This is a genomic window from Mesorhizobium sp. M8A.F.Ca.ET.202.01.1.1, from assembly GCF_004791595.1.
In the GTDB taxonomy this organism is placed as follows: domain Bacteria; phylum Pseudomonadota; class Alphaproteobacteria; order Rhizobiales; family Rhizobiaceae; genus Mesorhizobium.
Window position 1 is genome coordinate 56,842 of sequence record NZ_SRUN01000002.1, and the last position, 114,884, is coordinate 171,725.

Consider the following 114,884-nt stretch of genomic DNA (forward strand, 5'->3'; position numbering starts at 1 on the left):
CGGGTCCTCACTGCTTTCCGCTGCAAGCGACGCGGCGCCGTAGACGGTCTGCATGGCAAGCAGCCTGGCGGTCGCCGCCGGCAAGCCGGCCTTCTCGGCGGCCACGGTCAGCGCTTCTATGAAATGGAATATGTAGGCCGGACCCGATCCGGACACGGCGGTCACCGCATCCATCAGGCTCTCGTCATCGATGGTAGCCACTTCGCCGCTGGCCGAAAGCAGGTCGGCGACGAAACGCCTGGCGTCGTCGGAAACCAGGGGATTGGAAAACACCACCATCATGCCCTTGCCGATGGCAGCCGGCGTGTTGGGCATGCAGCGCACGATCGGCGCGCGGTTGCCGAGGATTTGCTCGAAGGTGGCCGACGGCGTTCCGGCGGCAATGCTGACGAAAGTGGTGCGGCCGTCGCCGAAGCGCTTGTAGGCGGCGGTGACGTCACGGATCACCTGCGGCTTCACCGCGATGATGACGAGTTCAGGCACGGCATTCGTCGGAATGGCTTCGGCTTCCGCCGCGGTGCCGCAGCCGAGTGCGGCGGCCCGATTGCGCAGGTCCGCGTTGGGCTCGACCACGAAAACCGCTGAGGGTGCGAGCTTGCCGGACTTCAGCCAGCCCGAGAGCATGGCGTAACCCATATTGCCGCAGCCGGCGAGAACAAGCCTGATCGTCATCGAGAGCCCTCCGAGGAAAGGCCATGACATAGACGCTCGCGGATCGGTGGGGAAGCCCTCTCAGGACCGCTGGACGGGCGTGCGCATCGCGATCGGCCGCAGCGACACTTGCCTGAGACCCAGCACGCCGAGCACGAAGAACAGCCAGACCGGATCGCCGCGATGAAAGAAGAAGCTCTCGAGGAAGGCGTTGAGCGCGGTGAACAGCACCACCATCATGAAGAAGTCGCCGAGAAAGATGTTTTCCTTGCGCTGCGGAATGCGCATGTAGTCGCGCAGCGGTGCGATGAGGAAAGTGTAGACCGCCACGCAAAGGGCAGGGATGCCCATCAGCACGGCAATGTCGAGATAGCCGTCATGGCCGTGCACGATGGTCCTGATGTCCCAGGGGCGATCGAAGGGCTGGTCCTGGTTGAACAGCAGCGGCGTGCCCCAGAAGCTCTCATAGCCGTAGCCGGTCCACGGCTTCTTCGCCAGCATCGAGCCGGCGAACTCCCACAATGTGGTGCGGCCGGTGTAGGTCATGTCGGGAAAATAGATCGCCGCCAGATGTTTGATCGGCGGCAGGAAGACGATGCCGAGCGTGCCGACCGCCGTGGCGATGATCGCCAGCGCAAACAGGATCGGCGTGCCGAGCCGCATGCCCATCAGGCTCGGAAACATCACGATCAGGATCGAGAACGGCACAAGCCCGGCTGTGGTCTTGGAGCCGGTATGCAGCATGAAGATCATCGCCGCGCAGAAGATGCCAGCGCCCCACCAGCGCTGACCGCGCCGATAGAGATAAAGGCCGGCGAAACTGAAGCAGGCCATGATCGGTCCGGCGATGTTCTTGTGGGTGAACACGCCGCGCCACAGGCCGGCATGTTCGGGCTCCTGCGAGTCGGCGGTGTGCATTGCCTCGTGCGGAAAGGCGATGAGGCCGAGATAGGATAGGCCCATCACCACGACGGCGGTGAAGATGATGACCCTGGCGAAAGCCTCGGCGTCGCGGGGCAACGCCAGGATCGTTGCCATCGTCAGGATGCCGATCATGGTGAAGGACGCCGCGCGCATCGCCGAGGGCGGATCGGTTGCCAGCACCACCGACAGGAAGAAGAAGCCCAGCATCAGCATCCAGGACGGGCTGAGCAGCGAGCGCACGACGCGCGGATCGGCGAAGGCCATCAGCGCGAAGATCGAAACCGCGCCGAGCGAACCGAAGCCGAGCTGATTGACGATGTCGCCACCTTCGCCGGTGAGTTCGGCGCCGGCCGGCTGGAACGGGCGGAAGGATACCATGATGACGGTGAACAGCAGCGCCGCGATCGCGGTCGCGACGCCGTCGCGCGTGAACGCGGCGCTGAGCGGGGCGCGCTCAGTTTTTCTCAGGCTGGCGGTATTGCTCATTTGCATATCCGAATTCGGCCAGCACGCGGCCGAGCGCCACATGGACGGGATAGATGGCGATCGCCGGCGATCCCGTGCGCGCCAGCCGCATCATGCCGCGAAGCGGCGAGGCGGCAAGGAGCGCCAGGCTCTTGGCGAACACCTTGGCACCGGCGAAGGGCGTGCCGGCGCGCTTCTTCTTTTCCACCAGCGTCGAGATGACACCATTGCGCAGGCTGCGGGCGCGGATCCAGTCGGTCTCGACGCGCCGGGCCGGAACGGTCTCCCGCACCTTGGCTTCGGCGCACCAGCCCAGCACGAAGCCCCTTTGCGCCGACCGGCTGAGAAAGTCGGCGTCGCCGCCGCCCATGAAATTGAACTTCAGGTCTAGGAAGGGCGGCCCCATCGCTGTCAGCACGTTACGCCCGATCAGAAGATTGCCGGACGAATAGAGTGCGGGCACCCGTCCCGTCTCCCGGTAGGGAGGCGCGAAGACGGGATGCTCGGCCCATGTCGCGTGGGCAGGATCGGCAAAGACGGGAACCTGCGGGCCGCCAATGATATCGGCGCCGAGCGTTTCGGCTGCGCGGCACATCCGCTCCAGCCATTGCGGATCGGCGATCTCGTCATCGTCGATGACCAGCAGATGCCTGAAGTTCGGGAAATGCAGGATCGCCGTCTGCCAGCCGGCATTGTAGGCGCTGCAATTGCCGCGCTCATGCGCGATGATGACCATGCCCGGTATCTCGCCGCGCTCGAACAGCGGCAGCGCGGCCTTGGCCCCTTCACGCGCCTCGGCCTCGTTCTCCATGACGATGACGGCAAAGCGCCTGCCGGTTTGCTGCTGGCGCAGCGACGCCAGCGTCTCCAGCAGCTGTTCGGGCCGCTTGAAAGTCGGCAAGGTGACGATCGCTTCGACGGCCTCCGCGTCGAGCCGGGGAGACCGTCCCGCGATCGATACCGAACCGTCCGATGGCAAAGGGATCATCCGTATCCAGCCGCGCCTTGAGTCGCGTTCTGGTAGCACCACGATGATAAGGTTTCGTTAATCACCTTGCACGGAGTGGCCCGCCAGGCATGGGCTTTGGGGCGTTGATCGTGCTCGTTTAATCAAGGCTTCACCGCGCTTTGCTACCGGCTACACCACAGGATAGTGAGATGCATCTGCTGTTCGCCACATCGATCGTGCCCGACGGTGCTCTCGCCTCGGGCTACGAGATCGCCAATGCCGCGATCATCGCCGCCTTGCGGCGCGCCGGCGCGCGCGTGACGGTCATCGGCTTCACCTGGCCCGGGAAAACCGCGATAGATCCCGAAAATACGGTGGTGCTTGGTGCGATCGACGTGCGCACCGAAAGTGCTTCGCCGTTGCAAAAACTCGTCTGGGTCGGCAAGGCAATATTTTCGGGCCTCACCTTCGCGTCGGTCAAGTTGCGTGCGGTGTCCGACCACGACGTTCAGGCCGCGATCGAACGCGCCGGTCCATTCGATGGTTATGTGCTGAATTCCGTGCAGTTCGCCGGTGCTTTCGAAAAGCTCTTCGAAGGCCGGCCTTCGATCTTCGTCGCCCACAATGTCGAGCATCTCTCGGCCCGCGAGAATGCCGCTGCCGCCGGCGGCATTTTCCAGCGTCTGCTGTTCCGGCGCGAGGCAAGGCTGCTCAAGCTCGTCGAAGAGCGTCTCTGCCGCCGCGCGCGCTTCGTCTTCACGCTGGCCGAGGAAGATCGCGTGGCGCTCGGCGTCGCCTCCGATGACCGCTCGGCCGTGTTGCCGCTGGTAACCGGGGACACGGCGCCGGTCCGGAAAGGCCGGCGCCAGATCGACTGCGACGCGGCCCTGATCGGCACCTGGACCTGGCAGCCAAACCGCATCGGCCTCGACTGGTTCCTGGGCAAGGTGGTGCCGCACCTGCGGCCTGGTTTCCGCATCCGCATTGCGGGCCACATGCCTGCCGGCGTCACCTCGACGCATCCGGGCGTCCAATTCGTCGGCCGCGTTCCGGATGCCCGGGCTTTCGTCTGTGGCGCGGCCGTCATCCCGCTGATCAGCACCGCGGGCAGCGGCGTACAGTTGAAGACCATCGAGACCTTCGAGCTTGGCCTGCCCTCGGTCGCCACCAGCCGTTCGCTGCGCGGCATCGACCACCGCCCGGCCAATTGCGTGGTCACCGACGATCCGGCCGGCTTCGCCCAGGCCCTGGAGGCTGCCGCGGCCGATATCGACGATGTCGATGGCACCACCTTCCATCGCCGGCAGGTCAAGGCGCTCGACGCCGCGGTTCGTGTCGGTCTCGAAAAAATCGGCGCCGTCCGGCGGGAGGTGTTTGCATGAACATGCACGCCACCCGCGCCGCGTTCGGGCTCGACAGTCTGAAAATGATCCTCGGCATCCCGGTGCTCGCCATCCGCTGGAACGATGCGATCGCCCTGCTCAATCGCCTGCTTGCCGAGAAGCGCTTCACCAAGGTCAGCTTCCTCAACGCTCACAATGCCAACATCGCCTATACCGACCCGGTCTTCGCCGAGGCGCTCGACGATTTCCTCATCCTGCCGGATGGCATCGGCGTCGATCTCGCCGCGAAGCTTCTCTACGGCGCGGCATTTCCCGACAATCTCAACGGCACCGATTTCGTGCCCGCATTCCTGCAGGCTTCCAAGCGGCCGCTGACCGTGGGGCTGCTCGGTGCGACGCGTGTCAACGCCGAGGCGGCGTCGCTGAAGCTGGCGGCGCTTGCCGTGCAGCACAGCTTCGTGGTCGTTCACGATGGCTATTTCTCCGCCGCGCAGGAGCCGGAGATCATCGGTCGGATCGCAAAATTGCGACCTGACATGCTGCTCGTCGCGATGGGCGTGCCGCGCCAGGAGCTGTGGATTGAACGCCACATCGACGAACGTCATTGCACGCTGCCCGTCGCGGTCGGCGCGCTGCTCGATTTCCTGAGCGGCTCGGTGCCGCGCGCCCCGCTATGGATGCGCCGCCTGAGGCTGGAATGGCTGTTCCGGCTGGCGGTCGAGCCCGGCCGGCTCTGGCGCCGCTACGTGGTCGGCAACCCCCTGTTCCTCTGGCGGGTCGTCAAGCAGAAATGGTCGCGCGGCGCCGAGGCCGCCGCAGATGCTCCCGGAGAGTTTCGTTGAACAAGCGCTTCGTCCCAGACCCGCTGGCCGGCCCGGGCCTGTTGCCGAAGACGCCAACGGCGGCGGTGGTGACGGCAAGCTACGCCCCGGATTTCGAGCGCTGCCGCCTGCTGTGCGAAACGCTTGACCGCCATGTCTCAGGCGCCGCGCACCACTACATTCTGGTCGAACATCGCGACCTCGCGCTTTTCCGTCAGTTGGCGACCAGCCGCCGCTCGATCGTCGATGAGCGGGATCTCCTGCCGCGCTGGCTGCGAGCCTTCGACGATCCGTTCAGCCTGTTTCGCCGGCGCGTCTGGCTCAGCATGAAGACCCAGCCGCTGCGCGGTTGGCACGTGCAGCAACTGCGCCGTATCGCCATATCGGCGCACGCCGGGGAAGACGTGCTGATCTTCTGCGATTCCGACGTCGCTTTCCTGAAGGCGTTCGATTGCGGTGTCTTCTGGCGCGATGGCAGCGCGCGCCTGTTCCGCCGCGATGGCGTGCTCGCCGATGACGGCCATGACGAGCATCGCGTGTGGTCGCGCAATGCCGGCGCCGCACTCGGCATCGACCGGTCCCAGGCGTCGGTCCATGATTATATCTCGACGTTGATCGCCTGGCGCCGTGACACGGTGCTGGCCATGTGCGGCCGGATCGAAAAGGTCCATGGTCGCGACTGGGTCGAGGTCATCGGCTCGGCGCGCAAATTCTCCGAATGCATGATCTACGGCCGCTATGTCGATGATCTGCTGGACGGAGCCGGCCATTTCCACGGTTCGGAGGAATTCTGCCGTGTCCACTGGACGGGCGAGGCGTTGTCGGACGATGAGTTCCGCCGCTTCGTCGCCAGCATGGCGCCGGAGCAGGTGGCGATCGGCATGCAGTCCTTTATCGGCACGGATATCGGCCGCATCCGCCGCCTGATCGGGCTTGATCGCTGACTTGTCCTAGATTGCCTTCGCCGGTCGGCGCAGCGCCGAATAGGTCAGCAGCATCGACGCGAGATAGAGCAGCAGGAAGACGATGTTGAGCGACAGCACCAGATCAGATGTCTCGGTAATGGTGGTCAGCACATAGGTCAGCAGCAGCGCCTTGAGGGCGGCGAGCAGGCCCAGATTGAGCGCCCGCACCAGCGTCTGGCCGCGCGCGAACAGAAGCTCGGCCTGGTATTCGACCAGATTGCGCAGTCCCGGCACGCAGATCGCCAGCGCCACCAGGGGCGCGGCCTCGGAGACATTCCTGCCGAGCGCGTTGGGGAAGAAATGCAGCACGATGCCGAGCGCCGCCAGCGCCAGCGTCGAGACCGCGAACACACCGCCCTCGATGCCGCTCTTGACCGCCAGCCGTGAGAGGAGTTCGGGCGCGCGCATCATGCGCTGCACGAGCATCATGGAGAAGGTGCGGATGGGAATCGCCGTCAGGTCGACCAGTCGCATGATGATGGCATAGATGCCGGCCAGATGCGGACCGCCGATCGCCAGCACCAGCAGCTTGTCGAACTCCATCTGCAGGTAGAACAGCACCTCCGCGCCGGCCACATAGATGGAATCGGCGAGCCGCCGCAGATAGAGCTCGACGCGCAGCCGCAGCCTCTGGCGCGGATAAAACCACCCAAACGCGAGCAGCAGCGAGGCGGCGTTGGCGCCGATGTAGAACCACGACCACACCCAGATGCCGTGCTGTGCCGAGACCATGAATAACACCGCACCAAGCGCCCGCAGTGCCGTGGCCAGGATCGCCAGTATGGCGGCGCGGCCGAATTTGCCCAGCCCGTTGTTGACGATCAGCGCCACTTCCACCGGTCGCCACAGCAGCGCCTCGGCGAAGACGATCGCCGTGAACACCGACAGCGGCACGGTGCCGGCGAAGAAGGTCAGGTAGACGCCGAACGAGGCGGCGGCCAAAAGCGGCAGCGAGGCGGCGCCGAGCACCAGGAAGCCGGCGGTGAAGGTGCCGATCAGATTGGGTCGGATGGTAGCGGTGCGATAGAGCGCCGAAATGAACCCGAAGGCGAGGATTCGCGACAGCATGACGCCGGCCGCCGAGGCGGTGGCAAACATGCCGAATTCGGCGATCGAAAGTGTGTTGGCGAGCGCGATGAAATAGGCGAGTGAAAACACCAGTCGCCCGCCGGCACCGCTGATCGCCGAAAAATAGTCGCGCACCAGCCCCCGTCGTTCGGCCATGAAGGTGCCGATCCGCGCGAAGGTCCGCCTTTGCGGTATGTCGCTCGCCTCAGTCATAGGTCAAGGAAATGCATAGGCCGGAAAGTTTAACGTGCCGTTCTGAACCTTTCGGTTGTGTTGAAAGTTCTTGCAATCATGACGTGAATTCCTGCCACCGTCTTCCGGAAATTAACCTTTTGTTTCCTATGCCTGTTTAGCGTGGCTTAACGAATGGCCGACCGCCGCTCCCAAGCGGCCAAGAGTAAAGCTCCACGATAATGGTCGACAGGGAAAACCGTGAGGACTGGAAGCGCGAGCGCTCCTTGCTGGCGCTTGGCGAGGCCGTGCGTGGCGAGGACGACGCTTCGCTGGTGTCGATAGGAGATCGCGCGAATCCTTCATGGCGCGAGGATGCCGCCACGCGCCATCGCCTGGCCCGTTCCCGGCGCGAGACCAAGGCGAGCCCGTCGCCGCTTGCCGCCGGTGACGCCGCGCCGTTCCCTCTTGACGGGGAGCAGCCGTTTGAAGCCGACGACGCCTGGCGCTCCCGGGCGGAGACCGGCGCCGGCGATCTTCCTCCCGACATGCCGCGCGCAAGGCCGGCGCCGGAAGAACCTTCAGGGACGGGTCGCGCTCGTGATGCAATCGGATCCCGCGCCACGGACGGAGCCGATACCTCCTCCGATGGCGGTGCGGACGGTCAGCAATGGAAGCCATTGATCGATCCGATGCTGGTTGTTCGCGGCGTCGCCAGGTCGAAGCTGCTGATCGTCGCGACCACGATACTGGGCGCCGGGCTCGGCATTGCCATCGCCTTGTCGATGCCGAAGAAATACGAAGCCACGACCGAACTGATCATCGAGCCGGGCGACCTGAAGCTCTCCGATCGCGATCTCACGCAACCGGTGGGCCAGCCCGACGCCGCGTTGGCCGTCGTCGAAACCCGGATCAAGATGCTCACCTCGGGCACCGTTCTCGATCAGGTCGTCAAGAATCTCAATCTAGTCAACGATCCGGAGTTCAACGGCCAGGGTTCCGGCGGCCTTGGCGTCATGTCGCTTATCCGCTCGATTGTGTCACGCCACGATGGGCCGGGCGGTGTCGATGAGGTTCGCCGCCAGGCGCTGGCCGTTGGCAATCTGGCCAAGAGCCTGTCGGTCGAACGCACCGGCAAGACTTTTGTCATCTCCGTCAGCGCTGTAACCCAGAACGGCGAGAAGTCGGCGCTCATCGCCAATACGACGAGGACCGTCTTTCAGCAGGAGGCCGCCAAATACCAGTCCGACATGGCCGGACGCGCGACGAACGAATTGACGTCCAAGCTAGATGATCTGCGCAAGGGGGTCGAGGCGGCCGAGCGCAAGGTCGAGGATTTCAGGGCCACGCATGGTCTCGTCGACGCGCAAGGCCATCTGATCAGCGACGATCAGATGCTGAAGCTCAACGAGCAGCTCTCCGTCGCCCGCGCCCGCACGCTGGAACTCAATGCCCGGGCGGCGTCGGCGCGTTCGCTGGACGTCAATTCCGTTCTGACCGGCACGTTGCCGGAAGAAATCAACTCCAACACCATGAGCGATCTGCGCTCGCAATATGCGACGCTGAAGCAGGAGGCCGATCGTGCCGCGGTTCGGCTGGGGCCGCGCCATCCCGAGCTCCAGGCTCTCGACGCCCAGATTGCCGGCGCGCGCGAGCGCATTGCCAATGAATTGCGCCGCATCGCCTCTTCGCTGCAGGTCGACCTGAAGCGCGCGGTCCAGCTCGAACAGGACCTCGCGTCTCGGCTGGCTCAGGCCAAGGTCCAAAGCGGCGACGTCAACAGCGACCTGGTTGCCCTGCGCGAACTGGAGCGCGAGGCCACCGCCAAGCGTTCCGTCTACGAGCAATATCTTCTGCGCGCCAAGGAGACCGGTGAACAGACGGGTATCAACACGACCAACATCAACGTGATCACCTCCGCTCAAGCTCCACTTGAGCCAAATGGACCCTCGCGGGCCTTGGTGGCATTGGCCGGGCTGCTGCTTGGCCTTGGCGCGGGTGTTGGTCTCGGCGCCTTGCGCGGGACCTATGACAGCCTGCGCGAGACGGCAAGCTCGCGCTCACGCCGCGAGCGCAAGCTGGACGAGCGCAAGCTGGACGAACAGAGGGCGCCTCTTGAGGCGCAGGCATTCCGGCCGGAGCCTCCGCCCGCTCCGCCAATGCCGACAGCGCCCGTACCGCCGCCTCCCGCGCCGCCGCCGGCCACGAGGACCGAAGCCGCTCCCGCCGAAGGCTCCGGGAGGATCGGCGCACTCATGTCGAGACTGCGCAAGGCCATGTCCCGCAAGCCGTCGGCCGAAGCCGACGACGACATCTCCAGCGAGTTCGCCTTACCCGCCTTTGCCGACAACGGACGGCCGGCCAACGCTCCGATATTCCCTGGCTATCCGGAGCCCGGTTTCGGGCCTCGGCAGACGGCCGGCCTGGATTATTCGCAGTCACCTTTCCAGCCAGGCGCCGAGGCCGGGTATGGGCGGCAAATGGCGTCGCTCTCGCGCTCGCCCCTGATGCCGCAACAGGCAATGTATCCGGCTCCGCCCTTGCCGTCCTCTCCCTATGCGCAGCCGATGGGCTATCCCCCGGCGCAGCCCCGGTCACAGGCGGGTCATCCCTATACGCAAGCGCTGGCGGAACCCTATGCGGCGCCGATGCCGTACCCGCCGCCGCCCGTCCCGACGCAGCCACCGGCCGATCCAGCCGCTCCCCATGCCAGGTCGGTCGAGGAGGGGGGCGAACAGTCATCGGTCGAAGAGATTCGCGCCAGCCTGCGTGAATTCCGCGAAGCGGTCCGCGAACTCACGGAAAACCGCACCCGTCGCCGCTACTTCTGAGTCACCAGATAGGGTGTGGAGGCCGAACAAAACCGTGCCGGTTTCACGTAAACGGCATGGAACGGCGCTTTGACGGGATTGCGAACTTGAATTTTCATGACAATGCCGCGCTGCAGATTGCCTGCGCCGCTGCATTGTGTTTTCCGAAGGCAGCGTTGAGCGGAACGATATTGAGGGTGGTCCATGGCCGAAATGATTGACGGAAAGAGCGTTGCCGAAGACGTGGTGCGATCGGTCAAGGCGCTGACCGCCGAGTTGGTCGCCAAAGGCAAGGCCAAGCCGGGTCTCGCCGTGGTCATCGTCGGCGAGGATCCGGCCAGCCAGGTCTATGTCGCTTCCAAATCCCGCACCGCCAAGGAATGCGGCTTTCATTCGCTCCAGCACACGCTGCCGGCCGAGACGTCCGAGGCGGCACTGCTCGAGCTCATCGCTGAGCTCAACGCTGACCCGGCCATCAACGGCATCCTGGTTCAGCTGCCGCTTCCCGCCCATGTCGATGCCGGCAAAATCATCCAGGCCATTGCGCCGCAGAAGGATGTCGACGGCTTCCATTTCATCAATGTCGGCAAGCTTGGCACTGGTGAACTGGACACGGCCTTCGTGCCCTGCACGCCGGCCGGCTCGATGCTCCTGATCGAGCGTGTGCGCGGCAAGGACCTGTCGGGCCTCACCGCCGTCGTCGTCGGCCGCTCCAACATCGTCGGCAAGCCGATGGCCAATCTGCTGCTTGCCGCCAACTGCACCGTCACCATCGCTCACAGCCGCACCAAGGACCTGCCGGCGCTTGCCCGCACGGCCGACATCCTTGTCGCTGCCGTTGGCCGGCCGGAAATGATCAGGGGTGATTGGGTCAAGCCTGGCGCCACCGTCATCGATGTCGGCATCAACCGCATTCCCGCGCCCGAGAAGGGCGAGGGCAAGTCGCGTCTCGTCGGCGATGTCGCCTATGCCGAAGCGGCCAAGACGGCGGGCGCGATCACCCCGGTGCCCGGCGGTGTCGGTCCGATGACCATTGCCATGCTGATGGCCAATACGTTAGCTTCGGCCTACCTTGCGGCCGGATTGAAGCGGCCTTCCTTCTGAGCCCGGGTTGACCCTGAAAGCCGCAGCTTTGCCGAATCCCACTATTTCCCCGGAACGGCCGGTCACGAATGATCCCGTTCAAGGTGGCCGGCAGTTCGCCTTCCTGCTGGTCGACAAGTTTTCCATGTTCTCGCTGGCGGCCGCGATCGACACGTTCCGGTCGGCGAACCGCCTGCTTGGACGCGATTTCTACGGCTGGACGACGGTCTCCGCCGATGGCGACCCGGTGATGGCCTCCAACGGCCTGCCGCTCAAGATCGACTACGCCGTCGCCGACCTGCCGCCGGTCGACATTCTTTTCGTTTCGGTCGGCCTGACGACGGAATTTCCGGGCAAGAGCAAGGTTCTGGCGGCCTTGCGCAGCTGGGGCCGGCGCGGCAACGCGCTTGGCGCCTTGTCGGTCGGGTCCTACCTGCTGGCCGAGGCCGGCCAGCTCGAAGGCTATCGCTGCACCATCCATTGGGAAAACCGCGCCGGCTTTGTCGAGCGCTTTCCCGATATCAACTGCACGGGCAATGTCTTTGAGATCGACCGCAAGCGCTACACCTGCGCCGGCGGCACCACCTCTATCGATCTGATGCTGGAGATCGTGCGTGGCGATTTCGGCTCCAACCTCGCCAATGGCGTCGCCAACCAGTTCCAGCACGAGCGCATCCGCTCAGCCGGAGACCGCCAGCGCGTCGGCCCGGAGCGTGACCTGACGGGCAAGTCGGAGAAGCTCAGGCGCATCGTCGAACTGATGGCCGACCATCTCGACGAGCCGCTGTCGGCGGTACAGCTTGCCAAGTCGGCGGGCCTTTCGGTGCGCCAGGTGGAGCGGCTGTTCCTGCGCCATCTCAACGTCACGCCCGGGCGCTACTATATGCGGCTGCGGCTGGAGCGGGCGCGTGAATTGCTGCGTCAGACCAACATGCCGATCCTCGACGTGGCGATCGCGACCGGCTTCACCTCGCATTCCTATTTTGCCCAGAGCTATCGGCTGCAATTTGGCCGCCCGCCCTCGGAAGAGCGCCGCACGACATACTGAGTGATTTGCCTGGTCGGGCATGCCGGCGCCATGCCTGCGGGCTTGTGTCCCGACGCCCCGTCAAATAGCTTTCACGTGCCGACGAGGGGGCTAACTCAGGAGATTTCGATGGCGGGACTTGCACGGAGCGTCGCTGCGGCGATCCTCCTTTTGTCGATGACGACATTCGGCTTTGCCGCCAACAAGGTCATCATCATCCTCGACGCGTCGGGATCGATGTGGGCGCAGATCGATGGCAAGCCCAAGCTGGAAATCGCCCGTGAATCACTGAGGACCGTGCTTCAATCGGTTCCCGCAGACGACGAGATCGGCTTTATGGCCTATGGCCATCGCGAGAAGGGCAGCTGCGACGACATCCAGCTCATCGTGCCGCCTCAGGCTGGCTCGGCAAGCGCCATCTCGGCAGCCGCCGACAGTATGAAATTCCTCGGCAAGACGCCGCTGACGGCAGCCGTCAAGCAGGCGGCCGAAGCGCTGAAATACACCGAGGACAAGGCGACGGTCGTCCTCATCACCGATGGGCTCGAAACCTGCGGCGGCGACCCCTGTGCGCTTGGCAAGGAACTCGAAGCCTCCGGCGTCGATTTCACCGCCGACGTCGTCGGCTTCGGCCTGACCGCCGACGAAGGCAAGCAGATTGCCTGCCTCGCCGACAGCACCGGCGGCAAATACATCCAGGCTTCCGACGAGAAGGCGCTGCAGGAAGCGCTGGTCGAGACCGTCGCAGCGCCGGCACCGGCGCCCGAGCCGGCACCGGCCCCCGCTCCGGCACCAGCGCCGGAGCCGGCCAAGCCCGAGTTCAATTTCATGCCGACCGTGGTGCTGGCCGAGGGCGGCGATCCCGTCACTGACGGCAATGCCTGGGAAGTTTACAAGGCCAAATCGGACGGCACGCGCGGCGACAACATCACCACCGAATACGGCAAGTACAAAGCCAATCTGGAACCCGGCGACTACGTCATCGTCGCGCGCGACGGCGAGGCCAAGGTGGAGCAGAAGATCAAGATCGAGGCAGGCCAGGTCTACAAGCCGCAGTTCACCTTGAATGCCGGCACGCTCATCCTGCATCCGCGTCCCAGCCAAGGTGCCGATGTGGCCAGCGGGGCGGCTGTCGTGATCGCCTATCCGGGGGCCGACAACCCCCCGACCTATTATGGAGACACGAAAGCCGTGTTGCCGGCCGGCGACCAGAAAGTGACCGTCACGATCGGACAGGGCGCGGTCACCGAAACGATCCCGCTCGCTGCCGGCCGGGTGATAGACAAGGACATCATCGTTGGCGTCGGCCATGTCGTTGCCAACGCCTATTATGCGGCCGGCGGCGACAAGGCCGATGGTTCAGGCGTCGGCTTCAAGGTGCTCAAGGCCAAGAAGAAGATCGATGGCACCCGCGACGAGGTCACGTATGCCTATGGCCCCGACAGCAAGTTCGATTTGCCGCCCGACGACTATGTGTTGATCGCGACGGTTGACCTCGCAGTCATGGAACAGCCTTTCAGCGTCAAGGTCGGCGAGTTCCAGGACCTCAAGGTCGCCATGAATGCCGGCGTGCTGGCAATCACGGCGCCCGGCACCTCCAAGATCGAGATTTTCGAGACCAGGAAGGACATCAATGGCAATCGCAAGTCGATCGGCTACGCCTATGACGAGAAGTATCAGGCCGCGATAGCGGCGGGCGATTACGCGGTGGTCTCGGAGAAGCCGGACAACAGCAAGAAGGAAGGCACCGTGACCGTGAAGGCTGGAGAGCGGGTTGAACTGACGGTGCAATAAGGATTGCGATTTCGACCCGAAAAAAGGGCGGCCATGAGCCGCCCTTTTCATGCCGCACATAACGCGTCAGGCGGTGCCGAAGGCGCTGGCGCCGTGGTCGGCGCGGCCCACCAATTGGCGGAAACCAGCGAACAGCTCGCGGCCGAAACCGAATTCATTGCCGATCAGGTCGGCCTCGGCCGTGCGGCGCAGCGCGAATTCGGTCCCTGGCACCAGCACCTCCAGCGTGCCGGCATCGGCGTCGAGGCGGATGATGTCGCCGTCATGGATCCGCGCGATCGGCCCGTCCTCGACCGCTTCCGGCGTCACATGGATCGCCGCCGGCACCTTGCCGGAAGCGCCCGACATGCGCCCGTCGGTGACCAGCGCGACACGCTGGCCGCGATCCTGCAGGATGCCGAGCACGGTGGTCAGCTTGTGCAGTTCCGGCATGCCGTTGGCCTTCGGCCCCTGGAAGCGGATGACGGCGATGAAATCACCGGTGAGCGTGCCGGCCTTGAAGGCGTTGTTCAGTCCCTGCTGGCTGTCGAACACCTTGGCCGGCGCCTCGATGAGACGTCGCTCCGGCTTGACGGCCGAAGTCTTGATGACCGCGTGGCCGAGATTGCCCGACAGCACTTTCAAGCCGCCGGTCGGCTGGAACGCCTTGTTGAACGGCGCCAGCACCTTTTCGTCGCCGCTGGCACGCGGTGACGCCTCGCGCACCACGCTGCCGTCGGCGCCGAGCTTTGCCTCGACCGCATATGGCCGCAGGCCTTCGCCCCACACCGTCTGCACATCCTCGTGCAGAACGCCTTCGTCGAGCAGCTCGCGGATCAGGAAGCCGAGCCCGCCCGCGGCATGGAAATGGTTCACGTCGGCCAGCCCGTTCGGATAGACCCGTGCCAGCAGCGGCACTGCCTCCGAAAGATCGGAAATATCCTGCCAGGTCAGCGCGATGCCGGCGGCCGCCGCCATGGCGATCAGGTGGATGGTGTGGTTGGTGGACCCGCCGGTGGCGTGCAGGCCGACGACGCCGTTGACGAACGAGCGTTCGTCGATCATCCGCCCGACAGGCGTATAGGCATTGCCAAGCGCGGTGATCGCCAGCGCCCGCTTCGTCGCCTCGCGGGTCAAGGCATCGCGCAACGGCGTGCCTGGATTGACGAAGGACGCACCCGGCGTGTGCAGGCCCATGATCTCCATCAGCATCTGGTTGGAATTGGCCGTGCCGTAGAAGGTGCAGGTGCCCGGCCCATGGTACGATTTGGACTCGGCTTCCAGCAGTTCGGCCCGTCCTGCCTTGCCCTCGGCATAGAGCTGGCGGACCTTGGCCTTCTCATCGTTGGGCAGGCCTGTCGTCATCGGGCCGGCCGGAATGAAAACCGCCGGCAGATGGCCGAAGGTGAGCGCGGCGATCACCAGTCCCGGCACGATCTTGTCACACACGCCGAGATAGACGGCGGCGTCGAACATGTTGTGCGACAGGCCGATCGCGGCCGCCATGGCGATCACGTCGCGCGAGAACAGCGACAGCTCCATGCCCGGCTGGCCTTGTGTCACGCCATCGCACATCGCCGGCACGCCGCCGGCGACCTGGGCGATGCCACCGGCTTCGCGCGCGGCCTCCTTGATCAGGGCGGGGAAGCTCTCGAAGGGCTGATGCGCCGACAGCATGTCGTTGTAGGAGGTGATGATGCCGAGATTGGGCACCTTGTCGGCGCCCAGCGCCAGCTTTTCCGAGGGGCTGCACACCGCAAAGCCGTGGGCGAGGTTGCCGCAGGACAGCACCGACCGGTTGGCGGTCTGGTTCGACGCTTCGGCGATTCGGCTGAGGTAGCGTTCGCGGCTCGGTTTGGAGCGCTGGCGAATCCGCTCGGTGATGGCTTCGATGTCGCGTCTTGCGGTCATGGCATCAGGTCCTTTCAGGCGAGGTCCCGGAAACATCCTCCCGCCGTTGCCGGGACCACTTGTAAACTTGAAGTCAGGGCGCCCAGAAAACCTCCACGGGCCTGGGCGATGCGTCGAGCACGGCGCGGATCGGCTTGCGCGGTCCGGGCGCGACAGCGTTGTCGAAGGCGATGCGCTTCTCCTCGCCCTCTATGTGCAAGGCGAGGAAACCCGCATCGATGATGCGGGCGAGCGTCAGGGTCAGCCGCGGCTCACCAGCGCTTTTGGCATGGACCGGCAGGATCATCCTGTCGGACGCCGGGTCGAGCAGCTTCGGCAGATCGTCGGCGTCGGGAAAGAACGAGGCGGTGTGGCCGTCCGGTCCCATGCCGAGCACCACGACATCGAGCGGCCAGGGCAGGGATCGCAATGCCGCATCATCGGAAGCCGCGGCATCCTCGATGCCTGATGCCTCGTGGTAGAGCGGAACGAAACGGGCTGCCTTGGCCGCGTTCTGCAGCAGGTTTGCGGTAACCAGCCCGGCATTGGATCGCGGCGAGGAGGCCGGCACGAAGCGTTCGTCGACCAGCGTCACGATCACCTTGTCCCAGGCGATCGGCGCCGTGGAGAGCGCGGCAAAGAACTTTGCCGGCGTCGTGCCGCCGGAGACAGCGAGCACCGCCGTGCCGCGCCCGGCGATCGCCTTGGTGAGGCGATCGGCCACCTTCGCAGCCAGCGCCGAGGCCAGTTGCGGACGGTCGGGAAAGGCATTCCAGTTGTAGCTGGCGCTGTTCAATTGCTCTCGTGCCATGTCCGCCCGTCACGTTCGATCAGCGCTATCGAGGCCGACGGCCCCCATGTGCCTGCCGTATAGCCCTGTGCTTCCTGCTTGGCGCCTTCCCAGGCATTCTGGATCGGGTCGATCCACTTCCAGGCGGCTTCCACCTCGTCGCGACGCATGAACAGCGTCTGGTTGCCGCGGATGACATCCATGATCAGTCGTTCATAGGCGTCGGGCGCGCGGCCGTCGAAAGACTGCGCGAAGCTCATGTCGAGCGAGATCTGGCGCAGCCGCATGCCACCCGGGCCAGGATCCTTGATCATGATGAACTGCTTGACGCCTTCGTCCGGCTGCAGCCGGATGACCAACTGGTTGGCGAAGATCGGCCCCGCGCCGCTGTCGCCGAAGATCGAATGCGGGATCGGCTTGAACTCGATGACGATTTCCGAAACTCGGGTCGCCAGCCGCTTTCCGGTCCTGAGATAGAAGGGAACGCCGGCCCAGCGCCAGGTCCCGATCTCGGCCTTGATGGCGACGAAGGTCTCGGTGTTGCTGTCCTTGCCGAGCTCCTCGACATAACCTTTCACCGGTCCGCCGGCCGACGCACCGGCACGATACTGACCACGCACGGTGTGCTTGGGCGCCTCGTTGCCGTTGATGCGCTTCAGCGCCCGCAACACCTTCAGCTTCTCGTCGCGCACGGCGTCGGCGTCCATCGACGACGGCGCCTCCATGGCGACGAGGCAAAGCAGCTGCAGCATGTGGTTCTGCACCATGTCGCGCAGCGCACCGGCCTTGTCATAATAGGTGACGCGATCTTCCAGGCCGACGGTCTCGGCGACGGTGATCTGCACGTGGTCGATATGGGCCGAGTTCCACAGCGGTTCGTAGAGCGCATTGGCAAAGCGCAGCGCCATCAGGTTCTGCACCGTCTCCTTGCCGAGATAGTGGTCGATGCGGAAGATCTGGCTTTCGTGGAAGTCGTCGCCGACGAGATCGTTGAGCGCCCGCGCCGAGGCCAGGTCGCGGCCGATCGGCTTCTCCAGCACGATGCGCGAATTCGGCGTGATCAGATTGTGCTCTTTGAGCTTGTGCGAGATGTCGCCGAACAGCGCCGGCGCCACGGCCAGGTAGAAGGCGCGGATGTGGTCGCTTTCGCCGATCGCCTTTTTCAGCTTGTCGAAGCCGGCGCCGCTCGTCGCATCGGCCGGGACGTAGGAAAGCCGTGCCAGGAAGGTCTTCAACTCCTTGGCATCGATATCGGCCGGCTTGACGTGGTCCGAAATGGCCTGCTTGGCGAAGGCCCGGAACTCCTCGTCGCTCATCTTCGAGCGCGACGTGCCGATGATGCGCGTCGGCTCCGAGAACTGATGGTCGCGCTGGCGGTAGTAGAGCGACGGCAGCAGCTTGCGCTCCGACAGGTCGCCGGTACCACCGAAGATAATGAAGTCGAAAGGGTCGACGGGGATAATCTGGCTGGTCATGGTCTGTCCGCTTTGACGCCGGTCGCGAGTACGCGGCTGATATATTCTAATCGATTTAAATTTTCCAGTGCCATGGTGTCACATCGAGGACCAATCGCTGGATATTGATTGGATCCACCTGTGCGCTTGACACTGGCGCCGCCGGGAGGCTTGTCGTGAACGAAGACTCCGGAAGCTTTCGCAGTTGCAGCATAGAACGTGAATGTGACGAAAGCTAAGGGAGAAATCGGGCTGTATCCCGTCGCGGCACCGGCCGGGCTGTCAGCTCTTTCGTGCAGGCTGCGCGATGAACCCAAGGAGCGGTAGACGCATGCGTCTGGAAAACAAGGTCGCCATTATCACCGGTGCGGCATCCGGCTTCGGCGAAGGCATGGCCAAGCGCTTTGCGCAAGAGGGCGCCAGGGTCGTCGTTGCCGATCTCAACGCCAAGGGGGCGGAACGTGTCGCCGGCGAGATCGGCGCGGCGGCGATCTGGACGCAGACCGATGTTTCGTTGCGCTCCGAGTTCGACGAGATGGTCTATGCGGCCAAAAGCGCCTTCGGCCGCATCGACATCATGGTCAACAATGCCGGGTTCACCCATCGCAACGGCGATATGCTCAAGGTCGACGAGGAAACCTTCGACCTGATCACCTCAGTCAACATGAAGGCGATCTATCACGCCGCCCTTGCCGTCATACCGATCATGGAGCGGCAGGGCGGCGGCGTCATCCTGACCACGGCGTCCACCGCGGGCCTGCGGCCACGGCCTGGCCTCACCTGGTACAATGCCTCGAAGGGCTGGGCGATCACCGCCACCAAATCGATGGCAGTGGAACTCGCGCCCAAAAATATCCGCGTCAACTGCCTCTGCCCGGTCGCCGGCGAGACCGGCATGCTGGAGAAATTCATGGGCGCCGATACGCCCGAAATCCGCGAGACATTCCGCGCCTCGATTCCGCTCGGCCGGCTGTCGACCCCGCTCGATATCGCCAATGCGGCTCTATGGCTGGCCTCGGACGAGGCCGCCTTCATCACCGGCGTGGCGCTGGAAGTCGATGGCGGGCGCTGCATCTGAATGCGGCGATCGTCGGATATTACGCGTCGGGCTTGACGTAGCTCTTGTACACCCAGCCGTGCTTGCCATTGTAGACGATCTCGCACCACTGCTTGCAGCCCATCAGTTGCACTGAAGTCCGGGCAGGCACCGTGCCCATGGAGGCTGCGCCCTTCTTCGGAGCACTGCGCATGGTGACAGTCCTGAGAATACGGCCGCTGCCCGCCGCAGCCACCTTGCGCGGCTTCGCCTTGGCTGCGTTATCTTCGCCTTGTGCATTTGCAGGTTTTTGTTCCGGTACTTGCGGCTGCGTCTCCGGAATGCCGGCGGTCTGCGCGCCATCGGGATTGCTGCTGTTCGCAGGCGGGCTCGGCGCTGCGACCTTGGCAAGCTCGTCGGTGGCATCGGTATCGGTAGACGATTGGGCGAATGCCGCTGTTTTGTCAGGCAACGGCTCGGGCTGCTTGGCTATCTGGCTGGGGGCAGCCGCTTGATCGGGATCAGCTGCCGCGGCGGCAGCCTTTGACTGTGCCCCGGTCCAGCGGGGATCATTGGCCGCAAGCGCTTGTATGTTGCCCGCCGCCGCTGCCATGATCGGTGACACCTGGCTGGACTTGCGCTCCGCCTGCGGTGTCACGGCAGCTGCGGTGACCGTAGTCCCCGAAGGGGAAACTTTCGTCGTCTTCACTGGAATGGCCGGAATGCTCTGCTCGGGGCTGGCGGCCGCTTGCCTCTCGCTGGTCGGCAATGCCAGCCAGAGTGCAACCGCGGCAACGCCAAGCAGTGCGGCGGTGCCGACCGCGGCAATGACCAGGTGCGAGTTCGAACGGACACCCTGCCAGAATGACGGGCGCATGTCATAGCCGAACTGCATGGCAAAGCGCCGACGTTCCGGAGCACCGAAACTGAAGGGCTCTCTCACTCTTGCCACCTCCATAAGCGGGCCGGTGTTCTTTCGATCAAATCTCGCAAATCGTGCGTTCGATCAGCATCGGTCCCAAAACGCGGGCAGGCCCGCAACAATCCCCGAACAATCGCCCAGATGCGGACCTTTCGTCCGCGATTGTGGCATCAGTACGCCATTACCGAGGATTCTGCGCCTTCGCCGGCAATTCCGCAATGTGTCGCCCGGGCAACAAATGTTACATGGATATTACAATATTACATGAGATCGTGATCGCATCAGATGAGGGCGATCCGATCCCTGCCTGAAGCACGTCGCCTCGAACCGGACTTATAACAACGCACTTTAGATCTGTTTTGATGCTCGTCGTTCGTCCTGGGCGAGGGCACTTTTGCGCGACGCATTAAATCCTGTCGCGCAGCGCGAACCAGTTGAGCGCCAGGAAAAGCAGCGGCGCTCGGAACCGGCGGCCGCCAGGAAAGGGCGGAATTTTCAGGTCCTCGATCAGCTTCAGCCGGTCGCGGTTACCTGTGACGGTTTCGGCATAGAGTTTGCCGAAGAAGTTGGACAGCATCACGCCGTGACCCGAATAGCCGCCGGCCGAGATCACATTCGGCATCACTTCGCGCACGAACGGCTTTCTCGGCACCGTGATGCCGACATAACCGCCCCAGCCATGGGTGATCTCGACATCGCTCAGCGCCGGATAGAGCTCTGCGATCTGACGGCGAATATGGATGTGGATATCCTTTGGATCGTTGACGCCATAGACCTCGCGTCCGCCGAACAGCAGCCGGCCATCCCGGGATTTGCGGAAATAGCGCACGACGAAACGGGAATCGTCGACCGATTCGCCCCCTGGCAGCACTTTCGACTCCGACCCCAGCGGCACGGTCGCGCCGATGAAGGATCCTATCGGCATGATGTGCGCGGCACTCACCGGCTCGAGCGTTCCGCCATAGGCATTGACCGCGATCAGGCATTTCTCCGCCGTCACCGTACCTCTGGGCGTGGAAACCCTGACCTTGCCGCCGGCGGAGATGATGCCGGTTGATGGCGTCCCTTCGAACAGGTGCGCGCCGGCTTGTGCCGCTACCCGCGCCGTGCCGATCACCAGTTTCATCGGGTGGATATGGCCGGTGCCGGTGTCGCGCGTGCCGCCGAAATAGGCGCTCGAACCCAGCCGCTCCGCGGTCTCCTTCGCATCCATGAATGAGATGTGCGGGTAGGAGAAACGGCCGGCCATGATTTCGGCATGCGCCTTGTAGTCGTCGACATAGCGCGGCTTGTGCGCAACCGAAAGCTGGCCCGGCATGTAGTCGATATCGATCTGGTTGATGGCGGCGAATTCGAGCAGGTGGGCTTTGGCCTCTTCGGCAAGATCGAACAGCGCCTTGGCGCGGGAAAGGCCATATTCGGCCTCGAGATCCTCCGCCCAGGCGCGTTGGCCGGTGCCGAGCTGGCCGCCATTGCGCCCGGAAGCGCCATCGCCGAAGCGATGCGCCTCGATCAGCACCACGTCCGCTCCGGCCTTGGCCAAATGAACCGCTGCCGACAGGCCGGTAAAGCCGCCACCGATGATGACGACATCGCAGGTCCGGTCGCCATCGAGCACCGGATATTCAGGCCGTGGGCCGGCCGTGTCCTCATACCAGGAGCGACCAGGAGAAATTGGGGATTGATAGTTCATGACTGGTCAGACGTTGAGCAACAAATACTCCCGCTCCCACGGACTGATCACTTCCATGAACGTTTCGAATTCCGCACGTTTGATCGCCGCATAGGTGGCGGCGAAGGACTTGCCCAGCAACGCGCAGAGTTCCTCGTCGCCTTCGAACAGGTCGACCGCTTCGAGCAGGCTGCGCGGCAGGTCGATCTCGTCGGCGTTGGCGGTCGTCAGCACCGGTGGCTCGGCCTTGATCTTCCTGGTGATGCCGATCAGCCCGCAGGCGAGCGAGGCTGCAAGTGCCAGGTAGGGATTGGCGTCGGAGGACGGAATGCGGTTCTCGACGCGCCGCGCCGCGGGGTCCGAACGCGGCACGCGGAACGCCGTGGTGCGGTTGTCGTAGCCCCATTTGTTGTTGACGGGAGCCGATGCCGCCTGCGTCAGCCGCCGGTAGGAATTCACGTAGGGCGCGAACATTACCAACGCGTTCGGCACGTGCTTCTGCATGCCGCCGATGAAATGGAAAAAATCCTCGGTTTCGGAACCATCCTCGGCCGAAAAGATGTTCCTGCCCGTCTTCTTGTCGATGATCGACTGGTGGATATGCATGGCCGAGCCCGGTTGGCCCTGGATCGGCTTGGCCATGAAGGTCGCGTAGATCTCGTGCTTGAGAGCCGCCTCACGGATGGTGCGCTTGAACATGAACACCTGGTCGGCAAGTTCGACCGGGTCGCCATGGCGCAGATTGATCTCGAGCTGGCCGGCGCCCTCTTCGTGGATGAGCGTGTCGATCTCCAGCCCCTGGCTTTCGGAGAAATGGTAGATGTCGTCGATCAGTTCGTCGAACTCGTTGACGCCGGCGATCGAATAGCCGGCGCCGCCGCCGATCGCGCGCCCGGAGCGGCCGACGGGCGGGGTCAACGGATAGTCCGGGTCTGGATTCTTGCGCACGAGGTAGAACTCGATCTCGGGCGCGACGACCGGCTTCAACCCAAGTCTGTCGTAGGCGGCAATGACGCGCTTCAGCACATTGCGCGGCGTGAACTCGACCGAGCGACCATCCTGGTGGACGAGGTCGCAGATGACGGCCGCCGTCGGGTCTTCTTCCCATGGCACTACTGTCAGCGTCGACAGGTCCGGCATCAGCTTGAGGTCGCCGTCGTCTTCCGGATAGTGGAAGCCGTTGCCGTCCTCTGGATAGCCGCCGGAAATCGTCGTCATGAAGACGGCCGAGGGCAGCGCCAGTGAGGTGTTGGAGGTGAATTTCTTCGACGGCATCATCTTGCCGCGCGCCACGCCGGCCTGATCAGGCGTGATGCATTCGATATCCTCGATGCCGCGCCATTCCAGCCAATCGCTGACTTCCTTCCAGTTCTTCACACCACGCAGGTTTTTCACAAAGGCAGGCGTGCGCGCCCGTCCTCCGCGGCTCGACGGACGGACTTCCTTTTTTGCAGGCGGCATCATTCACCAGATTGGGTTGCGGATTTCGGAGTATAGCCGTGCCGCGTGATGGAAGGGAAGGGGAGCCGCCGCCGGCAATTGCCGGTGCAGGTTGAAAACCGCCTGCCGGTCGGCTTAGGTTTGGCGCCTTCCCGCAATCGAGAAGCCGGCGATGCGAACCAGCAGCGAACTGACCACAATCGGCTTTGATGCCGACGACACGCTTTGGCAGAACGAACAATTCTTCCGCACGACAGAAAAGCGCTTTGCCGCCATGCTGGCCGATCATGGCGAGGAAAAGCAGATATCGGCGCGGCTGTTGGAGGCCGAGAGGCGCAACCTTGCGATCTATGGTTTCGGGATCAAGGGATTTACGCTCTCGATGATCGAAACGGCGATCGAGGTCACCGACGGGCGCGTACCGGCTTCGGTCATAGCGGAGATTCTGGACGCCGGCCGCGAGATGCTGCGCCATCCGATCGAGCCGTTGCCGCATGCACGCGAGACGGTCGAGAAACTCGCCGGCACCTTCCGCCTCGTCCTGATCACCAAGGGCGATCTGTTTGATCAGGAGCGCAAGCTGGTCGGCTCCGGTCTGGGCGACCTGTTCGACGCCGTCGAGATCGTCAGCGACAAGACCGCCGCGACTTATGCGCGCCTTTTCAACCGCCATGGCGATGGTCCGGCAAGGAGCATGATGGTCGGCAATTCGCTGAAGTCGGACGTGGTGCCCGCCATCGAGGCCGGCGGCTGGGGTGTCCATGTGCCACACGAACTGACCTGGGTGCTCGAACACGTCGAGGCGCCAGTTGCCGAGCCGCGTTTCCGCCAGATATCGGATCTCGGCCAATTGCCGGAACTGATAGAAAGCATCGCGAAGCCGGGCTGATCGCGACTTCGATTATTTGCTTTTTGCATAATTCCGGAGGGAAAAACCGCTGCACGACTTTCCCGCAATTGCCTCAGCGGCTGATCAGACGATCGATCACCGGTTGCAGCCGTTCGGGCGTGATCGGCTTGGCCACCACCGCATCGATGATATTCGCCAGGCCAAGGCTCTCCGGCGTGCCGTTCTTGGTTGAAAGCAGGATCACGGGAGGAAGCGATTTGCCCGAGGCCCGGCGCAATTTTTCGATGCCGGGCATCAGGTTGTCGCAATCCTTGTTGTCGGGGCCGCCGTCGAGCACAATCGCTCCCGGCACCAGCGTTCGCAAGGTTTTCGCCGCGATATCAGGCGGTTCCGAGATTGGTCTGAGCCCGGATCGCTCGACGATCTTCGATACCACGACCCGGTTGATCGGCGACTTCCCGACGACAAGCACCCGGGAGAGATCGTGGATCGTCTCGGTACTTGAATCCCGGGTCACCAGATTCACATGTTTTGCGGTCTCGCCGTCTCGTTTCACGGGGCACCCAAGTCGGCCAAGAAGTTCGCCCCTATTTCAATGCAGAGTTGAATCTGGGCGACAATTGGCGTGAGATCGGACCCTATGTCAAGTTGAAATAAAAGAACCGGATGGCACTCTCCACAACAGTGGATTCAAGCAACAGTACTGTACTGCTCTGTCCATGGCTTGGTTACGTAAAAATAAAATTCACCTGCGCATACATTGCGCAGGTGAAGGGTCGCCTGGACCATTTCCGATCAGCTGTGGCTCTGCTGCGTGACGATCACCGGGATCAGCAGATCGCCCCAATTGCCGTCGCCGCCATGGTGCCTTGCAGAGCGCACGAGCTCCACCGAGACGCCCGCCTCGACGGCCTTCATCACCGACTGGTTCAGCCTGTGCAGATCGTTGGCCAGCATGCGGATCGTCGCCTGCTGGTCGACGCTCATCGTGGTCGATTGCTCTTCCGCCCGTTCCTTGACACGGCTTATCGATGCCATTGGTCTTCTCCTATGTCCTTGCCCTCTCGGGCGTTCCTCTGTTGGTCGTCTTTTTGCGAACTCACTCCGCTGCCGGCTTGAACTGCGCGTGCTCGGTCGATTCATGCATGGCGGTGGTCGATGACCGGCCCCCGGTGATCGCCATCGAGACGGCGTCGAAATAGCCGGTGCCGACCTCCCGCTGGTGCTTGGTCGCGGTATAGCCATTGGCTTCCGCGGCGAATTCCGCTTCCTGCAACTCGGAATAGGCCGCCATCTGCCGCGCCTTGTAGCCGCGGGCGAGTTCGAACATGCCGTAGTTGAGCTGGTGGAAGCCGGCCAGCGTGATGAACTGGAACTTGTAGCCCATGGCGCCCAGTTCCCGCTGGAACTTGGCGATCGTGGCGTCGTCGAGATTCTTCTTCCAGTTGAACGACGGCGAGCAATTATAGGCGAGCAGCTTGCCCGGATGGTGCCTGCGCACACCCTCGGCGAATTTCTTGGCCTGCGCCAGGTCGGGTTTCGAGGTCTCGCACCAGATCAGGTCGGCGTGGGGCGCGTAAGCAATGGCCCGTGCGATGCAAGGCTCGATCCCGTTCCTGACCTGGTAGAAGCCTTCCACCGTGCGGCCGGCATCATAGTCGACGAAGGGCTGGTCGCGCTCATCGATATCGGAGGTGAGCAGCTTTGCCGCCTCCGCGTCGGTGCGTGCCACGACCAGTGTGGGTGTGCCCATCACGTCGGCCGCGAGCCGCGCCGCGTTGAGGTTGCGGATGTGCGCTGCGGTCGGGATCAGCACCTTGCCGCCGAGATGGCCGCACTTCTTCTCCGACGCCAGCTGGTCCTCATAGTGGACGCCGGCGGCGCCCGCCTCGATGAATGCCTTCATGATCTCGAAGGCATTGAGCGGACCGCCGAAGCCGGCTTCGGCGTCGGCAACGATCGGCGCGAACCAGGTCTCGACAGAAAGCCCCTTGCCCTCGGAGGTCTCGATCTGGTCGGCGCGCTGCAGCGTGCGGTTGATGCGCTTGACCAGTTCGGGCGCCGCATTGGCCGGATAGAGCGACTGGTCGGGATACATCGCCGAGGCAGTGTTCGCGTCGGCGGCAACCTGCCAGCCCGATAGATAGATCGCCTTCAGCCCGGCACGCACCTGCTGCATCGCCTGGTTGCCGGACATGGCGCCCAATGCGTTGACGAAGTCGTCCTCGTGGATGAGTTTCCACAGCCGGTTGGCCCCCATTTCGGCAAGGCTCTGCCTGATCTGCACCGAACCGCGCAGCCGCTTCACGTCCTCCGGCGAATAAGGGCGTTCAATGCCGTCGAAGCGACCTTCAGGCGCCGAGGGAACGAGGTTGTAAAAATCAGTCATTGGTCACTCCGGAGGGTTCTGGATGATGTCTGCGCGCCAATTTGTTGGGGGCGCTTCTATGTGACTGAATTTACATTTCGGCGCGAGATGAGCCAGAAAAATTAGGAAAACCGGTCGGATATAAGAGAAAATCTGTGTTGTGTTTGACAGGAAGGCACTGTAAATTTGTCAATCCTGTAAAGGAAAGCGGCTTTGGGATTGCGGCGGATATCGTGTAAATCTTGTCAAGGATAGTCGATGGCTGATCAGAAGATTTTCGCCGGGCCGCGTATTCGCCGCATCCGCAGCGCCAAAGGCCTGACCCAGACGGCGATGGCCGAGGGGCTCGGCATCTCGCCGTCCTACCTCAATCTGATCGAGCGCAACCAGCGGCCGCTGACGGTGCAACTGATCCTGAAGCTGGCCTCCGTCTACAAGGTCGATCCGCATGAGCTGCAGGGCGAGGCGAGGGGCTCGGTCGCTGCCCTGAAGGAGGTGTTCTCCGATCCGTTGCTTGTCGGCGAACTGCCGGGAGACCAGGAACTGATCGAGCTTGCCGAGGCGGCGCCCAATGCCTCCGCCGCGGTGATAAAACTGTTCCGCGCCTATCGCGAGCAGGCCGAGCGGCTGTCCGACCTCAACGAGCTTCTGGCGCGCGAAGGGCGGGCGACCGCGCTCTCCGGCGCCCGCCTGCCGATCGACGAGGTGCACGAGATTTTCGAGCGGCGACCGAACCATTTTTCCTCGCTCGAGGAAGAGGCCGAGGCGTTCACCTCGGTGCTTGATCCCGGTGACGACCTGTCTGGCGCCTTGAAGGCATGGCTGAAGCGCGAATACGGCATCGTGGTCAAGGTTCTGCCGGTCGCCACCATGCCGAACTGGCGCCGTCGCTACGACCGCCATTCGCAGCGCCTGTTCCTTTCCGAGCGCCTGTCGCCTTTCGACCAGTTGCGTGAAGTCGCGATGGAGGCCTGCCTGATCCGCATGACGGTCGCGGTCGCCGGCGAGATTCAGGCGCTGAGACTGGCCACGGACGAGGCGCGCCGCCTTGCCCGCTTCGAACTCGGCCGCTATGCCGCCCATGCGCTGATGATGCCCTATCAGCCCTTTCACGCGGCGGCTATTCGCTCACGTTACGACATCGACGTCCTGCGCTCGCGCTTTGGCGTTTCCTTCGAGCAGGCGGCAAACCGGCTGACCATGCTGCAGCGGCCAGGGGCTTCTGGCGTGCCCTTCTTCATGCTGGAGGTCGACAATGCCGGAAACCGCTTTCGCAAGGCCGGCAGCCAGGGCTTTCCGCAAAGCCGGTTTGGCGGCGGCTGTCCCAAGCTGCCCGTGCATGTCGCCTTCACCCAGCCCGGCCAGATCTTCGTCGAGGCGGTGGAAATGCCCGACGGCGCCGAGTTCCTATGCATGGCCCGCACCCTGGAGGGGCCGCAAGGAGCGTTCTCCGAACGCCCGCGCCGCACGGCACTGCTGCTCGGCTGCGACATCGGCTTTCGCGACGACATGGTCTATGGTGCGGCCCTGCCCGGCACGGCAGTCGGTGCAAAGGTAGGGGCGGGCATCGCGGCGACGCCAGTCGGCCCGGCCTGCCGGCTTTGCGAGCGTGTCGGCTGCCTGGCGCGCGCAGAGCCGCCGGTGACCAGACCGCTCGGCCTCGACGAGATGGTGACCGGCCTGAGCGCGTTCGATTTCCAGTAACGCTGCAGCAAAGGTGCCACAATCGTCGCCGGTCTCTGGATCACCCGCGGCCCAAGTCTTTGCGTTACGCGAACAGAGCAGTTTTTTGTCGCCCCTTGCGCATCGTCCCGTCCACAAAAGCTCGACAGTCGCGCCATGACAGACACAGCATCATCGCCCGGCCTTGCCACCTCGACAGTCTCGCCGCGCGAGGAACGCGTCGGCATGCTGCTGGTCTTCCTGTCGGCGCTGATGTGGAGTTTCGGCGGCACCATCGCCCGCTTCATCAGCGTTGGCGACAGCTGGACGGTTATCTTCTGGCGCTCCGTCTGGGCTGCCGCCTTCCTGCTCTGCTTCATGGCCTGGCGTGACGGCTGGCGCGGCATGGTGAAGTCGTTCCGGGACATGGGTCTGCCGGGCATTGCAGTGGGATTCTGCTTCACCATTGCGTCGACCTCGTTCGTCGTGGCGCTTGCCTATACCACAGTCGCCAATATCCTCCTGATGCAGGCTGGCGTGCCGCTCCTGGCGGCCCTGTTTGCCTGGGCGCTGTTTCGCGAAAGAGTAACCGTCGCAACCTGGATGGCGATTGCCGCCGTCATCGCCGGCGTCGCCATCATGGTGTCTGAATCTCTTGACGGCTCCGTCTCGCCCATGGGCGATGGACTGGCGCTGCTGATCGCGTTCATGTTCTCGACCGCCACCGTCATCACCCGGCGCTTCTCCAGCGTGCGCATGACGCCGGCGACCTGTCTCGGCACGATCCTGGCCGCGGGCTTCGCTGCCTCGCAGGCCTCGACCTTCACGGCATCGGCCGGCGACATGGGCTTTCTCTTCGTCTTTGGTGTGGTCAATCTCGGCCTTGGCCTTGCTTTCTTCGCCACCGGCGCGCGCCTGATCCCGGCGGCGATCGCGGCACTGCTCGGCACGTTCGAGCCGATCCTGGGGCCGATATGGGTCTGGCTCATCCATTCCGAGGTGCCGTCCGGGCGCACCATCATAGGCGGCGCGGTGGTGGTCACGGCGCTGCTTGTCCATATCGGGCTCGAATTCAAACGCCAGGCGCGGCCGCAGCGGGCTGGGGTCACCGGAGTGCCTTCGCCTAATTGATGCCGGCGCCGAAGCTTTGCCCATTGACAATGTCGCTGCCGCCCGGGCAGGCTGGGACTACGGCAACAACAAGACAGGCGTATCTTGCCAAGTCTCCCCGGCGGCTCGATCGAGACCGGACCACATTCTTGTATCTCTGTCCGCGCGGCGGCGAAAGCTTCTGACGGCACCGCAATTCCTTCCCGCCCCGAACAACCTGGTGGCCGCGGGCGGCGTGCCGGTTGGCGCTTGTCGGCCCCCGGAAAGCTCAATAGTCTGAAGCAAATGCCCGGCCGCGCGAGCATGTCGCGACGCGCCGGCAATGGAACACTCACCAAAGGAGAATAGCATGATCCGCAAAGCGTTCTGGCTTTCGGCAACCTCGGTATTTCTGGCGCTTTCGATGCCAGCCGGTCACGCCGCGGACCGCGTCGTCAACGTCTTCAACTGGTCGGACTATATCGACAGTTCGATCATCGATGATTTCACCAAGAAGACCGGCATCAAGGTCGTTTACGACACCTTCGATTCCAACGAAATCCTCGAAACCAAGCTGCTCGCCGGCGGCAGCGGCTACGACGTCGTCGTGCCGAGCGGCAGTTTCCTCGCCCGCCAAATCCAGGCCGGCGTGTTCCAGAAGCTCGACAAGTCTAAGCTGCCGAACCTCTCCAACATGTGGGATACGGTCACGGAGCGCACCGCCAAATACGACCCCGGCAACGAATACTCGGTCAATTACATGTGGGGCACGGTCGGCATCGGTTACAACACCAAGAAAGTGCAGGCAGCGCTCGGCACCGACAAGATCGACAGCTGGGATACCTTCTTCAATCCGGACAGCCTGGCCAAGTTGAAGGATTGCGGTGTCTATGTGCTGGATTCTCCGTCCGACATCATACCAGCGGCGCTGAAGTATCTCGGTCTGGACCCCAACAGCACCTCGCCTGACGATATCGCCAAGGCCGAGGAAGCTCTTCTCAAGATCCGTCCCTACATCAGGAAGTTCCACTCGTCCGAATACATCAACGCGCTTGCCAATGGCGACATCTGCCTGGCGGTCGGCTGGTCGGGTGATGTGTTCCAGGCTCGCAACCGCGCGGTCGAGGCCAAGCAAGGCGTGGAAATCGGCTATTCCGTGCCGAAGGAAGGCGCCCAGATGTGGTTCGATCAGATGGCGATCCCCGCCGATGCGCCGCATGTCGCCGAGGCGCTCGAATTCATCAACTACATGATGACGCCGGAAGTGATCGCCAAATCGTCGAACTATGTCCTTTATGCCAACGGCAACAAGGCATCGCAGCAATTCGTCGACAAGGCGCTGCTCGACGATCCTTCGGTTTATCCGGACGCCGCGACCTTGCAGAAGCTCTATACCATCCAGCCTTACGATCCCAAGACCCAACGCATCGTCACGCGCAGCTGGACCAAGATCGTCACCGGCCAGTAGGCAATCCGACGCGACCCCGGCAGCCAACTGCCGGGGTCGTTTTCTGTTTTTGGGGAATATAAAAACACGGAGTGGGATATGAAATCGCTTGGCAGCATCCGCAGGGACTTCGCGCCATGGAACGACCCGAACGCCAAGCCATATATCCAGTTTGACAACGTCACCAAGAAGTTCGGTGACTTCACCGCCGTCAACAATCTGTCGCTGACCATTTTCGAGCGCGAGTTCTTCGCCCTGCTTGGCGCCTCGGGTTGCGGAAAGTCGACGCTGCTCAGGATGCTTGCCGGCTTCGAGGAACCGACGGCCGGCCGCATCCTGCTCGATGGCCAGGATCTGCGCGGCATTCCGCCTTATCGCCGGCCGGTCAACATGATGTTCCAGTCCTATGCCCTGTTCCCGCATATGACGGTAGAGAAGAATATCGCCTTCGGCCTCAAGCAGGAAGGCATGGCCAAGCCCGATATCGAAAAGCGCGTCGCCGACATGCTGAAGCTGGTCAAGCTCGAGCGGTTCGCCAAGCGCAAGCCCCATCAGCTCTCCGGCGGCCAGCGCCAGCGCGTCGCGCTTGCTCGCTCGGTCGCCAAGCGACCTAAGGTGCTGCTGCTCGACGAGCCGCTCGGCGCGCTCGACAAGAAACTGCGCGAGGAAACCCAGTTCGAACTGATGGATCTGCAGCAGGAGCTTGGTCTCACCTTCGTCGTCGTCACCCATGACCAGGAAGAGGCGATGACGATGGCCGACCGCATCGCCATCATGGACAAGGGCGAGGTGATGCAGGTGGCGACGCCGCCGGAAGTCTACGAAGCCCCGACGTCGCGCTTCGTCGCCCATTTCGTCGGCAACGTGAACATGTTCGAGGGCAAGGTTGCCGAACAGTCGGCCAACACGACGCGCATCACAGGTCCAAGCGGGGCCCAGATCGTCGTCGAGAATGGTGGCGCGAATGCAAAGGCCGATGCCAATATCGTCTTCGCCATCAGGCCGGAGAAGATCAGGGTCTCGTCGAAGAAGCCGGCCGATGCCGTCAACGCGCTGGAGGGCGAGGTTTACGACATCGCCTATCTCGGCGACATGACGGTCTATCACGTCAGGCTGGACGACGGGCAGATCGTGCGGGCAAGCGCGCTGAACGCGGCCCGTGTGACCGAGGACCCGCTGACCTGGAACGACCGTGCCTGGGTGTCCTTCCGGCCCGACGCCGGCGTCGTGCTGGCACGGTAGGGGGGCGGTCATGTCCAATGTCGCCGTCGCCGATGCCGCCGCGCCATCGACTGCCGCCGAGCCGTTCCTGATACGGCTGGGTGCCGGCTTCGTCAGCCGGCTCGTCATCATCGTTCCCTATCTCTGGCTGTTGTTCTTCTTTCTCGTCCCCTTCATCATCGTCTTCAAGATCTCGCTGTCGCAGACGGCTATCGCCATGCCGCCCTATACGCCGGTGCTCGATTTCAGCGACGGCGTTTCCGGCTTCTTCGCCGGCTTTCGCGACCTCAACTTCGACAACTATGCCTGGCTGACGCAGGACGCACTCTACTTCAGGGCCTACCTCACCAGCGTCGTCATCGCTGCCGTCTCGACGGTGCTGACCTTGCTGGTTGGCTATCCCATCGCCTATGGCATGGCGCGCGCTCCGGCCACGATCCGCCCGACATTGCTGATGCTGGTCATCCTGCCGTTCTGGACCTCGTTCCTGATCCGCGTCTATGCCTGGATCGGGATCCTGAAGCCCGAGGGCCTGCTCAACCAGCTGCTCCTGGCGCTGCGCATCATCGACCAGCCGCTGGTGATCCTCAACACCTATACGGCAATCTTCATCGGCATCGTTTATTCCTACCTGCCGTTCATGGTGCTACCGCTTTATTCGTCGCTGGAAAAAATGGACTATTCCTTGATCGAGGCAGCCAAGGACCTCGGCTGCCCGCCGACAGCTGCCTTCTGGAAGATCACCTTCCCGCTGTCGCTGCCGGGCGTCATTGCCGGCTGCCTGCTGGTGTTCATCCCGGCCGTCGGTGAGTTCGTCATCCCCGACCTGCTCGGCGGCTCACAGACGCTGATGATCGGCAAGACGCTGTGGAACGAGTTCTTCGCCAATCGTGACTGGCCGGTGTCGTCGGCCGTTGCCGTCATCCTGCTATTGCTGCTGATCGTACCGATCGTGTTGTTCCAGCATGCCCAGGCCCGCGCGCAGGAGCAGGACAAATGAACACCACCTGGAGCCGCTTCAACATCACCTCGATCACGCTCGGTTTTGCCTTTCTCTATTTGCCGATCGTGCTGCTCGTCGTCTTCTCCTTCAACGAGTCCAAGCTCGTCACCGTCTGGGGCGGCTTCTCGACCAAATGGTACGTGTCGCTGTTCCACAATCAGGGCCTTATGGACGCCGCATGGGTGACCATCCGCGTCGGTCTGATTTCAGCGACCGTGGCCACGGTTCTCGGCACCATGGGCGCCTTGGCGCTGACCCGCTACACACGCTTCCGGGGCAGGGTCCTGTTCTCGGGCATGATCTTCGCACCATTGGTCATGCCTGATGTCATTACCGGCCTGTCGCTGCTCCTGCTGTTTGTCGCCATCGGCATGGATCGCGGCATGACGACCGTGATCCTCGCGCATATCACCTTCACAATGTGCTTTGTCGCGGTCGTCGTGCAGTCGCGGCTTGTCAGCTTCGATCGTTCGCTGGAGGAAGCCGCCATGGATCTTGGCGCGCCGCCGGTGAAGACCTTCTTCCAGATCACGCTGCCGGTCATCCTGCCGGCGATCGTGTCCGGCTGGATGCTGGCCTTCACGCTGTCACTGGACGACCTGGTCATCGCCAGCTTTGCTTCGGGCCCTGGCGCCACCACGCTGCCGATGAAGATCTACAGCCAGGTCCGTCTCGGCGTGACGCCGGAGATCAATGCCGCCTGCACCATCCTGATCGCGATCGTCACGGTTGGCGTGATCATCGCTTCGGTCGCCAACAAGCGACGCGAGGTGCAGCGGCAGCTTGACGAGCGGGCCGCGCAACGCGGGTAGAGCAATTCCGGGAAAAGGGTGCAACGGTTTTCCCGGGAGAAGTGCGGAGCGCTTCCCCTTGGGAATTGCGTGAAAACAAAGAGTTAGAGCGGATCGGCGATTCTATCAAACGCTGAACCTCTCTAGGAGCGGCGCTTCAGGAGCAATGCCTTATTCGCCCGAAACGCCACGGCTGATGGGTGAAATGAACGGCGTGCTCCACGTTCCGCCGACGAAAAACGACGACTGGTTGGGGCCTTGCTGGCCAGTTTTTTGCGTTGCAGGCTGATCCGGCTGGATAACACCGCCCGACAGTGCCAGTCCGCGTCCTGCGTAGGATGCGATGCCGGAAAGCCAGATCTTGTATTTCGCCGAATTGGCCTCTGCCTTGTCGAGTCTCGCCACACCTCTCGAAATGGTTGCCTTCACTTCGGCGCCATCGATGGGCAGCGTCCCGTCCGAGACGTCGTCGAGCGCGAAGAAGCCGCCTTGTTCGGTATGCTTGAGAAACGCCGGCAGGTTGAACTTGCTGAGTGCGCCAGGGCCGAAGGTCGCCGAGACCGAGCCGTCGGCGTTTTCGAAGATCGAATCCCAGGTCCTTCCCGGTCCCTTGAGGATGACCGAAACGGTGCCCGTGCCAACCGGCACCAGCCGGGTCATCCCGGCCGCGGTACCGAACGCGCCGCCATCGACGTCGGAGGCCAGTAGCCGGATCTCGACCTGGGTGCCTTCGGGTTTGCGGTCGAAGCGAAGGCTGGTCTGGACGTTGCCGCCAAAAGCCGAGGCGTCGGAGATATCGAAGACGGAAAGACCGTCCTTGACCTGGGCGGTGGCCGCGACATCGGCAAGCTGGATGCTTCCCGCCGTGGCATGGGCCGCCGACAACCTGAGATCGAGGTTGACCCGGTCGGCGAAACTCGTGTCGACCTGGCCCGGCTCGGCGCTGGTCGCCGGTCCCAGTGGCGTGAAGGCGGACAGGAACGACCTGAGGTCGAGCGTGTCGAAGGCAAGCGTGCCCGAAATCACCGGCTGCGTCTCGCCGAGCGACACGTCCAGCGCGCCCATGCCCGGGTTATTGTCCAGCGCCAGCGCCGTGTTCTCGAATTTGATGCGGCCGGCCGACGCCGTGACCTTGCTCGAAATGCTGACCGAGCCGATTGCCGCGCTCGGCGCGATGCCGGCCTGCGACCATTCCAGTACGCGGCGCAGCGATGGGGCCGCGAATTTCACCTGGCCGTCGAAATAGGCGTTTTCGGACATGCTGGCGGTGCCGTCGAAGGAGAAGGTGGCGGGCGCTGCCTTGAAGGACAGGGTGAGCGGCGCCGTGCCCCCGGCAAACAGCACCAGCGGTCTCGGCGAGGCGGCATCCACCGTCACGCTTTCGCCGCGCCAGATCCCGGTCGCGGACAGTGTCGCATTGCTGTTCATCGCCGCCCAGGTGGCCTGGCCGCTAAGACTGCTCAGGATCTCCACATCCTTGCCGTTGACGGACGCCACCATGCGGCCATCCCTGAACTCGACGGTGCCGAAAGTGTCGGCTGGCAGCTTGTCGAGATCGGGCTTGGCGGGGTCGGCATTGACCACGCCGCGAGCCGCGTCGATGGAGCGCGCGATGCGCCCGCCCGTCGGCGCCGTGGGCAGGAACAGGCCATCCGCCGTGCGCTGCACCCGGATTGTCGGCCGCACCAGCCGTGCCGTGGAAAACGCCACATCGCCCTGCAATGCCGCCATGGCCGAGAGGTCAACCTCGACCCTTTCGGCTTCGACGACCGGCGGGGCATCGCCGTCGGTCCACTTCGACAGTGTCACATCGGTCAGGATCGCGCGGAATTTCGGCCAGACCTCGATGCGCGGCGACCCTTCGATGGCAACTCGAAAGCCGCTCCAGGCGCTTAACTCCCACGCGATGCGGTCACGCACGATCCGCGTCGAGGCGATCAGCGGCAGGGCCGCGACCACCAGCGCGATGACGATGGCGGCAACGCCGATCGCCCACACTCCGCGGCGGATCAAGGATGATGGCATATAGCCCCGTATGCTTCCATTCCGATAAAAACCGATCGTCCGACGGGTGTAACCCTGTCGTCACTACGACTTAGGGCTGACGCATTTCAAGTCTTTATGGCCCAGCGATGGCATTTGCGCACACCTGGGCGCATCGGCCCAACAAAATCTTGCTCTGCTGCGCTGCGATATGCATAAGCGATGGCGACCGTGGGAGGATCGATCATGGCTGGCGAAGTACCGCTCTGGACCCCGACGCAAGACCAGATTGATGCCTCCCCCTTGACCGCCTTCATGAAGGCCGCGGCAACGACTACCGGCAGTCCGTTCTCGTCCTATACCGATCTTCATCGCTGGTCGGTCGAGAACCGGGAGGCGTTCTGGGATCTCGTCTGGGATTTCTGCGGACTTGAAGGCGACAAGGGCGAGCGACTGCTACTTGATGGCGGCAAGATGCCCGGCGCTTCGTTCTTCCCGGACGCGTCGCTGAATTTCGCCGAAAACCTTCTGAAGAAGACCGGTGCCGGCGAAGCAATCGTCTTTCGCGGCGAGGACAAGGTCGAGAGGCGGCTGTCGTGGAACGAATTGCATGGCCTGGTTTCGCGCCTGCAGCAGCTTTTCCTGTCGCTTAAGGTGAAGAAGGGTGACCGTATCGCGGCAATGATGCCCAACATGCCCGAAGCCGTCGCCGCCATGCTGGCCGCGGCCTCGATCGGGGCGGTGTGGTCATCCTGTTCTCCTGATTTCGGCGAGCAGGGTGTGCTCGACCGGTTCGGCCAGATCGAGCCTGTCGTCTTCATCGCGCCGGACGGCTATTGGTACAATGGCAAGGCGATCGAGGTCGCCGACAAGGTCAAGGCGGTCGCGGCCAGGCTCGGCAGCGTCCGCAAGGTTCTGCTCGTCGACTATCTCGGCACATCCGCGGATGTTGCCGATACCATCGACAAGGCCGTGGCGATGGAAGAGGCGCTGTCGCCCTTCGCCGTCAAACCAGTCACCTTCGAGCGGCTGCCGTTTTCGCATCCGCTCTACATCCTGTTTTCGTCCGGCACCACCGGCATTCCCAAATGCATCGTCCATTCGGCCGGCGGCACGCTGATCCAGCATGCCAAGGAACACCGGCTGCATGCCGGCCTCGGTGATGGCGACCGCTTCTTCTACTTCACCACCTGCGGCTGGATGATGTGGAACTGGCTGGTATCGGGTCTTGCCTCCGGCGCCACGCTGCTGCTCTACGACGGTTCACCCTTCTATCCCGACGGTAATGTGCTGTTCGACCTCGCCGATGCCGAGAAGATGACCTTCTTCGGCACTTCGGCCAAGTTCATCGATTCGGTGCGCAAGGCCGGTCTCAAGCCGATCCGCAGCCATGATCTGTCGACGGTGCGCGCCATCTCCTCCACCGGATCGCCGCTTTCGCCCGAGGATTTCCGCTTCGTCTATGACGGCATCAAGAAGGATGTGCACCTGGCCTCGGTGTCCGGTGGCACCGATATCGTCTCGTGCTTCGTGCTCGGCGTGCCGATCGAGCCGGTCTGGACAGGAGAGATCCAGGGGCCGGGCCTCGGCCTCGCCGTCGACGTCTGGGATGATGACGGCAAGCCGGTCAGGCAGGCGAAGGGCGAACTGGTTTGCACCAAGGCTTTCCCGTCCATGCCGATCGGCTTCTGGAACGATCCCGACGGCAAGAAATACCAAGCCGCCTATTTCGAGCGTTTCGACAATGTCTGGTGCCATGGCGATTTCGCCGAATGGACCGGTCATGGCGGCATGGTCATCCACGGCCGCTCGGACGCGACGCTCAATCCAGGTGGCGTGCGCATCGGCACGGCGGAAATCTACAACCAGGTCGAGCAGATGCCCGAAATCCTGGAGGCGCTGTGCATCGGCCAGGATTTCGACAATGACGTGCGCGTCGTGCTGTTCGTGCGGCTGGCCGCTGGTGTCCAATTCGACGAGGATCTGGAAAAACGCATCCGCGCCAAGATCCGCACCGGCGCCAGCCCGCGCCATGTTCCGGCCCGGATCGTCGCCGTGTCGGACATCCCCCGCACCAAGTCGGGCAAGATCACCGAGCTTGCGGTGCGCGATGTCGTGCACGGCCGCGCCATCAAGAACAAGGAAGCGCTCGCCAACCCGGAAGCGCTGGAGCTATTCAGGAACCTGCCGCAACTTGCGCAGTGACCGCAACCGGCATGGTTAACGAAATATGTCGCGCGAATTTACCTAGATTTCACGAGTGGTACACATTCGTAAATTTTTTGGCGACCCGGTAAGGACTTGTTAAGGGCCGGCGTCGATAGTCGCATGTAACTTGAGGGAGAAATCCCGTTCCTCAGCCCCCGAGGAGCTGAATTCAGCTCAAGCCCCCGTTGTGACAGCAATCCCATCTCTTAAGGCGTCCTTTGGGCGCCTTTTCTTTTACCGGAGCAGTCTCTTCCCAAGGCTTCGTCGGTGCACTCGGCTCGCAGAAGGGCGCAGGCTGATCACAGTTTTACAGCCATTTCCCGCCCCCAGAGACGGAGTTTGCGGCATGATTCCACAAAGCCGGCAACAGCTTTGGGGTCGGTCAGGTCAATCATGCCCTCATCGGCCTTCGGGTCGACGCCCGCTTTCTGCAGCAGCGGCACAGAAGCGGCCGTGAAGGCGATGAACTTGCAGTGGGCGAATGCGTCGGCGACGAAGTCGCGCGCCGCTGCCTCGCCGGTCAGCCGTTGCGCCCCCTCGTCCGACAGGACGAGGGCGACGGCGTCGAACAGGACGGAGGGACCGCCGTCGATCATATGCCGGGCCTCGATCCAGCTTCCATCGCTGGCCTCGACGCCACCGACCTTGGGGGCGACCACTTCCATGGTGGCTCCCTCCTTCTCGACCGCCGATTGCAGCCGCTTCAGAAGCGCGGCATCCGCGCCCGCGCTGACAAGCACGCCGACCTTGCGGCCCGCGAAACTTTCCGGTCCGTTCTGGATGATGCTGAGCGCCGGCGACGGTGCGAGATCGTTCCTCGGCACGATTGCGGCGTCCGCCGGTCTGGGCAATTCCTTGATGCCCAGCCTGTCGGCAACGGTTACGGCAAGTCCTTCGTCGATATTCATGAGATGGGCGACCATTCGCTCGCGTATGACCGGTGTCTCGACCTTGCTCAGCTCGAAGGTCAGAGCCATCGCTATGTGCCGCTGCTCGGGCGGGGTCTGGCTGTTGAAGAACTGCCGCGCCTGGCTGTAATGGTCCGCGAAACTCTCGGCGCGCAGGCGTAGTTTTTGTCCGGCTTCGGCGTCGGCGAAGGAACGAAAGCCGCGCTGAGGCGATTCCCTCGGGCCTTCATCGAATGAATTTGGCTGGTAGTTTGTCCTGCCCACAGGATTGCGCATGGCCATATGCCCATCCTGCTGGAAGTGGTTGAACGGGCACTTCGGCGCGTTGATGGGGATGTGCGTGAAGTTCGGGCCGCCCAGGCGCTTCAACTGCGTGTCGAGATACGAGAAGTTCCGGCCCTGCAGCAAAGGATCGTTGGAAAAGTCGACCCCAGGCGGGACGTTCTGCGTCATGAACGCCACCTGCTCGGTTTCGGCGAAGAAATTGTCGGGCATGCGGTCGAGCACCAGGCGGCCGACCGGGATCGGCTCGAGCACCTCTTCCGGAATTAACTTGGTCGCATCCAGGACATCGAAATCGAAGCTGTCGGCGAAATCCTGGTCGAAGAGCTGAACCCTGAGTTCCCATTCCGGGAAATTGCCGGATTGGATGGCCTGCCAGAGGTCGCGGCGATGGAAGTCCGGGTCGGCACCGTTGATTTTCACCGCCTCGTTCCAGGCCACCGACTGCAGGCCGAATTTCGGCTTCCAGTGAAATTTGACGAATGTCGATTCGTCCTTGGCGTTCAAAAACCGGAACGTGTGCACCCCAAACCCTTCCATGAAGCGGAAGGAACGCGGGATCGCGCGGTCCGACATGACCCACATGATCATATGCATGGACTCTGGCGTCAGCGAGATGAAATCCCAGAAATTGTCGTGTGCGGACTGGGCCTGTGGAAACGCCCGGTCGGGCTCTTCCTTGACGGCATGCACCATGTCCGGAAACTTGATCGCGTCCTGGATGAAGAAAACCGGTATATTGTTGCCGACAATGTCCCAGTTTCCTTCCTTCGTATAAAGCTTCACCGCGAAGCCGCGGACGTCGCGCGCCAGATCGAATGAGCCCTTCGACCCGGCAACCGTCGAGAACCGGACGAAGGCTGGCGTCTTCTCGCGGGCGCGCTGGAAAATGTCGGCCCGGGTGTATTTGGCGAGCGAGTCATAGGTCTCGAAATAGCCATGCGCTCCGTAGCCGCGCGCGTGCACGACCCGCTCGGGTATGCGTTCATGGTCGAAGTGGAAAATCTTTTCGCGAAAGTGGAAATCCTCGAGGACCGTCGGTCCTCGCGGTCCGATCTTCAGCGAGTTCTGATCGTCCGAGACCGGTCCGCCCTGGGCCGTGGTCAATACCGCGCCGTCGCTTTCGGCGCGCTGGTGCAATTCACCGCCATCACCTCTCGTCAAGGTCTGATCGTGAATAGCGGCGGTGTTGCCGTTGCGGCGTGGTGCCTTGGCCATTTAGCGTGTTCCTTCGAGCTTCGATGCGGGCTTGCGCGCGGCAGACTTTCCCCCGCCGCCTTTGGCGGCGGGCGAGGGGATCAAGGGCGATTGGCGTAGCGCCCGCGATCGCTTTCGATCTCATCGGGTGTGAAGGCCTTGGCGTTGCTGTCGAAACCCGTCCAGCCGTCGGCCTCGTATGCGCTGCGGCGGTCTTCCAGATTGACCGAATTGGCTTGTCCGAGAATCCGCTCGGCTTGGCCAGCCAACTGATCATCGACCTTGGCTGTCACCAGCGTGCCGCCACGGCGCACACCTTCCGCATAAACATGGGCATCCCTTTCTGGGACTCCGGACTCCGTCAGTGCCCCGACGATTCCGCCGGCAGCTCCGCCGACGACAGCGCCTCCAACGGCGCCGACAGCAGTGGCGGCCAGCCAGCCGGCGGCCACCACCGGGCCGACGCCGGGAATGGCCACGATGCCGAGCCCGGCCAGCAAGCCACCCGCACCGCCGATGACGGCACCCACACCCGCGCCGCTGGCGGCATCCTCGGCGGCATTGGAGCGGTCGTCATCCCCGTCGTACCATTCGGTCGAATTGTTGGCGACGATGCTGATATCGGCGTGCGGCACTCCGCTTGCCTCCAGCTCGCCGACAGCATCGGAAGCGTCATCATAATTGTCGAAAAGTCCGGTCACGGTTTTCATGGTCAAGATCTCCAGATTTGCTGTTCAGTTGGTGCCGGCAACGACGTTGCCCTGGTAGTCGAGCGCGACGGCCGTCTTCTTGCCGTCCTTGGTCGCCTGTCCGCGCCAGATGCCCTGTTCGTCCTTGTTCAACGCGGACACATCCGAGAAGCCGGCATCCTGGATGCGGCTCTTGGCCTGATCTTCGGTGAAGCTGTTGGCGCCCGGCACCGGGGCGGACGGATTTGCCGTGTCGGTCGTGGTGACGGCAGGGGTCGTCGAACCCGTCGCGGAAGACTTGTCATCCATCGTGGAAGCGATCTTCTCGATCATGTCCTGATGCATCTTGAGCGTCGGCAAGGTCTGCTGCGCAAACGTCTTCAACTGCGCGTTGTCGCCGTCCTTGGCGTAGCCGTCGAACAGCTTCACCGCATCGGCATGGGCATCGCGCTGCATCTGCACGTAAGATTTGTCGACCGGATCCTTCGCGCTTTGCAGAGCGTCAATATCGCTCTTGTGCTTGGCGTCCGTTGCCGACGGCACCTGCAGCTTCTGCTCGCCGGCGATCGTCTCGAGTTTAGCATTGGCCGCGCCATGATCAGCGATCATCTTCTGGGCGAAGTCCTTGACGCTTTGATCCTGCGCCTTCCCTTCGGCGATCTTGCTCGATTCCACCTCGAACATCCCGCCGGACGCCGCCTTGTCGATGAAGTCCTGCGCCTTGTCCGCGGCCAGGGCAGGCATGGCAAAGGTGATTGCCGTGGCCGCGCCGAGCGCGGCCAGTAACAGCCGATTTTTCATGAATAGATCCTTGTTAGGCACACATCGTGCTGTGTGCCTAACAAGCGCCTGCAGGCTTTGTTCCGGCGGCCGAACGATTTTCCCGACGGTCCCGGATTCGGCGGGCAGCCAATATCACCGCGCGGAAACTGCAAAGCTTGCGGCAGAACCGCTGCCGCGGAGGCTCACCTTACTCGGCGAGCACCCGGGTCGACGGGAAGGCGACTTCGACCAGCGTGCCTTCGCCGGGCGTCGAATTGATGGTGAACCGGGCGCGGTTGGCTTCCACCATCGCCTTGGTCAGCGGCAGGCCAAGGCCGGTGCCGTCGCCGCGCCCGCGCTTCAGGGCGTTGATCTGCTTGAACGGCTTCAGCGCCTGCTCGATCTCGGCCTGGCTCATGCCGATGCCGGTGTCGCGCACCCGCATGACGACGTCACCCGAGGTCTCATAGGCGGTCGAGACGATCACCTGGCCGCCGGCCTGGGTGTAGCGGACGGCGTTGGACAGGATGTTGAGCGCGATCTGGCGCACGCTGCGCAAATCCGCCACCACTTCCGGCAGCCGCGAGGCGAAGCTGGAGCGGATGATGACGCGTTCGCGGTTGGCCTGTGGCTGCATCATCGCCACGGTTTCGGCCAGCGTATCGTTGAGCGACACCGCCTCATAAGCCATTTCCTGCTGGCCGGCCTCGATCTTCGAGATGTCCAGGAGATCGTTGACTAGGTCGAGCACGTGGTTGCCCGAGCGGTTGATGTCGCGCAGGTAGTCGCGGTAGCGGTCATTGGCGACCGGCCCGAACTTCTCGTCGACCATCAGCTCGGAAAAGCCGATAATGGCATTGAGCGGCGTGCGGATCTCGTGGCTGATGCGGGCGAGGAAATCGGTTTTCTGCGAGGAAGCGCGTTCGGCCACCGCACGCGCCTGGGTGAGATCCTCCTCGGCCCGCTTCCACTGTGTGATGTCGCGTACCACGGCGCAGAAGCCGCTGTCGTTGGGCAGCCGGCCGATGGTCATGAACAGGGGGATGAAGCGCCCCTGTGCTTCGCGGCCGATCACCTCGCGGCCGTCATTCAACACGCTCGCCACGCCAGGCTCCGACAGGCCGGTGAGATAGTCGCGCGCCGCGCGCTGGCTCTCGATGGCAAACAGCGAGGCGAAAGGCTTGCCGGTCACCTCGTCGCTGTCGAAACCGAACAGCGCCTCGGCTGGGCGGCTGATCGAACGGATGGTGCCGTCGCTGCCGATCAGCACGACCCCGTCGGTGGCGGTGTCGATGATGGTACGCATCTCGGCGATGCGTGCCTTGAGCTCGGAAATGTCGGGCTGCGTTGGCCCCTCGCCAATCGCGTGCGCCGCCGCGGGGGCATCATCCTCGCCGGAACGGCGAACGACCAGCATCAGCGCCCTGCCGTCGCGCCAGGGCACGGAGCGCAGGATGGCGTCGATAGGAAATTCCTGTCCGTCGCGCGTCTTCAGCCGCAGAGCCCGGTCGCTGCCGTCGAAAGCGCCGTCATCGGCATAAGGATCGGCAAACAAAGCGCCGAGGCCACCCGCTTCCTCCAGGTCCTCCAGCGTCTCGTATCCGGTCAGGTCGAGGAATTCGTCGTTGGCATAGTGCAACTGGTCGCCCGAATGGATGATCAGCGGCACGGGCAGCTTGCCGAGCAGCGATGTATCCGGCGTCTTGTTTTCGCTACCGACGGAAAAGGCCGACGGCATGAATCCTTCGGTTTTGAGTGGTGGCACTTGCAGGCGTGGCCGCTCGGCAAATGTCCCGGCCGCATCATCCGGGCCGCCGCTTCGGCCGGGGGCAGCAATCGGTTCCTCGCCGGATGCAGTCGCGTCCTCGTCGGTCCAATCCTCATTGTCTTCGGCGTCGCGTAAATCGTCCGCCGTCATGTCGTCGTCATCAGCTGGCGGTGACTTGGCGGATCCTGCCTGCGCTGGCGCCTCGCGATCCTCGGCCATCGCTTTCGTCGCGATTATCTCTTGTGCCTCGGGCGCTGTGGCCTCGTCGCTGCCGTCGGCGACATCAGCAGGCTTGTCCTCTTTATCGGCGTAGTCGAGCAGGGAGCCCGAGGCCGCCGGCGGCGAGGATTCGGAGCTCGGCGCCTGTTGTTCGACCTGGTCCGCTTGCGCACCGTCGAGCCGCGCAAGATCCCTTTGATCCTCGGCATCGCTCAGGGAGGGTTCGCCCGCGTCCGGTGCGTCTTGCGCATCAGGCGTTGGCATACCATGCGCCTGGCCGGTCGCCGGTTCCTGGCTCGAGTCTGCTGGTTTGGTATCTGGGGTGGCGATGTCCGCCGGCGGCGTCGCATCGGTCGCGGGCTTGGTCGCGTGGTGCGGCTCCGACAAAGGGCCTGTCCCGGCATCTGGGTCCGCCTGCCTTGCCGGCTCGGCCGGTTCAGCCTCCGGCGAACTTTCTTTCTTCAGCCGCTCGCCGATCTCGCGGAACGCGCTGCGTTCCAGCGTCGACAGTCCCTTGTCATTGGCCGGTTGCCGGTGTTCGGCCAGCCGGATGACCTTGTCGGCAAAGCGCCGCTCCGGTTTCGGTACGATGGTCAGCGCCGGCACTTCGCCCTTGAACGGGTCCGATACCTTCGGCCCCTCGGCCTCGGGTTGTTCAGGCGCCGTCTTCACGGCCTCGGGTTTCGGTCCCGCCGGCATTGCGCCATTGGGCACCAGTGCCATGCCGATCGCTTCCGGATCGACGACCGCATCCCCGGTTCGCGCGACGCCGAAGCCGCGAAAACCTTCGAAGGCGCGGCTGCGGCCATAGACGGGCAATGCCGCCAGGTCGACGGGTATCTTCAGGTCGGTGCCGACGACCGGCCACAGCACCGAGCGGCCGGACCAAGTGTCGCGCCGCTCCAGCAGGCCGGCGATCTCGCCGGACGCATCAAGACCGAAGGCCGCCGCGACATCCCTGAAGCGTCGACCGATCACGTCGGCTGCCGGATGGCCGACGATATCGGCGAATTCCGGCGACAGCGCGCTGAACTTGCCCTCGGCGTCGGTACGCCAGACAAAACGCAACGGTGCCGCCGAGCGGTCTATCCTGCGGGTGGCCACGGTTGCGGCCGGGGCCGTAGGCGAGATGGCCTGCTTCACGCTGTCCGCTGAAGTTTCGGGGCCAACCGCTTCGGTCCCGCCTTTCGGTTCCGGCGCGGTTGACGCGTCGTCTTCCCCAGCATGGAAATACCAATGATCGTGCTGTGCCGGCGTGCCCGCCGCCGGCTGATCATTGTCGGCGGCGACCGGTGTCGGGCCTGTCGGTTCCTCGATCTCCCGCGTTGCCTGTTCCGGCCTATCGTCAGCCACGGGCCCGGAAGGGGCGGGCGCCTGTTCGGTCTCGGCAGCGGCAGCGGGCTGTTTGGTCGCCTCCGTCCGCGAAACATCGGCCGTCGGCTGATTGTTCTGCCGAGACCCGGATTCGACCGTGGCGGTTTCCGCCGCCTCCGTTGTGCGGTCAATCTCCTTGGCAGGGCGTTCCGTTGCCGCGGACAAGCCGTCCGCCGAAGCGCCAGATGCGCTGTCCTCGAGTTGATCCTCGTCGATCACCACCAGCAGATGCCGCTCCGGCGTCAGCCGGGCGAGGCCCGCCGGGTAGGAGGTTCTGCCGCCCGGAACGAGGCGCTTGACGATGCGCTCGCCCTCGGCCGCGACGTCGGCCACCAGGGCCGCCAGTGTCGCGGGCTGGATGCCGAGTGCCGAAAATCCCTGCGAGGCGGCCTCGACATTGCCCTTGGCATCGATAAAGGCAATGAAATGGCCGTCCTCGGTAAGGCCGCTGATCGCCCGGTTGGCGATCTCGGCGGCACTGCGCGAGCCGGTCTGCGCCGCCGGCACGGCCAGCATGATGGCATGCTCGCCATCGGGCAGCGTCAGGGCACTGGCAAGAAAGCCGACGGCGCGGCTGGTCATGCCGGTCGCCAGGCGCACCGTGATCGAGCGATCGCCGCCGATCTGCGGGAAACCGCTGGTCGCCATGATCTGGCGGCGCGCGACCAGCGGCAGCCGCGCCGAGGCGCCGATGATCGCCTCGATATCGGGATAGCCGAACATGGCGGCGCCCGGCCCATTGGCCCAGATGACCTGCTCGAGGTCCACCGACAGGATCGCGATCGCGTCGCCGGCGGCAAACCGCTGGCGGACCGCGTCGAGCACGGCGACGTCGAGGAAGGAATATTCGGACGGCATGCGCTTGGCGGACCCTTACGGAGCGGCGATTTGCAGTTAACGCTTTGTTAATAAAAGCCGCAGCCACGAAGGTCCACAAGCCAGAACGTGCAAAGGCTGAATTCTGGCTGTTTGGTTAACGGCCAAAAACATTTTTTTGTGCACTGCAACAAGGATATTGCAATGCACAAAATTTGCCTTTATATTGCCATCATACATGAACGAGACGGCTTTCTGTCAAAGCCGCTGCCGCTGAAAAGGATGGAAAATGTCCAGGACCAAGACTGCCGAGACGATCGAAAGCGTTGAATTCCCGAGCTTCGACGCTTCCAAGGCCACCGACCAGATGCGCGCTTTCGCCGAAAAGGGCGTTGAGCAATCGAAAGAGGCCTACGCCAAGCTCAAGACCGGTGCCGAGGAGACCCAGAAGGCTCTGGAGTCGACCTACGAGACCGCCAAGACTGTTTCCAGCGACCTGTCGCTCAAGACCATTGCCGCGCTGCGCGCCAATGCCGAGGCCGGCTTCTCGCATCTCGAAGCCCTGATCGGCGCCAAGTCGCTGTCGGAAGTCGTCGAGTTGCAGACCGCCTTCCTGCGCAAGCGCGTCGAACTGACCGTCGAGCAGGCCAAGGACTTCCAGGCTGTCGCCTCCAAGGCGGCCGAGGATGTCTCGAAGCCGATCAAGACCGCTTTCGAGAAGGCGATCAAGGAAATCAAGGCCGCCTAATAATTGCGCATCGTCCGCGGATGCAACAAAAGGTCGCATTTTGTCGGACAAATAGATGTGAGATAGTGACGGTCGAGCGAATACCCGGCGGGTGGAACCTCCTCCCTCCACCTCCGGGGTGACCAGCCAGCACCTCCTCCCGCTGGCTCGTAACAGGAAAAGGCCGGCACCTCCTCCCGCCGGCCTTTTTCTTTGCCCGGCGAAAGCTGCACCGCTGTGGGGAAGTGGCCTTTGCTTTGCAAAAGCCTTGAATTAGAATCCATAAGCCCGTATGGACGCATCGCCGAACGACAGAGCGGATCGCGGAGAGTGAACCTTCCACCTCGATCCTGCTACCAACGTTAAGACGTGCCGTTGTAGCTCAGATGGTTAGAGCGCCGGATTGTGGATCCGGAGGTCGCTGGTTCGATCCCAGCCAACGGTACCATCGGCTTTGCCAAGCTATTGGATCTTCTGTTTAGGGCTCCCGAGCCTAATCCTGTGCGAGCCGCGTTTTATGCCGCCGGCGCGACAGATTGGCTCGGCACGGTTTGGCAAAACTCGTACAGCGCAAAGACATCAAATTTAAATGACGGAACCTCGTTCTGGTGCGAGAATCCCGCGTTGGCTGATGCTTGCGAGGAAAGCCGTGCACGATACCCAGCACAAAAGCAAAGTCGGAACCCGGATCGAGGTCGTCGAAGGCTGCGGTGAATGGTTCGTCCGTGTGATCGGCGGCGGTGAGGAAACGACCTGCCAATTCGACCTCGAATCCTTTGCCCTGGCCTATGCCGAGGGCCAAAGGCTTCGCTTGAAGCTGGGTGGTATCAAGCGCCTTTAAACACCTGCCATGCCGATTAGGCAGGCGAGTCGGACGTAAGGCCATGTCGATAAATCCCGAACCGACAAACGTCGCGGCGTCGGTGGACGCCATCCTCGACGAGTTGCAGGACCGTCCCTTTTCGTCGATGCAAGCCGCCATAGCCATGCTGCGGGAGCGGACCGGCACAGAGCGATCGGATGCGGATCTGAAAGGCTTGATCACCAAGAAGGCTGCTGTGCGGGGCATTCAGTTTTTTGACGAGAACAGCAGCACCGCAAATTGAGCCAAGCCTGTTTATCTCGGTTCGTTGTTGATGCTCAGATAGGTGGGATCGAACTCGGCAAGCCTGGCAAGTTGGTCCCAGTCCAGAATGGTGACCACATGGTTCGTCCAGGTGATCACCTTGATCTTTTTCAAGCCCCCGATCACCCGGTTCATGTGCACGACCGACAACCCAAGCACGTCGGCCATTTCGGCCTGTGACAGCGGTAGATGGAAGCTCATGCCGTTGGTGCGTTTCACCGCCTGCAGGCGCACGAACAATTCGCACATGAGATGGGCCAGGTGCGAGGTCTTGGAACGGCGGCCCATCGCCACGATCCATTCGCGATGAATGGCGCCATCGACCAGCGTGTCCAGCCACAACAACCGGGTCAGGTGAGGGGCCTGTTCGGTAATGGCTTTCAGCTTGTTGTGATCCGCGAACATCACCCGGCAAGGCGACAGCGCGACGATGCCGTGATCCATGGTCTTGAGCAAAAAGGCGTGGAGATCGACAAAGTCGCCGGGCACCTGCAAGGACGTGAACTGCCGGCCGCCGTCCTCGAGCACCTTATAGCGTGCCGCCAAGCCATCCAGCAGCATGGTGCTATAGGTTGGCCGCGACCCCGCCTTGACCAGATCCTGCCCCTTTTCGAACTCCCGTCCGAAACAAACCGTTTCGGCCAACAAGGCCTTCTCTTCGTCCGACACTGTGTCGTGCTGGCCGAGTTGCAGATAGAGAGACTCTAACATGATGGCCTCGAAGGGATCGGGGTTGAAACGCCGATCGCCAACTGTCTCGGACGCAAGGATAGCGCTCGGACCCTAGGCCTTCGGAAGATGGCGGACACTATCATTTGACAGCCTGCGCCCATTCTGGCGCAAACGCCAGAGCCGACAGGGAACCTCCAGCGTCGCCAAGTATTTAGCACGCTAGAGATGTCCAAGGCTGCCCGAAAATGAAACGGTATCATTTCGATCTTTATAACGGCGATGGCCTCGTGCCGGACGACGATGGCCAGCCGTTCGAATCGCGAGAACAAGCGAGAGCAGAAGCCATTCGCATTTTGCAGGATGTCGCCCGTGACGAAATGCCGGATCGCGACCTGGTCAAGATCACCGTCAAGGTGCGCAATGAGACCGGTGCCCAGGTGCTCGAGGCGTCGCTTGTCCTGACCGCCTTGTGGAGCGCGTGACCCGGTCAGCGTAGGAGTCGCTCTGGAATTTGCACCACATTTTCCGATCCAGGCAGCTCGAAGGCCATGGCCAACCGACGCAAGGAGGCCATTTCCACGATCAGCTCTTCAATTGAACGGTCCGGCAAACCCGTCTTCACTTTCTGCCTTACCCTTGCTGTGAGTTCATGAACCCGGACAGGCGCGAAAAGAGCGCTGTCGTCCAGCAACCTGCTGATTTCGATCACCACATCGGCGTCAATGTCTTTCGGCAATTCCCGCATGGTCGTCACCTTTGGTCTCGAACCGGCCCGAAGCGATCAGGCATTGCGCACCAGAAGGCATGCCGGACGCGCGGATCGATCACCGGATTCATAAAACCACCCGCCCAGCGTGTCACGAAAAAACATTTGTACGAAAATAACCAAACGGCTGGCTCCCGCAATCCATGCATGAAGACCGGCACTAGGTCGCCGATTTGGCTATCGACCGCGCTTCGGTTTCGACGAAGCAATGGGCAGAAAAAGACTTCTTTTTGCGATCCGGTCCGGATGCTCTCTTGCGGACCTTAAAACACGCAAGGCTCGCTGGGAGGCGACGCCCAAACAAGAGCGGCTGCCGAAACACAGCCGGCATACGCCACTTGCATGAGGCCGATGTCGGCAACAGCCATAGGGGAACGACGACAATGAAGACATTCCGAAATTGCCTGATGGGCGCGGTCGGCGCAGGCCTGCTGGGCCTGGGGCTTGCGGCGCCAGCCAACGCAGGCGCCATTCGTCTTGGCATGACGACCTGGGTGGGCTACGGGCCGCTGTTTCTTGCCCGCGACCTTGGTTACTTCAAGGAGGCCGGCGTCGATGTCGACCTGAAGATCATAGAAGAATCAGCACTTTACATGGCGGCGGTCGCCGGCGGCGATCTCGATGGCGCCGCCTCCACCGTCGACGAGCTGATGAAGTACCGCTCCGACGATCTCTGTTTCAAATACGTCCTGGCGCTGGACGACAGCCATGGCGGTGATGGCGTCGTGACGCAGCCCGACGTCAAGGCGCTCAAGGATCTGAAGGGCCAGCAAGTGGCCTTGAACGAGGGCTCCGTTTCCGAATTCTGGTTCAACGTGCTCCTGAAAAAGGAAGGCATGACCGAGGACGACGTCACCATCACCAACATGACCGCCGATGACGCGGCGACCGCCTTCATCGCCGGCCAGGTTCCCGCCGCGGTGACCTGGGAGCCTCACCTCACCGAAGTCCGCAAGGGCGGCAAGGGCAAGGTGCTGATCGATTCCACGACCACCCCCGGCCTGATCGTCGATGTGATCGCCCTCAAATGCGATCTGATCGAAAAGCATCCCGAAGACGTGAAGGCCCTCGTCAAGGGCTATTACAAGGCGGTCGAATACATCAAGACCAATCCGGAAAAGGCCTATGAGATCATGGCCAAGGGCATTGGCGGCTATCTCGAAAAGCCCGAGGATTTCGCCGCCGGCGCCAAGGGCGTGCGCTATTACGACCGCGATCGCAACCTGGAATTCTTCGGCACGCCGCAGAAGAGCGAGGCGTCCGACCTGGTGAACTTCGCGCAGGACATCTGGGGCAAGGCCGGCAAGCTCAAGATGACGATCGACGCGAAGACAATCCTCGACACCGATTTCATCAGGGAACAGTGAGCCTTCGGGAAGCCGGGTCGGTCCGTGTGGGCCGAACCCGGTTTCCGACAGGCCAGAACTTCGCGCTTCAGAAGATCAACGGAGACCATCCCATGGCACAGAGGCGGACGGCGTGGACGCGCCTGACGACCCCATTCGCCAACATTCCCGCCAGCACGGCGACAACGCTGGCCCTGGCGATGTGGGTGGTCGTGATCGGCGGCTGGGCTTTGCTGTCCTATGGCCGCGTCGTGCCGAACATGTTCCTGCCGACGCCCGGAACCGTGCTGCAGACGACCTATCGCATGTCTTTGGACGGCAGCCTTTTCTACCACACCTTGACCAGTGCCAAGGTGGTGATCCTGGGCTTCATCGTCTCCTCGCTGATCTCGGTGCCGCTGGGACTGTGGATGGGGACCTACCGGGTGGTGCAGGCGCCGCTCGAGCCCCTGGTCAACTTCATCCGATACTTGCCCGTGACCTCGTTCGTGCCCCTGTTCATCCTCTGGATCGGCATCGGCATCGAGCAGCGCATAGCAGTGATCTTCTTCGGCACCTTCTTCCAGCAGCTCGTGATGATTTCCGACTGCGCGCGCGGCGTATCCAGGGATCTGGTCAACGCCTCCTACACCCTCGGCACGAAGCGCAGCGAAGCCGTGTGGCACGTCATTTTCCCCGCAGCGCTTCCAGCGATCCTCGACACGCTTCGCGTCACCATGGGCTGGGCCTGGACCTATCTGGTGGTGGCCGAACTCGTCGCCGCGTCGAGCGGCCTTGGCTACATCAGCCTGAAGGCGATGCGAGGTTTTCAGGTCGATGTGATCTTCATGGCGATCGCCGCCATCGGCCTTCTCGGCCTCATAACCGACACGGCGTTCCGTCTTGTCCGGGCGAGGGTCGCGCCATGGGCACCCTGATTTTGAACGCAAGCTCGCAAACCGCAGTCGGATCAAGGATGGCAATGACCGAAACCATCAAGGCGAAAAATCTGGCCGGCACGGCCTCGACGACCGGCGATCCGCGCCCGACCGGCACGACGATGGCCATCGAAGACGTGACATTGCGTTACGGCGACGCCAACGGCGTGCTGGCGCTGGACGATGTGTCGCTGGGGGTGGCAAGGAATGAATTCTGCGTCATCGTCGGCCCTTCGGGATGCGGCAAATCCAGCCTGCTCTACCTTGCGGCCGGCCTCAATGACGCGACTTCGGGCAGCATCAAGGTCGATGGCAGGGAAGTGATCGAGCCTGGCCCCGACAGAGGCATGGTGTTCCAGAGCTACACCTTGTTTCCCTGGCTCACGGTGCGCGCCAACATCGAATATGGGCCCAGGCGCAAGGGTCTGCCGGCGGGGCAGCGCAAGCAGATCGTCGACCAGTATCTCGACGAGGTCGGCCTCGCGCCCTTTGCCGACCACTACCCCGCTCAGCTTTCCGGCGGCATGAAGCAACGCGTGGCGATTGCGCGTGCCCTTGCCAACGACCCGGCCGTTCTGTTGATGGACGAGCCCTTCGGCGCCCTGGACAGCCAGACGCGCGGCACCATGCAGAAACTGCTCTTGCGCGTCTGGGAGCGGCAGCAGAAGACGGTGCTGTTTGTTACCCACGATATAGACGAGGCGCTTGTCCTGGGCGATCGCGTTCTGGTGATGACGGCCCGGCCCGGCAAGATCAAGGCCGAGATCAAGGTCGAGATCCCCAGGCCGCGCTCGATGGACGTGATCCTCGAACCCGAGTTCATCGCGCTCAAGCGCCGCATCCTCGGCCTCTTGCATGACGAGATCGACGAGGACCACTGAACCAGTCTCTCGACATGGGGCCTCTGAAAAGGCTGCAGGCTTTCAGCGCGGATGCTGGGAATTGGCCGAAGCCTCTCTGCTTCGTCATCCACGGGCGGAGCGGGAGCGAAGCGGACGCGGAGACCCGAGGATCCATTCCGTGACCTTGGCCGAGCGACGCAGCGGAGCAGAATTCTGCACGGTAGCAACGCCTTAGCGTAACGGAATGGATTCTATGGTCTGCGCGCGTCGCTTCGCTCCTTGCTCCGCCATAGAATGACGACGTTTGGAGGGCTTAAGACAATTCTGGACGTTTGCGACGGTTCACCAGAACAGCGATGGCCTACTTGCCACCGCGATGTCCCGAGCCGAGGATCATCTCGGAAACCTTCTGTCCGATCATCATGCTTGGCGCGTTCGTGTTGCCGCCGATCAGCTTCGGCATGACTGACGCATCCGCGACCCGGAGCCCATCCACGCCGCGCACTTTCAGCGTCGCCGGATCAACGACCGCCATCGCGTCCGTCCCCATCTTGCAGGTCCCGACAGGGTGGTAGACGGTCAGCGCTTCGGCGCGCAGATAGGCGAGGATCTCGTCGTCGCTGCGGACATCCTCGCCTGGGAGCACTTCCTTGCCACGCACCGGATCGAACTCGGATGCGGCGAGGATCTTGCGCGCGATCTTGATGCCTTCGACAAGCACCATGGCGTCCTCTTCATCCGTGAAGAAACGGTGGTCGATCAGAACGTCGCGCCGAGAACTGTCGCGTGACAACCTGATCTCGCCCGCGCTTTTGGGTCTGAGCACGCAGGTATGAATGGCATAGCCATGGCCATATTCGATGAGCCTGCCGCGGTGGCTGCGATAGCCCGGCACGAAGTGGAACTGAATGTCGGGCAGGCCGTTCGCATGCCTGGTTTTCGCGAAGCCGCCAGCCTCGACATAATTGGTGGTGAGCATGCCCTTGCGGCGCGCGAAATACTGGAACGGTGCTGCCGCGATGCGGGGCAGGTTGGCAAGCGACAGGCCGAGCGTCCTGGTGCTCCTGGAGCGCACGGTGATCATGCCGTCTATGTGGTCCTGCAGGTTCTTGCCGACGCCGGGCAGGTCGAGAACCGGCGTGATGCCGATCTGCTTGAGTTCGCTTGCCGGGCCGATGCCGGACGCCATCAGGATCTTGGGCGAGTTGATGGCTCCGGCACAGAGCACGATCTCGCGGCTGGCCGAGAGCATTTTCTCCTGGCCGTCATGGCGCACGCGCAGTCCAGTCGCGCGCCCTTCGGCGATGACAAGGTCGATCACCTCGCATGCGCTGAGCAGGGTCAAGTTCTTGCGATCGAGCACCGGACGCATGAAAGCGGTGAAGCTGCTGAAGCGCTGGCCCCGGTTCTGCGTGACGTTGTAGATGCCGAGGCCGAACTGGCCCTCGGCATTGAAGTCTTCGTTGGCGGGCAGGCCGGCATTTTCACCGGCCTTGACGAACATGCGGGAAAGCACGTTTGGATCGCGCGGATTGTCGACCATAAGCTCGCCGTCCGTGCCGTGGTAGCGCGGGTCCTGGGCGACCAGATTGCGCTCCAGTTTCCTGAACACGGGCAGCACGTCGCTGTAGGCCCATCCGGCGCAGCCGAGCCCGGCCCATTCGTCATAATCCTGCGCGGCGCCGCGAATATAGACCATGGAGTTGATCGAGCTCGATCCACCCAGCGCCTTGCCCCGGTTTACCGGAATGCTGCGGTTGTTGAGATGGGGCTGTGGCACGCCGACGAAACAATAGTCGTAGTTCGGGTTGCCATAGAGCGCCAGAATGCCTGCCGGCACCTTTATCCGCAGGCTGTTGTCGCTGCCGCCTGCCTCTATCAGGCACACTCTGACCGACGGATCGGCGCTCAGCCGATTGGCCACCACGCAGCCGGCCGAACCCGCGCCGACGACAATGTGATCATAGCGTTCAGCCTTCATGGCAGCCCCTCGAGAATGCCGGCGCGCGAGGCATTGCGGAACGGGCCGCCGCGGTAGCGCATCCTGTTCCGCAACCAGTTCCGTGCCGACCCGTGCCCGGCTTCGCCCGCCACCTCATGCGGCGCCGCGGACCCGATCGCTGAAACTGTAGATGCGTCTGTCGGCGCGAGAAATTCGGAAATGGTTACGCGTGACTTCGGAGATTCGTTATGGGCGCCCACCGCCACGTGCTGCTACTTGTGAGCGCCAATAGGGAGACCGGATGGCGCAAGCGGCTTGTCCGGAACACGGCGAAATGGATCACCTAGGCTGCGTCTGCCAGCCGCCGGAAATCGGCTTTCGTCCCGTGCGGCAGGAGCTGTCGGATGGTCAGGAGAGGACTGGGCATGTCGGTTGAGACGATAGACACGCTTGTCGTTGGCGGTGGCCAGGCGGGGGTGGCCATGAGCGAGCACCTGAGCAAGTGCGGGGTGCCTCATCTCGTTCTAGAACGCGGCCGCATTGCCGAGCGCTGGCGCTCGCAGCGGTGGGATTCCCTGGTTGCCAATGGCCCGGCCTGGCACGACCGCTTCCCGGGCATGGAGTTTCCGATTACGGGTCCCGATGGCTTTCCCTCCAAGGAGGAGGTTGCCGACTATTTTGTCGCTTACGCAAAGCAGATCGATGCGCCGATCCGTAGCGGCGTCGAGGTCAGGCTTGTGCAAAGAAATGTCGGCCGGCCCGGATTCCGCGTCGAGACGTCCGATGGCCTGATCGAGGCAAACAGCATCGTCGCCGCGACCGGACCCTTCCAGGTCCCCGTCATCCCGCCTCTCGTCCCCAAGGAGGCAGGCATCCTGCAAATCCATTCCAGTGCCTACCGCAACCCCGATCAGCTGCCAAAGGGCGCGGTCCTGGTGGTCGGTGCGGGATCCTCGGGCGTGCAGATCGCCGACGAACTTCAGCGCGCTGGCAAGCGCGTCTACCTCTCGGTCGGCCCGCACGATCGCCCGCCGCGGGCCTATCGCGGGCGCGATTTCTGCTGGTGGCTGGGCGTTCTCGGCAAATGGGACCTCGAAACCCCTGGACCCGGCACGGAACATGTGACGATCGCGGTGAGCGGCGCGCGCGGCGGCGAAACGATCGATTTCCGCCGACTGGCGAAGCAAGGGCTCACCCTGGTCGGCATGACAAGGACCTATCAGGACGGGCTGATGAGCTTCGCGCCTGATCTTGCGAAGAACATTGCCCGCGGTGATGCCAATCTGATGTCGCTGCTGGACGAGGCCGACGCCTATGTGGCGCGCAACGGTCTCGACCTTCCCGAAGAGCCCGCTGCCCGCCGGATCGAACCGGATCCCGAATGCATGACCAATCCGATCCGCGAACTGCACCTGGCCGAGGCGGGGATGGCGGCGATCATCTGGGCGACGGGTTTTGCCGCCGATTACAGTTGGCTGAAGGTCGATGCCTTTGATGAGAAGGGAAGGCCAAGGCACCACCGCGGCGTCTCGACCGAGCCAGGGATCTATTTCCTGGGCTTGCCCTGGCAATCGAGAAGGGGTTCCAGTTTTATCTGGGGCGTCTGGCACGACGCCAAGCACGTGGCCGACCGTATTTCGACGCAGCGCAAATATCTGGCCTACGACGCCGCCGCGAAGCGCGAGCCAGTGGACGCCTGACCAAAGCCGACGACCGCCGCGAGCCCGACCTGATGGAGACCAATATGGCGCATACGCGAATTCGCACCTTCAATACCAAGGATACCTATCCCGAGCAGAAGCTCGACAACGATCTGTGCCAGGCGGTCGTCACGCGAGGTGGCCGCACGATCTATCTGCGCGGCCAGTGCCCGCAGGATCTCGACACCGCCAAAAACATCGGCAGCCACGATCCGGTCGAGCAGACCCACAAGGTCATGCAGAACATCAAGCAGCTCATCGAGGAATGCGGCGGCACGATGGAGCATCTGGTCAAGGTGGTGATCTATCTGACAGACGTGCGCCATCGCGAAGCCGTCTACCGGACAATGGGCGAATACATCAAAGGCGTGCATCCGGTTTCGACCGGCCTTGTCGTATCGGCCCTGGCGCGGCCGGAATGGCTGGTCGAGATCGACGGCACCGCCGTAATCCCGGATGATGCACAGCCATCATCCCGGACTAGGCCATGACCTTCTCCATCGTCGCGCGGTGCCGGCGCACAGGCATGTTCGGAGTGGCGGTGTCCTCGTCGTCTCCCGCCGTCGCGGCCCGCTGCGCCTACGCGCAGGCCGGCGTCGGCGCGGTTGCCAGCCAGAACGTCACGGACCCGACGCTCGGGCCACGGGCGCTGGAGCTGATGGCGCGAGGTGCCTCCGCCGCTGAAGCCGTCGCGATTCTGAAGCGCACGGCCGCTTTCAGCGAATACCGGCAGGTGCTGGCGGTCGACGCGGCCGGCGGCAGCGCAATCCATTCGGGACCGAAAGCACTCGGCATCTGGGCCGAGGCGCGCGGCGAGGACGTCGCCTGCGGCGGCAATCTGCTTGCCAGCGACAGGGTTCCGCAAGCCATGGTCGACGCCTTTCTCGCCTCCGAAGGCGATCTCGGCGACCGGCTGATCGCCACCATGCGGGCCGCGCTCGATGCAGGCGGGGAGGCGGGACCTGTCCGCTCCGCCGGCATGAAGCTGGTGCGCGATGTTTCATGGCCGGTCGCGGACCTGCGTTGCGACTGGACCGAGGACTGCCCGATCGAGCAGTTGGCGGCGCTGTGGGAGATCTACAAGCCCCAGCTCGACGCCTATGTCACGCGCGCTCTCAATCCGTCCGGTGCGCCAAGCTATGGCGTTCCCGGTGACGAATAGTCCGACATCTGGAGCCAGCATGAGCGAACTCAGTCATAAGGATTGGATCGGCAAGGCGTCGGCGATCCGCTTTCGCGACAGGGCGTTCATCGACGGCAAGGCGGTGCCCGCCCGCTCTGGCCGGACCTTCGCCAGCATCAATCCGGCCACGGGCGCAACGCTCGCCGAGGTTGCTTCCTGCGGCGAAGAGGACATCGACCTCGCGGTCGCTGTGGCGCGGCGCAGTTTTGAGGCTGGCGTCTGGTCGCGAGCGAGCCCTCAGCATCGCAAGCAGGTGCTGCTGCGGCTGGCGGAATTGCTGCGCGAGAACCTGCAGGAGCTGGCGCTGCTGGAATCGCTGGACATGGGCAAGCTGATCAAGGACGCGGCGACAATCGACGTGCCGGGGTCGGCGGCGATCTTCCAGTGGTACGCCGAAGCGATAGACAAGGTCTATGACGAGGTGGCGCCGACGGGCCGGGGTGACCTCGCCTTGGTGCGGCGTGAGCCGCTTGGGGTCGTGGGCGCCGTTGTGCCGTGGAACTTTCCGCTCGACATGGCGACCTGGAAATGCGCGCCCGCGCTAGCCGCTGGCAATTCGGTGGTGCTGAAACCCGCCGAGCAATCGCCATTCTCGGCGCTCAGGCTGGCCGAGCTTGCCATGGAGGCGGGCCTGCCCGCCGGCGTGCTCAATGTCGTGCCCGGCCTCGGCGAGACGGCTGGCCAGGCGCTTGGCCGCCACATGGATGTGGATTGCCTCGCCTTCACGGGGTCGACCGCTGTCGGCAAGATGTTCCTGCAATATTCCGGCCAGTCGAACATGAAGCAGGTCTGGCTGGAGACCGGTGGCAAGAGCCCCAATCTGGTGTTCGCGGATTGCGGCGATCTGGATGCGGCCGCCGACATGGCCGCCTTCGGCATCTTCTTCAACCAGGGACAGGTCTGCTCGGCCAATTCCCGGCTTCTGGTGGAACGCGGCATCAAGGATGCGCTGGTCGAGAAACTGGCAGAGCGCGCAACCGCGACCCAGCCCGGCGATCCGCTCGACCCAGCATCCAGGATGGGTGCGATGGTGGACGCGCGCCACGCCGCGACCGTCATGCGTTTCATCGATGGCGGCAGGAAGTCGGCACGGCTGGTGACCGGCGGCGACCGGGTCGCCGTCGATGGGCGCGGCAGTTTCGTGCAGCCCACGATCTTCGACAACGTGTCGCCCGACGACCCGCTTGCCCGCGACGAGATCTTCGGTCCGGTTCTGTCGGTGATCGCCTTCGACACCGAAGACGAGGCGCTTCGCATCGCCAACGATAGTGTCTACGGCCTGGCTGCATCGCTGTGGACCGACAGCCTGTCGCGGGCGCATCGCCTCGCGGAAAGGCTGCGCGCGGGCACGGTTTCCGTGAATACCGTCGATGCGCTGAGCCCGATGACTCCCTTCGGCGGTTTCAAGCAGTCCGGTTTCGGGCGCGACCTGTCGCTGCACGCGCTGGACAAATACACCGCGCTGAAGACCACCTGGATCAAGTACTGAGGAGTGGCCGCGACTTGATCACCAGCCGCAAACCGGCAACATAGAACCATGCCGCTCCGCTTTACGCTCAGACAGCTCGAATATTTCGTCGCCGTTGGCGAAGCGGGTTCGATCGCCAAGGCGGCCGAGCAGGTGAATGTCTCGCCGCCGTCCATCTCGGCGTCGATCGCTCAGCTCGAAGCCGAGTTCGGTGTCCAGCTTTTCGTGCGCAAGCACTCGCATGCCCTGGCGCTCACCGCGGGCGGACGCCTGTTTCTCAAGGAAGCCGCGCGGCTGCTCAATGATGCCGACGCGCTGCACGACATTGCCGGCGACATCGCCGAAAAGGTGCGCGGACCGCTGGCGATCGGCTGCCTGCTCACTTTCGCGCAGATCGTGCTGCCGGCGCTGCGCAAGAAATTCGAGGATGCCTATCCCGATGTGCGCGTCCGGCAATTCGAACGCAACCAGGGCCAATTGTTCGAGATGCTGCAGCGTGGCGAGATAGACGCCGCGCTGACTTACGATCTGGAGCTGTCGCAGGACATGACCTTCGAGCCGCTGATGCAGTTGCCGGCCTATGTGATGCTTCCGGCCGCGCATCGCCTGGCGGCGAAGGCAGGCATCACCCCCGAGGAACTGGTCGATGAGCCGATGGTGCTGCTCGATCTGCCCTACAGCCGCGAATACTTCCTGTCGGCTTTCCAGCCCAGGGGCCTGCGGCCCAAGATCGTCGAGCGCACCGGCGACATCGCCGTGATGCGCTCGATGGTTGCCAATGGCTTCGGCTACGGTATCGCCAATATGCGGCCGCTCAACACCATGTCGCCGGACGGAAAATTGCTGGTCTTCGTGCCTTTGCTGGGGGACCTCAGGCCGCTGACCATAGGCATTGCCTTGCCCAACGCCGAGCATCGCACGCTGACGGTGCAGGCCTTCATCGACCACTGCCGCCGCTTCGTCGTCGAGCAGGGTGTCTTCGGCACCGAACGCATCGTGAAGTGAGGGCTGCCATTCGCATCACGGCCAGCCGTCCGTGAGCCGTTCCAGCAATCTGTCCAGCATCCCGTCGCAACGCCGCAGCTGTTCGACGCTGACAAATTCATCCGGCTTGTGTCCCTGCGCCATCGAGCCCGGCCCGCAGACGACGGCAGGCGTGCCGAGATCGCGGCTGAACAAGCCGCCTTCCGTGCCGAACGCGACTTTCATCGTGTCGTTGGCACCAGTCAGCGATTTGACGAAAGCCACCGCCGCCGATGCGGCCGGCGTGTCGAGGCCCGGATAGGTATTGGTGATCTCGATTTCGATCGCGGCCTCGGCCGCGATCGAAGCCGCGTCCTCAGCGATGCGCGCCGCAGCAATGCGCAGCCTGTCGAGAATGCCGGCGGCATTGTCGGCGGCAACGTTGCGGATCTCGAAATCGACCTGGCACAGGTTGGGCACGATGTTGAGCGCGACGCCGGCATTGATCTTGCCGACATGCACCGTCGTGTAGGGAATGTCGTAGTCGCCGTCGCGGGCGCCGTCGCGGGCCAGCCGCTCCTGTTCGTCGCGCAAGGCGCGCACGAAATCGCAGCCGAGATGGATGGCATTGAGCGCCAGTGGGGCGAGCGCCGAATGGCCTTCGCGTCCCCTGCAGATGGCGCGAGCGGCAAGCTTGCCCTTGTGCCCGGTCGCCACCTGCATGTTGGTTGGCTCGCCGACGATGCACAGCAGCGGGCGTTGCGGCGCCGCGCTCAGCATTTCGATCAGGTCGCGCACGCCCAGGCAGCCGACTTCCTCGTCATAGGAGAGCGCCAGATGCAGCGGCGTCCGAAGCGCCATCTTGGAGGCCTTGACGCAGGCCGCGAGCGCGCAGGCCACAAAACCCTTCATGTCCGCAGCGCCGCGTCCATAAAGCTTGCCGTCATGCTCGGTCATTTCGAACGGCGGCAGCGTCCAGTTCTGGCCGTCGACGGGAACGACGTCGGTGTGGCCCGACAGCATGACACCGGGCCGGTCGGCCGGGCCGATGGTGGCAAAGAGGTTGGCCTTGTGTCCGTCCGCGCTGCGGACGATCTGGCAGGCAACGCCGTTCGCTTCGAGCAAGTCGGTCACATAGCCGATCAGGTCGAGGTTCGAGTCGCGGCTCACCGTCGGGAATGCAATCAGCCTTTCGAGTATCCTGATACTGTCCATGTTCCAGTCTCGCTGTGAGGTCCTGGCTGTCTAGCACCATGCCGCCAATGCCCTGAAGTCGCATTTCGCTCAGCCCCGGTTCAACACAGACTAATCCGCGCCGGCGCGCGCGATTAGGCGCGTCCTAATCGGCGCAGAAGAAATCCGTAGTTTTCCCGCGCCGGCTCCAATCTATGAGTAGTCTCGGCGGGACCGGCAGTGCCGGGCCGGCACGGAGGAAGCACCATGCGCGACCAACGCTACGACATCCTGTTCGAGCCGATGAAGATAGGTCCGGTAACGGCCAAGAACCGTTTCTATCAGGTTCCGCATTGTAATGGCGGCGGCTATCGAGATCCGTCGGCCGCGGCCGAGATGCGCCGCATCAAGTCGGAAGGCGGATGGGGCGTCATCTTCACCGAGCAGACGGAGATGCACCACACTTCCGAGATCACGCCCTTCATCGAATTGCGGCTATGGGACGACGCCGACATTCCGGCCTTGGCCAAGATGGCGAGAGCCATGCACGAGCACGGCGCGCTGGCCGGCATCCAGCTCGCCTATTCCGGGATCAACGGTCCCAACCTCTACACCAAGGAGGTGCCGCGAGGGCCGTCGGCCCTGCCGATCCGCACCTTCACCAACGATCCGGTGCAGGCACGCGCCATGGACAAGCAGGACATCCGCGACCTGCGTCGCTGGCACCGCAATGCCTTCAAACGCGCGAAGCAGGCGGGTTTCGACCTGGTGTGCCTCTATGGCGCGCACGGTTTCGGCATCATCCAGCATTTCCTGTCGACGGCCACCAACCAGCGCGGCGACGAATATGGCGGCTCGCTGGAAAACCGTTCGCGGCTGATGCGCGAGCTGATCGAGGAAGGGCGCGACGCGATCGGCGACACCTGCGGCCTGACGCTCAGGCTGTCGCTGGACGAGATGATCGGCGAGCTCGGCTTTGCCAATTCGGAAGTCCGCGACATGATCGAGATGCATGCCGACCTGCCCGATCTGTGGGATCTCGCGCACGGCGCCTGGGAGGATTGCTCCGGCCCGTCGCGCTTCAAGGAAGAGGCGGCGCAGGAAAACCTGGTGTCGGGCATCAAGAAGCTGACCTCGAAGCCGGTCGTCGGCGTCGGCCGCTTCACCTCGCCCGACGTGATGGTGAGAATGATCAGGTCAGGCACGCTCGACTTCATCGGTTGCGCCCGCCCGTCGATCGCCGATCCCTTCCTGCCGAGGAAGGTCGAGGAGGGCCGCATCGAGGACATCCGCGAATGCATTGGCTGCAACATCTGCATCACCGGCGACATGACCATGTCGATCTCGCGCTGCACGCAAAACCCGACCTTCATGGAGGAATGGCGCAAGGGTTGGCATCCGGAGCGCATGCAGGCCAAGGGCGACAGCGACAGCGTGCTGATCGTCGGCGCCGGGCCTGCCGGACTGGAGGCCGCGCGTGCGCTCGGCATGCGCGGCTACAAGGTGGCCATCGCGGAAGCAGGTACCGAGCTTGGCGGGCGCGTGGCGCGCGAAAGCAAACTTCCAGGCCTGTCCGCCTGGGGCAGGGTGCGCGACTATCGGCAGCATCAGCTCGGCCAGATGCCTGATGTCGACATCTATTTCGAAAGCCGGCTGACGGCGGATGACATCCTGTCCTTCGGCTTCCAGAACGTCGCCATCGCCACCGGATCGACCTGGCGCCGCGATGGCGTCGCGCGTGCCCATGTCGTGCCGATGCCGATCGACGCCGCGATGTCGGTTCATACGCCCGATGATCTGATGGCCGGCAAGGTACCAGGCGGCAAGGTCGTGCTGTTCGACGACGACCACTACTACATGGGCGGCGTACTCGCCGAGCTGATGGCCCGTCAGGGAACGAAGGTGACCTTGGTGACGCCATCGGCCTATGTCTCGGACTGGACCCTCAACACGCTGGAGCAGGGTGCCATCCACCGCCGCCTGGCGGAGCTCGGGGTCGATATCGTGCTCAACAGGAGCGTCGTGAGTGTCGCTTCAGGCGGTGTCGTGACGGCTTGCGTCTACACCGGCGCAACGCAGAATCTGGCGGCGGACGCCGTCGTCCTGGTCACCTCTCGCAATCAGGACGACGCCGTTTGGCGCGATCTCAAGGTCCGGGAAAACGAGTGGGCCGACAATGGCATCCGTTCGGTCAAGGTCATCGGCGACGCCGAAGCACCGGGGCCCATCGCATGGGCAACCTATGCCGGCCACCGCTTCGCCCGCGAGCTGGACGAACCCGACATCGGCGACGCATTGCCGTTTCGGCGGGAAGTCACGGCGCTGGCGGCGGGATAGATCGTAAGGCACGGATCGCAGGAGCGTCGCGCTGCTTGATCGCGCGGCAGATATCAGACCGCCCGTCCTTCCTTGTCGAAGAAATGCAGATGTCCGGGTTCGGCCCGCAGGCCGACCTCGGCGCCGGTTTCGGGCGCCGGTCCTTGATTGTGGATGACGAGGCAGGTCTGGCCCCCATCCAGCTCGACATGCAGGAGCGTGACGGCGCCGGTATATTCCGCCAGCCTTACCTTGCCGCGCAACGTGCTGTTCGAGGACTGGCCCAGCGACAGGTGCTCGGGTCGAATACCGACCGACGTGGCCGTCGCAGGGACCGACGCGCCAAGCGCGATCGGCTGTCCGTCGGCAAGTGGCAGAATGTTCATCTTGGGGCTGCCGATGAACTGAGCGACGAAGATGGTCCGCGGGCTGTCGTAGAGGTCGCGGGGCGAGCCGACCTGTTCGATCCTGCCGTCGCGCAACACCACGATCTTGTCGGCAAGCGTCATGGCCTCGATCTGGTCGTGGGTCACATAGATCATCGTCGTCGACAGGCGTTGGTGCAACGCCGCGATCTCGGAGCGCATGTGGACACGCAGTTCGGCATCGAGGTTCGAGAGCGGCTCGTCGAAAAGGAAGACGTCCGGATTGCCGACGATGGCCCGGCCGATGGCCACGCGCTGACGCTGTCCGCCCGACAACTGACGAGGAAAGCGGTCGAGCAACGGTTCGAGCTTCAGCGTCGCGGCGGCTTCCGAAACACGGCGGGCGCGTTCGCTGGCCGGCACTTTGCGGACCTTGAGGCCGAAACCCATGTTGTCGCGGACCGTCAGGTGCGGATAAAGCGCGTAGGACTGGAACACCATGGCCACGCCGCGCCTGGCCGCCGGCACCTCGTTGACCAACTGGCCGCCAATGTGGAGTTCGCCGTCGCTGATGTGCTCAAGGCCGGAGATCAGCCGCAGCAGCGTCGACTTTCCGCATCCCGAGGGACCGACGAAGACCACGAACTCGCCATCCTCGATCTCGAGATCGACGCCGCGGATGACCTGGACAGTACCGAAATTCTTGCGGATGTCCTTGAGCAGAACCTTTGTCATGACGTCCCTTATCCCTTGACGCCGGAGAGGGCGAAGCTCTCGATGATCTGGCGCTGGGCGATCAGATAGATGATGAGGATGGGAACCACCGCCAGGCTCGTCGCCGCCAGTTGCAGGTTCCACAGCGGCAGGCCGTAGCTGTCGTTGAAATTGGACAGCGCCAGCGGCAGCGTGAACTTCTCCAGCGAACTGAGGAAGATCAGCGGTTCGAGGAACAGGTTCCACGAATGCAGGAAAGTGATGATCGCGACTGCGGCAAGCGCCGGCCGCGACATGGGCAGCGCGATCTTCAACCAGACGCCGAAGCGCGACAGCCCGTCCATCTTGCCGGCGTCCTCGAGTTCCTTGGGCAGCGCCAGGAAGAACTGGCGCATCAGGAACGTCGCCACCACGCCCTGCGGGCCGAAGACCGGCAGCAGGATGAGCGGCCAGTGCGTGTCGATCAGGCCCATGGCGCGGATCAGGAAGAAGTTCGGGATGATGGTGACCTCTTCCGGCACCATCAGCGCCATCACCAGGAACAGCATCAAAAGGCCCGCACCCGCAAAACGGATGCGCGCCAGCGCATAGCCCGCCAGCGAGGCGATGAACAGGGTCAACGCCGTCACCGTCGCGGCAATGTAGAGCGAGTTGAAATACTGCCGCGCGAAGGGCTGATAGGTGAACACTTCCACAAAATTCTCGAAGCGCCAGACGCGCGGGATCAAGGTCGGCGTGCCGAAGATTTCGGTGGTGCTCTTGAAGCCACCGGAAATCATCCACAGGAACGGGAACACGAAGGGTACCGCCAGCAGCAGCAGGGCCACGGTCCAGCAAATACGATAGAGGATTTCGGTCCGGCGCGCGGTCAATCCATATCCCTCCGCCGCAGCATCACCTGCACCAGGGTCAGCGCCATGACGATGACAAACATGATCAGCGCCAGTGCGGCCGCGTAGCCGACGTTGAAGAATTTGAAGCCCTGCTGGTAGATGTAGAACGCCAGTACCAGCGTGCCGTTTTCCGGGCCGCCGCCGGTCATCTGGTAGATGTGGTCGAACACCTTGAACGACCCGATCGTCGTCAGAACCATGATGACGAGCGTCGTTGGCGCAAGCAGCGGCCAGGTGATCATGCGGAAGACCTGCCAGCGCGAAGCGCCTTCCAGCGTCGCCGCTTCCTCGTAGTCGCGCGGTATCGACTGCAGCGCCGCGATGTAGAGGATCATGTTGAGCCCGACCGTCTTGATGACGCGGGTGACGATGACCGCCGCCATCGCCCAGTTGGGCTCGCGCAGCCAGTTCGGACCGTTTATGCCGATCCAGGCCAGCATCTGGTTCACGGCGCCGCCTTCACCTTGCAGCATGAATTTCCAGACGATCGCCCAGGCAATCGCCGACGTGACCACCGGCGCGAAGAATACCGTGCGAAAGAAGACGACGCCGAAGAACGGCCGCGACAGCGCCAGCGCAAGCGAGAGCGCCAATGCCATGTTCAGGGGCACGAGCCCCAGCGCGAAGATCACGGAATTGCGCACGACATGCCAGAAGTCGGGGTTCTCCAGCAGGACGTTGTGGAAATTGCGGAGCCCGACGAACGTCGCCTGTTGGCTGAGCAGGTTCCACTCGGTCGTCGAATAGTAGAAAATGGCGACCAGCGGGCCGAGGAAGAAGATCAGGAAGCCGATCAGCGTCGGGCTGACGAACAGCCACGCTTCCAGCATTTCCCTGGTCTTCAAGGTCAGCCACGGCGCGCCCGCAGCGCGCGCCGTATTGTCCCGGAATGCCTTGCCGGCCACGAAGCGGAGCCCCTGTCAGAGCAGCGGCTGGATGGCTGCGCAGACGCCCTTCAGCGCCTCTTCGACATTGGCGTCGGCCCGCCACAATGCGTCGACGCGCGGCGCCATCGCCGCGAAGATCTGCGGCACATGCTCATGCGAGGGATGGACGCGGCCGTTGACGATCGCGGCGGCCACGCTCTTCATCTGTTCCGGCGGGATCAGCTTGTTGGAATTGACAAAGGCGTCGCTCTCCAGAACGCTCTTGCGGGCCGGCGGGAAGAACTGCGCCATGACAGCCACATTGTCCTTGCTGGTCATCTCGGCGACCAACTGGGCGGCGAGCTCCGTGTTCTTGCCCGATGCAAAGACGGTCAGCGCGGCCTGGCCGATGACCGGAGCCTCGCCGGCCGGTCCCGAAGGCAGCGGAGCAATGCCCCATTTGAAACCCGCCTCGGGCATCTTCGAGGCCCGTGAGATCTGGTTCACGGTCATCGCCGAATTGCCGGAGAAATAGTCGCCCTGTTCCCCCGGCGGCACGATCGACTTGTCCTTGAACACCATGTCGTGGAGCTGCTTGACGGCGGCCACCGCTTCCGGCTTGTCCAGGCCGCACTGGCCGTTGGCCCACAGATCGCCGCCATAGGCGCGCACGGGTGGCAGCAAGGCGTGCGTCATGCGCGATGCATAGCCTTCGCCGTCCTTGAACTCGAAGCCCCATTTGCCGGGATTGGCGTCGGTGACCTGCTTGGCGACCTCCTGGAATTTCTGCATGTTCCACTCGCCTTTCGCGGCAAGCTGGTTGGGATCTTCGAGACCCGCTTTGTCGAACATGTCCTTGTTGTAGTAAATCAGGAAAGGCGAGGTCGAGAACGGCATGCCGTAGACCTTGCCGTCCTTTTGCCAGAGCGCCATCGCCGGCTCGGAGAAATCCTCGAAATTGTATCCCTCGGTCGCCTTCAGCGTCGGGCCGATGTCCATGAGCAGGCCGGCGTTCTCGAAGGCCGGTGCGGCATCTTCCATCATCCAGGCGATATCGGGGGCATTACCGCCGGCGACCTGGAAGGTGAGCTTCTGCGTATAGTCGGCGACCGGAACGGTCTCGAACTTCACCGTGACGCCCGGGTGCTTGGCGATGAAACCCGCGGCGATGCCGTTCAGCATCTTGAGATGGGCCTCGTTGCCGGTCCACACCGTCATCCGGAGTTCCTGGGCCATCGACTGTGCCGATAGGGCGCACAGCGCCACGGCCGATAGTGCGAGCTTGATTGCGGTCTTCATGATTTCCTCCCGAAACGCTGATGGTCACTCAACAACTGTGGGCGCGATATCAATGGCCCGGCCGGCGGCGTGTGGTCATGCTGTCGCTCCTGGCAAGGCACCGGGCGCGTCACCGATCGTCCAACCGCCATCGACGGGGATGTCGGCACCGGTGATGTAGCGGGCGGCGTCGCTGCACAGGAAAACGAAAGCGCCGACGACGTCGTCGGGCTGGCCGTGGCGTCCGGCGGGAATCTTCGCCGCAACCGCCTGGCGGAAAGCGGCGTCCCGGTACCGCTCGGCGGTGGCCTCCGTCTCGATCGCGCCGGGCGATACCACATTCATGGTGACGCCGTGCGGCGCGACGTCACGCGCCATGGCGCGCACCGCCGTCAGTTGCGCCGCCTTCAGCGACGCGTAGACGATCGTTTCGGCGCGCGGCCGCCTCGCCATCACGCTGCCGGTCGCCACCACGCGCCCCCATCCGCGCTTTGCCATGGCTGGAACCAGCCGCGTGGCCAAGGTGAACAGGGCCGTGAAGTTGGCCGCGACATGTGCCTGGATATGCGCTTCGTCGACTTCGTCCCAGGCACGGCGTCGCTCGATCGCGCCGTTCGAGACCAGGATGTCGATGGCGCCGTCCGCGACCTCGCACGCGAAGGCCGACATTGCCCTGCTGTCGGTGAAGTCGGCCTCGAGGACCGCGGTGCCGGGACCGATGGCCGCAGCCGTGTCGCGCACTCCGGCGGCGTCGCCGAAATGGTGCAGCGCGACCGTGGCCCCCTGCTGGGCAAGGGCGATCGCAACCGCGCGCCCGATGCCGGAGCTGGCGCCGGTGACCAGCGCTCGACGACCGGCAAGGGAAAAACGGTCCTGGCTCAAGGCGACGGCTCCCCGAGCTTGTCGGCGACCTCGAACGAAGCGATGTCGGCCGCGTCGAAGTGTTCGTGAATGCGCCGGTCCGCGAGGTCGGTGTCGCCCGCCGCGATCGCGTCATGGATTGCCTGGTGCCGTTCAACGGTGGCGCGCCAATCCGCCTCGGTGCGATTGGAGCGTCGTGAGAACAGCTCCGAAACCTCCCGTTGGACCGAACGCATCCCTTCCATCTGGATGCGGATCATGGAATTTCCAGTGGCTGTCGCGAGGCCGAGGTGGAACAGGATGTCGGCCTGTGTGAAATCACCCGGTTTGCCAATGCCGGCCCGCATGTCGAGCAAAGCCTGGCGCATCAGGTCCAGCCCCCGCGGATCGCGGCGCTCGGCGGCCAGCCGGGCGATGCCGACCTCGATGACCCGGCGCATCTCGTTGGCTTCCTGAAGCCGCGTCAGGCTTGAACGGACGGCATAGGCATAGATGCGGTCCATCGGCTCGCCACTGAGCGCCTTCGCGCGCGCGACCTTGCCTTGCTGCGTCGACACCAGGCCCGCGCTGGTCAGCTGGCGCAGCGCCTCGCGTGCAATCGGCTTGGAGACGCCGAACTCCCGGGCGATCTCGCCTTCCGGCGGCAACGCCTCGCCAGGGGCGATGCGTCCGTCGAACAGCGCCGCTGCGATTGCATCGGAGACCCCATCCGCAAGGCGTGATGGGCTCGAGGGCTTCACGGCGAAAATCGATTTGCGTGCTGCTTCTGTGGCCATTCGGGATCCTCTTTTGGCTGCCTAGCACGATTGCCCCAAACATAGCAACTAAGTTTTCTGGTTGCTAAGTTTATAAGTGAGCGTTATGACGAGCCATCCGCAGGGACGAGGGAAGTCTGGTATCGATGCGCATGAGCGATCCAACCGTGGCCGGGCCGCTGAAGATTGCCGAGGTGATAGCCCATCCCCTCAGTCAGACGCTGCCCAGGCCTACGGTCACGTCATGGGGCGTCTACGAAAAGGTGTCGCTGGTTCTGGTCGAAGTGCGTACGACCGACGGCATTGTTGGGGTCGGCGAAACCCTGGCGCGATTTTCACCCAAGGCCTATGTCGAGTTGATCGAAAGTTCACTCAGGCCGCGCCTGCTCGGCCAGGACGCTCGCAACATCGGCGCCTTGTGGCAGTCGATGCGCCGCGCTTTGTCGGGCAAGGCAGGCGGTATGCTGATCGAGGCCATCGCCGGCGTCGATATCGCGCTATGGGATATACTGGGCAAGGCAACCGGACAGCCGATCGCCAAACTTCTTGGCGGCGTCGGACGTGATCGCATCGACGTCTACGCGGCGGCCGTCAACTGGGTTGACGACAAAGCCGCCGACGCTGAACTCGACCGCTACGTCGCCGAGGGTTTTACACGCGTCAAGGTCAAGATGGCGCGTCCTGTGCGCGACGCTTGCAAGCGCATCGAGCGCATCCGCAAGCGGGCCGGAGACGCGATCGGGCTCTGTGTCGATGCGAACTGGGCCTACAATCTGGACGAGGCCGTCGAGGTTGGCCGCGCGCTTTCGGCAAATGGCTATTTCTGGTTCGAGGAGCCGCTGCAGCCGGAGAACGAGCAGGGCTATGAGGAATTGCGTCGGCGCTGCGACGTACCGCTGGCCGCGGGCGAGAGCAATTTCACCCTCGACCAGGCGCAACGCCTGATCGCCAACCGCACACTGTCGGTGCTGCAGCCCGACGTGGCGCGCGCCGGCGGCATCTCCGAGACGCGCCGCATGGCCGAATATGCCGCCGCGCATGACGTCCGCTACGCTCCGCATATCGGCATGTCCGGCATCGTCTGCGAGACCGCGAGCGTCCACATGGCTGCCGCGATGCCGAACTTCGGCGTGATGGAATGCGAGTGTGATGCCAGCCCGTTCAAGACGCATCTGGCCGATCTCGCGCCCGGCTGCGTCAGGCAGAAGAACGGCACGCTCGATGTCCCGCAAAAACCCGGACTCGGCATCGAAATCGATTGGAAAGCCGTCAAGAAACTGAAAGCCGAATGAGGCCGAAGACCAGATGAAGAACCAGACTCCAGACCAGACCGGCGACCTGACCGAGGCGATGCGCCTGGCGCTGCTGCGCGCGGACCCCGCGCTCAGCCGTTTCGATCCGCTGCCGCGGATATTGTCGTTCGACAATTTCGCGCGCGGTCATTGCGGCTGGTCGCAGCTTGTCGGCAACTACGAGGACGATCTCGACACCATGCTGCCGGGCTACGCGCAGCACACTAGCGCGATGCTGTCGACGCTCGCCCATTGGGACGCCGGCTCGCATGGCGGGATGGATTCGTCCTATGCCCTCAAGATCGCGACACGACCGGTGGCGGGCGCCCGCAACGTCGCCATCAAACGCCACACATTCCGCAAACGCGGGCCGATCCGTTTCGAAATTTATTTTACCTTCAAGCCGGAGGCCAACACGCTGAAGCTGTCCGAAACCGACGTGCGCTCCGTCGGCCTCCTCTTCGATCTGCAGGGTGGGGACCAGGACGGCAACAACGATCGCGTCATGCCGCATCTGCGCTTCTTGAACGCGCTCGACGGCCAGCATCTGCAGAAATGGCAGTACAAGCGCGAGACCGAAAGGATCACCCCGATCGGCACCGACAACAAGACGATCAGCCACTACCATCTGTCGCCGGAAGGCTGGGTCGATCTTCCCGGCGGATCGCAGCGTCTCTGCTACAACGAAATCCCCACCAAGGTGAACTGGACGTATTTGTGCTTCGATTTCGATCTGGCAACGATGACGGCGCTCGGGCTCAGGTGCAACGATCGCAGCTTTGATCTCTCGGGCTTCGATTCGATCCGCCTCCCGGCGATGAAGAACCTGTGGTGCATGCTCAACTTCGGCCTTTTCGCCGAAACCGACGTCGCCAAACGGGCCTTCCTCTACGTCGATTCCATCTGCATTTCGGGAGATTTCTGATGCTGCCCGAGAACATCACCGCGGTCGTCTCCCGCAACGAGTGCTGGCGTGGCGAAGCCGCCAGCGAGCCCTACGAGGCGGGATGGGCGCGCGAGGCGATCTTCTTCGTGCGGGCACTCAAGCAACCCGTCGGCCCCATCGCCACGGCATGGGTCGAGGTCTCGCCGGACGGCATGCACTGGCTGCGCGAGGGCACCGAGTTTCCGATGCCAAAGGAGCGCGACGCCGTGGCGATGGCGCGGCTAGCCCATTTCGGCAACTGGCTGCGCGTCGCGGCAAGGTTCGACAGCGGCGCCGAATGCACCGTGCTGGTGACGCTGCACCTGAAGGCCTGAACCGGCTCGCGCCAACGTCACAGGCCTCGCCTACGGCTGGCCATCCCTCTTTCGATCTCATGGAGAAATCATGATCGACGTATACGCCACATTTGCCCCGGACAGCTTTGCCGGCAAGACCGTGCTGGTGACCGGTGCCGCGAGCGGCATGGGTTTCGAAACCGCCCGTGCATTCCTCTCCAAGGGGGCCGAGGTCGTGATGTGCGACCGTGATGCGGAAGGCCTTGCAAGGCGCCATGACGAGCTGGGCGGGATGGCCGGGACGCCGCACAAGGTGGTGGCCGACATGGGTGATCCCGACAGCATCGGGCGCATGTTCGACTATTGCGATGCCAGGCTGGCGCGGCTCGACAATGTCGTCACCTGTGCCGCGATCATCACCGCCAAGCGAATCCCCGACCAGGATTGGGCGCACTGGCAGCGCGTGCTGGGCGTCAACTTGCTGGGCACCTTCTTCACGGTCCAGGGCGCGGTGCAGCGCATGCAGGGCAGCGGCGGGGGAAACATCGTCTGCGTGGCATCGGACGCCGGCGTGCATGGCGGTGGCGGCCTTATCGCCGACACGGCCTATGCGGCCTCGAAGGCCGGCACGCTGTCGCTGGTGAAGTCGGTCGCGCGCGAACTGGCGGGAAAGGCGGTGCGCATCAACGCCCTCAATCCGGGGCCGACCGATTCGCCGATGCATTCCCACATCGATCCGGCCCTCAAGGACCGCATCGCGGCCAATCTGCCCATACGCCGGATGGGCCGGCCCGACGACATGGCCGCCGCGATCCTGTTCCTGTGCTCCGACGCCGCGAGCTTCGTCTATGGCGCGGCGCTCGACGTCGATGGCGGTTCGATGTTCCGCTGACCGGCGGGGCAGCCGCCCTGCGACGCTCGCTGACCCTCGCCGCCATAGAGCGTTCAGTCGGTCGGACGGTCCGCGGCCGAACGCCGTCCATCGATCCACAAGGCAAGCAAGGTGCAGGCCGCGCCCGAAAGCAGGTAGGCGCCCGCGGCGATGAGGCCGAAATTGCCGGCCAAAAGCAATGCCGCGAGTGGCGCGAAGCCGGCGCCGAACATCCAGGCGAGATCCGAGGTTATCGCCGAACCGGTATAGCGATGCTGTCGCGAAAAGCTCGATGCGACGACACCCGACGATTGCCCGAAGCTCAGCCCCAGCAGGATGAAGCCCAGCACCATGAACAGGGCCTCGCCAACGGTGCCGCCATCCAGCAGCTGCGGGGCAAAGCCGCTGAACGTCGCGATGGCGATCGCCGAACCGCCGAGCAGCGCGCGGCGTCCGACACGATCGGCGAGCGGGCCTGACGCGACGATGGCGGCGATGCCGAACAGCGCGCTCACCGCCTCGATCGCCAGGAAGCGCGCCGGCCCCTCATTTGTGAACAGGAACACCCAGGAGAGCGGAAACACCGTCACCATGTGGAACAGGGCGAAACTCGCCAGCGGCGCGAAGGCGCCGATAACGACATTGCGGCCCTCGGCCCTGATCGTGTCCCTTATGCGCGTCGGCTGGAGGTCGCCGCTCTCGTACAGTTTCGAGAATTCGGGCGTCACCACGATGCGCAGCCTGGCGAACAGGGCCACGACATTGATGGCGAACGCGACGAAGAATGGATAGCGCCAGCCCCAGGCAAGAAAGTCGTCGGCCGACAGGTTGGCGACGAAGAAGGCGAAGAGAGCGCTGGCCACGATGAGGCCGATCGGAGCCCCCAGTTGCGGGATCATGGCATAGAAGCCGCGCCGGCTCCGTGGCGCGTTCAGCGCCAGCAGCGAGGGCAGGCCGTCCCACGTCCCGCCGAGCGCCACGCCCTGCCCGATGCGTGCCAGCGCCAAAAGCCAGATCGCGACCGCGCCGATATCGCCATAGGCGGGAAGGAACGCGATGGCGACGGTCGAGGTGCCGAGCAGGAACAGCGCGATCGTCAGTTTCGCACCGCGACCGTAGGCGCGATCGACCGCCATGAACAGGACGGAGCCGAAGGGACGGGCGATGAAGGCCAGCGCGAAGATGGCGAAGGAGTAGAGCGTTCCGACGAGCGGATCATGCGTCGGAAACACCAGCTTGGGGAACACGATGACGGACGCGATCGCATAGACGAAGAAGTCGAAGAATTCCGACGTCCTGCCCACGATCACGCCGACCGCGATATCGCCCGCGCTGACCTGGCCATGATGCGAGCCGATCAACTCGCTGTTTGTTTCGGCAGTCGAAGTCTGAGCCATCTTGTCCGTCGCCACCGCGTGGATGAAATACCCGGGACGCATTTGTAGCAATCCCATTGTGCAATGCACACTGCGCCAGACCCGGCCCGGCTGGGCATTGGACAAATTGTCCAATGTCACCGTGCCGTCGCCGGCAGTAGCCCTCTGTCGATACCGCACTGCAACATCGCAACGCGCTGCGGCGATCCATCGAGGGCAGTGTCTGATGAAACGATTTGGAGCCTTGCTTCTGCTTTCCCTGGCCGGGCTGTTGAGCGGCTGCGACATGGTCGTGCTCGCGCCGGCGGGCGATGTCGCGGCCCAGCAGCGCGACCTGCTGGTGGTCTCGACCCTGCTGATGCTGATCATCATCGTGCCGGTCATGGCGCTGACGGTCTTTTTCGCCTGGCGCTACCGGCAATCCAACGCCTCGGCGACCTATGCGCCGGACTGGGACCATTCGACGAAACTGGAACTGGTGATCTGGGCGGCACCGCTCCTCATCATCATATGCCTTGGTGCGCTGACCTGGCTCGGCACCCACCTGCTCGACCCATACCGCCGCATCGACCGGATCGAACCCGGCCAGCCGGTCACTCAGCTTCACAAGCCCCTCAGGGTCGAGGTCGTGGCGCTCGACTGGAAATGGCTCTTCATCTATCCCGATTACGGCATCGCCTCCGTCAATGAGCTGGCGGCGCCGGTCAACCAGCCGATCGATTTCCGCATCACCTCGTCGGCGGTGATGAATTCCTTCTACATCCCAGCCCTTGCCGGACAGATCTACGCGATGCCGGCAATGGAGACGAAGCTGCACGCCGTCATCAACCGGCCGGGCACCTATAGCGGTTTCTCCGCCAACTACAGCGGCGCCGGCTTTTCGGGCATGCGTTTCGCCTTCCACGGCCTGTCCGACCAGGCCTTCGACCAGTGGGTGGCACAGGCCAGGACCGCGTCGGCGGCGCTCAACCGCGACAGCTATCTCGAACTCGAAAAGCCGAGCGAGAACGAACCGGTCCGGCACTACGCCTCCGTCGATCCCGACCTCTATGGCGCCATCCTCAATCTGTGCGTCGAGCGCGGTAAGATGTGCATGAACGAGATGATGTCGATCGACGCCAAGGGTGGTCTCGGTCTTGCCGGTGTGCGCAACACCTTGCCGCTGCAATACGACAAGCTCGCGCGGCGCGGCGCGGTTTTCGGAAGCGATCCCTCCTATGTCGCCAGCATCTGCACGGCGGAAGAGGCGGCTGCCGTCTCACGCGCGTCGCGCGATGCCTGGCCGAGCTATTGGCCGGCGAAGAACCTGTCGCCGCTTCGCGGGGCGGGGCTGCTCCGGCCAGGAACAGACAGCCGCAGCGCCGAGGCGGATACGCCGCCTCTCGGCCTGCTGCGGCGTGAATTGTGAGAGACAGCCGATGCCCGATACGCTGACCAAATTCATTTTCGGCCGCCTCACCCTGGAGTCGCTGCCGCTGCACGAACCCATCGTCGTCGCCACCTTCGTCGCCGTGGCGCTCGGCGGCATCGCGCTTCTCGGCGCGATCACCTATTTCAAGCTCTGGACCTATCTGTGGCGCGAATGGTTCACCAGCGTCGACCACAAGAAGATCGGCATCATGTACATGGTGCTGGGCCTCGTCATGCTTTTGCGCGGCTTCTCGGACGCCATCATGATGCGGCTCCAGCAGGCCATCGCCTTCAACGGCTCCGAGGGCTACCTGAACTCACATCACTACGACCAGATCTTCACCGCCCACGGCGTCATCATGATCTTCTTCGTGGCGATGCCCTTCGTCACCGGGCTGATGAACTTCGTCGTGCCGCTGCAGATCGGCGCGCGCGACGTGTCCTTCCCGTTCCTCAACAATTTCTCGTTCTGGATGACGGTCGGCGGCGCCATCCTCGTCATGGCCTCGCTGTTCGTCGGCGAATTCGCCCGCACCGGCTGGCTTGCCTATCCGCCGCTCTCCGGCATCGGCTACAGTCCCGACGTCGGTGTGGATTATTACATCTGGGCGCTGCAGGTGGCGGGTGTCGGCACGACGCTGTCGGGCATCAACCTGATCTGCACGATCATCAAGATGCGCGCGCCCGGCATGACGATGATGCGCATGCCGGTCTTCACCTGGACATCGCTCTGCACCAACGTGCTGATCGTCGCCTCCTTCCCGGTGCTGACGGCGGTGCTCTCGCTGCTGGCGCTCGACCGCTATGTCGGCACCAACTTCTTCACCAACGACTTCGGCGGCAACCCGATGATGTATGTGAACCTCATCTGGATATGGGGTCACCCGGAAGTCTACATCCTCATCCTGCCGCTGTTCGGCGTCTTTTCCGAGGTCACCTCGACCTTCTCCGGTAAGCGCCTGTTCGGCTACACCTCGATGGTCTACGCCACGGTGGTGATCACCATCCTGTCGTACCTGGTCTGGCTGCACCACTTCTTCACCATGGGCTCGGGCGCCAGCGTCAATTCCTTCTTCGGCATCACCACGATGATCATCTCGATCCCGACCGGGGCGAAGATCTTCAACTGGCTGTTCACAATGTACCGGGGCCGCATCCGCTTCGAGCTGCCGATGATGTGGACGCTGGCCTTCATGCTCACCTTCGTCGTCGGCGGCATGACCGGCGTGCTGCTTGCCGTGCCGCCGGCGGACTTCGTGCTGCACAACAGCCTGTTCCTGATCGCGCACTTCCACAATGTCATCATCGGCGGCGTTCTGTTCGGTCTGTTCGCCGGCATTGCCTACTGGTGGCCCAAGGCCTTCGGGTTCAAGCTCGATCCGTTCTGGGGCAAGGTCTCGTTCTGGTGTTGGGTGGTCGGCTTCTGGTTCGCCTTCATGCCGCTCTACATTCTCGGCCTGATGGGCGTGACGCGCCGCATGCGTGTGTTCGATGATCCCTCGCTGCAGATATGGTTCGTCATCGCCGCCTTCGGCGCGGTGCTGATCGCCTGCGGCATCGCCGCCTTCCTGATCCAGATCTTCGTCTCCATCCGCAGGCGTGAGGCGCTTGCCGATCCGACCGGCGATCCCTGGGACGGCCGCACGCTCGAATGGTCGACCTCCTCACCGCCGCCCGCCTACAATTTCGCCTTCACGCCGGTCATTCGCGACAACGATGCCTGGTGGGACATGAAGCAGGCCGGCTACATCAGGCCGCTCGCCGGCTTCAAACCGATCCACATGCCCAGCAACACCGGGACCGGCATCATCCTAGCCGCCTTCAGCGTCGCGCTCGGCTTCGGCCTGATCTGGTACATCTGGTGGCTGGCGGCGCTGAGCTTCGTCTGCCTCATCGCCACGGCGATCGGCCATACCTTCAATTATCACCGCGACTTCCACATTCCGGCGGCCGAAGTCTCGCAGACGGAGAAGACGAGGACCACGCTCCTCGCCGCTCAGGGTTAGGGTTTGAGCATGACATCGACGGCAATCACGGCCGACACCGAACCGGTCTTCCACCTGGAAGAAGAGCATGCGCACGCCGAAGGCGGCTCCACCATGCTCGGCTTCTGGCTTTACCTGATGAGCGACTGCCTGATCTTCGCGATGCTGTTCGCCGCCTATGGCGTGCTTGGCGGCAACTATGCGGCCGGGCCCGCGCCCAAGGACCTGTTCGACCTCGATCTGGTGGCGGTCAACACCGCCATGCTGCTCTTCTCCTCGATCACCTATGGCTTCGCCATGCTGACCATGGACAAGGGGCGCGTCGCGGCGACACAAGCCTGGCTTGCCGTGACCATGCTGTTCGGCCTGGCCTTCCTGTCAATCGAACTCTACGAATTCGCGCACATGATCCATGAAGGCGCCACGCCGCAGCGCAGCGCTTTCCTGTCGTCCTTCTTCACGCTCGTCGGCACGCACGGCCTGCACGTGACCTTCGGTATAGTCTGGATGGCGACGCTGATGATCCAGGTCGCGAGACACGGTCTCATCGAGGCCAACCGCCGCCGGCTGATGTGCCTCAGCATGTTCTGGCACTTCCTCGACGTCGTCTGGATCGGCGTCTTTACCTTCGTCTACCTGATGGGGATGTTGCGATGAGCGCTCACGATCATGCCGAGGGGCACGGCCACGCCCATGGTGGGGCAGCACACGGATCGCTCCGGGGCTATCTGATCGGCTTCATCCTGTCGGTGATCCTGACCGCCATTCCATTCTGGCTGGTCATGAGCGGCGTCATCGATGACAAGCAGGCCACGGCCATCGTCATCATGGCCTTCGCGGTCGTGCAGATCGTGGTCCACATGGTCTTCTTCCTGCACATGAACACCGCCTCGGAAGGCGGATGGTCGATGCTGGCGCTGATCTTCACGCTGATCCTGGTTGTCATCGTGCTGACCGGTTCGCTCTGGGTAATGTATCATCTCAACGCCAACATGATGCCCGGGCTGCACGACATGCGCGAGATGCCATGAGCCCGGCGGGCTCTGGGAGGACCACCATCGAGGCGATCGGACAAACAGGCATCGGCCCGCGTCCCGTCCTGCAAGAGCGCGGCGGCAGGTCGTCCGTGTCGCGCCTTGTCCTTGTACTGCTCGGGCTCCTCGGCGTGCTGGTGTTTGCCGGGCTCGGCATATGGCAACTGGAAAGGCGAGTCTGGAAGCTCGACCTGATCGCTCGTGTCGACCAACGCATTCATGCTCCGGTTGTCGATGCGCCTGGCCCGGAGAGCTGGAACGGCATCACCGCGGCCGGTTACGAATACAGCCATGTGCGATTGGCGGGACGCTACCAGGGCGGCGCCAACACGCTTGTGCAGGCGGTGACGAAGCTTGGCGGCGGCTATTGGGTGCTGACGCCGATGCGGACCGACCGTGGCTTCGTCGTGCTGGTCAACCGCGGCTTCATTCCCCTGGAGCGCAAGACTGAGTTCGAACGGGAGAGAGGCGGCCCAACCGCGCCGGCCGTCATCGACGGCCTGTTGCGCATGAGCGAACCCGGCGGCGGCTTCCTGCGCAAGAACGACACCACGGGCAATCGCTGGTATTCGCGAGACGTCGCCGCCATCGCAACCGCGCACGGCTTGACGACCAATGTCGCGCCCTATTTCGTCGATGCGGAAGCGTCACGCATGGAGGGCTGGCCGCGTGGCGGCTTGACCGTCGTGACCTTCCGCAACAGCCACCTGGTCTATGCTTTGACCTGGTTCACGCTCGCTGCGATGCTCGTCATTGCCCTGGCCAGGCCGATCATCGGCCACGGCCGACGGCAAGGACCCGCGAGATGAGCGTTCCCACGCAAGCGCTTCACCATGACAAATCCCCGGTGGCGGCATCCCTTGCCGGCAAGAACGGGGCAGTATCGCATCCTGATGCGACGAACAGGAAGAACCTGTTCCTGCTCATCCAACTTCGTTGGCTGGCGGTGGCGGGTCAGGTGCTCACCATTCTGGCGACGGAATACTGGTTCGATATCCCATTGCCGCTGGCGGGGATGGCCGGCGTGGTGCTTTTCCTGTTGGGCCTCAACATCTTCAGCCTGCTGGTCCTGCGCGGTATCAGGCCTATCAGCAACACCCAGCTCTTCGTTGCGCTCATCTTCGACATGGCGGCACTGACGACGCAGCTTTACCTGAGCGGCGGTGCGTCCAATCCGTTCGTATCGCTCTATCTCCTGCAGATCACGCTTGGCGCAGCACTGCTGACGCCAAGGTTTACCTGGATCCTCGTGGCGGCTGCGTCGGCCTGCTTCGTCTTCCTCATCTTCCTCTTCCAGCCGATCGCGATCCCGCATCATGGCGGCAGCGATCTCCTGTCCCTGCATATCAGGGGCATGTTCATCTGCTTCGTGCTGGCGGCCGGACTGATCGTGATCTTCATGACGCGCATCAACCGCAATCTGCGCGAGCGCGACGCCTATCTGGCCGATCTGCGCCAGCGCTCGGCCGAGGAGGACCACATCGTGCGCATGGGCCTGCTGGCCTCCGGCGCCGCGCACGAACTCGGCACGCCGCTTGCCACGATATCCGTCATCCTGTCCGACTGGCGCCAGATGCGCACGATCACGCGCAACCGCGAACTGGCGGCGGACATGGCCGAGATGCAGGCCCAGATCGAGCGCTGCAAGCGCATCGTGTCCGGGATCCTGATGTCTTCCGGCCAGGCGAGGGGCGAGGGAACGATACGCACGACCATTCGCGGTTTCCTCGACGATCTGGTCGAGGAATGGCGCATCAGTCGCCAGCCATTCAAGCTGGAATACAAGAACGATTTCGACCCGGACGAGCAGATCGTATCCGACACGGCGCTGAAGCAGGTCATCTTCAACGTGTTCGACAATGCCCAGGAAGCATCGCAGGATTGGGTCGGCGTCACCGCCGAGCGGCAGGGCGACAAGCTGGTGATTTCCGTGCGCGATCGCGGGCCGGGTTTCAACGAGGGTATTCTGGCAGCACTTGGCCAACCCTATATGTCGAGCAAGGGACGGCCGGGCGGCGGTCTTGGTCTTTTCCTCGTCGTCAACGTGGTGCGGAAACTGGGAGGCGATTTTTCGGCGCGCAACATGGAGCAGGGCGCCTGTGTTACTCTTTCGCTGCCGCTTGCGGCGCTGACCGATGGAGATGATCGTGAGGCCTGATCGATCCCTGTTTATCGTAGAGGACGACGCCACCTTCGCCAAAACGCTGAAGCGCTCCTTCGAAAAGCGCGATTACGACGTCGTCGTCTGCCACGACCGGGAAGCATTGCTTAGCGCCCTCGAAACAACTGTTCCGGCTTACGCTGTCGTCGACCTCAAGCTTGGAGCCGGCGGCTCCGGACTGGAGTGCGTCAAGCTGCTCAGCGCCCGCGATGCTTCGATCAGGATTGTCGTGCTGACGGGGTTTGCCAGCATCGCCACGGCTGTCGAGGCGATCAAGCTCGGCGCGAGCCATTATCTGGCGAAACCCGCCAACACCGATGACATCGAAGCCGCCTTCGGCCGGGCCGAGGGCGATGTTTCCGTACCGCTCTCCTCCCGGCCCACCTCGATCAAGAATCTGGAATGGGAGCGCATCCACGAAACGCTGGTCGAAACCGGCTTCAACATCTCCGAAACGGCGCGCCGGCTTGGCCTGCATCGCCGCACTCTGGCCCGCAAGCTCGAGAAGCGCGTGGTGAGATAGCAGAGCGCATTTGCGTTCGCGACCGGGCCGGGTGCGACCATTCAGTGCTTCCGTGTGCGCTCCGGGATACCTATTTGTCTGAGATTCGCGGGCACCGGAGCAGGCAAGGACGTGGCGCAACGATCGGGCAGTGCTGATCTTCCCCTTCACGGCGGACGTGTGCCGAAATGGCTGGGCGATCGCATGACGCGTCTCGGCGCCGTCATGTCCGAGGCGATCATCCATCACTATGGCCGCAATGAATTGCTGCGGCGGCTGGCGCATCCGTTCTGGTTCCAGTCCTTCGGCGCCGTCATGGGCATGGACTGGCACTCGTCCGGCATCACGACCAGCGTCGTCGGCGCCTTGAAACGCGGTCTCACGCCGCTGTCGGGCGAGCTTGGCATTCATGTCTGCGGCGGCCGTGGCGCACATTCGCGCAAAACCCCGCATGAACTAGCCGCCGTCGGCGAGCGTATCGGCTTCGACGGCGCGCGCCTGGCAACCGCCAGCCGGCTGGTCGCCAAGGTGGACAGCGCCGCCGTCCAGGACGGTTTCGATCTCTATTTGCATGGCTTCATCGTCACCGACGACGGCGACTGGGTGGTGGTGCAGCAAGGCATGAACGGCGACAGCAAGGTGGCGCGCCGCTATCATTGGCTGTCCGAGGGTTTGAAGAGTTTCGTCGACCAGCCGCATGCCGCCATTGAAGGCGCCAACCAGGGCGAGATCGTCAACCTGACCGACCGGCGCGCCGAGGCCTCGCGCCGGGGACAGCTGGACCTGCTCCAGGATCTCGGGCCGGACCGCATCATTCGGGAGTTCGCCGCCCTGGAACCCGGTGCCGCGCCGGCTCCGGCGCAGCCATTGCTGCCGCATCTGGTCATGCCGGCTCACCATGATGTCCGCGAAAGCGATGTCGTGATGCATCGCCTTCACGGCAACATGGCCGCCGCCGCCGAGCGAGGGCCCGCCGATTTTGCCGAACTTCTCCTGGTTCCCGGCGTCGGCGCCCGCACGGTGCGCGCATTAGCGCTGGTTGCCGAAGTGGTGCATGGCGCGCCGTGCCGGTTTTCGGACCCGGGCCGTTTTTCGCTGGCGCATGGCGGCAAGGACAGGCATCCGTTCCCTGTTCCGCTCAAGGTCTATGACGAGACGATCGGTGTGTTGAAGTCCGCCGTGCAAAAGGCCAGGCTTGGCCGCGAAGAGGAAATCGGCGCATTGAGGCGGCTCGACGATCAGTCGCGGCAGGTCGAGCGATACGTCACCGGTCCCAGCCTGAAGGAGATTGTCGCCGGCGAATTCGACCAGTCGCATCTGCTTGGCGGCCGCAGTGTCTTTGGTTGGGAACCGCCGCCGGATGAGGTGACCGCCGGGCAGAACAAAAAGGCGTGACGGGTCGCTGGCGGGGTATCACGCCACGCGACGGTAGCTGTGGCGATCCTTGATGAACTTATTGAAGAAGCGGCCTTTCGAGGAAGCCCTCATGAACGCCGCATAGGTAGCCGGGGAGACTTCCTCATAGTCATAGCGGTTGCCGTGCGGCACGAACCAGACCGAGAGGGTCCTGGTCGCGGGATCGTATTGCGTGCTTCGAATGACGGTCGACGGCATGGTGGCACCTGACGGCTCCTCCGATTAACCCGCCAGGCATGGTCCGGTTCCGTACCGCCCGAAGGTGCTACCTGTCGCGTGGATTGCCGAATTTCTCGTCGCGCTTCCTCGAATATCGACCGATGTGCGGCAGCTCGTCGGCAAAGTCGACCCAAGGCAGCCTCAGGTCCCAATAGGCATGGGCATGTGGCTGCAGCCCTTCGGGTCTGTCGAAGAACCCGATTGTCAGATACAACTCGTCCGGCAGGCCTTCGTCGCTATAGCCTATGGAGCTCCCGCAGTCGGGACAGAAAGTACGGACAACGCCCGGCGTCCTGGAGAAAGCCTTTGGCGTTCCCTTCAAAAGGCGGAACTGACTCGGCCGATATCCGACCCAGATGGTGAGCGGACTGCCGATCGCCCGTCGGCAATCGTCATCGTGATCGTAGCATATCCAGAAAGGCTCACCGTCCATGGCGGCGGCAATCGCACCGCAAAAGCAGGCCCCGGTTTCAACGCGCGGCATCCGGCACTCCAAGGCTGGAACAAGTCCGGCGGCCTCCGACGGAACCGCCGTCTCCTAAACTTTCACGCCGCTCCGGTGTTCCCGTTCCCGTCTTGCCCTGTGGTCCGGCCTTCACCATCTAGGCACAATGTCGTCGCTCAAACCGAAAACAGCCGGCCGTGTGGCCCAGTACGATCTCTTCAGTGCCGCTCAGGATGTTTTGCCGGAGGGCTTCGTCTACCAGCCCGGGCTCATCACGCCGCAAGAGGAAATCGAACTTGTCCGACAGCTTGAAGGACTGCCCTTCAAGGCCTTCGACTTCCACGGCCATCTGGCGAACCGGCGTGTCGTCGGTTTTGGCCTTCGCTACGACTATGACCGGCGCGAGGTCGTCGAGGCACCGCCGATCCCTGACTTTCTGCTGCCCCTGCGCGAAAAGGTCGCGGCCTTTGCGCGCCGGCCCACCGACGCCTTCGCCCAGGTCTTGATCAATGAATACCGGCCCGGCGCTGGTATCGGCTGGCACCGCGACAAGCCTCATTTCGAGGACGTCGCGGGCGTCTCGCTGCTGGCGCCCTGCGATTTCCGCCTTCGGCGCAAGAACGGATCTGGATGGGAGCGCCGGACCGTCACTGTCGAGCCGAGATCGGCCTATCTCATGACGGGCTCTTCGCGAACAGAATGGGAGCACAGCATTCCGCCGCTTGCCGAGCACCGCTACTCGATTACCTTTGCGGACATTGCGGTCTCGGAATTCCTGAGCTGCGCTGAGGTGTGCAGGGGAAGCTGCCCGCATCCATCTCGCCATGAGTGCTCAACCCGACCCGCGTGCGGCGGAGCGGGTTGAGCAATGTCGTGCTGTTAAATTTTCCTGGAATTGCTCCTAGGTCAGGATCAGCACGATCTTGTAGGTATCCGGATCGACGATGACGATCCGGCCGTCGGCGAGAACGAAATACTCGTAGGCTTCGTAGGCCGGAACGATCTTGACGATGCGAGCCGGCAAACGATGCAGCCTGATCTTGTGCCGCGGGACTTCGATGCCGACGGAGACGTCGAAATTGACGCTGGCGACCGGCTCGACCTTGGTTTCCCTGAACACCTGGGTGATCTGGGTCTTCTGTTCGACCGTCACATTGTTGATGGACGCGGTCGAGGTCTTGTCCTGCGTGGAGGCCTTACCCTGAGCCTGCTGATCGGTCTGGACCTTAGCCTTGCCCTGGGCCTGCTGGTCCGTAGTGGCGCCTGCCTTGCCCTGGGCCTGCTGATCGGTCTGGACCTTAGCCTTGCCCTGGGCCTGCTGGTCCGTAGTGGCGCCTGCCTTGCCCTGGGCCTGCTGATCGGTCTGGACCTTAGCCTTGCCCTGGGCCTGCTGGTCCGTAGAGGCGCCGGCCTTGCCCTGGGCCTGCTCGTCCGTCTTGGCGCCTGCCTTGCCCTGAGCCTGCTGATCGGTCTGGACCTTGGCCTTGCCCTGGGCCTGCTCGTCCGTCTTCATCTTGGTCTTGCCCTGGGCCTGCTGGTCAGTCTGGGACTTGGTACCCTGTGCCTGGTCCTTCATCTTCGAGCCGTTTTGGCAGTTGGTCGTGCCGGAAGCGCAATTTGTGTCCGCTCCTGATTGGCTTTCGGCGGGCTGCTGTGTCTGAGCCATCGCTGTCCCGCAGCCGAGCCCGATCGCAAGCATGCTGGTCATCAGAATATGTTTCATAGGAAATCTCCTTCGGAGAGTTCGTCCCTTCAAAGGGGAGAACTTCGACCAAAAAAGATTGTTCCGAACTGGATGCGTTAATGCCACCACCCATGGCTGGACCTGAGCCCCTCGGGACCGATCACATGATGCCGAAAGTCCTGTAGGCTTCCACCGCGCTCATGCCTTCGCGGATGGCCTTGGCGACGAGCTTTTCACCACGCACTTTTTCCAAGGCCAGCCGCACCACTTCTTCCTCGGCCTGTCGCGGGATGACGATAACGCCTTCCTTGTCGCCGAACAGCAGCGTCCCCGGCTCGATCCGCACGCCGCCGATTTCGAGCGTGCACCGGTAGTCGATGACCTTACCGCGCACGCCTTGATCCTGTGCGTAGTAGCCGGTGCAGAAGCAGGGGAATCCCAGTGCCTTGATGCCGTCCGTGTCGCGGGCGAAGCCGTCGACCAGCGCGCCATGCGCGCCGAGGATTTTGGCGCGGGTCGACATCAGCTCGCCCCATAGGGCGTAGCGGGGCGAGGCGCCGCTGGCTACGTAGATCTCGCCGGGCTTCAGGTCGTCCAGCGCTTCGAACATCAGCCCGAATGGCTCGGTCATCAGCGGATTGTGCGTCGGTCCATTGGACAGGAAGATGTCTGTCTCAAGCACCGGCATGGCCCGCCCGAGCAGCCGTGTCTTGTCGTCGACCGGCTTGAACACCGGCGGCAGGAACTGGTGCTGCAGCCCGAGCGTGTCCATCACGTCGCCAACCACGGCGACGAAGAGTTCGGCCTCGAACAGGCGATACATTTCGGCGTCGTCACCATAGAGGCGAATAGATCCGGCCATCAGGCTTGCCTCCGAGCGTCAGTGGAATGGGTGGTGCCGGAAGGCCCGAGCGCCGCGGCGTTCTGCACCAGCGCGCGCATATAGCCCAGCGCAAAGGCCTTTCCGGCATGCCAGGGCGCGTCGCAGGACATCTCCGGCGTATGGTCGGGGATCATCACGCCTCCAAAGTTTTCGTCGCGCAGGATGCGGACGATCTCGGCCATGTCGATGTCGCCGTCGTCGACGAAGGTCTCGTGATATCTGGGCACCTTGCCGCGTACGTTGCGGAAGTGGATGTAGCCGATGCGGCCGCGTCGGGCGAAGCGCCTTACATGGTCGTAGATATCGTCCGCGCCAGGCATTTCCTGCAGCGAGCCGAGGCACAGCTCCAGCCCATTGGACGGCGAATCGACGATGTCCATCAGCCGGTCGTATTTCTCCGGCCGGTTGACCAGCCGCGCCGCACCACGCAGCACCTCGGCCGGCGGATCGTCGGGATGCGCCGCCATCACGACGCCGGCCTCTTCGGCCACGGGCACGATCTCGCGCAGGAACACGTCCAGCCGCTGCCAAAGTTCCTCGCTGCTGACGCGCACGGGTTCCGCATCCGGCCTTCCCGCACGGTAACGCATGTTCCAGACGACGCCGTCTGGCAGCGGCAGATCGGCATCGATGGCGGAGAGATCGAGCCCGACCGACATCGCCTCGCCGCGCGCGAAAGGTCCACGCGACCAGCCCCAGACCCCGGCAATCGAGAAATTATAGCCGATGCAGGGAATGCCGGCGCGCCCGGCGTCGCGGATAAGGCGCTTCAGCCCCTCGATCTGCTTTGCCCTGTCGGGACCACCGAGCAGGATGTCGGACCAGAAGCGAGGCGAGAAATTCTCGATCGCGGCTATTTCCAGACCATTGTCGCGCACGGTCTTCACCAGGCCGGCGAAATCCTCGTAATTCCAGAGTTCGTCGGCGGAGCAGTCGCCCCAGCCTTCTTTCTCGCTGCCGGCGGACAGCGAAGGGTCGCGGCCGCGAAAATAGTTGGTGAGGTGGGCAACGATGTGGGTCGCGCCTGCCTGTCGGGCAAAGCGGAAATTATCCGGCGTGAGCGACTCCCGGTAAAGGCCAAGACCGATCTTCATGGTGCTACTTCACGCCAATGCCGGCGGTCAGCCCGCCATCTATTCTGTAATCGGCGCCGGTGCAGAATCCGGCCTTCGACGAGCACAGGAACGCGATAAGCTCCGCCACTTCCTCGGGCTCGCCGATGCGGCCGAGCGGATGGGCGGCGCCAAAGCGCCTGTAGGCCTCTTCGACGTCGGCATCGCTGCCATTGTTGCCGCGCGCGGCTTTCTCCAGGATCGGTGTTCGGATCGAACCCGGGCTGACCGAATTCACCCTTATGCCCGATGCGGCGTAATCGAGCGCCAGCGACCGCGTCAGCGTGTGGATGGCGCCCTTGGTCGTGGCGTAGGCGGCGACATTCTGCTGGCAGGCAAAGCCCTGCACCGAGGCGACGTTGACGATGGCGCCGCCGCCGCGCTTGATCATTTCGGGGATGCCGAAATGCGCGGTCAGGTAGATCGAGCCGACATTGACCGTCATCGCCCGGTTCCAGGTTTCCCAGTCGGTCGTCGTCGCCGTGCCGTAGGGATGCACCGCGGCCGAATTGACGATGACATCGATGCCGCCGAATTTCGCGACGCCGGCCGCGACCGCCTCGCGCACCTCGTCGGCAACGGAGACGTCCACGGTTTGCACCAAAGCGCTCGCCCCGGCCCTGGCGAGGCTTTCCTGCATGGCGGTGTTGGCTGCCCTGTCGATGCCGCAGGCGATGATCGAGGCACCACCTTCGGCCAGGCGCCTGGCGGTGGCCAGCGCGATGCCGGTCGTGCCGGTGATCAGCGCAACCTTGTTCTCGAAATCAAGCATGGGGCAAATCCTTGGGAAGTGTTCTGTCTGGCGACGGGGTCACCGGCGCGGTTCGGGTTTTCGAGATCGTCGGGAACGAAGCGCAGGCCGAAATCCAGGTGCCGGCTCATCAGATAGCTGTAGGCGATGCGGTCGCGGGCGCGCAGCGCCGCGATGATCTCGCCATGGGCGTGGCGTGTTTCACTCAGCACCGGCCGGATGGATTTGCCGACGGTCATGATGTGCAGGATGACAGGCGACAGGAACTGGTAGGTCTGCACCAGCATGCGGTTGCCGGCGAGCTTCATCAGCGCCAGGTGGAAATCGAAATCGCGCTGCGCCGCCTCCTGCACATCCCTGGCGGTTTCGATCAGGCCATTGACCTCGTCCAGGGCGTCGAGTTCGGCGATGCCGGCATTGAGGATGATGTGATCGCCGACGCTCACCTCGATGATGCGGCGAAATCCCTGTATGTCGTGAAAGGACGTCTTCGATATGTCCATTTGCGCGGCAAAGAAATTCTGGATCGCGACGCTCTGCCTGTCGGCCAGCACCGCGCCGACACGCGGCTTGGGGTCGATCAGGCCATAGGTGCGGATGGTGCGCAGCGCCTCGCGAATCGTGTTGCGGCTGGCGCCGAACAATTCGCCGAGCTCCCGTTCCGTAGGCAGGACGTCGCCGACGGACAAGGCCCGATTGCGGATGAGGTCGAGGATCTGCCGAACCGTCTGGTCGACGGCCGAACTGCTGATTCCTGCTTCTTCAGACGCTTCCATCGGCTCGCGGCTCGCCTGTTCCAACAGCTAGTTCCTTGCAATTTGTTGGACCAGATTAGAGTTCTGTCGATCAAAAATCAACCTTGAGCGGCAATAAAGGTTCTGTTGACAGGATGGTGGTCCAACAATATGGTCGCCGCCAAACAGTGAGGAGACTTCATGGAACAGTGTTGGCGCTGGTACGGTCCCGATGATCCGGTGACGCTCGAGCATGTCAAACAGGCTGGCGCCACCGGCGTGGTTTCGGCGCTCCACCAGATTTATGACGGCAGGGCCTGGCCCGAGGCCGATGTGCTCGAGCGCAAGCGCATCATCGAGGCCGCTGGGCTGACCTGGTCGGTTGTCGAGAGCATCCCGGTCCACAATTCGTTCAAGATCGGCGCGCCGGAGCGCGAGCGCTATGCCGGCTATTATCGCGACAGCATCCGCGCGCTCGCCAAGGCCGGCATCGCGACGATCTGCTACAATTTCATGCCGGTGGTCGACTGGACCCGTACCGATCTGGCCTACCGGCTGCCGACGACGGGCTACGCCTTGCGTTTCGACGCCATCGACTTTGCCGCCTATGATCTCTTTGTCCTGCAGCGCAAGAATGGCGCGGCAAGCTACACGCCGGCGCGTATCGCCGAGGCCGAGCAACGCCTGAAGGCGCTGACGCCGGAGCAGATCGACCAGATCGAGCGCAACCTGATCGCCGGCCTGCCGGCAACGGAGCGCAGCTATAACAGGGACAGTTTTCGCGAGGCCCTGGCGGAATACGATGCGATCGGGCCGAAGGAACTGCGCGACAACCTCGCCTGGTTCCTGCGCGAGATCATTCCGGCGGCTGAAGAGGCGGGGGTGCGCATGTGCATCCACCCCGACGATCCGCCATTCTCGCTCTATGGCCTGCCGCGCGTCGTTTCGACGGCCGAGGATGCGCGTTTCATCCTCAACGCTGTCGACAGCCCCGCCAATGGCTTGACCTTCTGCACTGGTTCCTACGGCACGCGCGCCGACAACGACATCGTCGCCATGGTCAAGGAATTCGCCGACCGCATCCATTTCGTCCATCTGCGCAACATCACCATCGAGGAGGACGGCTCGTTCTATGAGGCCGAGCATCTCGAGGGTGGTACCGACATGGCGCACGTCATCCTCGCTTTGATGCAGGAAGAGGCGCGCCGCCGCAAACAAGGCCGCGCCGACTGGCGAATCCCGATGCGTCCGGATCATGGCCATCTGCTCGCCGACGACATCGGCAAGAAAAAGATCAATCCGGGCTACTCGCTGATCGGTCGGCTGAAGGGCCTCGCCGAGCTGCGCGGCATCATGCGCGCCGTCGAGCGGTTCGGCCTGGCCTGAGGCCATCGGAAGGCGAACTGCCGTTTGCATATGTAAAAGTTACTTGTCTATGTGAAAATACCTGCTACTAGTCGGCGGGCCGGGCAGTCATGCCCGGCTCCAGGGAGGAATTGCCTGAAATGACAAGGCTGCGCGGTCTTGCGTGGGATCATCGACGTTGCTGGGGTCCGCTGGACGCCAGCGTCGCGCCCTATTGCGCTGGCAATACCGGCCTCGAAATCGAATGGGACCGCCGCAGCCTCTACGAATTCGGCGAGGGCGCGCTCGGTCCGGTGCTCGGCACTTACGATCTGGTCGTGTTCGACCATCCCTTCATAGGCGACATCGCGCAGGATGAGCTGATGGTGCCGTTCGACGCGCATCTGTCGGCGGAGCAAATACGGTTCTTCGAACACGATTCAGTCGGCGGGTCCTGGCGCTCCTACGAAAGGAACGGACGTCAATGGGCACTGCCGATCGATGCCGCCTGCCAGGTCGCGTCCTATCGCCCTGACCTGCTGGAGCGCTACGGGCCGGTGCCGCGCACGCATGACGAGGTGCTGGAACTCGGCCGGCTTGCGCGCAAGGACGGCAAATGGCTCGGTCTGCCCTCGGTCCCGACGGATGCCATGTGCATGCTTCTGACGCTCGGCCATCCGCAGGAGGTCGGTGAGCCATTCATCGCCAGGCAAAGGGTCGAGCAGGCCATCGCGCAGTTGCGGGAGCTGGCAGCGCTGTCGCATCCGGACTCGCCGAAATGCAACCCGATCCGCTGCTATGACCACATGATCGCGCATGACGACGTGGTCTATGTGCCGTTCGCCTTCGGCTATGTGAATTACGCGGCGAAAACCGACGGGCCATATCTGCGCTTTGCCGACGTGCCGACCCCGGGCTCCGCCGGCGCCTTGCTCGGCGGCGCCGGCATCGGCGTCAGCGCCCAGTCGAAACACAAACAGGCGGCGATCGACTATGCGCTCTTCCTGTGTTCGCCCGACTACCAGCGCGGCGATTATGTGAAGGCGGGCGGACAGCCGGGATCGCTCGCCGCCTGGAAAGACGCTGAGGTCAACGCGCTTTCAGGCGGTTTCTTCAGCGCCACGCTTCGGACCATCACGTCGTCCTATCTGCGTCCGACGCATCCGGGCTTCATCGCCTTCTTCCGCGAATGCGCGCCGTATGCGGCGGCCGCCATCGCCGGCGAGGTATCGGCGGCCGACCTTACTGACCTCGTCAATCGCCTCTACCGCGAAACCAGGCAACCGGAAGGCAGCATTGCGTGATGGCCGCCAGCGTTGCCGATACACTCGACGACGGCGAAGCCGGCCGCAACGGCTATCGCGTACCGGCGGTGGACAAGGCGCTCGACGTTCTGGAGTTCATGGCCTCGAGTGCCGGGACGCTGACCCAGACCGAGATCGCGGCCGGCCTGGGACGCTCCATCCACGAGATCTACCGCATTCTGCTTCTCCTGGAGAAGCGCGGCTACATCTTCCGCACCCAGTCGGACCGTTTCCGTCTGTCGCTGAAGCTGTTCGAACTGGCGCATATGCATCCGCCGGTAAACCGGCTGGTCGAATGCGCACTGCCGGCAATGCGCGAACTGACCGCCAATGCCGACCAAAGCTGCCACTTGGTGGTGCGCGAAGGACAAAACGCGCTGGTGGTGCTGCAGATCGATTCCCCGCTGCCGATGCGTTACTCGGTGGCGCTGGGGTCGCATTTCCCGATCCTCGAAACCAGTTCGGGCGCCGTGCTGCTTGCCCATTCGAACCGGGCCGAGCGCGACCGGATCGTCGAGCGCATCGTGGCCGCCGGCGAAGGTCAGGGCAGTCGGGCTGAAATCGAGGCGCGGCTGAACGAGGTCGCGAGGCTCGGCTACGAGATGCGCGCCTCGCTGGCCGTCGAGGGCTGCACCAACATCTCGATGCCGGTGCGCGACCACACCGGTGCCGTCATCGCCGCGCTCACCGTTCCGCTGCTGCCGCAAAAGGCGGCGCGGTTCGGCCGCGAAGCCGTTTTCGAACGTACCCAGGCCGCCGCCGAAAAGATATCGGCGGCACTCGGCTGGTCCGACTCCGCCTCTTCTTTACGTGCCGACCCGGAACGGCGGGACTACCCGTTCAGCGACTAACAAAAGCGATAAATCTGGGAGAAGAAAATGCTCTGGTCCAAGTCAATCCTGTTTGCGTCAGCCGCCATGCTGGCGCTCGGCGCCGCCACCGCGCATGCCGAGAACATGCCCAAGCGCATCGGCTACGTCACCAACTACGCCACCCATGAGTGGTATCAGAACGTCATCAAGGGCATGAAGGCTCACGGCAAGGAACTCGGGATCGAAGTCGAGGTGCAGGACGCCAATCTCGACATCGCCAAGCAGGTCGCCGCGGCCGAAGACTTCATCGCCAAGGGCGTCGACGTGCTGATCATCACCCCGGTCAACGAGGAAGGCGTGGTGCCGCTGTTGCGACAGGCCAAGGCCGCCAACGTCCCGGTGGTGCTGGAAGGCAACCCGGTCAAGGGCATGACCACGATGGTCGCCATCTGCGACTACGATACGGGCTACATGTCCGGGGTAGAAGCCGGCAAATACGCCAAGGAAAAGCTTGGCGGCACTGCCAAGGTGATGAATGTCGGCCTGCCGCTGCTGTCGGCCACGGTGCTGCGCTCGCACGGCTTCATGGACGGGCTGAAGACCGTCATTCCTGATGCGGTCATGGTCCACGACCTCGACGGCGGCGGCAACCCCGACCGTGCGCTCGAAGTCTCCTCGGCGGCGCTCGCCAAGAATGCCGACATCAACATCATCTACGGCATCAACGACTCGTCCTCGCTTGGCGGCCTGCAAGCCTGGAAGGCGGCAGGGAAGTCGCAAGACGGCCTGTTGACGGTCGGCACCGGCGGCGAGGGCCTCGCCTTCATCAACGCCATGCAGAACGAACCATCGTACCGCATCGAGGCCGCGATGTTCCCGGAAAAGGAAGGGTTCACCGCCATCGACGCGGCGGTCAAGCTCTTCAACAACGAGGAAGTGCCCGAGCACATCGTCAGCCCGACGGCGCCGATGAACGGCGACGACTGGAAGAAGTACTATGATTATGACGGCACCACGCGCACCATCAAATGGGATGCCGTCAACGCGCTCCAGCCGCCGGCAAAGTGCATGAAGACCTCCGCCGACCTGAAGCAATAAGCCTGATGACGCTGCCCTTCCCCGACGCGGGAAGGGCGGTGTCAGGCAAATGGTCTGGAATGGACTGAAATGAGCGAGCTTACACACGCCTCCGCACCGAAGCGTTTCATCGGCGGCCAGCTGCTGGGCAGCAGCCAGCTCGTGCTGGGCGTCATCCTGGCTGTGCTGTGCATCGCCATCTCGATCGCGGCGCCGCAATTCCATTCGGAAGCCAACATCATCGCCATCCTGCGCCAATGCGCGCTGGTGCTGGTCGTCGCCTCGGGCATGACCATGCTCATCATCACCGCCGAGGTCGACCTGTCGGTCGGCGCCTCGCTCGCTTTCGTCGGCTGCATCGGCATGGCGGTGCTGAATTCCACCCACAGCCTGGCACTCGGCATGCTGGCGGCGCTCGCCTTTGCCGGCGGGGTCGGGCTGTTCAACGGCCTGGTCGTCACCCGGCTCCGGGTGAACTCGTTGATCGCCACCATCGGCACGATGATGATGCTGCAGGGCGGCGTCTACCTGTTCACGCGCGAGGCGGTGCAGAACCACAATCAGCTGGCAAGCTTCACCGATCTCGGCGCCGGCTATGTCGGGCCTGTGCCTGTGCCTGTCATCCTGGCCGCGCTGATCTTCGTGGTTGCCTATGTCGCGCTACGCTTCACCACGCTCGGCCGCTACCTCTACGCGGTGGGCGCCAATGAAAAGGCGGTGCGCCTGTCCGGCGTCCGTTCCGAACGCCTCAAGCTGTTTGCCTTCGTCGTCACCGGCCTGTGCGTCGGCGTTGCCGGCATGATCCTTTCGTCGCTGATGAATGCTGGCCAGCCGACCGCCGGCCGCGGTTTCGAACTGACCGTCATCGCCGCCGTCATCCTCGGTGGCACCAGCCTGCTCGGCGGGCGCGGCTCACTGTTCGGCACCTTGCTCGGCGTGCTGGTGCTGAAGGTGATCGACAACGGCATCATCATCCTCGGCTGGAACCAGGATCTGCAGATGGTGGTACCGGGCGTCGTCATCATCCTGGCCACTTATCTCGACATCATCCGGAACAGAGCCAATGTCCGTTGATTTTCTGCACCCCGGCGAAGGCGCGGCCATCGATACCGATGCGCCGGCACTGGAATTGCGCGGCATCGACAAGCGCTTCCCGGGTGTCGTGGCGCTCGACAATGTCGACTTCACCCTGAAGCCCGGCAAGATCCATGCCCTGATGGGCGAGAACGGCGCCGGCAAGTCGACGCTGATCAAGATCATGGCCGGCGTCTATGGCAAGGATGCCGGTACCATTCGCATGCGCGGACGCGAGGTCGATATCCAGTCGCCGCGCGACAGCCTGAAAGAGGGCATCAAGGTCGTCTTCCAGGAGATTGCGTTGATCTCCGAATTCACGGTTGCCGAGAACATCTTCCTCGAGGGCTATCCGACCGGCAGGGCGGGCTCGATCGACTGGAAGAAAATCCGCGCCGATTCAGCCGCCCTGTTCAACCGTATCGGTTTCAATGTCGATCCGGCTGCGCGCACGGGTTCGCTTCCGGTCAGCCAGCAGCAGATGGTCGAAATCGCCCGCGCGCTCGCTCATGAGGCCCGCGTCGTGGTGATGGACGAGCCGACGTCCTCGCTGACGCCGAACGAGGTCTCGCTGCTGTTCACCGTCATCCGACGGCTGGCCAGCCTCGGCATCGCGGTGGTCTATGTCAGCCACAAGCTCGACGAGGTGTTCGAGATCGCCGACACGGTGACGGTGCTGCGCGACGGGCGCCACATCTCGACCAAACCGATCGGCGAGCACAGCAACGACACGCTGATCCAGGACATGATCGGACGTCGCATCGACAATCTGTTTCCGCGCCAGCGCGGCGCGGCAGGCGGCAAGGTTGCCTTGTCGGTGGAGAAGCTCAGCACGGCGAGGAAGCTCGACGAGGTGTCTTTCGAGGCACGCGCCGGCGAGGTGCTCGGCTTCTTCGGCTTGATGGGCGCGGGCCGCACCGAACTCGCCAAGGCGATCGTCGGCTATGATCCGATCACCGCGGGCACGATCAGCGTCGACGGTCAGCGCCTAACGCCACATGACACGCGCACCGGTGTCAGGCTCGGCATCGGCCTGCTCACCGAGGATCGCAAGAGCGAAGGGCTGATGGGCGAGCTGCCCGTCTACCAGAATGCCAGCCTCGCCTCGCTTGGCGCCTTCGCGCGCATGGGCTTCATCGATACGGCGAAGGAACACCGGGCGGTGCAGGACTATGTCGACCGCTTCCGCATCAAGACCCCCAGCCTGTTCCAGCAGGTGAAGAACCTGTCGGGCGGCAATCAGCAGAAGGTGCTGATCTCGCGCTGGCTGATGCGCGGCCTGAAGGTGATCGTCGTCGACGAGCCGACGCGCGGCATCGATGTCGGCGCCAAGTCGGAGATCTTCGCGCTGATCGACCGGCTCGCCGGCGAAGGCCTGGCAGTCGTCATGATGACGTCGGAAATGCCGGAACTGCTCGGTCTCGCCGACCGGATCGCCGTGATGTGCGAGGGCCGTCTGACCGCGATCATGTCGCGCGATGAAGCCACGCAGGAAAAGATCCTCAATGCGGCGATCGGATAAGACCATGAGCCTTGCCAATATAGCTTCCGCAAAAGCTCAACCCCTGCTGGCGCGGCTCTTTGCCCGGCAGGAACTGGCATTGTTCGTCTGCCTCATCCTGGTACTGGTCTTCTTTTCCGTCACGGTCGAGAATTTCTTCTCCGTGCGCAACATGACCAACGTGCTCGGCCAGGCTTCGCTCGCGCTCACCGCCGGCATCGGCTGCGCCATCGTCTTCATCTCCGGTGAGGTCGATATCTCGATCGGATCGCTGCTCGCGACCATCGCGTTGCCGCTGATCATCATCATGAACGACACCAACTCGCTGCTGCTCGGCGTCAGCGCAGCACTGCTGTTCGGCCTGATCATCGGTGTGGTGAACGGCTATCTCACCGCCTATGCCGGCATCAACTCGCTGATCGTGACCTTGGGAACGATGTTCATCATGCGCGGCGGCGTCTATCTCTACACCGGCCAGCGCGCGATCCCGGACAATGCCAGCCTCGACAGCTTCATCGCGCTCTCGGATGGCCGCCTGTTCAACATCATCCCGTATTCGGCGGTCATCGCGATCGTCCTGCTTGCCGCCTTCGGCTACATGATGCAGCACCGGCCGTTCGGGCGGCAGATCTATGCCGTCGGCGGCAATCAGGAAGTCGCGCGCCTTGCCGGCTATGATGTCCGGCGGGTGAAGTTCATCTGCTTCATCATCAGTTCGCTGTTGGCGGCGGTTGCCGGCATCATCCTGGCGGCGCGCGTCGGCTCGGCGCAGCACACGGCCGGACTCAATTTCGAATTCCAGGTCGTCGCGGCAACGGTGCTCGGCGGGGTCAGCCTCGCCGGCGGCATCGGCAGCCTGACCGGCATGGCGCTCGGCGTGCTGATCCTCCAGTTTCTGTCCAATGGCCTGCGCGGGCTTGGCCTGCCGACCGAGTGGCAGCTGGTCATCACCGGCATGATCATCATCGCCGCGGTCGCCTTCGACGAGGCGAAGCGCCGGCGCGCGAACGGAGGCTGACATGGCTCGTCTCGAAGCAAAAACCGCCGTCATCACTGGTGCGGCCGACGGCATAGGCCACGCGATTGCCGAGGCGATGGCGCGCGAAGGCGCGCATGTCTTCATCGGTGACATCGCCGACAAAGCAGGCGAGGATTTCGCCGCCGCGCTGCGCGCGGCCGGCCGCCGTGCCGATTATGTGCATTGCGATGTGTCGCAGGAAGCCGATATCTCGGGGCTCATCGACAGTGCCGTCAAGAAGACCGGGCACCTCGACATTCTGGTCAACAATGCCGCCATCGCCATTGGCGGCATGCCGGTGCACGAGATGACCGACGAACAATGGCACCGGCTGATGTCGGTCAACCTGACCAGCGTGTTTCGCGGCTGCAAATACGCGCTGCCGCACATGATCGCGCAGAAATCAGGCTCGATCATCAACATGGCCTCGGCCCAGGGCCATATCGGGCTGGATGGCTGGACCGCCTATGCCGGCGCCAAGGGCGCGGTGATGGCGATGACGCGCCAGATGGCGGTCGAGTTCGGCCCGATGAACATCCGCGTCAATTCGATCTCGCCGGGCACCATCAACACGCCGATGAACGACAAGCTGATCAAGGAGATTGGCGGCAACCTCGCCAAGGCCTGGGTCAAGATGCATCCGCTCGGCCGCATAGGCGAGCCGTCCGAGGTTGCCGAAGCCGCCGTCTATCTCGCCTCCGATGCAGCCGGCTTCACCACCGGCACCGACCTGCGCGTCGATGGCGGCCTGACCGCCGCCCCGCGCTACGTTCCCGAACTGCTTTGAAACACAAAGAGACATGACATGAACAAGGCCCTCGAAGGCGTCCGCATCCTCGACTTCAGCCATCTGCTGCAGGGGCCGTTCGCCACGCAACTGCTGGGCGACATGGGCGCCGATGTCATCAAGATCGAGCGCGCCGGCGCCGGCGACATGTTCCGTGGCATGACATTCTTCGCTAAATGGGTGGGCGGCTCGGAGAGCCCCAACTTCCTCGCCTGGAACCGCAACAAGCGCTCGATCGCGCTGAACCTGAAGAGCCGCAAGGTACATGCCATCATCATGGAGATGGCGAAGAGCGCCGACGTCGTCGTGCAGAATTTCCGTCCCGGCGTGCTGGCCAAGCTCGGCTACGGCTATGAGGACTTCAAGGCTGTCAATCCGCGCGTCATCTACTGCTCCGGGTCGGGCTATGGCGAGGAGGGACCCTATGTCGAGCGCCCCGGTCAGGACATGCTGATCCAGGGGTTGGCAGGGCTGATCGCCAACACCGGCCGCGGCGACCAGGCTCCGGTTCCCGCCGGCGCGGGCCTCGCCGACCAGATCGGCGCCATGAACATGGTCTATGGCATCCTGTCGGCGCTCTATTATCGCGAGAAGACAGGCAAGGGCCAGAAGATCGAGGTCAATCTGCTGGCCGGTCTTTTGGCGCATCTCAACCAGGAATATGTCGCCGTGCTCAATCTCGGCGAGGATTTCGTGCGGCCGAATTCCGGCATCGGCCATCCCGGCATGCAGGCGCCCTTCGGCATCTACGAGACCAGCGACGGCGGCTACATCTCGATCGCCATGAGCCCGTTCAAGACGCTGTACGAGGTGCTGCGGGCGCCACAGCTTGCCGTCTACGACGACCTCAAGACCCTGTTCGACAAGCGCGACGAGGTGTTCGAAAAGGTCAATGCCGAGACCAAAAAGTTCGCTACGCAGGATCTGTTGGCGCGGCTGCTGGCAGCCGACATCTGGTGCGCGGAGGTGAAGGACATCCGCCGCGCGGCCGAGGATCCGCAGGTCACGCATATGGGCATGATCACCAGCTACGATCATCCGCGCGGCGGCAAGGTGCGGGTGGTGGCACCGGCGGTGAAGATGAGCGAGACGCCGGCGACCATCGAGCGGCCCGCGCCGCTGGTCGGCCAGCATGGCCGCGAGATCCTGGCCGAGTTCGGTCTCTCGAAGGATGAGATCGCAGCGCTGGAAGCATCCGGCGACATGACCGTGGATGCGGCCTGACGATGCGCGCCTACCAGACACTCACGGTTGAAATATCAAGCCGCGTCGCGGTCGTCACTTTCCGCCGGGCCGACCAGCTCAACGCCATGAACCGGCTGATGCAAGGTGAGATCACCGAAGCCTTCGAGGCGCTGTCCGGCGACGAGGGCGTCGGTGCGATCGTGGTGACCGGCGAGGGGCGCGGCTTCATGGCCGGCGCCGACATCAAGGAATATGCCGCGCAGACCGGCCCGGAGTTCGACATTTTCCAGGCCGCCGGCACGCGCATGTACGCGGCGATCGAGAACAATGCAAAGCCGGTGATCGCGGCGGTCAATGGCTTTGCGCTGGGCGGCGGCATGGAAGTCGTGCTGTGCTGCGACTTCGTCATCGCCAACCAGTTCGCCAAGCTCGGCCTGCCGGAGATCAAGCTCGGGCTGATCCCCGGCGGCGGCGGCACGCAGCGCAGCGTCGCCAAGCTCGGCCGCAACCGCGCCAATTTTCTGCTGATGACCGGCGCGATCGTGCCGGCGTCCGAATTCGTCACTGCCGGCCTGGTCAACGAGATCGTCGACGTCGACAGTTTGATGCCGCGCGCGCTGGAACTGGCCGGAATGATCGCCGCCGAACCCGCCGCCGCGATCGAAGGGTTGAAGAGGCTGACGGCGCATGCCGTGGCGGGCGATCTGGCTGCCGGTCTCGCCATGGAGCGCGACATATTAGGCGACCTCTACCGCGGCGAGATCGGCCAGCGGCGCGTCAGGGAGTTCGCCGAGAGGAGCATCGCGAAGGTGAAGAAGGCCGGGCCGTGAAGGGCGGCGACGACTATCGCGGACTGGGTTGGGCGCACGGCGCGCTGACCGTGCAGCGGCTCGGCGCCATGCTGGCGCCGGTTACTTTCATTCTGCAGGACGGCAGGCAGGTCTCGCCGATGCACATCGCGCCGTGGTCGAACGAACCCGGCACGGAGGCACTGCCGGGCATCCTGCGCAAGCTGCGCGGCGAATGGCCCTGCGTGCCCTTCGGCTATTCGGTGCCCACCGAGGGATGGCCCGGGACCTGGGCGGGTGTCATGGGGCCGCCGGCTCCGGACGAGGAAGTCCACGGCCACAGTTCCAGCCATGACTGGACCTGGTGCGAGAGCGAGAACGGGTCACTGTCGCTGGCTCTCAACTACCCGCAGGCAAGCCCGGTCGCGCGCGTCGAACGGACGATAATGCCCGAACCATCGGCGCCGGCCATCGACATTGAGTTCAGGATCGTCGTCCGCCGTGCCTGCCGCCTGCCGATCGGCCTGCATCCGGTTTTCCGGCTGCCGTTCGAGACAGGCGCCGCGACGCTGGAGCTCGGCCGCTTCGATGAAGGCCGCACTTACCCGCATGACGTCGAACCCGGGGCGGAACTCTTTGCCCGCGGCAAATCCTTCACCGACCTCACCAGCGTGCCCGCGCGCGCCGGCGGCACGGCCGACGCCTCGCGATTGCCGCTCACCGCCGATACCGAGGAATTGCTGCAGATCGAAGGGCTGGACGGCACCGCGGCGCTTGCCAACCACGCGGAGGGCTATCGCATAAAACTCTCCTGGCAAAAGGCGCATTTCCCGAGCCTCCTGCTGTGGTACTCCAATCGCGGCCGCAAGGCCGCCCCTTGGAATGGGCGTCATGTCGCCATCGGCATCGAGCCGATCTGCTCGCCCTTCGGCCTCGGCCCGGCAACCGCCCTGGCCGACAATCCGATCGCGCAATCCGGCATTGCGACGGCGCTGGAATTCTCGCCCGAAAAGCCGTTCGTGACCCGCTACCGCATCGAGGCATCCGCGCTATGAGGAACAGTTCCGAGACGTCCCTGGTCAAACCGAACCGGCCGCGCTTCACCAATATCGAGGGATTGGCCGCGATGGTCGGCCATGGCGACTCGCTTGGCGTCGGCGGCCACCATTTCGCCCGGCTGCCGATCGCCTTGCTGCGCGCTGTCGCGCGTTCCGGCGTCAAGGACTTGCACTACGTCTGCTGGGCTGGCGGCTTGCCGCTTGAACTGCTGCTCGAAGCAAATGCCGTTGCGAAAATCGATCTCTGTTTTTCCAGTCTCGACATATTTGGGTTGCCGCCGAGGTTCCGCGCGGCCGCCGAGGCCGGCGCAATCCCGGTTCGCGACTGGACGGCACTCGCCATGATCCAGGCGCTGCGGGCGGCGCAGCAGAACCTGCCGTCGATGCCGTTCCAACTGCCACTGGGATCGGACATGCTGGCGCGCGTGCCGGGCGCGAGCGCCAGGCCTGACCCGGTGACCGGAACAGATACGGGATCTATCCCGCCGCTGCGGCTCGATACGTTCGTCGTCCATGCCCAGCGCGCCGACGAAAGCGGCAATGTGCAGATTATCGGGCCGCGTGCCCTGGACTTCGCCATGGCCGGCGCTGCCCGCAAGGTGCTGGTCACGGTCGAGGAAATTGTCCCGGTCGGGGCGCTGCGGCAGGACGGCCGCCAGAACATCCTCACCCGCAATCAGGTCTCGGCCATAGCGCTGGCGCCGGGCGGCGCTCATCCGGCATCCTGCCTGCCATTCTACGTCACGGACTATCCGGCATTGTCGGAGGCGTTCGCGGCCAAGGACGCAGCCCTGGCGGACAATCTGCGCATGCCCCCGGAAGGCGTGCCGGAGCCGCTCCAACAAGCTGCGAAAGTCAGCGCCGAGACTGTCCTCGCGATGCCTGGTCTCGTGCATGGCGACAGGAAAGCATCCGTCGACGAGATCATCGCCGCAAGAATCGCGGCCGAACTCGACAATGAAAGCTTCGCCAGTGCCGGCGCCGTCTCGCCGCTCGCCAATGTCGCCTACCGGCTGGCCAAGGCAACGCACGCGCCGGACATGATCATCGCGACGATGAGTTGCGGCCATCTCGACATCGCGCCGAGCCCGATGATCCTGTCGCTGATCGAAAGCCTTGATTGCGAGACGGCGGCGGCGCATGCAGGCGGCGACGATACTTATTCGACCTACTACCAGGCCGGTGCCGTGACGCATGAGATCGTCGGCGCAGCCCAGGTCGACCGGCGCGGCCGCGTCAACACCATCGCGCTGCGCAAGCCAAGCGGCGGACTGATCCGGTTGCCTGGGCAGGGCGGCATGGCCGATGTCGCCAACATGCATCGCGACTATTTGCTCTACGTTCCCCGCCATTCGGCCCAGTCGCTGGTCGAGGGGGTCGAGATCGTCAGTTCCGCACGCGGGCTGCTGACGCCGGCCGAGCGCGAGCCGATGGGCTATCGCACCGGCAAGGCGCTGGTCTTCACCGACCTCTGCATCTTCCGGCTCGACCAGATATCCCGGGAATTGATCGTCATCGAGACAATGCCTGGTACCACGCAGCCGCAGATCCGCGACGCCACCGGATTTGCGGTGACCTTCGATGCCGATTGCCGCGAGGTCCCGCTGCCTTCCAGCGATACGCTCGCCGTCCTGCGCAATCGCATCGATCCGCTCGGCTTGCGCCGCCTGGAATTCGTCAGTGCCAAGGAGCGCGGCGCGCTGATCGCGGAAATCCTCGCCGCGGACCGCGTCATGGTCGAGCGCTGTATAGCTGCACAGCAGAGGTCGTTCACCGCAAGGAGCTGATCCATGCCAAAGCCGTTGCTCGACATGTCGGCCGCGCGCGTCTTCTTCGACGGCATCTTCACCAGCCCGCGCGTCGCGCATCCTGAGGGCGTGGCGGTCCACCGGGATGGCTCGATCTGGTGCGGCACCGAGACAGGTGACCTCCTGCGGCTGGCCGCCGACGGCGGTTCGGTCGAGCGCATGGGCGGCACGGATGGCTTTCTGCTCGGCATCGCCTTCGATAGCGCGGGCAACTGCTTTGCCTGCGATCTCAGGCATGCCGCGATCTTCCGCCGGGACGCCGCGACAGGTCGCATGGAGCGCTTCGCGTCGTCCGGCATCCGCGTGCCGAACTATCCGATCGTCGATGAGGCCAGGGGCTGGCTCTACGTGTCGGACAGCGTCGGCGAAGACAGTCGTTCGGGCATCTTCCGCTACGATCTCAAGACCGGCGAGGGTGGCCTGTGGTGCCGAGAGGCGATGTCCTTCGCCAACGGCATGGCCATGGCGCCTGATGGCAACGGCCTCTATGTCGTGGAGAGCGACGCGCCCTGCATCAGCCATGTGCCGATCCTCGCCGACGGCACGGCAGGGCCGCGAAAAGTCGTCGTCGAAGGCGTGCACAATGTTCCCGATGGGCTCGCCTTCGCGTCTGACGGCGCGCTGTTCATCTCGTGCTACGAGCCAAGCCGCATCTATCGCTGGCGGCCGGACCGAGGCCTCGAAGTGCTGATCGAGGACCCGGCGGCCACCACACTGGCGCATCCCACCAACATCGCCTTCAAGGGCAACAAACTCTACACGGCGAATCTCGGCCGCTGGCACATCACCGAGATCGATCTGACGGCGCTTCGAGAGCTGGAAAGCTGAACCATCATCCAATTTCGCCACGGCATGGACTGGCGGCCGCGGCTCAGTTCTCGAAGCCTGGCCGCGGCGACGAGAAGCGGCCTCGACGGGTGGTCAACAATTTCATCGAGCTGGCATGCAAATTTTCGAGACCGGTCGTGTAGTGCTCGTTGACGCACGTCGTGCTTGGCTTGCGACTTTCGCGCCACCATGACCAGCCATCGGCGTCGGGCCACGCTTATGAACAAGGATAATCCTTTGACGATCTTCCCTTTCACCGAGGCCAGTCCGGTCCAGTTTCAGGCGCCGCTGCCGAAGACGTCGGATGTGGTCATTGTCGGCGGTGGCATCATCGGCGTGACCGCGGCCTTGTTCCTGGCCCGGCGCAACATACCGGTGACTTTGCTGGAGAAGGGGCGCATCGCCGCGGAGCAGTCCTCGCGCAATTGGGGCTGGATCCGCCAGCAGGGCCGCGACGCGGACGAACTGCCCATCGTCATCGAAGCGCAGCGTCTCTGGCGCCAACTGGCCGAGGAGTGCGGCGAGGACATGGGCCTCATGCAGACCGGCGTGACCTATCTTGCGCGCACCGACAAGGAAATGGCTGATTTCGCCAAGTTCCTGAAGGTCGCAGAGGCCCATGGCGTCGACACGCGTCTCCTCGACCAGGGCGAGACCGCCAAGCTGATCCCAGCCATGTCTCGCTCCTTCAAGGGTGCCATGACCACGCCGTCGGACATGCGCGCCGAGCCCTGGGTCGCCGTGCCGGCCCTTGCCCGCCTGGCCGCTCGCCAGGGTGTCACCATCATCGAGAACTGTGCGGCACGCATGCTCGATATCTCCGCGGGGCGTATCAGCGGGGTCTGGACCGAAAAAGGCCGCATCGCCACGTCGAACGTGCTTGTCGCCAGCGGTGCCTGGACGTCGCTGTTCCTGCGCGCGCATGGCGTCTCGATCCCGCAGCTCAGTGTCCGCACGACCGTCGCGGCGACCGCGCCGATGCCGGAAATCCATGCTGGCGCCGCCGCGGACGAACGTATCGCCTTCCGGCGTAGAAAGGACGGTGGATACACGCTGGCGGCGGGAGGCAGCCACCTGCTCTATGTCGGGCCGGATGCATTGCGTCACGCACCGAAATATCTGCCCGCCCTGAAGGCGAACCCTTTCGGTACGCGCTACCTGCCGGCGGCGCCTCGTGCATATCCCGACAGCTGGTCTACCCCGCGCAAATGGGATGCCGACAAGCAAAGCCCGTTCGAACGGATGCGCGTTCTCAATCCTGTGCCGGAGCCCAGGGCGCTTCACGCCATCGATCGTGGGTTCAAGGAGCTCTTCCCACAATTCGAGGCGGTGCCGCTCAGGGCAAGCTGGGCCGGCATGATCGATGCGATGCCGGATGTCGTGCCGGTGGTCGATCGCGCCGCAGCGGTTCCGGGTCTCGTCATCGCGACCGGGATGAGTGGCCATGGCTTCGGCATAGGGCCCGGCATGGGCCGCGTCCTGTCCGACTTGATCCAGGGCAACGAGACTGGACACAACCTTCGCAGGTTCCGTCTGTCCCGGTTCAGCGACGGCAGCCGTATCCTGATGGGGCCATCGCTCTAGACGAGATGGCCCTGACGTTTCGAGTGGCGTAGATAGCCGCGATCTTTCTATTAGTTTGATTTCGACTGGCCCGGATTGAACTTGCGTCGGGCGTTTTCAAGATGCTCCCGCATCGCCTGGCCCGCGGCTTCCGGATCGTGCCGCTCGATGGCTTCGAAGACTGCCTTGTGCCCGGCGAAGCTGATGCGGTTTTCGAGCTCGGTATTGGCCATGTGGATGCGCTGGTTGATCAGCCATTCCACCAGCGCTTCGTGCGCGGCCAGAAAAATCGGATTGCCGGGGATCGCGGTCAGCACGCGGTGAAAGGCGACGTCGGTGAGAGCGAAAGCGCGGGCGCGTGAAATGGCGCGTTCGTTTTCGGCAAGTGCCGCCGCCAGCGCGTCGATCTGTGGACGTGTCGCCACCTCCGCGGCATGGCGCGCGATCGAGACTTCGAGAAACAGGCGCAACTGCTCAAAATGACCGATGCCGTCCGGCTGGTCCATCAAAAGATGCGCGGTGCCCGTCAGCTGCTCCAGCATGTTCTTCGGCGTCGGTCGCGTCACCTTGGGCCGCTCGCCGCTGTTGATGCGCACGAGGCCCATCTTTTCCAGCGCAAACAACGCCTCGCGCACCGAGGGGCGCCCGACATCGAACATCGACATCAACTCGCGCTCGGACGGCAGCGAAGCGCCGACCGGATAGATCTCGTCCCGGATCATCGCCTCTAGGCGGAGACGGACTTCGTCGGACAATTTTTTTCGAACCGGCATATTGTGCATGGTGTACCTTTTAAGCTATTAGACCAATAACCGCAAGCGAGCACAGGGCAAGGAGTTGTGGATCGCTGGGGCTTGGCGCGACCGAAGGGTAGGAGGAGGTCGCTGCTTGCAATGAGCGACCGGACGCCCAACCGCGACCAAACGACCGCGAGAAAGGGCGCTCAGACGTCAGCCACGACCGGCCGAGACAATCCAAGGGAGGAGAATTCCATGAGACGATTTCTGATCAGCCTTTTGCCGGCGCTGGCGCTCATGCTTGCTGCGGGTGCCGTGAAGGCCGAAGGAGGCGGCACGTTCCGCTCCGCCATGCGTACCGGCTGCATCGAGATGGGCACGCTGCACACCACCTGCGGCCATCGGCTCGACGAGACCGTGCTGCAGGGCCTCGTCCACATCAAATGGACGGGCGACGGCGTGCAGCCGATGCTGGCCGAGAGCTGGAAGACGGCGGACGGCGGCAAGACCTATGTCTTCAACCTGCGCCATGGTGTTAAATGGCATGACGGCACGCCTTTCACCGCCAAGGACGTGGTGTTCAGCCTCAATCTCTACGCCAATCCGAAGGTCGGTTCGCCCTGGGCGCAGAAGCTTTCCGCCGTGGCCGGATACAAGGCCTTCCAGGATGGCTCGGCCACCTCGCTTGCCGGGGTGAAGGCGTTGGACGACGCGACCGTGCAGATCGAACTCGACAGCGCCAAGCCGCTCTGGGTCGAGCTGCAGCTCATCGCCATCAGCATCTTTCCCGAGCACATCCTGGGCAAGGTCGCGCCCGCCGACGTCAAGGGCAATGCGTTCTGGGTCAATCGGGTCGGCACCGGCCCGTTTATCTGGAAGAAGTATGAGAGCGACCAGTATGTCGAGGTCGACCGCAATCCCGACTATTTCCTCGGCGCGCCCAAGCTCGACCGCATCATCTACCAGATCTACAAGGACGTGCCGCCGATTATCGCCGCGCTCGAGACGCAGGAGGTCGACGCCATGTCCTATGAGGGCGGCGGCGTGCCGATCTCCGAACTGCCCCGCCTGCAGAAGCTCGACTATCTGACGGTGCTGCCGAAATTCTCCGCCGGCTTGCCGACCTATCTGCAGTTCAATCTGGAGAACAAGCGCTTCGCTGATGTGCGCGTGCGCCAGGCGATGCTCTATGCCATCGACCGCAAGGCGATCATCGACACCGTCAAGCAGGGCGCCGGCGAACTGTTGAACACGCTGTTCCCGCAGGATTGGGCGCGCGCCAAGGACCTCGAACCCTACGACTACAATCCCGACAAGGCCAAGCAGTTGCTTACCGACGCGGGCTGGGATGCGAGCCAGCCGGTCGATTTCATCTACTACTATTCCGACCAGATGAACGTCGACACCGTCACCGCCATCCAGAGTTATCTGGCCGCCGTCGGCGTCAACATCCAGCCGCGCCTGCTCGATCCGGCGGCGATCAACCAGGTCTATGCCGACGGCAGCTTCCAGATGGGCTTCTTCGCGCAAGGCATGGGGCTCGACCCCTCGCTCGGCTCGCCCCTGGTGGTCTGCGGCGCCAAGCCGCTCGCCATGGGCTACTGCAACCCCAAGGTCGATGAGCTGTTCAACAAGGGTCTGGAGTCAAACGACCGCGCCACACGCGCCGCGAGCTATCAGGAGGCCTCGCGCATCCTCAACCAGGACCTGCCCAAGGCCTGGCTTTGGAACGAGGTGCGGCCGCTCGCCTTCAACAACCGCATCGTCGGCCTCGCCCAGCACTTCAAGCAACAGCCGCTCGTGATCTTCAACCACCCCGTCTACAACGAAGTCGAGAAATGGGAGGTGGCGAAATAGCCGCGGATAGCCTTGCCGGTCGTGGGGCTCTGACCGAGCCTCCCGATCCGTTGTCTCAGAACCGCCTTCAGCCATAGGAGAGGCCGGTGCTCAGCTATCTCCTGCGCAAACTCTTGCTCAGCATCCCGGTGCTGTTCGGCGTCACCGTGATCGTCTTCGCCATCGCGCATGCCATGCCGGGTGACGCGGTGCTGGCGATGATCACGGCGGAGGCGCCGTCGAGCGAGGAACTGATTGCCATGCGGCGCGGCGAACTCGGCCTCGACCAGCCGGTCTACATCCAGTACCTCCACTGGATCGGCCAGATCCTGCACGGCAATCTCGGCCGCTCCTTCGTCAATGGCCGCAGTGTCGGCGACATCATCGTCGAGCGGTTGCCGATGACGCTGGAACTGATGGGCGTCGCACTGCTCGTCGCTTTCGTCATCGGCACCACGCTGGGCGTGATCTCGGCGCTCAGGCAATACAAGCTCACCGACTATTCGCTGACGCTTGCCGGCTTTGTCGGCGTCTCGATCCCGGACTTCTTCATGGGACTGCTGCTCGTCTACGTCTTTGCCCTGGAGCTGCGCTGGCTGCCGTCGTCGGGCATTTCCACGGCTGGTGAAAACTTCTCGCTCCTCGACAATCTCAGGCACCTCGTCCTGCCCGCGGCCGCACTTGCGTTGTTCCGTGCCGCGATCTTCATGCGCTATGCCCGCGCCGGCATGCTCGAAGTGCTGAACCAGAGCTATATGCGCACCGCCAAGGCCAAGGGCCTCAAGCCCCGCACCATCACGTTGCGCCACGGCCTGCGCAACGCGCTGATCCCGCTGGTTACCGTCTTCGGCCTGGCGCTGCCGACGCTGTTCGGCGGCTCGGTGGTGATCGAGACCATTTTCCAGTGGCCAGGCATCGGCCTGATGTTCATCGATTCCGTGGTGAACAGGGATAGTCCCGTGATCATGGGCTACGTGCTGATCACCGCCATCATCGTCATGCTGGCCAATCTCGGCACCGACCTCGCCTACAGCGTGCTCGACCCCAGGGTGAGCTATGACTGACGCCGCCCTCGACATGACGATCGCCGCCGGCGCATCGCGCGGCCTGTGGGGCGAGGCGGCGCGCCGCTTCCTCAACCACCGCCTGGCAACGCTCGGCCTGATCATGCTCGCCATTATCGTGCTCGCCTGCGTGCTGGCGCCGCTGATCGCCCATTACGGCCCCAACGAAATCGATCTCAGAGGTCGCAACCAGCCGCCTGGCGGCATGCACTGGCTGGGCACGGACGGCACCGGCCGCGACATCTTCGCCCGCATCCTCTATGGCGGCCGCATATCGCTGACGGTCGGCTTCGTCGCCGTGGCGATCTCGGCGGCGATCGGCATCTTCATCGGCTGCGTCGCCGGCTATTTCGGCGGCAAGGTGGACCTCCTGCTGATGGGCCTGATCGACATGGTGCTGACCTTCCCGCGCCTGGTCATCATCATTGCCTTCGTCGCGGTCGTCGGGCCCAGCATCTTCAACACCATGGTGGTGATCGGACTGCTCAGCTGGCCTTCCATCGCCCGCCTGACGCGTGGTGAGATCCTGGCCTTGCGCAACCAGGAATTCATCCTGGCCGCGCGCTCGCTCGGCACCTCGCCCCCGGTCATCATCCTAGAACACATCCTGCCCAATATGCTCAGCCCAATCCTGGTGGCGATCACGCTCGACGTGGCGACCGTCATACTGCTCGAAGCTTCGCTCTCCTTCCTCGGCCTTGGCGCGCAGGCGCCGGCCGCCAGTTGGGGCAACATGCTGCGCGACGCCCGCACGCTGTCGATCCTGGAGAGCCAGCCCTGGATGTGGATCCCGCCCGGCGCGATGATCGCCATGGCCGTACTCAGCATCAACTTCGTCGGCGACGGCCTGCGCGATGCGCTCGACCCGCAGCACATCATGGGTGGCAAATGATCGGCGCCGACACGCTTGCCGTCGGCAGGGCCGCGAAGGGGATCGGGCAGCAGGCGGTGCTTTCGGTGCAGGGGCTGAGCGTCGAATTTGGCCCGAGCGGCAATTCCGTCTATGCCGTCAACGACGTCTCCTTCGACCTTGCCGAGGGCGAGTCGCTGGCGATCGTCGGCGAGAGCGGCTCCGGTAAATCGGTCACCGTGCAGACGCTGATGGGCCTGATCCGCAAGCCGCCCGGCCGCGTCACCGCGGGCCGGGCGCTGTTTCGTGGCCGCGATCTCCTGGCCATGCCCGATAGAGAGCTGCGCCAGATACGCGGCCGCGACATCGCCATGATCTTCCAGGATCCGATGTCGTCGCTGAATCCGGTGCTGACCATCGGCCTGCAACTGACCGAGGCGCTGCGCGAGCACCAGGGCCTGAACGACGCCGAGGCCGAACGCCAGGCTCTCGACATGCTGGCGCTGGTCGGCATCGCCAACGCGCCGCAGCGCATGCGCGCCTTTCCGCACCAGTTCTCGGGCGGCCAGTTGCAGCGCATCGGCATCGCCATGGCGCTGGTGTGCAAACCGTCGATCCTGATCGCCGACGAGCCGACGACCGCGCTCGACGTCACCATCCAGGCGCAGATCGTCGAGTTGGTCGTGCGCCTGCAGAAGCAGCTCGGCATGGCAATCATCTGGATCAGCCACGACCTCAGCCTCGTCGCCGGCTTCGTCGATCGCGTCGCGGTGATGTATGCCGGCTCGATCGTCGAAAGCGCGCCGGTCGGCGATTTGTTTTCGGCAACCAAGCATCCCTATACGATCGGCCTGTTGAACTCGATCCCGTCGCTGACGGCGGCCAACACCAGGCTGGTGCCGATCAAGGGCGCGCCGCCCAATGTCACGCTGGCGCCGACCTTCTGCGCCTTCGCGCCGCGCTGCGACCATGCCGAGGCGCGCTGCCGCCAGGCAAGGCCGCCGCTGGAAGCTGCCGGTGCCGATCAGACCGTCGCCTGCTGGCGCTGGCGGGAGGTGGAACGGGGGCCGCGCACGGGCGCCGGCGCCGCTGACAAGCCGGCCGTGACGGCACCGAAGCAGGAAGCGCTGCTCACCGTCACCGATCTCAAGGTGCATTTTCCGATCCGGCGCGGCGTGCTCAGGCGGCAGGTCGGCGCGGTGCATGCCGTCGACGGCGTCAGCTTCGAGGTGATGCGCGGCGAGACGCTCGCGCTGGTCGGCGAAAGCGGCTGCGGCAAATCGACGACCGGCCGCGCCGTGCTGGGCCTTGAGCGCCCCAGCGCCGGCAGCATTGTCTTCGAGGGCAGGAATTATGCGGGCGCGACAGGCGAGGAGCTGAAGCAGCGCCGCCGCGACATGCAGATGGTTTTCCAGAACCCGTTCGGTTCGCTCAACCCGCGCATGACCGTCGGCCGCATTATCGGCGAAGGGTTGCGTGCGCAGAAGATCGGCACCCGCGCCTCGCGCGATGCCCGTGTCAGCGAATTGCTGGCGCTGGTGGGTCTCCGGGAAGCGCTGCGCAACCGCTATCCGTTCGAACTCTCCGGCGGCCAGCGCCAGCGCGTCGGCATTGCCCGCGCGCTTGCCGCCAATCCGAAATTCATCATCGCCGACGAGCCGATCTCGGCGCTCGACGTTTCGATCCAGGCGCAGATCGTCAATTTGCTCGACGACCTCAAGCCGCGCCTCGGCCTGACCTATCTGTTCGTCGGGCACGATCTGTCGATGATCCGCTATCTCAGCGACCGCGTCGCGGTGATGTATCTCGGCCGCATCGTCGAGATCGGCACCACGAAAGCGGTGTTCGGCGCACCACTGCATCCCTATACGCGCGCGCTGTTGTCGGCGATCCCGGAGCCCGATCCCAAGGCGGGGGGCACACGCCGCCGCATCGTGCTCGGCGGTGGCGTGCCCGATCCGTCGAAGCCGCCGCCCGGCTGCCATTTCCATCCGCGCTGCCCCCTGGCGACCGAGATCTGCACCAAGGTCGATCCGGCACGGCGCGATTTCGGCTCCGCCGGCACCGGCCAGCATCTCGTCGCCTGCCACCACGCTGGCGAAGCCACATCATGACAAATCTGGAAAACCGAGGATCCCAATGACCAAGCAATTGGCGGGTATGTATGCCGCCCTGATGACCGGACTGAGCGATGCCGGCGAGTTCGATCCGCAACGGCAGCGCAACATCAACGACTATGTGCTGCGCCAGGGTCTGGCAGGCCTCTATGTCGGTGGCAGCAGCGGCGAATCCGGCCTGCTGACGGTGGACGAATTGTTGGCGCAGCAAGAGGTGGTCTTCGCCGGCGCGGTCTCAAGTGGCGTCAAGCTGATCGCCCATGTCGGCATGCCGAACCTGCGTGATTCCATCCGTCTGGCGCGGCAGGCGCGCAAGCTCGGCTATCACGCGCTGTCGGCGTTGCCGCCGCATTCCTACCCGTTCTCCGACGAAGAAGTCTTCGGCTACTACCAGGCGCTGGCGGCGGCGACCGACCTGCCGCTTATCGTCTACGAAATCCCCTTGCGCACCGGCCGGCCGCTGCCGCTTCCCCTGCTGGTCCGGCTGCTCGATCTCAGCAATGTCGTCGGCATCAAGTTCACCTCCACCGACCTGTTCAAATATTCCCTGCTGCGCAAGCGGCAGCCGCAGAAGCTGTTCTACTACGGCTTCGATGAGATCTATGCCGCCGCCGGCATGCTCGGCACCGAGGGTGGTATCGGAACTACCTACAATCTGCTCGGCAGGCTCTACGTGGCGATTGATCAGGCCGTTCGCGGCGGCGATCTGCGCCAGGCGAAGGCGCTGCAGATGGTGTCGCAGGATTTCGTCGAGGCAGTGCTGGAAACCGGTGTGCTGCCGGGCATGAAGGCGGCGTTCCGCGTCATCGGCGTCGATTGCGGTCCGACCCGTGCCCCGATGACACTGGCTGTCGCCGACGCCGAGGACCGCATGCGTGCCGTTCTCGCTCGCCCGGCGATCAAGGAGTGGCTGGCGTGAGCCGCGGCTCCCGTTACTGATAAAGCGGTGCCACGCTGAGTGCCGATCTGCGCGATGGTCGCGCGTCATGTCCGCGCAGGTCGAGATTCTTCACGAAGTTGTCTCCGTCTCGCGGGCGGGCAGCGCCGCCGCCAGCCGGTCCGCCCATTCCTCGATGCCGGACCGTGTCGACAGCAGGTCCTGCCTTATCTCGATGAGGACAGCAGGGATGCCGCGATCATCGCCATGGATGGGCACGGCGTAGTCGGCGTCGCGGCTGATCACATAGGGCACGTTGGCCGCGACGTTGAGCGACGCGTCGGCGCGCAGGCCCGAAAGGATCGCTGCGGCGAGATCGGCGGCATGGTCATGCAGCACGCCCGCATGCCATGGTCTTGCGACGCCAAGGAAGACCGGCGTGAAGGAATGGATCGTCACGATTCGCGTCGGCCTGCCCTCGGCCGCCCGTCGGTCGAGATGTGCGGTCACCCGGTCATGGAACGGCGAAAACATGATCTTGGCGCGTCGGTCCCGTTCCGCCGCCTCGATACCGGCATTGCCGGGAATGTCGGTGTCCTCCGACAGCAGGGGGATGCTGCCCGGGCTGTCCAGCGGCCGGTTGAGGTCGATCAGCAGCCGGGAATAGCCGCTGAGGAAGGCCGGCGCATCGAGCCGCGCCGACAACAGGCGCGTCACCTCCGAGGCGCCGATGTCCCAGGCGATGTGGCGCCGCAGGTGGCTGGCATCGAGCCCCAGCTGCCGATATTCGGCCGGCATGTGGTTGGACGCATGCTCGCACAGCAGCACGATGTCGCAGCGGCCGTGCTCGTTGAGAACCTCGACGGCGTCGGGCCAGTCCCCTTGAGCGGGCGTGTTCCTTTCACTCCGTGCGGTCATCAATAGAGCGTCCGGTAGAGATCGCAGATGGCGGCCGGATCGAGGCCGGCCAGGCGCTCGGCTTCATGCTGCTTCAGCCCGACGAAGGTCTCGATGAAGATCGGGGCGAACCATCCCGTGACGGTCTTGTCGGCCAGAAGCGCGTCCAGCGCCGCCGGCAAGGTTTCGGGCAGCCGCACCAGGCCAAGCTTTGCCCGTTCCGCCTCGCTCATCAGCGTCGGGTCGCCGGTGACCAGCGGCGGCGAGGGAAGATCCGCCTTCAGCCCTTCCAGCCCGGCGCGGATGATCGCGGCCAGCGACAAATAAGGATTGCCGGTGGCGTCGGCCGCCCGGTACTCGACATTGTACTGCCGTGCCGGATCGCGTCCGCCGATCGTCACCGTCGGGCAAATGCGCAGCGACGCCTCGCGGTCACGGTCGGCGAGCCAGGTGTAGGACGAACTCCAGCTGTGCGGCTTGAGGCGATAGAAGGATGATACGCTCGACGCCGTCATGGCGGTCATCCCAGGCAGATGGCGCAGCACGCCGGCACAGAAGGCGCCGGCCTTGGCGGAGAGGCCGCCGGGCCGCGCCGCATCGTAAGTCGCCGGCTTGCCGTCTTCGTCGACGAAGCTGAAATGAATGTGCACGCCGTTGCCGACGGCATTGGGGGCGATCTTGGGCGCGAAGCTCGCGCGCCAGCCGGCATTGCGCGCCACTTCGCGCGTGATTTCGCGGATGGCGACGGCGCGATCGGCTGCCGTCAGCGCATCGGCCGGCTCGTGCGTCACTTCGAATTGTTCATTGCCGAATTCGGCGATGACGACTTCGGGGCCGACGCCTGCCTCCTCCAGCGCCGCCATCAGATTGGGGGCGAACGGGTCGGTGCGGCGCAGCGCCGCAAAGGACATCGAATGCGCCGGCGCGAAGCTGCCATCGGCAATGTGGAATTCGTGCTCGAAGGCGGCGATGACGGAAAGGCCGGTCGCAGCCTTCAATTCCGCCAGCGCGTCCCGGAGCATGGTCCGCGTGCAGCCGAGCCACGGGCTGCCGTCGAGCTCGACGATGTCGCCGGCCACCATGTCGAACGGGGTCGCCGATCCCGTCCGTTCGGTGCGGAAGCGTGCCTTGAGATCGGGGATCAGCCGAAGGTCCCCCGACGAGCCCCAGGGGTTGGGATCGACGATCGAATTGAACGGCGTCATCGACAGATTGGCCTGCAGCCAGCCGACACCGGTCGCGGCGGTTTTTTGCAACTTGCCTTCAGTAACGAAGCGGCCCCGCGTAATGGCGGAGAGGTCTGTCGTGACGACGGCAACGAGGGGCTCGACGGTCGATGTCATGCCGTTTTTCCCAGGGCGTTGAAGCGGTCGACGACGGTGTCGGTGTCCGTGACCCAGCAATAGCCGCCGAAGGCCTTCAGCGCGATGTCGTGACGTTGCTGGGTGATGGTGGCGCAGGCATCCGACACGCAGGTGACGAGATAGCCACGGTCGGCTCCGTCGCGCACCGTCATGTCGACGCACTGGTCGGTCAGCACGCCGACCACGACGAGGTAGCGGATGCCAAGGTTTTTCAGGAGGTAGTCGACATTGGTCGAGTTGAAGATGCCGGACGAGGTCTTCGGGAGCATGATCTCGTCGCCGACCGGCGCCAGCGATGCAACCGGCAGGCCTTCGGGCAGCCTGGGCGCGACATGGATCGGCGTCAGCTTGTGGTCGAGCGAACGGTCGCGGCCATCTTCGGTCAGGCTCTGTATGATGGTGTGCAGTACCTCGACGCCATTGGCCCGCGCCGCCGCCAGCAGGCGCTCCTGGTTGGGGATCGTCTGCAAGGCTGTCTGCCGGTAGAAATAATGGTCTGGGCCGCGCTCCGGATGCGAGGGGTCTGCGCCCGGCTCCAGCCAGATGCGCTGCATGTCGACGAGCAGCAGCGCCGTCTCGCCGGCACGGAAGGCTTCGTCTCGCTTGGGTAGGGCCAGCTTGGATAAGGTTTGGGTCATGCCTTGTCGTCCTGCTTTGCTGCTTTGGGTCCAGGTGTCTTGCGTGGTCCAGCTGTTTTTCGGGGGCCAACCGTCTGGCCTTCCGCATCGCTGTCGAGCGTCACCGCATTGGCGTGCCGCACTTTCTCGATTCTCTCGATACGGGCCCGGGCGTCATCGCCCAGCGTCGAAACGATCTGGGCGGTCAACGCCTCCATCTGTGCGATCGCCGGCGCCAGCGTGTCATAGGGTGAGGCGACTTCGAGTGGGCTGACGATCGTGACTTCGGCGAGGTCTGATATCGGCGACAGCCATTGGTCGGTGAACAGAAGAATGCGCACATCGAGCGCGGCCGCCTGGCTTGCATAGGCCATCACGTCGAGCTGATAGCGGCGATAGTCGAAGACGACGAGCACGTCGCGGCGGCCGAGATCGGCCAGCGTGTCGAATGTCTGGGGGGAGAGCACGCCGAGATCGCGGACTCCGCTGCGGAACTGCGCGAGATATCCGGCCAGCAT

At 63.7% G+C, this 114,884-nt stretch carries 102 protein-coding genes and 1 tRNA gene (2 of these 103 only partly in view); 62 read left to right on the top strand and 41 right to left on the bottom strand.

Features of this window, described 5'->3' with window-relative positions; translation table 11 throughout:
* The 3 genes in view from proC to EN845_RS05110 are tightly spaced (at most 60 nt apart) and all read right to left on the bottom strand, a layout consistent with a single transcriptional unit that may run on beyond the window.
* Window positions 1-672, bottom strand: the 5' portion of a protein-coding gene (proC, locus tag EN845_RS05100; protein ID WP_127870841.1) for a pyrroline-5-carboxylate reductase. Its footprint begins 144 nt before the window's first position; 672 of the gene's 816 nt are visible here — the first part of the coding sequence; its start codon is at window positions 670-672; the stop codon falls past the left edge of the window.
* A gap of 60 nt (window positions 673-732) precedes the next feature.
* Complete coding sequence (locus EN845_RS05105) at window positions 733-2,061, bottom strand: O-antigen ligase (RefSeq protein WP_127870842.1); 1,329 nt, start codon at window positions 2,059-2,061, stop codon at window positions 733-735.
* Window positions 2,030-3,028 (bottom strand): glycosyltransferase, encoded by a 999-nt coding sequence (locus EN845_RS05110; RefSeq protein ID WP_127870843.1) that lies wholly within the window; start codon window positions 3,026-3,028, stop codon window positions 2,030-2,032. The genes EN845_RS05105 and EN845_RS05110 overlap by 32 nt, the downstream gene beginning before the upstream one ends.
* 170 nt (window positions 3,029-3,198) lie before the next feature.
* Between EN845_RS05110 and EN845_RS05115 the strand changes: the two genes are divergently transcribed.
* The 3 genes from EN845_RS05115 to EN845_RS05125 are packed head-to-tail and all read left to right on the top strand — an operon-like array spanning window position 3,199 to window position 6,097.
* Window positions 3,199-4,371 carry a glycosyltransferase family 4 protein gene (locus tag EN845_RS05115; RefSeq protein WP_127870844.1) on the top strand — a complete coding sequence of 391 codons (1,173 nt, stop codon included), beginning with the start codon at window positions 3,199-3,201 and terminating at the stop codon, window positions 4,369-4,371.
* Window positions 4,368-5,174: a WecB/TagA/CpsF family glycosyltransferase gene (locus EN845_RS05120; RefSeq protein ID WP_127870845.1), complete on the top strand. Its 807-nt coding sequence runs from the start codon at window positions 4,368-4,370 to the stop codon at window positions 5,172-5,174. The genes EN845_RS05115 and EN845_RS05120 overlap by 4 nt, the downstream gene beginning before the upstream one ends.
* Window positions 5,171-6,097 (top strand): DUF6492 family protein, encoded by a 927-nt coding sequence (locus tag EN845_RS05125; RefSeq protein ID WP_127870846.1) that lies wholly within the window; start codon window positions 5,171-5,173, stop codon window positions 6,095-6,097. The genes EN845_RS05120 and EN845_RS05125 overlap by 4 nt, the downstream gene beginning before the upstream one ends.
* Before the next feature lie 6 nt (window positions 6,098-6,103).
* Here EN845_RS05125 and EN845_RS05130 read toward each other — a convergent pair whose 3' ends face one another.
* A complete protein-coding gene (locus tag EN845_RS05130; protein ID WP_127275896.1) occupies window positions 6,104-7,399 on the bottom strand; it encodes a lipopolysaccharide biosynthesis protein in 1,296 nt (431 codons plus the stop codon).
* A 200-nt stretch (window positions 7,400-7,599) separates the two neighbouring features.
* On the opposite strand from EN845_RS05130, the gene EN845_RS05135 reads away from it, so the two are divergent.
* The 4 genes from EN845_RS05135 to EN845_RS05150 all read left to right on the top strand — a co-directional run bounded on the left by EN845_RS05135 (window position 7,600) and on the right by EN845_RS05150 (window position 14,071).
* The gene (locus tag EN845_RS05135; RefSeq protein ID WP_127870847.1) at window positions 7,600-10,188 is read left to right on the top strand and encodes a GNVR domain-containing protein; all 2,589 of its coding nucleotides are present in this window, start codon (window positions 7,600-7,602) and stop codon (window positions 10,186-10,188) included.
* A 183-nt stretch (window positions 10,189-10,371) separates the two neighbouring features.
* Window positions 10,372-11,271 carry a bifunctional methylenetetrahydrofolate dehydrogenase/methenyltetrahydrofolate cyclohydrolase FolD gene (gene folD, locus EN845_RS05140; protein ID WP_127870848.1) on the top strand — a complete coding sequence of 300 codons (900 nt, stop codon included), beginning with the start codon at window positions 10,372-10,374 and terminating at the stop codon, window positions 11,269-11,271.
* Between the two features lie 28 nt (window positions 11,272-11,299).
* A complete protein-coding gene (locus tag EN845_RS05145) occupies window positions 11,300-12,298 on the top strand; it encodes a GlxA family transcriptional regulator (RefSeq protein WP_032922464.1) in 999 nt (332 codons plus the stop codon).
* A gap of 108 nt (window positions 12,299-12,406) precedes the next feature.
* Window positions 12,407-14,071, top strand: coding sequence for a VWA domain-containing protein (locus tag EN845_RS05150; RefSeq protein ID WP_127870849.1), 1,665 nt, complete (start codon window positions 12,407-12,409; stop codon window positions 14,069-14,071).
* A gap of 66 nt (window positions 14,072-14,137) precedes the next feature.
* On the opposite strand, the gene edd is transcribed toward EN845_RS05150, so the two are convergent.
* From edd to zwf, 3 genes are all read right to left on the bottom strand, one after another.
* The gene (gene edd, locus EN845_RS05155) at window positions 14,138-15,961 is read right to left on the bottom strand and encodes a phosphogluconate dehydratase (RefSeq protein ID WP_127870850.1); all 1,824 of its coding nucleotides are present in this window, start codon (window positions 15,959-15,961) and stop codon (window positions 14,138-14,140) included.
* Window positions 15,962-16,034: 73 nt separating this feature from the next.
* Window positions 16,035-16,751 carry a 6-phosphogluconolactonase gene (gene pgl, locus EN845_RS05160; RefSeq protein WP_127870851.1) on the bottom strand — a complete coding sequence of 239 codons (717 nt, stop codon included), beginning with the start codon at window positions 16,749-16,751 and terminating at the stop codon, window positions 16,035-16,037.
* Window positions 16,733-18,205, bottom strand: a complete 1,473-nt coding sequence (gene zwf / locus EN845_RS05165) for a glucose-6-phosphate dehydrogenase (RefSeq protein WP_127870852.1) — start codon at window positions 18,203-18,205, stop codon at window positions 16,733-16,735. Before zwf ends, pgl begins: the two co-directional genes overlap by 19 nt.
* A 310-nt stretch (window positions 18,206-18,515) precedes the next feature.
* Here zwf and EN845_RS05170 point away from each other — a divergent pair, with 310 nt between their 5' ends.
* Window positions 18,516-19,262 (top strand): SDR family oxidoreductase, encoded by a 747-nt coding sequence (locus EN845_RS05170; protein ID WP_127870853.1) that lies wholly within the window; start codon window positions 18,516-18,518, stop codon window positions 19,260-19,262.
* Window positions 19,263-19,281: 19 nt separating this feature from the next.
* Here EN845_RS05170 and EN845_RS05175 read toward each other — a convergent pair whose 3' ends face one another.
* The 3 genes from EN845_RS05175 to EN845_RS05185 all read right to left on the bottom strand — a co-directional run bounded on the left by EN845_RS05175 (window position 19,282) and on the right by EN845_RS05185 (window position 23,278).
* Window positions 19,282-20,163 carry an SH3 domain-containing protein gene (locus tag EN845_RS05175; protein WP_127870854.1) on the bottom strand — a complete coding sequence of 294 codons (882 nt, stop codon included), beginning with the start codon at window positions 20,161-20,163 and terminating at the stop codon, window positions 19,282-19,284.
* Between the two features lie 385 nt (window positions 20,164-20,548).
* On the bottom strand, window positions 20,549-21,835 hold the full coding sequence (locus tag EN845_RS05180; RefSeq protein WP_127870855.1) for an FAD-binding oxidoreductase: 1,287 nt from the start codon (window positions 21,833-21,835) through the stop codon (window positions 20,549-20,551).
* 6 nt (window positions 21,836-21,841) lie between these two features.
* Window positions 21,842-23,278, bottom strand: a complete 1,437-nt coding sequence (locus EN845_RS05185) for a glutamine synthetase family protein (RefSeq protein ID WP_167531254.1) — start codon at window positions 23,276-23,278, stop codon at window positions 21,842-21,844.
* Window positions 23,279-23,426: 148 nt separating this feature from the next.
* Here EN845_RS05185 and EN845_RS05190 point away from each other — a divergent pair, with 148 nt between their 5' ends.
* A complete protein-coding gene (locus EN845_RS05190) occupies window positions 23,427-24,143 on the top strand; it encodes an HAD family hydrolase (protein WP_127870856.1) in 717 nt (238 codons plus the stop codon).
* Window positions 24,144-24,216: 73 nt separating this feature from the next.
* Here the strand turns inward: EN845_RS05190 and EN845_RS05195 are convergent, their stop codons facing one another.
* The 3 genes from EN845_RS05195 to aceA all read right to left on the bottom strand — a co-directional run bounded on the left by EN845_RS05195 (window position 24,217) and on the right by aceA (window position 26,493).
* Window positions 24,217-24,630, bottom strand: a complete 414-nt coding sequence (locus EN845_RS05195) for a response regulator (protein WP_245511636.1) — start codon at window positions 24,628-24,630, stop codon at window positions 24,217-24,219.
* A 269-nt stretch (window positions 24,631-24,899) separates the two neighbouring features.
* Window positions 24,900-25,142, bottom strand: coding sequence for a hypothetical protein (locus EN845_RS05200; protein ID WP_023766759.1), 243 nt, complete (start codon window positions 25,140-25,142; stop codon window positions 24,900-24,902).
* Window positions 25,143-25,203: 61 nt separating this feature from the next.
* Window positions 25,204-26,493 carry an isocitrate lyase gene (gene aceA / locus EN845_RS05205; protein ID WP_127870858.1) on the bottom strand — a complete coding sequence of 430 codons (1,290 nt, stop codon included), beginning with the start codon at window positions 26,491-26,493 and terminating at the stop codon, window positions 25,204-25,206.
* 237 nt (window positions 26,494-26,730) lie between these two features.
* On the opposite strand from aceA, the gene EN845_RS05210 reads away from it, so the two are divergent.
* The 6 genes from EN845_RS05210 (at window position 26,731) to EN845_RS05235 (ending at window position 33,706) form a co-directional block, all read left to right on the top strand.
* On the top strand, window positions 26,731-28,176 hold the full coding sequence (locus EN845_RS05210) for an XRE family transcriptional regulator (protein WP_127277026.1): 1,446 nt from the start codon (window positions 26,731-26,733) through the stop codon (window positions 28,174-28,176).
* 135 nt (window positions 28,177-28,311) lie between these two features.
* On the top strand, window positions 28,312-29,265 hold the full coding sequence (locus tag EN845_RS05215) for a DMT family transporter (RefSeq protein WP_135931255.1): 954 nt from the start codon (window positions 28,312-28,314) through the stop codon (window positions 29,263-29,265).
* A gap of 328 nt (window positions 29,266-29,593) precedes the next feature.
* Window positions 29,594-30,691: a polyamine ABC transporter substrate-binding protein gene (locus tag EN845_RS05220; protein ID WP_127277030.1), complete on the top strand. Its 1,098-nt coding sequence runs from the start codon at window positions 29,594-29,596 to the stop codon at window positions 30,689-30,691.
* A 78-nt stretch (window positions 30,692-30,769) separates the two neighbouring features.
* Entirely contained in the window at window positions 30,770-31,912 is a 1,143-nt protein-coding gene (locus EN845_RS05225; RefSeq protein WP_127277032.1) for an ABC transporter ATP-binding protein, read from the top strand.
* Between the two features lie 10 nt (window positions 31,913-31,922).
* Window positions 31,923-32,891, top strand: coding sequence for an ABC transporter permease subunit (locus tag EN845_RS05230; protein ID WP_127870860.1), 969 nt, complete (start codon window positions 31,923-31,925; stop codon window positions 32,889-32,891).
* Entirely contained in the window at window positions 32,888-33,706 is an 819-nt protein-coding gene (locus tag EN845_RS05235; protein ID WP_127277034.1) for an ABC transporter permease subunit, read from the top strand. Before EN845_RS05230 ends, EN845_RS05235 begins: the two co-directional genes overlap by 4 nt.
* 150 nt (window positions 33,707-33,856) lie before the next feature.
* Here the strand turns inward: EN845_RS05235 and EN845_RS05240 are convergent, their stop codons facing one another.
* The gene (locus tag EN845_RS05240; RefSeq protein ID WP_127277036.1) at window positions 33,857-35,710 is read right to left on the bottom strand and encodes an AsmA family protein; all 1,854 of its coding nucleotides are present in this window, start codon (window positions 35,708-35,710) and stop codon (window positions 33,857-33,859) included.
* A 204-nt stretch (window positions 35,711-35,914) separates the two neighbouring features.
* Here EN845_RS05240 and EN845_RS05245 point away from each other — a divergent pair, with 204 nt between their 5' ends.
* Window positions 35,915-37,873 carry an acetoacetate--CoA ligase gene (locus tag EN845_RS05245; RefSeq protein ID WP_127870861.1) on the top strand — a complete coding sequence of 653 codons (1,959 nt, stop codon included), beginning with the start codon at window positions 35,915-35,917 and terminating at the stop codon, window positions 37,871-37,873.
* A 302-nt stretch (window positions 37,874-38,175) separates the two neighbouring features.
* On the opposite strand, the gene EN845_RS05250 is transcribed toward EN845_RS05245, so the two are convergent.
* The 4 genes from EN845_RS05250 to EN845_RS05265 form a co-directional block, all read right to left on the bottom strand.
* A complete protein-coding gene (locus tag EN845_RS05250; RefSeq protein WP_127870862.1) occupies window positions 38,176-40,284 on the bottom strand; it encodes a catalase in 2,109 nt (702 codons plus the stop codon).
* 80 nt (window positions 40,285-40,364) lie between these two features.
* Entirely contained in the window at window positions 40,365-40,973 is a 609-nt protein-coding gene (locus tag EN845_RS05255; protein ID WP_127870863.1) for a general stress protein, read from the bottom strand.
* 24 nt (window positions 40,974-40,997) lie between these two features.
* Window positions 40,998-41,753 (bottom strand): DUF4142 domain-containing protein, encoded by a 756-nt coding sequence (locus EN845_RS05260; RefSeq protein ID WP_127870864.1) that lies wholly within the window; start codon window positions 41,751-41,753, stop codon window positions 40,998-41,000.
* Between the two features lie 169 nt (window positions 41,754-41,922).
* Window positions 41,923-45,933: a PAS domain S-box protein gene (locus EN845_RS05265; RefSeq protein WP_127870865.1), complete on the bottom strand. Its 4,011-nt coding sequence runs from the start codon at window positions 45,931-45,933 to the stop codon at window positions 41,923-41,925.
* 247 nt (window positions 45,934-46,180) lie between these two features.
* Between EN845_RS05265 and EN845_RS05270 the strand changes: the two genes are divergently transcribed.
* The 4 genes from EN845_RS05270 (at window position 46,181) to EN845_RS05285 (ending at window position 47,724) form a co-directional block, all read left to right on the top strand.
* The gene (locus EN845_RS05270; RefSeq protein WP_127870866.1) at window positions 46,181-46,639 is read left to right on the top strand and encodes a phasin; all 459 of its coding nucleotides are present in this window, start codon (window positions 46,181-46,183) and stop codon (window positions 46,637-46,639) included.
* A gap of 350 nt (window positions 46,640-46,989) precedes the next feature.
* Window positions 46,990-47,066 (top strand) — tRNA-His (locus EN845_RS05275).
* Window positions 47,067-47,267: 201 nt separating this feature from the next.
* A complete protein-coding gene (locus EN845_RS05280) occupies window positions 47,268-47,459 on the top strand; it encodes a hypothetical protein (RefSeq protein WP_245464296.1) in 192 nt (63 codons plus the stop codon).
* Between the two features lie 43 nt (window positions 47,460-47,502).
* On the top strand, window positions 47,503-47,724 hold the full coding sequence (locus tag EN845_RS05285; RefSeq protein ID WP_127870867.1) for a hypothetical protein: 222 nt from the start codon (window positions 47,503-47,505) through the stop codon (window positions 47,722-47,724).
* 11 nt (window positions 47,725-47,735) lie between these two features.
* On the opposite strand, the gene EN845_RS05290 is transcribed toward EN845_RS05285, so the two are convergent.
* The gene (locus tag EN845_RS05290; protein ID WP_127276932.1) at window positions 47,736-48,455 is read right to left on the bottom strand and encodes a Crp/Fnr family transcriptional regulator; all 720 of its coding nucleotides are present in this window, start codon (window positions 48,453-48,455) and stop codon (window positions 47,736-47,738) included.
* 206 nt (window positions 48,456-48,661) lie between these two features.
* Between EN845_RS05290 and EN845_RS05295 the strand changes: the two genes are divergently transcribed.
* On the top strand, window positions 48,662-48,898 hold the full coding sequence (locus EN845_RS05295; RefSeq protein ID WP_127276934.1) for a hypothetical protein: 237 nt from the start codon (window positions 48,662-48,664) through the stop codon (window positions 48,896-48,898).
* Between the two features lie 5 nt (window positions 48,899-48,903).
* Here the strand turns inward: EN845_RS05295 and EN845_RS05300 are convergent, their stop codons facing one another.
* The gene (locus tag EN845_RS05300) at window positions 48,904-49,161 is read right to left on the bottom strand and encodes a hypothetical protein (protein ID WP_127276936.1); all 258 of its coding nucleotides are present in this window, start codon (window positions 49,159-49,161) and stop codon (window positions 48,904-48,906) included.
* A gap of 404 nt (window positions 49,162-49,565) precedes the next feature.
* Here EN845_RS05300 and EN845_RS05305 point away from each other — a divergent pair, with 404 nt between their 5' ends.
* From EN845_RS05305 to EN845_RS05315, 3 genes are all read left to right on the top strand, one after another.
* Entirely contained in the window at window positions 49,566-50,549 is a 984-nt protein-coding gene (locus EN845_RS05305) for an ABC transporter substrate-binding protein (protein WP_127870868.1), read from the top strand.
* Window positions 50,550-50,641: 92 nt separating this feature from the next.
* On the top strand, window positions 50,642-51,445 hold the full coding sequence (locus tag EN845_RS05310) for an ABC transporter permease (RefSeq protein ID WP_127870869.1): 804 nt from the start codon (window positions 50,642-50,644) through the stop codon (window positions 51,443-51,445).
* 122 nt (window positions 51,446-51,567) lie between these two features.
* Window positions 51,568-52,326 (top strand): ABC transporter ATP-binding protein, encoded by a 759-nt coding sequence (locus EN845_RS05315; RefSeq protein ID WP_245511674.1) that lies wholly within the window; start codon window positions 51,568-51,570, stop codon window positions 52,324-52,326.
* 322 nt (window positions 52,327-52,648) lie between these two features.
* On the opposite strand, the gene EN845_RS05320 is transcribed toward EN845_RS05315, so the two are convergent.
* Complete coding sequence (locus EN845_RS05320) at window positions 52,649-54,268, bottom strand: GMC family oxidoreductase N-terminal domain-containing protein (protein WP_127870871.1); 1,620 nt, start codon at window positions 54,266-54,268, stop codon at window positions 52,649-52,651.
* Window positions 54,269-54,654: 386 nt separating this feature from the next.
* Here EN845_RS05320 and EN845_RS05325 point away from each other — a divergent pair, with 386 nt between their 5' ends.
* The 5 genes from EN845_RS05325 to EN845_RS05345 are packed head-to-tail and all read left to right on the top strand — an operon-like array spanning window position 54,655 to window position 59,585.
* Window positions 54,655-55,929: an NAD(P)/FAD-dependent oxidoreductase gene (locus EN845_RS05325; protein WP_127870872.1), complete on the top strand. Its 1,275-nt coding sequence runs from the start codon at window positions 54,655-54,657 to the stop codon at window positions 55,927-55,929.
* 44 nt (window positions 55,930-55,973) lie between these two features.
* On the top strand, window positions 55,974-56,420 hold the full coding sequence (locus EN845_RS05330; protein WP_127870873.1) for a RidA family protein: 447 nt from the start codon (window positions 55,974-55,976) through the stop codon (window positions 56,418-56,420).
* Window positions 56,417-57,091: a DUF1028 domain-containing protein gene (locus EN845_RS05335; protein ID WP_127870874.1), complete on the top strand. Its 675-nt coding sequence runs from the start codon at window positions 56,417-56,419 to the stop codon at window positions 57,089-57,091. The genes EN845_RS05330 and EN845_RS05335 overlap by 4 nt, the downstream gene beginning before the upstream one ends.
* A 19-nt stretch (window positions 57,092-57,110) precedes the next feature.
* On the top strand, window positions 57,111-58,601 hold the full coding sequence (locus EN845_RS05340; protein ID WP_127870875.1) for an aldehyde dehydrogenase: 1,491 nt from the start codon (window positions 57,111-57,113) through the stop codon (window positions 58,599-58,601).
* A gap of 48 nt (window positions 58,602-58,649) precedes the next feature.
* Window positions 58,650-59,585: a LysR family transcriptional regulator gene (locus EN845_RS05345; protein ID WP_015316459.1), complete on the top strand. Its 936-nt coding sequence runs from the start codon at window positions 58,650-58,652 to the stop codon at window positions 59,583-59,585.
* Between the two features lie 15 nt (window positions 59,586-59,600).
* On the opposite strand, the gene argE is transcribed toward EN845_RS05345, so the two are convergent.
* Entirely contained in the window at window positions 59,601-60,758 is a 1,158-nt protein-coding gene (gene argE / locus EN845_RS05350) for an acetylornithine deacetylase (RefSeq protein ID WP_127870876.1), read from the bottom strand.
* A 225-nt stretch (window positions 60,759-60,983) separates the two neighbouring features.
* On the opposite strand from argE, the gene EN845_RS05355 reads away from it, so the two are divergent.
* On the top strand, window positions 60,984-63,053 hold the full coding sequence (locus EN845_RS05355; protein WP_127870877.1) for an FAD-dependent oxidoreductase: 2,070 nt from the start codon (window positions 60,984-60,986) through the stop codon (window positions 63,051-63,053).
* Between the two features lie 53 nt (window positions 63,054-63,106).
* Here EN845_RS05355 and EN845_RS05360 read toward each other — a convergent pair whose 3' ends face one another.
* The 6 genes from EN845_RS05360 to EN845_RS05385 form a co-directional block, all read right to left on the bottom strand.
* On the bottom strand, window positions 63,107-64,132 hold the full coding sequence (locus EN845_RS05360; RefSeq protein WP_127870878.1) for an ABC transporter ATP-binding protein: 1,026 nt from the start codon (window positions 64,130-64,132) through the stop codon (window positions 63,107-63,109).
* 8 nt (window positions 64,133-64,140) lie between these two features.
* Complete coding sequence (locus tag EN845_RS05365; RefSeq protein ID WP_127275841.1) at window positions 64,141-64,983, bottom strand: carbohydrate ABC transporter permease; 843 nt, start codon at window positions 64,981-64,983, stop codon at window positions 64,141-64,143.
* A complete protein-coding gene (locus tag EN845_RS05370; protein WP_127871027.1) occupies window positions 64,980-65,834 on the bottom strand; it encodes a sugar ABC transporter permease in 855 nt (284 codons plus the stop codon). Before EN845_RS05370 ends, EN845_RS05365 begins: the two co-directional genes overlap by 4 nt.
* A 90-nt stretch (window positions 65,835-65,924) precedes the next feature.
* The gene (locus tag EN845_RS05375; protein ID WP_127870879.1) at window positions 65,925-67,169 is read right to left on the bottom strand and encodes a sugar ABC transporter substrate-binding protein; all 1,245 of its coding nucleotides are present in this window, start codon (window positions 67,167-67,169) and stop codon (window positions 65,925-65,927) included.
* A 75-nt stretch (window positions 67,170-67,244) separates the two neighbouring features.
* On the bottom strand, window positions 67,245-68,030 hold the full coding sequence (locus EN845_RS05380; protein ID WP_127870880.1) for an SDR family oxidoreductase: 786 nt from the start codon (window positions 68,028-68,030) through the stop codon (window positions 67,245-67,247).
* The gene (locus EN845_RS05385) at window positions 68,027-68,785 is read right to left on the bottom strand and encodes a FadR/GntR family transcriptional regulator (protein WP_127870881.1); all 759 of its coding nucleotides are present in this window, start codon (window positions 68,783-68,785) and stop codon (window positions 68,027-68,029) included. Before EN845_RS05385 ends, EN845_RS05380 begins: the two co-directional genes overlap by 4 nt.
* Window positions 68,786-68,916: 131 nt before the next feature.
* Between EN845_RS05385 and EN845_RS05390 the strand changes: the two genes are divergently transcribed.
* The 4 genes from EN845_RS05390 to EN845_RS05405 all read left to right on the top strand — a co-directional run bounded on the left by EN845_RS05390 (window position 68,917) and on the right by EN845_RS05405 (window position 72,169).
* Window positions 68,917-70,056 carry a mandelate racemase/muconate lactonizing enzyme family protein gene (locus tag EN845_RS05390; protein WP_245511638.1) on the top strand — a complete coding sequence of 380 codons (1,140 nt, stop codon included), beginning with the start codon at window positions 68,917-68,919 and terminating at the stop codon, window positions 70,054-70,056.
* 58 nt (window positions 70,057-70,114) lie between these two features.
* Window positions 70,115-70,981 (top strand): DUF6772 family protein, encoded by an 867-nt coding sequence (locus EN845_RS05395; RefSeq protein WP_127871028.1) that lies wholly within the window; start codon window positions 70,115-70,117, stop codon window positions 70,979-70,981.
* Window positions 70,981-71,316, top strand: a complete 336-nt coding sequence (locus tag EN845_RS05400) for a hypothetical protein (protein ID WP_127870883.1) — start codon at window positions 70,981-70,983, stop codon at window positions 71,314-71,316. The genes EN845_RS05395 and EN845_RS05400 overlap by 1 nt, the downstream gene beginning before the upstream one ends.
* A 70-nt stretch (window positions 71,317-71,386) precedes the next feature.
* Window positions 71,387-72,169 carry an SDR family oxidoreductase gene (locus EN845_RS05405; protein ID WP_127870884.1) on the top strand — a complete coding sequence of 261 codons (783 nt, stop codon included), beginning with the start codon at window positions 71,387-71,389 and terminating at the stop codon, window positions 72,167-72,169.
* Window positions 72,170-72,222: 53 nt separating this feature from the next.
* On the opposite strand, the gene EN845_RS05410 is transcribed toward EN845_RS05405, so the two are convergent.
* On the bottom strand, window positions 72,223-73,545 hold the full coding sequence (locus tag EN845_RS05410) for an MFS transporter (protein ID WP_127871029.1): 1,323 nt from the start codon (window positions 73,543-73,545) through the stop codon (window positions 72,223-72,225).
* A 205-nt stretch (window positions 73,546-73,750) separates the two neighbouring features.
* Between EN845_RS05410 and cyoA the strand changes: the two genes are divergently transcribed.
* From cyoA to EN845_RS05450, 8 genes are all read left to right on the top strand, one after another.
* Window positions 73,751-74,932, top strand: a complete 1,182-nt coding sequence (gene cyoA, locus EN845_RS05415) for a ubiquinol oxidase subunit II (RefSeq protein ID WP_127870885.1) — start codon at window positions 73,751-73,753, stop codon at window positions 74,930-74,932.
* A 10-nt stretch (window positions 74,933-74,942) separates the two neighbouring features.
* Window positions 74,943-76,940, top strand: coding sequence for a cytochrome o ubiquinol oxidase subunit I (gene cyoB / locus EN845_RS05420; RefSeq protein ID WP_127870886.1), 1,998 nt, complete (start codon window positions 74,943-74,945; stop codon window positions 76,938-76,940).
* Window positions 76,941-76,949: 9 nt separating this feature from the next.
* Window positions 76,950-77,576, top strand: coding sequence for a cytochrome o ubiquinol oxidase subunit III (gene cyoC, locus EN845_RS05425; protein WP_127870887.1), 627 nt, complete (start codon window positions 76,950-76,952; stop codon window positions 77,574-77,576).
* Window positions 77,573-77,950 (top strand): cytochrome o ubiquinol oxidase subunit IV, encoded by a 378-nt coding sequence (gene cyoD, locus EN845_RS05430; protein ID WP_127275832.1) that lies wholly within the window; start codon window positions 77,573-77,575, stop codon window positions 77,948-77,950. Before cyoC ends, cyoD begins: the two co-directional genes overlap by 4 nt.
* Window positions 77,947-78,762 (top strand): SURF1 family protein, encoded by an 816-nt coding sequence (locus EN845_RS05435; RefSeq protein WP_127870888.1) that lies wholly within the window; start codon window positions 77,947-77,949, stop codon window positions 78,760-78,762. Before cyoD ends, EN845_RS05435 begins: the two co-directional genes overlap by 4 nt.
* On the top strand, window positions 78,759-80,111 hold the full coding sequence (locus EN845_RS05440; protein WP_127870889.1) for an ATP-binding protein: 1,353 nt from the start codon (window positions 78,759-78,761) through the stop codon (window positions 80,109-80,111). The genes EN845_RS05435 and EN845_RS05440 overlap by 4 nt, the downstream gene beginning before the upstream one ends.
* Window positions 80,101-80,637: a response regulator transcription factor gene (locus EN845_RS05445; RefSeq protein ID WP_189343529.1), complete on the top strand. Its 537-nt coding sequence runs from the start codon at window positions 80,101-80,103 to the stop codon at window positions 80,635-80,637. Before EN845_RS05440 ends, EN845_RS05445 begins: the two co-directional genes overlap by 11 nt.
* A gap of 111 nt (window positions 80,638-80,748) precedes the next feature.
* Window positions 80,749-82,011 carry a DUF763 domain-containing protein gene (locus tag EN845_RS05450; protein WP_127870890.1) on the top strand — a complete coding sequence of 421 codons (1,263 nt, stop codon included), beginning with the start codon at window positions 80,749-80,751 and terminating at the stop codon, window positions 82,009-82,011.
* 18 nt (window positions 82,012-82,029) lie between these two features.
* Here EN845_RS05450 and EN845_RS05455 read toward each other — a convergent pair whose 3' ends face one another.
* Both EN845_RS05455 and EN845_RS05460 read right to left on the bottom strand, forming a co-directional pair.
* Complete coding sequence (locus tag EN845_RS05455) at window positions 82,030-82,230, bottom strand: KTSC domain-containing protein (protein ID WP_135906791.1); 201 nt, start codon at window positions 82,228-82,230, stop codon at window positions 82,030-82,032.
* 67 nt (window positions 82,231-82,297) lie between these two features.
* Window positions 82,298-82,735 carry a GFA family protein gene (locus EN845_RS05460; protein WP_127281023.1) on the bottom strand — a complete coding sequence of 146 codons (438 nt, stop codon included), beginning with the start codon at window positions 82,733-82,735 and terminating at the stop codon, window positions 82,298-82,300.
* A 127-nt stretch (window positions 82,736-82,862) separates the two neighbouring features.
* On the opposite strand from EN845_RS05460, the gene EN845_RS05465 reads away from it, so the two are divergent.
* Window positions 82,863-83,561, top strand: coding sequence for an alpha-ketoglutarate-dependent dioxygenase AlkB (locus EN845_RS05465; RefSeq protein ID WP_167531255.1), 699 nt, complete (start codon window positions 82,863-82,865; stop codon window positions 83,559-83,561).
* Between the two features lie 36 nt (window positions 83,562-83,597).
* Here the strand turns inward: EN845_RS05465 and EN845_RS05470 are convergent, their stop codons facing one another.
* The 5 genes from EN845_RS05470 to EN845_RS05490 form a co-directional block, all read right to left on the bottom strand.
* Window positions 83,598-84,419 carry a DUF1236 domain-containing protein gene (locus tag EN845_RS05470; RefSeq protein ID WP_135880967.1) on the bottom strand — a complete coding sequence of 274 codons (822 nt, stop codon included), beginning with the start codon at window positions 84,417-84,419 and terminating at the stop codon, window positions 83,598-83,600.
* Window positions 84,420-84,540: 121 nt separating this feature from the next.
* A complete protein-coding gene (locus tag EN845_RS05475) occupies window positions 84,541-85,242 on the bottom strand; it encodes an RraA family protein (RefSeq protein WP_245511639.1) in 702 nt (233 codons plus the stop codon).
* A complete protein-coding gene (locus EN845_RS05480) occupies window positions 85,242-86,357 on the bottom strand; it encodes a mannonate dehydratase (RefSeq protein ID WP_127870892.1) in 1,116 nt (371 codons plus the stop codon). The genes EN845_RS05475 and EN845_RS05480 overlap by 1 nt, the downstream gene beginning before the upstream one ends.
* 4 nt (window positions 86,358-86,361) lie before the next feature.
* Window positions 86,362-87,147, bottom strand: a complete 786-nt coding sequence (locus EN845_RS05485; protein WP_127870893.1) for an SDR family oxidoreductase — start codon at window positions 87,145-87,147, stop codon at window positions 86,362-86,364.
* Window positions 87,117-87,926, bottom strand: a complete 810-nt coding sequence (locus EN845_RS05490; RefSeq protein WP_245511640.1) for a FadR/GntR family transcriptional regulator — start codon at window positions 87,924-87,926, stop codon at window positions 87,117-87,119. The genes EN845_RS05485 and EN845_RS05490 overlap by 31 nt, the downstream gene beginning before the upstream one ends.
* Window positions 87,927-88,061: 135 nt before the next feature.
* Between EN845_RS05490 and uxuA the strand changes: the two genes are divergently transcribed.
* The 14 genes from uxuA (at window position 88,062) to EN845_RS05560 (ending at window position 104,028) form a co-directional block, all read left to right on the top strand.
* Window positions 88,062-89,246, top strand: coding sequence for a mannonate dehydratase (gene uxuA / locus EN845_RS05495; RefSeq protein WP_127870894.1), 1,185 nt, complete (start codon window positions 88,062-88,064; stop codon window positions 89,244-89,246).
* Between the two features lie 119 nt (window positions 89,247-89,365).
* Window positions 89,366-90,508: an extracellular solute-binding protein gene (locus EN845_RS05500; protein WP_127870895.1), complete on the top strand. Its 1,143-nt coding sequence runs from the start codon at window positions 89,366-89,368 to the stop codon at window positions 90,506-90,508.
* Window positions 90,508-91,359, top strand: coding sequence for an IclR family transcriptional regulator (locus EN845_RS05505; protein WP_127870896.1), 852 nt, complete (start codon window positions 90,508-90,510; stop codon window positions 91,357-91,359). Before EN845_RS05500 ends, EN845_RS05505 begins: the two co-directional genes overlap by 1 nt.
* A gap of 27 nt (window positions 91,360-91,386) precedes the next feature.
* The gene (locus EN845_RS05510) at window positions 91,387-92,418 is read left to right on the top strand and encodes a sugar ABC transporter substrate-binding protein (protein WP_127278950.1); all 1,032 of its coding nucleotides are present in this window, start codon (window positions 91,387-91,389) and stop codon (window positions 92,416-92,418) included.
* Window positions 92,419-92,487: 69 nt separating this feature from the next.
* The gene (locus EN845_RS05515; RefSeq protein ID WP_127870897.1) at window positions 92,488-93,471 is read left to right on the top strand and encodes an ABC transporter permease; all 984 of its coding nucleotides are present in this window, start codon (window positions 92,488-92,490) and stop codon (window positions 93,469-93,471) included.
* Window positions 93,461-94,993 (top strand): sugar ABC transporter ATP-binding protein, encoded by a 1,533-nt coding sequence (locus EN845_RS05520; protein ID WP_127870898.1) that lies wholly within the window; start codon window positions 93,461-93,463, stop codon window positions 94,991-94,993. Before EN845_RS05515 ends, EN845_RS05520 begins: the two co-directional genes overlap by 11 nt.
* A 4-nt stretch (window positions 94,994-94,997) precedes the next feature.
* Window positions 94,998-95,990 carry an ABC transporter permease gene (locus tag EN845_RS05525; RefSeq protein WP_127870899.1) on the top strand — a complete coding sequence of 331 codons (993 nt, stop codon included), beginning with the start codon at window positions 94,998-95,000 and terminating at the stop codon, window positions 95,988-95,990.
* Between the two features lies 1 nt (window position 95,991).
* Window positions 95,992-96,777, top strand: a complete 786-nt coding sequence (locus EN845_RS05530; RefSeq protein WP_127870900.1) for an SDR family oxidoreductase — start codon at window positions 95,992-95,994, stop codon at window positions 96,775-96,777.
* A gap of 18 nt (window positions 96,778-96,795) precedes the next feature.
* The gene (locus EN845_RS05535) at window positions 96,796-98,001 is read left to right on the top strand and encodes a CaiB/BaiF CoA-transferase family protein (protein WP_127870901.1); all 1,206 of its coding nucleotides are present in this window, start codon (window positions 96,796-96,798) and stop codon (window positions 97,999-98,001) included.
* Window positions 98,002-98,003: 2 nt separating this feature from the next.
* On the top strand, window positions 98,004-98,792 hold the full coding sequence (locus tag EN845_RS05540; protein WP_127870902.1) for an enoyl-CoA hydratase/isomerase family protein: 789 nt from the start codon (window positions 98,004-98,006) through the stop codon (window positions 98,790-98,792).
* On the top strand, window positions 98,789-99,805 hold the full coding sequence (locus EN845_RS05545; RefSeq protein WP_127870903.1) for a hypothetical protein: 1,017 nt from the start codon (window positions 98,789-98,791) through the stop codon (window positions 99,803-99,805). The genes EN845_RS05540 and EN845_RS05545 overlap by 4 nt, the downstream gene beginning before the upstream one ends.
* Window positions 99,802-101,595, top strand: coding sequence for a CoA-transferase (locus tag EN845_RS05550; protein WP_127870904.1), 1,794 nt, complete (start codon window positions 99,802-99,804; stop codon window positions 101,593-101,595). The genes EN845_RS05545 and EN845_RS05550 overlap by 4 nt, the downstream gene beginning before the upstream one ends.
* A 3-nt stretch (window positions 101,596-101,598) precedes the next feature.
* The gene (locus tag EN845_RS05555) at window positions 101,599-102,444 is read left to right on the top strand and encodes an SMP-30/gluconolactonase/LRE family protein (RefSeq protein ID WP_127870905.1); all 846 of its coding nucleotides are present in this window, start codon (window positions 101,599-101,601) and stop codon (window positions 102,442-102,444) included.
* A gap of 237 nt (window positions 102,445-102,681) precedes the next feature.
* Window positions 102,682-104,028, top strand: a complete 1,347-nt coding sequence (locus tag EN845_RS05560) for an FAD-binding oxidoreductase (RefSeq protein ID WP_127870906.1) — start codon at window positions 102,682-102,684, stop codon at window positions 104,026-104,028.
* 50 nt (window positions 104,029-104,078) lie between these two features.
* Here the strand turns inward: EN845_RS05560 and nanR are convergent, their stop codons facing one another.
* Complete coding sequence (nanR, locus tag EN845_RS05565) at window positions 104,079-104,789, bottom strand: transcriptional regulator NanR (RefSeq protein WP_127870907.1); 711 nt, start codon at window positions 104,787-104,789, stop codon at window positions 104,079-104,081.
* A 210-nt stretch (window positions 104,790-104,999) separates the two neighbouring features.
* Between nanR and EN845_RS05570 the strand changes: the two genes are divergently transcribed.
* From EN845_RS05570 to EN845_RS05590, 5 genes are all read left to right on the top strand, one after another.
* A complete protein-coding gene (locus EN845_RS05570) occupies window positions 105,000-106,601 on the top strand; it encodes an ABC transporter substrate-binding protein (RefSeq protein WP_167531256.1) in 1,602 nt (533 codons plus the stop codon).
* A gap of 86 nt (window positions 106,602-106,687) precedes the next feature.
* Window positions 106,688-107,644: an ABC transporter permease gene (locus EN845_RS05575; RefSeq protein WP_127275910.1), complete on the top strand. Its 957-nt coding sequence runs from the start codon at window positions 106,688-106,690 to the stop codon at window positions 107,642-107,644.
* On the top strand, window positions 107,637-108,536 hold the full coding sequence (gene opp4C / locus EN845_RS05580) for an oligopeptide ABC transporter permease (RefSeq protein WP_127870909.1): 900 nt from the start codon (window positions 107,637-107,639) through the stop codon (window positions 108,534-108,536). Before EN845_RS05575 ends, opp4C begins: the two co-directional genes overlap by 8 nt.
* The gene (locus EN845_RS35320) at window positions 108,533-110,608 is read left to right on the top strand and encodes an ABC transporter ATP-binding protein (protein ID WP_127870910.1); all 2,076 of its coding nucleotides are present in this window, start codon (window positions 108,533-108,535) and stop codon (window positions 110,606-110,608) included. The genes opp4C and EN845_RS35320 overlap by 4 nt, the downstream gene beginning before the upstream one ends.
* A gap of 25 nt (window positions 110,609-110,633) precedes the next feature.
* Window positions 110,634-111,530, top strand: a complete 897-nt coding sequence (locus EN845_RS05590; RefSeq protein ID WP_167531257.1) for a dihydrodipicolinate synthase family protein — start codon at window positions 110,634-110,636, stop codon at window positions 111,528-111,530.
* Between the two features lie 90 nt (window positions 111,531-111,620).
* Here EN845_RS05590 and EN845_RS05595 read toward each other — a convergent pair whose 3' ends face one another.
* The 4 genes in view from EN845_RS05595 to EN845_RS05610 are tightly spaced (each overlapping or abutting the next) and all read right to left on the bottom strand, a layout consistent with a single transcriptional unit that may run on beyond the window.
* On the bottom strand, window positions 111,621-112,406 hold the full coding sequence (locus EN845_RS05595; RefSeq protein ID WP_127870911.1) for an N-formylglutamate amidohydrolase: 786 nt from the start codon (window positions 112,404-112,406) through the stop codon (window positions 111,621-111,623).
* Window positions 112,406-113,728, bottom strand: a complete 1,323-nt coding sequence (locus EN845_RS05600; RefSeq protein WP_127275914.1) for a glutamine synthetase — start codon at window positions 113,726-113,728, stop codon at window positions 112,406-112,408. The genes EN845_RS05595 and EN845_RS05600 overlap by 1 nt, the downstream gene beginning before the upstream one ends.
* Entirely contained in the window at window positions 113,725-114,387 is a 663-nt protein-coding gene (locus EN845_RS05605) for an isochorismatase family cysteine hydrolase (RefSeq protein WP_127275915.1), read from the bottom strand. Before EN845_RS05605 ends, EN845_RS05600 begins: the two co-directional genes overlap by 4 nt.
* A protein-coding gene (locus tag EN845_RS05610; RefSeq protein ID WP_127275916.1) for a MurR/RpiR family transcriptional regulator crosses the window boundary here: on the bottom strand, window positions 114,384-114,884 show its 3' portion. Its footprint extends 444 nt past the window's final position; only the last 501 of its 945 coding nucleotides appear in the window; its start codon lies off the right edge, out of view; it ends in the stop codon at window positions 114,384-114,386. The genes EN845_RS05605 and EN845_RS05610 overlap by 4 nt, the downstream gene beginning before the upstream one ends.

Coding starts and splice junctions, on each gene's coding strand:
- EN845_RS05105 (WP_127870842.1), bottom strand. CDS start 2,061: ATGAGCAATACCGCCAGCCTGAGAAAAACTGAGCGCGCCCCGCTCAGC.
- EN845_RS05480 (WP_127870892.1), bottom strand. CDS start 86,357: ATGAAGATCGGTCTTGGCCTTTACCGGGAGTCGCTCACGCCGGATAAT.
- EN845_RS05200 (WP_023766759.1), bottom strand. CDS start 25,142: ATGGCATCGATAAGCCGTGTCAAGGAACGGGCGGAAGAGCAATCGACC.
- EN845_RS05385 (WP_127870881.1), bottom strand. CDS start 68,785: ATGGCCACAGAAGCAGCACGCAAATCGATTTTCGCCGTGAAGCCCTCG.
- EN845_RS05120 (WP_127870845.1), top strand. CDS start 4,368: ATGAACATGCACGCCACCCGCGCCGCGTTCGGGCTCGACAGTCTGAAA.
- opp4C (WP_127870909.1), top strand. CDS start 107,637: ATGACTGACGCCGCCCTCGACATGACGATCGCCGCCGGCGCATCGCGC.
- EN845_RS05600 (WP_127275914.1), bottom strand. CDS start 113,728: ATGACATCGACCGTCGAGCCCCTCGTTGCCGTCGTCACGACAGACCTC.
- EN845_RS05215 (WP_135931255.1), top strand. CDS start 28,312: ATGACAGACACAGCATCATCGCCCGGCCTTGCCACCTCGACAGTCTCG.
- EN845_RS05330 (WP_127870873.1), top strand. CDS start 55,974: ATGGCGCATACGCGAATTCGCACCTTCAATACCAAGGATACCTATCCC.
- EN845_RS05375 (WP_127870879.1), bottom strand. CDS start 67,169: ATGAAGACCGCAATCAAGCTCGCACTATCGGCCGTGGCGCTGTGCGCC.
- EN845_RS05550 (WP_127870904.1), top strand. CDS start 99,802: ATGAGGAACAGTTCCGAGACGTCCCTGGTCAAACCGAACCGGCCGCGC.
- edd (WP_127870850.1), bottom strand. CDS start 15,961: ATGACCGCAAGACGCGACATCGAAGCCATCACCGAGCGGATTCGCCAG.
- EN845_RS05305 (WP_127870868.1), top strand. CDS start 49,566: ATGAAGACATTCCGAAATTGCCTGATGGGCGCGGTCGGCGCAGGCCTG.
- EN845_RS05170 (WP_127870853.1), top strand. CDS start 18,516: ATGCGTCTGGAAAACAAGGTCGCCATTATCACCGGTGCGGCATCCGGC.
- EN845_RS05270 (WP_127870866.1), top strand. CDS start 46,181: ATGTCCAGGACCAAGACTGCCGAGACGATCGAAAGCGTTGAATTCCCG.
- EN845_RS05500 (WP_127870895.1), top strand. CDS start 89,366: ATGACAAGGCTGCGCGGTCTTGCGTGGGATCATCGACGTTGCTGGGGT.
- cyoC (WP_127870887.1), top strand. CDS start 76,950: ATGACATCGACGGCAATCACGGCCGACACCGAACCGGTCTTCCACCTG.
- EN845_RS05265 (WP_127870865.1), bottom strand. CDS start 45,933: ATGCCGTCCGAATATTCCTTCCTCGACGTCGCCGTGCTCGACGCGGTC.
- EN845_RS05460 (WP_127281023.1), bottom strand. CDS start 82,735: ATGCCGCGCGTTGAAACCGGGGCCTGCTTTTGCGGTGCGATTGCCGCC.
- EN845_RS05310 (WP_127870869.1), top strand. CDS start 50,642: ATGGCACAGAGGCGGACGGCGTGGACGCGCCTGACGACCCCATTCGCC.
- EN845_RS05115 (WP_127870844.1), top strand. CDS start 3,199: ATGCATCTGCTGTTCGCCACATCGATCGTGCCCGACGGTGCTCTCGCC.
- EN845_RS05370 (WP_127871027.1), bottom strand. CDS start 65,834: ATGCTGGAAGCGTGGCTGTTCGTCAGCCCGACGCTGATCGGCTTCCTG.
- nanR (WP_127870907.1), bottom strand. CDS start 104,789: ATGCACAATATGCCGGTTCGAAAAAAATTGTCCGACGAAGTCCGTCTC.
- EN845_RS05515 (WP_127870897.1), top strand. CDS start 92,488: ATGAGCGAGCTTACACACGCCTCCGCACCGAAGCGTTTCATCGGCGGC.
- EN845_RS05150 (WP_127870849.1), top strand. CDS start 12,407: ATGGCGGGACTTGCACGGAGCGTCGCTGCGGCGATCCTCCTTTTGTCG.
- argE (WP_127870876.1), bottom strand. CDS start 60,758: ATGGACAGTATCAGGATACTCGAAAGGCTGATTGCATTCCCGACGGTG.
- EN845_RS05435 (WP_127870888.1), top strand. CDS start 77,947: ATGAGCCCGGCGGGCTCTGGGAGGACCACCATCGAGGCGATCGGACAA.
- EN845_RS05320 (WP_127870871.1), bottom strand. CDS start 54,268: ATGAAGGCTGAACGCTATGATCACATTGTCGTCGGCGCGGGTTCGGCC.
- EN845_RS05235 (WP_127277034.1), top strand. CDS start 32,888: ATGAACACCACCTGGAGCCGCTTCAACATCACCTCGATCACGCTCGGT.
- EN845_RS35320 (WP_127870910.1), top strand. CDS start 108,533: ATGATCGGCGCCGACACGCTTGCCGTCGGCAGGGCCGCGAAGGGGATC.
- EN845_RS05410 (WP_127871029.1), bottom strand. CDS start 73,545: ATGGCTCAGACTTCGACTGCCGAAACAAACAGCGAGTTGATCGGCTCG.
- EN845_RS05250 (WP_127870862.1), bottom strand. CDS start 40,284: ATGGCCAAGGCACCACGCCGCAACGGCAACACCGCCGCTATTCACGAT.
- EN845_RS05180 (WP_127870855.1), bottom strand. CDS start 21,835: ATGAACTATCAATCCCCAATTTCTCCTGGTCGCTCCTGGTATGAGGAC.
- EN845_RS05390 (WP_245511638.1), top strand. CDS start 68,917: ATGAGCGATCCAACCGTGGCCGGGCCGCTGAAGATTGCCGAGGTGATA.
- EN845_RS05510 (WP_127278950.1), top strand. CDS start 91,387: ATGCTCTGGTCCAAGTCAATCCTGTTTGCGTCAGCCGCCATGCTGGCG.
- EN845_RS05605 (WP_127275915.1), bottom strand. CDS start 114,387: ATGACCCAAACCTTATCCAAGCTGGCCCTACCCAAGCGAGACGAAGCC.
- EN845_RS05220 (WP_127277030.1), top strand. CDS start 29,594: ATGATCCGCAAAGCGTTCTGGCTTTCGGCAACCTCGGTATTTCTGGCG.
- EN845_RS05360 (WP_127870878.1), bottom strand. CDS start 64,132: ATGACAAAGGTTCTGCTCAAGGACATCCGCAAGAATTTCGGTACTGTC.
- folD (WP_127870848.1), top strand. CDS start 10,372: ATGGCCGAAATGATTGACGGAAAGAGCGTTGCCGAAGACGTGGTGCGA.
- EN845_RS05325 (WP_127870872.1), top strand. CDS start 54,655: ATGTCGGTTGAGACGATAGACACGCTTGTCGTTGGCGGTGGCCAGGCG.
- EN845_RS05470 (WP_135880967.1), bottom strand. CDS start 84,419: ATGAAACATATTCTGATGACCAGCATGCTTGCGATCGGGCTCGGCTGC.
- EN845_RS05465 (WP_167531255.1), top strand. CDS start 82,863: ATGTCGTCGCTCAAACCGAAAACAGCCGGCCGTGTGGCCCAGTACGAT.
- EN845_RS05555 (WP_127870905.1), top strand. CDS start 101,599: ATGCCAAAGCCGTTGCTCGACATGTCGGCCGCGCGCGTCTTCTTCGAC.
- EN845_RS05400 (WP_127870883.1), top strand. CDS start 70,981: ATGCTGCCCGAGAACATCACCGCGGTCGTCTCCCGCAACGAGTGCTGG.
- aceA (WP_127870858.1), bottom strand. CDS start 26,493: ATGACTGATTTTTACAACCTCGTTCCCTCGGCGCCTGAAGGTCGCTTC.
- EN845_RS05530 (WP_127870900.1), top strand. CDS start 95,992: ATGGCTCGTCTCGAAGCAAAAACCGCCGTCATCACTGGTGCGGCCGAC.
- uxuA (WP_127870894.1), top strand. CDS start 88,062: ATGGAACAGTGTTGGCGCTGGTACGGTCCCGATGATCCGGTGACGCTC.
- EN845_RS05525 (WP_127870899.1), top strand. CDS start 94,998: ATGAGCCTTGCCAATATAGCTTCCGCAAAAGCTCAACCCCTGCTGGCG.
- EN845_RS05595 (WP_127870911.1), bottom strand. CDS start 112,406: ATGACCGCACGGAGTGAAAGGAACACGCCCGCTCAAGGGGACTGGCCC.
- EN845_RS05485 (WP_127870893.1), bottom strand. CDS start 87,147: ATGCTTGATTTCGAGAACAAGGTTGCGCTGATCACCGGCACGACCGGC.
- EN845_RS05290 (WP_127276932.1), bottom strand. CDS start 48,455: ATGTTAGAGTCTCTCTATCTGCAACTCGGCCAGCACGACACAGTGTCG.
- EN845_RS05185 (WP_167531254.1), bottom strand. CDS start 23,278: ATGATGCCGCCTGCAAAAAAGGAAGTCCGTCCGTCGAGCCGCGGAGGA.
- EN845_RS05405 (WP_127870884.1), top strand. CDS start 71,387: ATGATCGACGTATACGCCACATTTGCCCCGGACAGCTTTGCCGGCAAG.
- zwf (WP_127870852.1), bottom strand. CDS start 18,205: ATGACCAGCCAGATTATCCCCGTCGACCCTTTCGACTTCATTATCTTC.
- EN845_RS05520 (WP_127870898.1), top strand. CDS start 93,461: ATGTCCGTTGATTTTCTGCACCCCGGCGAAGGCGCGGCCATCGATACC.
- EN845_RS05260 (WP_127870864.1), bottom strand. CDS start 41,753: ATGAAAAATCGGCTGTTACTGGCCGCGCTCGGCGCGGCCACGGCAATC.
- EN845_RS05505 (WP_127870896.1), top strand. CDS start 90,508: ATGGCCGCCAGCGTTGCCGATACACTCGACGACGGCGAAGCCGGCCGC.
- EN845_RS05110 (WP_127870843.1), bottom strand. CDS start 3,028: ATGATCCCTTTGCCATCGGACGGTTCGGTATCGATCGCGGGACGGTCT.
- EN845_RS05395 (WP_127871028.1), top strand. CDS start 70,115: ATGCGCCTGGCGCTGCTGCGCGCGGACCCCGCGCTCAGCCGTTTCGAT.
- EN845_RS05535 (WP_127870901.1), top strand. CDS start 96,796: ATGAACAAGGCCCTCGAAGGCGTCCGCATCCTCGACTTCAGCCATCTG.
- cyoB (WP_127870886.1), top strand. CDS start 74,943: ATGCCCGATACGCTGACCAAATTCATTTTCGGCCGCCTCACCCTGGAG.
- EN845_RS05210 (WP_127277026.1), top strand. CDS start 26,731: ATGGCTGATCAGAAGATTTTCGCCGGGCCGCGTATTCGCCGCATCCGC.
- EN845_RS05455 (WP_135906791.1), bottom strand. CDS start 82,230: ATGCCGTCGACCGTCATTCGAAGCACGCAATACGATCCCGCGACCAGG.
- EN845_RS05225 (WP_127277032.1), top strand. CDS start 30,770: ATGAAATCGCTTGGCAGCATCCGCAGGGACTTCGCGCCATGGAACGAC.
- EN845_RS05355 (WP_127870877.1), top strand. CDS start 60,984: ATGCGCGACCAACGCTACGACATCCTGTTCGAGCCGATGAAGATAGGT.
- EN845_RS05300 (WP_127276936.1), bottom strand. CDS start 49,161: ATGCGGGAATTGCCGAAAGACATTGACGCCGATGTGGTGATCGAAATC.
- EN845_RS05245 (WP_127870861.1), top strand. CDS start 35,915: ATGGCTGGCGAAGTACCGCTCTGGACCCCGACGCAAGACCAGATTGAT.
- EN845_RS05295 (WP_127276934.1), top strand. CDS start 48,662: ATGAAACGGTATCATTTCGATCTTTATAACGGCGATGGCCTCGTGCCG.
- EN845_RS05130 (WP_127275896.1), bottom strand. CDS start 7,399: ATGACTGAGGCGAGCGACATACCGCAAAGGCGGACCTTCGCGCGGATC.
- EN845_RS05475 (WP_245511639.1), bottom strand. CDS start 85,242: ATGGCCGGATCTATTCGCCTCTATGGTGACGACGCCGAAATGTATCGC.
- EN845_RS05590 (WP_167531257.1), top strand. CDS start 110,634: ATGACCAAGCAATTGGCGGGTATGTATGCCGCCCTGATGACCGGACTG.
- EN845_RS05255 (WP_127870863.1), bottom strand. CDS start 40,973: ATGAAAACCGTGACCGGACTTTTCGACAATTATGATGACGCTTCCGAT.
- EN845_RS05135 (WP_127870847.1), top strand. CDS start 7,600: ATGGTCGACAGGGAAAACCGTGAGGACTGGAAGCGCGAGCGCTCCTTG.
- EN845_RS05440 (WP_127870889.1), top strand. CDS start 78,759: ATGAGCGTTCCCACGCAAGCGCTTCACCATGACAAATCCCCGGTGGCG.
- EN845_RS05540 (WP_127870902.1), top strand. CDS start 98,004: ATGCGCGCCTACCAGACACTCACGGTTGAAATATCAAGCCGCGTCGCG.
- EN845_RS05345 (WP_015316459.1), top strand. CDS start 58,650: ATGCCGCTCCGCTTTACGCTCAGACAGCTCGAATATTTCGTCGCCGTT.
- EN845_RS05335 (WP_127870874.1), top strand. CDS start 56,417: ATGACCTTCTCCATCGTCGCGCGGTGCCGGCGCACAGGCATGTTCGGA.
- EN845_RS05230 (WP_127870860.1), top strand. CDS start 31,923: ATGTCCAATGTCGCCGTCGCCGATGCCGCCGCGCCATCGACTGCCGCC.
- EN845_RS05285 (WP_127870867.1), top strand. CDS start 47,503: ATGTCGATAAATCCCGAACCGACAAACGTCGCGGCGTCGGTGGACGCC.
- EN845_RS05340 (WP_127870875.1), top strand. CDS start 57,111: ATGAGCGAACTCAGTCATAAGGATTGGATCGGCAAGGCGTCGGCGATC.
- EN845_RS05570 (WP_167531256.1), top strand. CDS start 105,000: ATGAGACGATTTCTGATCAGCCTTTTGCCGGCGCTGGCGCTCATGCTT.
- EN845_RS05190 (WP_127870856.1), top strand. CDS start 23,427: ATGCGAACCAGCAGCGAACTGACCACAATCGGCTTTGATGCCGACGAC.
- EN845_RS05315 (WP_245511674.1), top strand. CDS start 51,568: ATGGCCATCGAAGACGTGACATTGCGTTACGGCGACGCCAACGGCGTG.
- cyoD (WP_127275832.1), top strand. CDS start 77,573: ATGAGCGCTCACGATCATGCCGAGGGGCACGGCCACGCCCATGGTGGG.
- pgl (WP_127870851.1), bottom strand. CDS start 16,751: ATGGCACGAGAGCAATTGAACAGCGCCAGCTACAACTGGAATGCCTTT.
- EN845_RS05240 (WP_127277036.1), bottom strand. CDS start 35,710: ATGCCATCATCCTTGATCCGCCGCGGAGTGTGGGCGATCGGCGTTGCC.
- cyoA (WP_127870885.1), top strand. CDS start 73,751: ATGAAACGATTTGGAGCCTTGCTTCTGCTTTCCCTGGCCGGGCTGTTG.